Below are 110,584 nucleotides of genomic sequence, written 5' to 3'. Positions count from 1 at the left end.
CTCGAGCTCGTAGGTCTGGCCCAGCGTCTCACCGGGCAGCTTGCCCGCCTTGCGCACGGGCACGAACCCGAGCCCCGCGCGCGCGGCCGCCGGGGCGGCGAGGATGAACCCGCGCGCCTCGAGGCCGGCGACCTTGTCGGCGCCGTGCCGGGCGCAGAGCCCGGACAGGGCGTCGATCAGCGCGTTGAACGCCGCGGGGTCGGCCAGCAGCGGCGTGATGTCCTTGAACATCACGCCCGGCCTCGGGTGGTCGCGCACATCCCGGATGCGGCTGAGCAGCAGGCTGCGCAGCCCCTCCGGCGTGGTGTCCGTCGTGGTCATCGCGTCCGTTCCTCGGGCCTGGTCACCGTGTGCCGTGGGACTCCGCCCGTCCTCAGCGGCGCTTGCCGGAGGGACGGTTGCGGCCGCGGTTGTTGCGGACCGGCTGGCTGCGCTGGCCGCCGACGACGGCCGCGTGGGCCTCCTCCGCCGGCTCGTCGCCCGCGTCCGCGTCCGCGTCGGCGCCCGCCGGAGACGGGTCCTGCGACTCGTCCGCGGCGTCCTCGCCACGGCGGGCGTCGGCTGCGCGCTTGGCGAGCACGCGCTTGCGCAGCGCCTTCATCTCCGGGTCGCGCTCCTTGAGGTCCGCGACCAGCGGGGTCGCGATGAAGATCGAGGAGTACGCACCGGCGGTGAGACCGACGAAGAGCGACAGCGCGATGTCGTTGAGCATGCCCGCGCCGAGCAGACCGCCACCGACGAAGAGCAGGCCTCCCACCGGGAGCAGCGCCACGACCGTGGTGTTGATCGAGCGCACCAGGGTCTGGTTGAGGCTGCGGTTGGCGACGTCGCTGTAGGTGTTGCGGTTCTGCTTGGTGATGTCCTTGGTGGACTCCTTCAGACCGTCGAAGACGACGACGGTGTCGTAGAGGGAGTAGCCGAGGACGGTCAGCAGACCGATCACCGTGCCCGGGGTGACCTCGAAGCCCACGATCGCGTAGACGCCGATGGTGATCGTGAGGTCGTGGATGAGGGCGATCAGGGCGGCGACGGCCATGCGCCACTCGAAGGCGATCGCCAGGTAGATCGTCACCAGGACCATGAAGATCACCAGGCCCTGGAAGGCCTTCTTGGAGATCTCGTCGCCCCAGCTCGGACCGATGATCTGGGGGTCGATGTCGTTGGCCTTGACGTTCAGGTCCGTCGCGATCTCGCCCTGGATGGCCTTGGCCTCGTTGAGCGAGATGTCGCTGATCTGGATGCGGACGGCGCCCGATCCGAGCTTCTGCACGATGGCCTGGTGCCCGCCGGTGTTGTCGGCGATCTTGTCCTGCACCTGGCTGACCGACATCTCGGTCTTGGGGGTGGTGAAGACCGCTCCGCCGGAGAACTCGATGCCGAGCTTGAGGCCGTTCACGGCGAGACCGATGATCGCCGCGACCGTGATCAGGACCGAGACGCCGTACCAGAGCTTGCGCTTGCCGACGAAGTCGTAGGCGATCTCGCCTCGGTGCAGGCGGTGCCCGAGATTACCGAGCCGGGACATCAGGCCTCCTTGACGTCGGTACGGGCCGCGGGGCGGCGGGTGCGGCGCAGCGGGGGGTTGACGCCCAGGGCACGCGGGTCGAGCCCGGACCAGGGGTGTCCGCCGGCGTAGAACTTCTTGCGGGCCAGGATCGTCATCAGCGGCTTGGTGAAGAGGAACACCACCGCGACGTCGAGCAGCGTCGTCAGGCCCAGGGTGAACGCGAAGCCCTGCACCTTGCCGACCGAGACGATGAAGAGCACGGCGGCGGACAGGAACGACACGAAGTCCGAGACGAGGATCGTGCGGCGGGCGCGCGGCCAGCCGCGGGCGACGGCCGGCTGCAGGGAGCGGCCCTCGCGCAGTTCGTCACGGATGCGTTCGAAGAAGACGATGAAGGAGTCGGCGGTGATGCCGATGGCCACGATGGCGCCGCAGACCGCCGGCAGGTTCAGCGCGAAGCCGATGGCCGGGCCGAGCAGCGTCATGATGGCGTAGGTGAGGATCGCCGAGACGACGAGGCTGACGATCGCCACGAAGCTCAGGCCGCGGTAGTAGGCGACCAGGTAGAGCACGACCAGGGCGAGGCCCACGCCGCCGGCGATGAGACCGCCGTGCAGCTGCTCGCCGCCGACCGCCGCCGACACCTTGGTGACGTCCGACTTGTCGAAGGTGAGGGGCAGGGAGCCGTAGGACAGGACGTTGGCCAGCTCCTCGGAGCTCTCCTGGGTGAAGCTGCCGTAGATCTCGGCGCTGCCGCTCAGGGTCTGGTTCACCGAGGGGGCGGAGACGACCTCGTTGTCCAGCACGATCGCGAACTGGTTGTTCGGCGGCTGCTGCTGGGACAGCTGCGAGGTGATCTTCGAGAAGGCCTTGGAGCCGGTGCCGTCGAAGTCCAGGGTGACGACCCAGCCGTTGCCGCCCTGGGTGTCGAACTGCGCGGCGGCCTTGCTGACGTTCTTGCCGTCGACCGCGGCGGGGCCGAGGGCGTACTTGGCGTTGCCGTCCTGGCTGCACGCCACGATCTTGTCGGTCGGCTTGGCCTTGAGGTTGAGGTTGGCGCGCGTCTTCGCGTCGGAGCAGTCCAGCGCGGCGAGCTTCGCCTGCAGGTCCTCCGGGATGGAGGTGTCCAGCGCGCTGCCCGGGGCCTCGGTGCCCGCCGGGGGCGACGGGTCCGTCGAGGGCGCTCCGGTGGAGGCGGAGGCGGACGGCGTCGACGTGGCCTTCAGCGCGTCGGTGACGGCGCGGCCCTGCGTCGAGGCGGTGGCGGACGGGGGCGCGGACGCCTTGTCGCCGGTCGCGGACGGCGTGGCCGAGGGCGAGGCCGATCCCGAGGGGCTGCCGCTCGGCGAGGGCGAGGCGGGCGGGGTGTTGGCCACCTCGGCGAGCACGGGCCGGAAGTAGAGCTGGGCGGTCGTGCCGACCTGCTGCTCGGCCTGCGCGGCGTTGGTGCCCTTGGGGATGTTGACGATGATGTTCCTGTCGCCCTGGATCTGGCTTTCGGCTTCCGAGACACCCAGACCGTTGACCCGCCGGTCGATGATCGACTTGGCGGTCTCCATGTTGGTCTTGTTGATCGCGCCGGCCTGGTCGCTCTTGGCCGTCAGCGTGATGCTCGTACCGCCGGCGAGGTCGATGCCCAGCCGGGGGGTGGTGTGGCCGGAAAGGAACATCCCTCCGGTGAGCGCCACGATGGCCAGCAGGATCACTGCCAGCGCCCGCCCGGGGTACCCCTGGCTCCCCGAGGGCCTACGGCCCCTCTTCGGTGCTGCCACCTTCTCGATTCTCCCTGTCCAACCGCCCTGCGACCTGCGCGCAGCAGGGCGGCACGATGAGTAGTACGGACTTGCCGACCCAGGAAAAGTACCGGGCGGGCCGTTACTTCTTGTCGGTGCCGTCCGTCTCGGGGGCGTCCGCGGTCGCGGCCTCGCCGGCGGACTTGCTCAGGTCGACGGCCTCGCCCGGCTTGGCGTCCTCGCTGTCGTCAGCGCCCTGCGCCTCGAGCTCGGGCGCGGGCTCGATGCCGTGGACGATGCGGTCGTACTCGGCCTGGTCGAGGACCGCGGCGATGGCGTTCTTGGCGAAGTGCGCGTGGACGCCGTCGGCCAGCTCCAGCAGGACCGTGTCCTCGTGGACCTCCTTGACGACGGCGTACATGCCGCCGATCGTCCGGACGCCCGAGCCGGAGGCCATCTGGTCACGCATCTGGGTGGCCTGGCGCTGCCGGTTCTTCGCGGAGCGGGTCATCAGCAGCATGACACCGATGATCAGGACGAAAGGCAGGATTTGAACCGGATTCATGGTGTCTTGACGATCCTTCGCACGGCCGCTCGGGCCTGGTCTACGGGGGTTGGGGCTGTCGGTCCCGGAGGGACGACGTCGGCGGAGTCTAAGCGTTCGTTCGCCGGTGGAACAATGCCAAGCATTACACCGAGGTTCCTGCGGCGGCGAGTCTCCCCGCCGTCAAGGGCCGAAGAGCCCGTCTTGCCCGGGTCCGCCGCCCTGTGGCGGGACGAGTCCGAGGTGTGCCCACGCGGCCGGAGTGGCGACGCGGCCACGGGGTGTGCGCGCCAGGAGCCCCTCCCGGACCAGGAACGGCTCCGCCACCTCCTCCACCGTCTCCCGCTCCTCCCCCACGGCCACCGCCAGTGTCGACAGCCCCACCGGTCCGCCGCCGAAGAGCCCCAGCAGCGCCCGCAGTACGGCGCGGTCCAGCCGGTCCAGGCCGCGGCCGTCGACCTCGTACACCTCGAGGGCCTGTGCGGCGACCTCGCGTGTGATCACGCCGTCGGCCTTCACCTGCGCGAAGTCCCTTACCCGGCGCAGGAGTCGGTTGGCGATACGCGGGGTGCCCCGGGAGCGGCCGGCGATCTCGGCGGCTCCCTCGGACTCGATCTCGACGTCCAGCAGGAGCGCGGAACGGCGGATGACCCGCTCCAGTTCGGCCGGGGCGTAGAACTCCATGTGCCCGGTGAAGCCGAAGCGGTCGCGCAGCGGCGGCGGCAGCAGACCGGCCCGGGTGGTGGCGCCGACCAGGGTGAACGGCGGCAGTTCGAGGGGGATGGCGGTGGCGCCGGGGCCCTTGCCCACGATGACGTCCACCCGGAAGTCCTCCATCGCCATGTAGAGCATCTCCTCGGCGGGCCGGGACATCCGGTGGATCTCGTCGAGGAAGAGCACCTCGCCCTCGGCGAGGGAGGAGAGGATGGCGGCGAGGTCCCCGGCGTGCTGGATGGCGGGGCCGGAGGTGATGCGGATCGGGGCGCCCATCTCGGCCGCGATGATCATCGACAGGGTCGTCTTGCCGAGCCCCGGGGCGCCGGAGAGCAGCACGTGGTCCGCGGTGCCGCCGCGCCGGCGCGCGGCCTGCAGCACCAGATCGAGCTGCTCCCTGACCCGCTCCTGCCCGACGAACTCCTCCAGCGCCTTGGGGCGCAGCGCCGCCTCGACGGCCTGGTCCTCGCCGTCGGCGGCGGCGCCGACGAGACGGTCGTCGGTGGTCGGTACGGACTCGTCGTCCCAGTTCACTTCGGTGCGCCTTACGCTCGGCGGGCCAGGGTCAGCGGGCTCGGTTCAGGGTCTGCAGGGCGGCCCGCAGGAGGGCTCCGACCTGCGGGTCGGCGCTCGCCTCGGCCTGCGGGGCGACGGCGGCGACGGCCTCCTCCGCCTCGCGCGGCTGGTAGCCGAGGCCGATCAGCGCGGCGTGCAGCTGCTCCCGCCACGAGGCGGGTCCGGCGGCCCTCGCGGTCGCCGAGGCGCCCGCCGCGCCGCCCACGGGCGCGCCGAGGCGGTCCTTGAGCTCCAGCAGCAGCCGCTGGGCGCCCTTCTTGCCGATGCCCGGGACGGCGGTGAGGGCCTTCTCGTCACCGCCGGCGACGGCCGTGCGCAGCGCGTCCGGGCTGTGCACGGCGAGCATGGCCTGGGCGAGCCGGGGGCCGACTCCGCTGGCGGTCTGGAGCAGTTCGAAGACCTGGCGCTCGTCGTCGTCGGCGAAGCCGTACAGGGTCAGGGAGTCCTCGCGGACGACGAGGGAGGTGGCGAGCCGGGCCTGCTCTCCCACGCGCAGCCCGGCGAGGGTGCCCGGGGAGCACTGGACGGCCATCCCGATGCCGCCGACCTCGATCACGGCTGTGTCGGGGGCGAGGGCGGCCACCGGCCCGCTGACGAAGGCGATCATGTGCTGGGCTCCTGGATTCGTGCTCGGGCGACGGCCTGCTGGAGGCGGTTGCTCGCGGTGCCGCGCCAGATGTGGCAGATGGCGAGCGCCAGTGCGTCGGCGGCGTCGGCGGGCTTGGGCGGGGCGTCGAGCCGCAGCAAGCGGGTGACCATGGCCCCGACCTGGGCCTTGTCGGCCCTGCCGCTGCCGGTGACGGCGGCCTTGACCTCACTGGGGGTGTGCAGGTGCACCGGCAGCCCGCGGCGGGACGCGCAGAGGATGGCGACCGCGCTGGCCTGGGCGGTGCCCATCACGGTGCGCACGTTGTGCTGGCTGAAGACCCGCTCCACGGCGACCGCCTCGGGCGCGTACTCGTCCAGCCAGCCCTCTATGCCGCGTTCGACCAGCACGAGGCGGTGGCCGATGGCGGCCTCCGCCGGGGTGCGGACGACGCCGACCCCCGCCATACGCAGCGGCTTGCCCGGAGCCCCGTCCACCACGCCGATGCCGCAGCGGGTCAGTCCCGGGTCCACGCCCAGCACTCGCACCGCACCCCTCCCTTGCTCGAACAGCCGTCTCGCCTGTTCCGGGGAGGCTATCGGGTGCCACCGACAACGACGGCGGCCCGGTGGAGGTGTGTCATCTCCACGGACCGCCGTCCCGCCGTGCGTCCTGGCGGCCGGATCAGGCCTCGACCTTCTCCATGACCTCGTCGGAGACGTCGAAGTTGGCGAAGACGTTCTGCACGTCGTCGCTGTCCTCGAGCGCGTCGACGAGCTTGAAGATCTTGCGGGCGCCCTCCTCGTCGAGCTCCACCTGCATGGTGGGGACGAAGTTGGCCTCCGCGGAGTCGTAGTCGATGCCGGCCTCCTGCAGCGCCGAGCGCACCGCGACCAGGTCGGTGGCCTCGCTGAGCACCTCGAAGGACTCGCCGAGGTCGTTGACCTCCTCCGCGCCGGCGTCCAGGACGGCGCCGAGCACGTCGTCCTCCGTGAGCTCGCCCTTGGGGACGATCACGACGCCCTTGCGGTTGAACAGGTAGGACACCGAACCAGGGTCGGCCATGGAGCCGCCGTTGCGGGTCATGGCGACGCGCACGTCGGAGGCGGCGCGGTTGCGGTTGTCGGTGAGGCACTCGATGAGCACCGCGACGCCGTTGGGGCCGTAGCCTTCGTACATGATCGTCTCGTAGTCGGCGCCGCCCGCCTCGAGACCGGCGCCGCGCTTGACCGCGCTGTCGATGTTCTTGTTGGGAACCGAGCTCTTCTTGGCCTTCTGGATGGCGTCGAAGAGGGTGGGGTTGCCGCTGACGTCGGCGCCGCCGGCACGCGCGGCGACCTCGATGTTCTTGATCAGCTTCGCGAAGAGCTTGCCGCGCTTGGCGTCAATCACGGCCTTCTTGTGCTTCGTCGTAGCCCATTTAGAGTGGCCGGACATCAGCCTGTCTCCTTCACGTCACCGATTGCTTCACGAACACTGCGATCCTACCGGGATCACATCACCGGGCTGCGCGCACCATGTCGACGAAGTACCGGTGCACCCGGTGGTCTCCGGTCAGTTCGGGGTGGAACGAGGTGGCCAGCAGGTTGCCCTGGCGCACGGCGACGATCGTTCCGTCATCGAGACGGGCCAGCGTGGCGACCGCGTCGCCGGTTGACTCGACCCAGGGAGCACGGATGAAGACGCCCTCGACCGGGCCGCCTTCCACTCCCTCGATCTCGACCGCGGTCTCGAAGGACTCGTTCTGCCGACCGAAGGCGTTGCGGCGCACGATCATGTCGATCCCGCCGAAGGTCTCCTGGTCGTCCCTGCCGTCCAGGATCTTGTCCGCGAGCATGATCATGCCCGCACAGGTTCCGTAGACCGGCAGCCCCTCCCGGATGCGGTCGCGCAGCGGCTCCATCAGGCCGAACAACGCGGCGAGTTTGGACATCGTGGTCGACTCGCCGCCCGGGACCACCAGACCGTCCACCTCGGCCAGTTCCTCGGGCCGCCGCACGGGGCGGGCCAGGGCGTCGGCCTCGGCGAGCGCGACCAGGTGCTCGCGTACGTCGCCCTGCAGGGCGAGGACTCCGATGGTGGCGGTGCTGCTGGACACGGGTGCGGGGCCTTCCGGACGTCGGGTGGGGCAACGGAGGATGGGCAGGCCGCGGCCGGCCTGCCCATCAGCGGCACTGGGGCGCGGGACGCCTACCAGCCGCGGTTGGCGTAGCGCTCGGCCTCGGGGAGGGTGTCGCAGTTGATGCCGACCATGGCCTCGCCCAGATTGCGGGAGGCGTCCGCGATGATCTTGGGGTCGTCGTAGAAGGTGGTGGCCTTCACGATGGCGGCGGCGCGCTTGGCCGGGTCGCCGGACTTGAAGATGCCGGAGCCGACGAACACGCCCTCGGCGCCGAGCTGACGCATCAGGGCGGCGTCGGCCGGGGTGGCGACACCACCGGCGGAGAACAGCACCACGGGCAGCTTGCCGAGCTCGGCGACCTCCTTGACGAGCTCGTACGGGGCGCGCAGCTCCTTGGCGGCGGCGTACAGCTCGTGGTTGTCGAAGCCGCGCAGGCGGGCGATCTCGTTCTTGATCTGGCGCAGGTGGCGGACGGCCTCGACGACGTTGCCGGTGCCGGCCTCGCCCTTGGAGCGGATCATGGCCGCGCCCTCCGCGATGCGGCGCAGGGCCTCGCCCAGGTTGGTGGCGCCGCAGACGAAGGGGGTGGTGAAGGCCCACTTGTCGGAGTGGTTGACCTCATCGGCCGGGGTGAGGACCTCGGACTCGTCGATGTAGTCGACGCCGAGCGACTGCAGGACCTGGGCCTCGACGAAGTGCCCGATGCGGGACTTGGCCATGACCGGGATCGAGACGGCGTCGATGATGCCCTCGATCATGTCCGGGTCGGACATGCGGGCGACGCCGCCGTCCTTGCGGATGTCGGCCGGGACCCGCTCCAGCGCCATGACGGCGACGGCGCCCGCGTCCTCGGCGATCTTGGCCTGCTCAGGGGTGACGACGTCCATGATCACGCCGCCCTTGAGCTGCTCGGCCATGCCGCGCTTGACGCGCGCGGTGCCGGTCTGGGGGGACTCGGGGGTGCTGGGAAGCGTGGTGGACACGGAAACCTCACTCGGAGACTCAACTGCGGGGTGGCGGCGACCCCGGCGTCCCCCGGCCCTGCCCGCCGGACCGGCCTGCCTCGCCTGCCTGCCCTGCCCGCGCAGCCGACCGGGGGACACCGATGGCTGCTCTGCCTTTCATGGTGGACCGCACGAACCGGACCACAAAAGGGCCAATCGCTCCTCAGTGGCCTGCCAGGCCCTCGGCGGTCAGGACGGCCGGGGGCTCGTCGTCCATCTCGAAGGTCACCGGCTGCGGCGCGTGCCCGGCGAGCCGGAACCAGCGCACCTTGCGGTGCTCACGCAGCGCCCTGGCGGCGCGCACGGCGTCGTTGTGGAAGCGCCGGGCCATCGGCACCCGGCGCACCGCCTGGGTGAGCTCGTGGGCGGCCTCGTCGCCGCCGGGGGCCGCCCGGACGGCGTCGACCGCGTCGGGCTCGGCGAAGACGGCCCGCAGCGCCTGGCTCAGTTCGCTCTCGGCCACCTCTCGCTGCTCGTCCTGCGCCTGCCGGGCGGAGTGGGCCGCCTCGTAGAGCACGATGCTCGCCGCGGGGTCCAGCACCCCGGCGGTGGCCAGCTCCTGCGCCACGGAGGCCCTGCGCAGCAGTTGCGCGTCCAGCGCGGCCCGCGCGGCGTCGATCCGGGCGTGCAGACGGTCCAGCCGCCCCGCGGTCCAGCTCAGGTAGAGGCCGACGGCGATCAGCGCCACGGCGACCCAGATGAAGGTGGTCACGGACCGCAAGGCTACCGGTGCGCCTGGTGCGGCCCGCCGTGCGGACGACGGGGCCCGCGGTGGCGGGCCGGGACACGGGGCCACGGCGGCGCGCTCCGGCCTGTCACGTCCTCACCGGCGCCGGCCCCGCCCGGGGTCCGCTGCGAGGCCGGGATCGCCGCGAGGGCGGCGACGCGGCCACGGGACAGCCGCAGCGTCGCCGAGACGCGTAGCAGGCCCGCCCCGGGGCGGCTCGGCGCGAGTAGAGCCGTCCCCGGTCAGTCGCGGGCGAAACCGAAGCGGCCGCGCCGGCCCACCCGCTCGTCGGCGGCGACCGACGCGGCGCCCGCGGTGACCGTCTCGTAGACGTCGAGGATGTCCGCGGCCACCACCGACCAGTCGAAGCGCCGCACGTGCCGGGAGCCCAGCTCGCGCAGCCGCCCGCGGCGGTCCGCGTCGCCCAGCAGCCGCACGGCCGAGGCCGCCAGCGCCTCCGGGTCCTCGTTGGGGAAGAGGTCGCCGGCCGCGCCGCCGTCGAGCACCTGTCGGAAGGCGTCCAGGTCGCTGGCGAGCACGGGCGCCCCGGCCGACATGGCCTCGACGAGGATGATCCCGAAGCTCTCGCCCCCGGTGTTGGGCGCCACATACAGGTCGACGCTGCGCAGCAGCCGCGCCTTGTCCTCGTCGCTGACCATGCCGAGGAACTCGACCCGGTCGCGCATCTGCTCGGGCAGGCCCGCCACGGCCTCGGCCTCGTCGCCGCGCCCGGCGACCAGCAGCCGGGTGCGCGGCCGCTCGGCGAGGATCCTCGGCAGGGCCTTCATCAGCACGGGCAGGCCCTTGCGCGGCTCGTCGATCCGTCCGATGAACCCGATGGTCCGCTCGTCCTCCGCGCCCCCGCCCTGCCACTCCGCCTTGGGCTCGGCGTCGGCGAAGAAACCCACGTCGACGCCGTTCGGGATGACCACGGCGTCGCCGCCCAGGTGCTCGACCAGGGTGCGCCGGGCGTACTCGCTGACCGCGATGCGGGCGCTGATCTTCTCCAGCGCGGCCTGCAGGATCGGGTAGGCGGCGATCATCGCCCGGGAGCGCGGGTTGGAGGTGTGGAAGGTGGCCACGATCGGCCCCTGGGCGGCCCAGCAGGTCAGCAGGCCGAGGGAGGGCGAGGAGGGCTCGTGGACGTGGATGACGTCAAAGGCGCCCTCGTGCAGCCAGCGGCGCACCCGCGCGGCCGACAGGAACCCGAAGTTGAGCCGTGCGACCGAGCCGTTGTAGGGCACGGGCACGGCGCGGCCGGAGGAGACGACGTACGGCGGCAGCGGGGTGTCCTCGTCGGCCGGTGCCAGAACGGAGACCTCGTGGCCGAGCGCGATGAGGTGCTCGGCGAGGTCGCGGATGTGGAACTGGACGCCGCCGGGGACGTCCCACGAGTACGGGCTGACGATCCCGATCCTCAAGGTGTCTCCGTTCCGGAGCGGTCGAAGGGGTCGCCGGACACCGGGGAGGACGCCGCGCCGCGGCCCCCGGGTTGCCCGGCCGGCGCGTCCGGCCGCGGTTCGAGGTCGGCGAGCCACAGCCGCTGCAGCATGTGCCAGTCCTCGGGGTGCTCGGCGATGCCGGCGGCGAAGACGTCCGCCAGGCGCTGCGTCATGACGGCGGTCCGCTGCGCCCGCGTGCCGCCCTCCGGCACCTCGATCGCCGTGTGCACGCGGCCCTTGAGGCGGGGCGAGTCGTCGTACCAGAGGGTGACCGGCAGCAGCAGCGCACCGGTCTGCTGGGCGAGCAGGGCGGGGCCCGCCGGCATACGGGTGGCCTCGCCGAAGAAGTCCACCTCGACGCCGGAGGCGGACAGGTCGCGGTCGGCCACCAGGCACACCAGGCCGCCGGCGCGCAGTCGCCGGGCCAGCGCCCCGAAGGCGGCGCCGCCGGTGTGCGGCAGCACCTCCATGCCCAGGCCCTCGCGGTAGGCGACGAAGCGGTCGTAGAGGCTCTCCGGCTTCAGGCGCTCGGCGACGGTGGTGAAGGGCACCCCGAGCCCGGTGGTGACCCACGCGCCCGCCAGGTCCCAGTTGGCCATGTGGGGCAGGGCGAGGACGACGCCGCGGCCCGCTGCCAGGCCCTCCTTCAGGTGGTGCAGGCCCTCCGGCTCGAAGGAGGAGCGGATGCGCTCCTCGCCCCAGGCCGGCAGTCGGAAGGACTCCATCCAGTAGCGCAGGTACGAGCGCATGCCGGCCTTCGACAGCTCGCGCAGCCGGGTCTCGTCGGCGTCGGGCACCACCTTGGCCAGGTTGGACTCCAGGCGCTGGACGCCCTGGCCGCGGCGGCTCCAGGCCAGGTCGGCGATGGACCGGCCGAGCCGCGCCGCAGCGGGTTCCGGCAGTCGTTTGACCGCGCCCCAGCCCAGCCCGTACAGCGCGTCGGCCAGCCCGTCCTTCACGCCGTCCCGCTCCCTTCGCGCGCTGCCGCGTCCGCCTCGAAGGCCTCGCGGCGCACGGTGATCACCCGCTGCACCAACGTCACCAGGCTGCCGACGGCCACGATCCACAGGGCGATCGGCAGCAGCCACTGGATGCCGGGCACACCGAACGTGTGGAGCCCGGCGAAACCGCAGGCGACCAGTGAGATCACCAGTCGCTCGGCCCGTTCGACCAGGCCGTTCACCGCGACCGGCAGTCCGATGCTCTCACCGCGCGCCTTGGTGTACGAGACCACCTGGCCGCTGGCGAGGCAGAAGATCGTCACTGCGCACAGCACGAGGTTGTCGCCGCCGCCGGCGTACCACATCGCCAGCCCCCCGAAGATCGCCGCGTCGGCGACCCGGTCCAGGGTGGAGTCCAGGAAGGCTCCCCAGCGGCTTGAGACGCCCGCCTGGCGGGCCATGTTGCCGTCGACCAGGTCGGAGAAGACGAAGAGCGTGATGACAACCGTGCCCCAGAAGAACTCGCCCCTGGGGTAGAAGACCAGCGCTCCCGCGACCACGCCTCCCGTACCGATGAGCGTGACCGTGTCCGGGCTGACGCCCCGGCGCAGCAGGAACGCGGCGAACGGTGTGAGAACACGCGTGAAGAAAGCACGCGCGTACTTGTTCAGCATGGCCTTCCCGGTGGTTCGTGGGTCCCCCGGCGCGGCCCCGTCGGCCGCCCGGCTGGCCCATCGTAGCCAGGCGCGTTCCGGCACATCTCGCTGGCTCCCGTCCCGTCGCGGCCCGTACGACGTATGGACGCGCCGTGAGGCGCGTGGGAAGGTCGAATTACCGCGGGCGCCATTGCAGACCGCCTGGGCGGGTGGTCTCCCGTGGCGCCAGTCCCCATGCCGTGACGGACCGGGAGGCGAGGCACATGGGTGACAGGAGAGAGGCAGGTCCGGGAGCCGCCGGAAGGGCACGGGCGGCCGACCGGCCCGAGGACGTACGCAACGTGGTGCTGGTCGGCCACAGTGGCTCCGGGAAGACGACACTGGTCGAGGCGCTCGCCCTGGCGACAGGGGCGGTGAACCGCGCCGGGCAGGTGGCCGACGGGGCGACCGTCTCCGACCACGACGAGATCGAACACCGTCAGCAGCGCTCGGTACAGCTCTCGCTCGTACCGGTGGAGTGGGACGGAATCAAGATCAATCTGCTGGACTCCCCCGGGTACGCCGACTTCGTGGGGGAGCTCAGGGCCGGTCTGCGCGCCGCGGACGCGGCCCTCTTCGTCGTCTCGGCGGCCGACGGCGTCGACGGGGCGACCCGCATGGTCTGGGAGGAGTGCGCGGCGGTCGGCATGCCGCGCGCGGTCGTCGTCACGCACCTGGAGTCGGCCCGGGCCGACTTCGACGAGATGACCGAGACCTGCCGCGAGGCCTTCGGGGGCGACTCCCCCGACGCGGTGCTGCCGCTGTACCTCCCGCTGCACGGAGAGCAGACCGCGGAGGGCCACGCGCCCGTGACCGGGCTCGTCGGCCTGCTGTCGCAGCGGGTCTACGACTACTCCTCCGGCAGACGCGAGGAGCGCCCCCCGGACGAGGGGCAGCTGCCGCGGATGCGGGAGGCGCGGGCCCGGCTCATCGAGGGGATCATCGCCGAGAGCGAGGACGAGACCCTGATGGACCGCTATCTCGGCGGCGAGGAACTCGACCTCAAGACGCTGGTCCAGGACTTGGAGCGGGCCGTGGCACGCGGCTCCTTCCATCCCGTGCTGGCCGCCGCGCCCGCCGCCGAGGGCTGCCGGCAGGGCATCGGCACCGTGGAGCTGCTGGATCTGATCACCGGCGGCTTCCCGACGCCGCTGGAGCGCGGGATCCCGCACGTCACGACGCCGCAGGGCACCGCGCACCCGCAGCTGGCCTGCGACCCGGAAGGGCCGCTGGCCGCCGAGGTCGTGAAGACCTCCTCCGACCCCTATGTGGGGCGGATCAGCCTCGTGCGGGTCTTCTCCGGAACCCTGCGCCCCGACGAGACGGTCCACGTCTCGGGTCACGGCCTGGAGGACCGCGGCCACGAGGACCACGACGTCGACGAGCGCGTCGGCGCCCTGTCCTCGCCCTTCGGCAAGCACCAGCGCACGGTGCCGCACTGCGTGGCGGGAGACCTCGTCTGCGTCGCCAAGCTGAGCCGCGCGGAGACCGGCGACACGCTCTCCGCCAAGGACGACCCCCTGCTGATGGAGCCCTGGCTGATGCCGGACCCGCTGCTGCCGGTCGCGATCCGGGCGCACAGCAAGGCCGACGAGGACAAGCTGTCCGTCGGCCTGTCCCGGCTCGTCGCCGAGGACCCCACGATGCGGCTGGAGCAGAACCCGGACACCCGGCAGGTCGTGCTGTGGTGCCTCGGGGAGGCGCATATGGACGTGGCGCTGGAGCGGCTGCGCACGCGCTACGGCGTGCAGGTCGACGCCGTGCCGCACAAGGTGGCGCTGCGCGAGACCTTCGGCGAGAGGACGGCGGCGCGCGGACGGCACGTCAAGCAGTCCGGCGGGCACGGCCAGTACGCCATCTGCGACATCGAGGTCGAACCGCTGCCTGTCGGCTCCGGCATCGACTTCGTCGACAAGGTCGTCGGCGGCGCCGTCCCCCGGCAGTTCATCCCCTCGGTGGAGAAGGGCGTACGTGCCCAGGCCGCCAAGGGCGTGGCCCTGGGCTTCCCGGTCGAGGACATCCGCATCACCCTGGTCGACGGCAAGGCGCACTCCGTGGACTCCTCCGACGCCGCCTTCCAGACGGCGGGCGCGCTCGCCCTGCGCGAGGCGGCCTCGCAGTGCCGCATCCACCTGCTCGAACCCGTCAGCGAGATCCGGGTGATGGTGCCCGACGAATACGTCGGGCCGGTCATGAGCGACCTGTGCGGCCGCCGCGGCCGGGTGCTGGGCACCGAACCGGTGGGCCAGGGGCGCACATTGGTGCGGGCCGAGGTACCGGAGATCGAGATCGGGCGCTACGCGGTCGATCTGAGGTCGCTGTCGCACGGCACCGGACGGTACGGCCGCAGCTACGCGCGGCATGAGCCGATGCCGCCTCAGCTGGCGCAGAGGCTGAGGGAGCAGCACGGGAAGGACTCCGGCAAGTAGCCCCCGAGCAGCTGCTGCGAGCGGGAGGTCGACGGCCCGGCGGACGATCTTCTTCCGCCGGGCCGATGACGCATGTCACATGCCCCGTATACGCTGGGTGGGCGGTGTCGCAGGTGTGGCGGCGCCGCGGCAGGGGAAAGGGCCGGGACGGGTTCACTTCCGCGCGGGCGGGGACCAGAAGGGGGCGGCAGTGACCGACGGTTTCGACTTCCTGAGCCCGGGCGCGCAGATACCGCTGAGCGGTTCCGACGGGCAGACGGGAGCCACCCAGGCGCTCGCTTCGGCCGCGTACCGCGACACCCCCCTGAAGGCCCTGTCGGAGGCCGACAACGGTGTGTCGTCGGCCACGGAGCCGAAGATCCAGCTGCTGCGGGCGAATCTGGGCGAGGCCTTCGCCCGCGCCGTGCAGAACCGGATGCTCGGCGCCGGACGCAACGAGTTGGTGCAGTCCTTCGGCGCCGAGCCGCAGACCGTCGTCGAGCACTGCCTCGCCGCCAACCGGATCCGCCAGGAACGCGACACCAAGCTGACGGCCGTCATGGCCGTGTTCGGCCTGCTCTTCCTTCCGGGGACGCTGATCTGGCTGGGCGCCTTCCAACTGCGGGCCGCCATACGGAAGCCCGAGAACTCCCGGGCGGGGCTGCTCGGCTCGGTGGTGTTCGTCGTGGTCGGCTTCCTCACCCTCCTGTTCATCGTCAACCCGCCGCTCGCCGGCTTCTGGTCGCAGTACCTGCGGGTGATGCTGGTGGCCCCGGTGCTCGGCTGGTTCTGGGCGCAGCGCATCTGCGAGCAGACCGCCAAGGATCTGCGCGAACGCTGGGCGGGCCTGGTCTCCGGCAGCGGTGTCGGCGCCAAGATCCCCGAGGCCGTGCCGCGCAACCCCCACCAGACACGCGCCGAGACCCTGCGCCAGAACCTGGCCAAGCTCTCCGCCGAGCAGCAGAGCAACGTGGTCTTCTACGCCGGCCACAAGGGCATACTCGGCATGGGCGCCCGCTGGGGCGCCTGGCGCATGGCCGAGGAACTCACCCCGCGCGAGGGCCTGAGCGAGATCCACCCGTTCCGCAGCTGGGACGTGATCAAGGCGATCCACGGCAGGCTGCGCTCACTGGAGCTCGGCCCCCTGCACACCGGCGGCTTCCCCAAGCCGCACGTGCAGCACTGGATCGTCTCCCATGTCGGTGCGGACGCGAAGAAGATCACCCGGCCCACCGGAACGGATGTCGACGGCTACGTCGTCCGGGACTTCGAGATCCAGCGGATCTGCAACGAGCAGCAGTTCGACAAGGGCAACCGGCACTATCTGGGCGTGCAGTTCGTGGTCTGGGACGGCCAGTTGGTGATCACCATGATGGTCACCGTGACCGTGCTGGCGAGCACCCTGCGGGTCGAGGTGACCGGGCACGCCCTCGGCCCCGTGCTCTCCCTGTTCACCACGGCGCCGGAGGCCAAGGAGAAGGAGGTGGCCCACCCGCTCAAGTTCTGGGAGAAGAAGAAGGTGCAGCTGCCCCTCGTAGGGAGCGACGAGGTGGTCCGGCTCGCTGCCCGCGCCCCTTTGACGCGCTTCCCCCAGATACTCGACCACCTCGGTGGCAAGATCACCCTGCCCGAGCCCTTCGGTCTGCGGCACAGCTGGGCCTCGACGCCGTGGACGCACCGCTTCATGGCCGACGACGCGCTGCGCGCCGCCACCCCGGTGCTCCGCGCGGTGCACTCCGCGGCCATCTCCGTCATGGCGGAGAACGGCGTCGACGTCTCGAAGTTCGACAACCGCTCGGGCATCCTGAGCAACACGGTGCAGGACGCCTCGCCCGACGACGTCGACGTCTACTGACGAGGCCCGGCGGGGTGGGACGTCAGGGCTGAGGGCAGTCAGGGACGGGGCGGAGCCGGGGGGGCGGAACCGGCCCCGCCCCCGGCTTCCGGACCGACCGCGGGCGCCGCCGCGTAGGCGGTGGACGCCGCGGCGCGGCGGTCAGCCGGCCGGCCAGGCGTCGGCGAGCATCTTGCGCGTGTCGGCGAGGAGCTGCGGCAGCACCTTGGTGTGCCCGACCACCGGCATGAAGTTGGTGTCCCCGCCCCAGCGCGGTACCACGTGCTGGTGCAGGTGCGCGGCGATCCCCGCGCCCGCCGATGCGCCCTGGTTCATGCCGATGTTGAAGCCGTGCGCGCCAGAGGCGGAGCGCAGCGCGACCATGGCGCGCTTGGTGAACTCCGCGAGCTCAGCGGTCTCCGGCCCGTCGAGGTCGGTGTAGTCCGCGACATGGCGGTAGGGCACCACCATCAGATGGCCGCCGTTGTAGGGGTAGAGGTTCAGGACCGCGTAGACGGCGTCTCCGCGCGCGATGACGAGCCCGTCCTCGTCGCTCATCTCCGGAATCACACAGAAGGGGCAGCCGTCCCCGGCCCCGGGGCCGGTCGGCTTGTTCTCGCCCTGGATGTACGCCATGCGGTGTGGTGTCCACAGGCGCTGGAACGCGTCCTGCGTCCCCACTCCGTTCTGCAGTTCCGGCTCACTCGTCATGCCTTGCAGCATATGGCGTCGTCCCCGCCCTGCGTGTCGCCGGGGGCACTCCGGGCGGCGGGGCCGATGCTGGCCCCATGCCCATGGATGACGAGCGGCGGCTGCGTGAATGGGAGCGTTGGGGCAGCGTGCCGCTGTCCCTCGCGTCCCTGGTGTTCCTCGTCACGTACGCGGTGCGCGTGCTCGTCCCGGACCTGCCGCCCGGCTGGTCGGACCTACTGCTCCTGATCACCCTCGCGACCTGGGGACTCTTCGTGCTGGACTACGTGGTCCGAGTGGCCGTCGCGCCGGACCGCTGGACGTACGTCCGCCGGCGCTGGCTCGACCTGGTGGTGGTGTTCATGCCGCTGCTGCGCCCGCTGCGCATGCTGCAGTTCTACGGACAGATGCAGAACCGCTACCAGCGGCCGCGGCTCTCCCTGGAGGTTCGGGTCATGGCCTACGCAGGGCTCAGCGCCCTGCTGCTCGGCTTCGCGGCGAGCCTGCAGGTCTACGCGGACGAGCGGTACGCCTCCGGCGCGGAGATCCGCACCTACGGCCAGTCGGTGTGGTGGCTCTGCTCCACGATCACCACGACCGGGTACGGCGACCTGGTCCCCGTGACGGTGCGCGGGCGGGTGATCGCCGTGGGCGTGATGTTCCTGGGCGTGATCCTGATCGGCGCGGTCGTCGGGTCCTTCTCGTCCTGGCTGATCAAAAGCTTCCGCCGACCCGAGGAGCGGCCCGACGCACCGGGGCCCCCGGAGGGCGAATAGCCTCCGGGGCCCCGGTGCGTCCGGTCGCTCAGACCTGGACGCGGTCCTCCACGGCCTTGGCGATCTCGGCGATCGCCTCGTCGCGCGGGATGCCGTTCTTCTGCGAGCCGTCCCGGTAGCGGAAGGAGACCGACCCCGCCGCCATGTCCTCGTCACCGACGATGACCATGAACGGCACCTTGCTGCGCTGCGCGTTGCGGATCTTCTTCTGCATCCGGTCGGCGGAGGCGTCCACCTCGACCCGCAGACCCTTCTTCTTCGCCTCGGCGGCGAAGTCCTGCAGGTAGGACACGTGCGCGTCGCCGATCGGGATGCCGACCGCCTGGACGGGGGCCAGCCAGGCCGGGAACGCGCCCGCGTAGTGCTCCAGCAGCACGGCGAAGAAGCGCTCGATGGATCCGAAGAGCGCGCGGTGGATCATGACCGGGCGCTGCTTGGAACCGTCGGCCGCCGTGTACTCCAGATCGAAGCGCTCGGGCAGGTTGAAGTCGAGCTGCACGGTCGACATCTGCCAGGTGCGGCCGATGGCGTCCTTGGCCTGGACGGAGATCTTGGGACCGTAGAACGCGGCGCCACCCGGGTCGGGGACGAGCGGGAGGCCCTGCTTCTCCGCCACCTTCCGCAGCGTCTCCGTGGCCTCCTCCCAGATCTCGTCGGAGCCGACGAACTTCTCCGGGTCCTTGGTGGACAGCTCCAGGTAGAAGTCGGTCAGACCGTAGTCGCGCAGCAGGTTGAGGACGAAGGTGAGCGTCTTGTCGAGCTCGTCCGCCATCTGCTCCTTGGTGCAGTAGATGTGCGCGTCGTCCTGGGTGAACCCGCGGGCGCGGGTGAGGCCGTGCACGACACCCGACTTCTCGTACCGGTACACGGTGCCGAACTCGAACAGGCGCAGCGGCAGTTCGCGGTAGGAGCGGCCGCGCGCGTCGAAGACCAGGTTGTGCATCGGGCAGTTCATGGGCTTGAGGTAGTAGTCCACGCCCTCGTCGAGCTGCATGGGCGGGTACATGCCGTCGGCGTACCAGTCCAGGTGGCCGGAGGTCTCGAAGAGCTTCCCCTTGGTGGCGTGCGGGGTGTAGACGAACTCGTAGCCCTCCTCCTCGTGGCGGCGGCGCGAGTAGTCTTCCATGACCCGGCGGATGATGCCGCCCTTGGGGTGGAAGACCGCCAGGCCCGAGCCGATCTGCTCCGGGATGGAGAACAGGTCGAGCTCGGCGCCGAGCTTGCGGTGGTCGCGCTTCTCGGCCTCGACGAGGAAGTCCAGATACTCCTTGAGCTCGTCCTTGGACGGCCAGGCGGTGCCGTAGATCCGCTGCAGCTGCTTGTTCTTCTCGCTGCCGCGCCAGTAGGCGGCGGCCGAGCGCATCAGCTTGAACGCCGGGATGAGCCGGGTGGTGGGCAGGTGGGGACCGCGGCAGAGATCCTTCCAGCACAGCTCGCCGGTCTTGGCGTCCAGGTTGTCGTAGATCGTCAGCTCGCCGGCGCCGACCTCCGCCGAGGCGCCCTCGGCGGCCTCGGCGGCGGAGCCCTTGAGTCCGATCAGCTCCAGCTTGTAGGGCTCCTTCGCGAGTTCCTCGCGGGCCGCGTCGTCGCTGACGGCACGGCGGGAGAAGCGCTGCCCGCGCTTGACGATCTCCTGCATCTTCTTCTCGATGCGCTTGAGGTCGTCGGGGTGGAAGGGCTTCTCGACGTCGAAGTCGTAGTAGAAGCCGTCCTTGATCGGCGGGCCGATGCCGAGCTTGGCCTCCGGGAAGAGCTCCTGCACGGCCTGGGCCATCACATGGGCGGTGGAGTGGCGCAGGATGTCGAGGCCGTCCGGGCTGGCGATCCCCACGGGTTCGACCACGTCGCCGTCGGCTACCTCGTACGCGAGGTCCTTGAGCAGGCCGCCCACACGCGCGGCCACGACGGTGCGGTCGCCGTCGAAGAGCTCGGCCGCCGTCGTGCCCGTGGTGACCAGCCGCTCTTCCTGCTCCTCGGAATCGCGTTTGATGATCACACGGACGTCTGACACCGGTTGCTCCTGACGTATGTCCCACAGAATCCGGCAGCGGAATGCTGCACCGCTGAATCCTACCGAGCCGCGCGGGTGTACCGCGAAGCGATTGGCGCCGGTCCCTCCGCGGGGGCGACGCCGCCTGCACGGCGGGCGCCGTCAGCCGCCGTCGGGCACCGTCAGCCGCCGAAGGAGTCCTCGAAGGTGTCGACTCCGCCGTGCAGCGCCTTCAGCAGCCGGTCGCGGTCGGCCTCGTCGACGTGGACGGGAACCGGCGCGGAGGGGTGGGTGAGGTGGCGGAAGCCGGTACGGCGCTCCAACCGCCCGGAGAGCCGGACGGGCAGCCCGACCAGGTGCGCCTGGGCCGCGATGCGGTACCCCTCCTCGGGAAGGACGACACGTATGTGCCGGACGTCGGCGCCCGCCAGGACGCGCAGCCGGATGGTGCCGCCCCCGGTCGGTCGCGGACGGCGCAGCCTGGTGACGGTGCCGGTGACGCGTACGTCGACCGGGGGTTCGGCGCGCACGTACCGCTCACTGGCGGCGACCAGCGCCGGGAGGTCGCCGGGGGAGAACTCGACCGGTTCGGGCACGGTCGTGAACCCCGTGGGCGGGCCGGCCGCGGGGGCCCAGGCGAGGCTGACCAGCACGCCCTCGGTGCCGCGCACCATCCGAACCAGGGAATCGGCCAGTTCGTGGCAGACGCCGAGGCCGACGGCCGCGTCGAAAGCCTCCATGCGGCCGGTGGCCCGCTGGTAGTCCACGGCGTCCCGGGTGGCCTGCAGGGCCCGCAGCATCGTGGCCACGGTGCCGCGCCCCTCGGTGACCGGCACATAGGCGGTGAGCCGGTGGCCCGGGGCGTCACCGACCAGTACCCGCTCCAGCAGGGCCGCGGCGTGCCCGGTGTGGCGCGCGCCGAAGTAGCCGAAGCGGTCCTGCTCGGCGCGGGCGGCGGACATCAGCATGGCCCGCGCGGCGGCGCGCAGCTGCTCCGCCGCCGTCCACGGCACGGCCGCGCCCGCGGCCGGTGGCGGCTCGCGGTGCCAGCGGATCTCGTCGCCCGGGACGGCCAGCGCCGTCAGCACCTCGCGTGCCGAGGGCTCGCCGCAGCGGGCGAGCGCGTGCAGGGCCTCACCCAGCAGCTCGGAGTGGTCGGCGTAGCGGGCGGCGCCCGGGACGCTCCGCTCGGGCACCAGGAGGCTGGTCCGCGCCATGGACTCCCCATCGCCCGGCGGCGTCCAGCGGGTGTAGCGGCCCGGGGCGCCCCCGCGCCGCCGCCAGCCGTGCCGGGCGAGCAGGGCGACGAGAACGCCCGGGTCGACCTGCTCGGGGTCGGGCGGGACGATTGCGTCGTCGGACGTCCGGCTCATCAGGGCCTCCCTCCCGCCCCGACCCGCGTCATGATCTCGCACAGGGCCCGGTCGTCGAAGATCCGCGCGGTGGGGATCCGCACGGTGGTCTTGCGCCTGCCGGTCACCGCGTGGCCGGCCAGGTTCGTCCAGTAGCAGCAGTGGCGCAGCTCCAGGCGGTCGTGGCCGGCGCGCAGCCACTCCTCTTGAGTACGCGGCACGAGCATCACGACGAGGATCTTGTGCACCGAGACCGGGGTCCGGGCCAGTTTCACCAGGTGCTCGTTGTCGAGAGTGAAGGCGAAGCTCGGACCGGCAGGCCGCGGGGCGACCTGGTAGGTGCATTTGAGCTGCACCTTGATCGTGACCTCGTCGTCCACTCCGTGGCCGTGCGAACTGTGGCTTATGTGCCAGTCGATGCCGTTGTCCGGGAAGGGCTGGGCGAGCGAGCAGCCGGCGGCGGCCGCCACCGCGTGCAGATATCCCACTTGGAGGGTTTCCATGCAGCTGGTGGTGGCGAGTCCGCCGCGCAGCGGTGTGTTCCGCTCGGACAGCAGCCCACCCGGGCCTGGCTGCTCGAGCGCCATCGCTCTCCGTGCCTTTCCGGGCCCGGGAATCCTGACGATCCCCGCTGCGGAGTTCATCCCCACCAGTGACAAGTCGCAAACCGTTGCGGTTCGGTGACGTGCGGTCACGGGTACGTACCGTAAGGGCGTCCGTCGGCCGCCCGATCCCCCGACCGCACGGGAGGTGCGCCATGCCGCACTGGTACGACGGCCCGCTGGCCGCCTTCGACACGGAGACCACGGGGGTCGACGTGGAGCACGACCGGGTCGTCTCGGCGGCGTTGGCGGTCGAGGACGCCCCTGGCACACCCGTCCGGACGACCCGCTGGCTGGTGGACCCGGGCGTCCCGGTACCCGAAGGGGCCCGGGCGGTGCACGGGCTGGACGACGACTACCTCCGCGCGAACGGACGCCGTCCGGGCCCGGTGGTGGAGGAAGTGGCCCGGGCGCTCGGCGAACTGGCCGCGGCCGGGGTGCCGCTGGTGGTGATGAACGCACCCTTCGACCTGACGCTGCTCGACCGGGAGTTGAGGCGCCATCGCGGCAGGGCGCTCGACGCCTACCTGGTCCGCGGCCCGTTGCGCGTCCTCGACCCCCGGGTCCTGGACAAGCACCTCGACCGCTACCGCAAGGGCCGCCGCACCTTGACCGACCTGTGCGCCCACTACGGTGTGGCCCTGACCGACGCCCACGACGCCGCGGCGGACGCCCTCGCCGCGCTCGCCCTCGTACGGGTGCTGGGGCACCGCTTCTCCGCGCGGATCGGCGAGGTGCTGCCCGCCGAACTGCACGCCCGGCAGGCGCTCTGGCACGCGGGCCAGGCCCGCGGGCTGCAGGCGTGGTTCGCCCGCAGCGGCACCGAGGAGCGGGTCGACCCGGCCTGGCCGCTGCGACCGTCGCCGGCACGGGCCCCCGAGGAGCCCGCGGCGTAGGACTCCCCCGCGTCACGCCCGGGGAGTTGCCGCCCGGTGCCGTGCGGCACCGCGTCGTGCGACACCGCGTCGTACGGCACCGCGTCGTGCGGCCCGGTCACACGGCGAAGGGCCGGTCCGTGATGGACCGGCCCTTCGTGAGGGTGGGCGATACTGGGATCGAACCAGTGACCCCTTCGGTGTGAACGAAGTGCTCTCCCGCTGAGCTAATCGCCCGGGACGACCTGAACAATACAGGGCGCGGGCGGCTGCGTTCAAACGGCTTCCGCGCCGGGTGCGCCCTGCGCGCGCAGGGCGGCGGCCATGCCGCGCCGCCCCTGCCGCATCATCAGGGCGTGGTTGGCCCGCAGCAGCGGGCGGCACGGCACGGCCAGCCGCCGCAGCAGCGGCTTGTTGACGACCACGTCCTCCTCGAAGAGCAGCCGGGTGCCGCCGCCCGTGTGGTCGGCGGCCGCCGTCCACCGCACCCACCCCTCCAGGTCCCCGTACAGCGCCGCCTCCAGGACCCGCTCCTGCGGGTCCCGGCGCGTCTCGTGCGCGGTGACGGACAGGTCGTACGGCAGCAGCGAGCGGAAGCGCAGGGCGCCGGAGCTCGCACCGGTCCGCCGCGCCTCGCGGACCTGGGGCCACCAGGCCGGGTACTCGTGCGGGCGCTCCAGGAGGGCGTACACGGCCTCGGGTGCGGCGGCGATCCGCCACAGGCTGCGGAAGCGGTAACGGCTCCAGTCCATGGGGTCAGTGTGCGTACTCAAGCCGGAGATGAGTACCGGCGCGCATGCCCGGGTGCGTGGGCCGCGTCACACTCCGAGCCATGGAGACGACGCCCCCGCCGCACGACCGCTGCCCCGCGTGTGGAACCTGGCTGCCCGCGACGGCGCCACCGCCCGCGTGCCCGCGCTGCGCGCTGCCCCTGACCGGCCCGGTCGCCGAGGAACTGCGGGCCACCGACCGGGCACTGCTGCGGCTCGACTCCGAACGCGGCCGCCTGCTCGTGCGGCGCGGGGAGTTGCTGGCGCTGCTGCGGCCGCCGCAGCCGCCCGCACCGCGGGGCGGGCGGCCGGGCGCGGCCTGGGGCCGCGGTCCGGGCGCGCCCGGGGGTGCCGCGCCGCGGCGGGAGGCCTCGCCGCACGCGGTGCAGAACCTGCTGCTCGCCCTGGGCGGAGTGCTGCTGGCCGTCGCCGCGACCGCGTTCACCGTCATCAGCTGGGGCCACCTCGGCATCGGCGGCCGCGCCGCCGTCCTTGCCGCGCTGACACTCGCCGCGACGGGCGCGCCGGCGCTGCTGCTGCGCCGCGGGCTGACCGCGACGGCCGAGGTCGTCGCCTGCCTGGGCCTCGTCCTGCTGCTGCTCGACGCGTACGCGCTGCACCGCGTGGCCCTGTCCGGCACGGACGGGCTGCGCTACGCGGCGGTGTCCCTGGCCGTCGTCACCGCCCTCTGGGCCGGGTACGGGAAGGCGCTCGGGCGGCTCGCGCTGCCCGCGCCCTTCGCCGTGCTCATCGGCCAACTCCCCCTGCCGCTGTGGGCGTCGGCCACGGAGTCGGCCTACGGTGTCACCTCCGCCCTGCTCGTCACGGCCGCGCTGGACGCGGTGGCCGCCCTCCGTTCCGGCGGACGCGGCACGCGGATCACCGCCGCCTGCGCCGGCACGGCCGTCGGGGCGGCAGGGCTGCTCACCGCGGGCGGACTCTCCTTCTCGGCCGCCGACGCTGGTGCGGCCCTGCGCGCCGGCGCGCTGCTGCTGGGCGCCGCGGCGGTGGCGCTCGCCGTCGCGCTGCGGCGCACCGTGCCCGCCGCGGTGGCCGGAACGCTCTCGGGGGGCGTGGCGCTCACGGTCGTCGGCGCGGTGGGCGGGCTCGCCCGGACCGCTGTGCCCGGTGGCTGGGTCGTGCCGGGGTACCTGGTGTGCGCGGCGCTCGTCCTCGGCTTCGCGGCCTTCGCCGTCCCGGTCCGCCTCCGCCCGGTGGCCGCGGGGCTGGGGGCGGGAGCCGCCGCCGTACACGCCCTGGCACTGCTGTGGGCGCTGCCCTCGCTGGCCGTGGGCGTGCTCAGGCCCGACGCGTGGGAGGGCCGGTACGGCGCGGTCGTGGTGGCCGGGGTGTTCGCCGCCGAACTGGCCGCTGCGGCGCGGCTGCACCGCGGCACCGCGTACGGCCCGGTCGCCGCCTGCGGCGCCCTGGTGTCGGCGGCGCTCGCCGTGTGCGTGCCCGGCCCGCTGCCCTTGCGGCTTGTCGTCGTGGCCGCCCTGCTCGCGCTGTCGGCCAGAGCCCTCGCCAGAGCCCTCGCCTGGACCGCCCTGGCGGCTGCGTGCGGGCTCGCCGCGACGGCCGTCGCCTGGGTCCACCCCGAGCGCACGGCGACGCTCACCGTGCTCGCCGTGCTGCTGGCCTGCTTCGGCGCGCTGTACGCCGCGGCGGCACGCACCCGCGCGGTGACCGCCGCCGCCACGGTCGTCTGCGCGGCCGGCCTCGCCTGGATCGGACTGCCCGCCCACGCGGCGGCATTCACCCTCCTGGCCATCGCCGCGGCCGCCCAGAGCGCCGCCCTGCGCGCCCCCGGTCGCCCCTTCGAGGACCCCGGTCACGCGGCCGCCCTCCTCGGGGTCGTCCTCGTCGCCGACGACCCCGCGCTGCTCGCCCTCGCGCTCGCCCTCACGGGCGTCCTCACAGCGGCCGTCGCGGCGCTGCGGGCCGACCGGCGGTGGCTCGGATACGTGGCGACCTGCCTGCTGACAGCGGCGAGTTGGGTGCGCCTGGCGGCGTCCGGGGTCGGCGCCCCGGAGGCGTACACCCTCCCCGTCACGGTCGCCGCCCTGGCCCTCGGCGCCCTGCGGCGGCGCCGCGACCCCGCGTTCTCGTCCTGGGCGGCCTACGCCCCGGGGCTCGCCGCGACCCTCCTGCCGAGCCTCGCCGCCGCCTGGGGCGACCCCGGCTGGGGCCGCCCCCTCTGCCTGGGCGCGGCCTCGCTCACGGTACTGCTCCTCGGTGCCCGCCACCGGTTGGCCGCGCCGCTGCTGCTGGGTTCGGCGGTGCTCGCGCTCGACGCGCTGCACGAACTGGCTCCGTACCTCGCCCAGGCCCTCGGCGCGGTACCCCGCTGGGTGCCGCTCGCCCTGGCGGGCGTCCTCCTGCTGGGGATCGGGGCGACGTACGAGCGGCGTCTGCGCGACGTGCGCCGCGTGCGGGAGGCGCTGGGCCGCCTCAGGTGACGGTACGTGCGGGTGGGAGGTCCGCCCGCCGCCGGGGTTCCCGCCCGCGCCCCGCCCCGGCGCCGCGCAGGCCCGGCGCGGCCTCTCTCAGGAGCGCGGGCTCCTCCGCAGGAGTCGTCGTGCGGCGGCGGTGCGCAGCCAGGCGCCGCTCGCGACGCACACGGCCGCCGTGCCGTACGTCACCGCCTGGAGGGGGAAGCCCGGCAGGAGCGGACCGCCGAGGTAGAGCGCGGTGCCCGCGAAGGTGACGGTCAGCCACTCCCAGCGCCCGTCGAGCGCGACAAGCCCGACGAGCAGCAGGGAGTACCAGGGGTAGTTGGGCGAGACCAGCAGCAGCGCGGTACCGGTCAGCATCAGGGCGCCGCGCCACGGCCTGGCCGGGTCGCCCCGTCGCCACACGTACAGGGCCGCGAGGACGATCAGTACGCCGGCGGCCGCCCCCGCGGCGGCGTCCGGGAGCAGCAGACGCAGCAGGGCGAAGCGGCGCACCGCGTCGGGCTGGTAGCCCTCCTCCGCGAGGTAGCCGGGCAGGTAGCCCAGGACGCCCGCGCCCGAGGCGAAGGCGTACGGCAGATAGGCGAGCGCGATGACGGCCGCCGCCGCCGACACCGTGCGCAGGACGCGGCCCGCCCCGCGCTCCCCCGAGAGAGCGCCGGGAAGCGCCAGAAGGGGCAGCAGTTTCACGGCGGCGGCCGCACCGAGCAACGCGCCCCGCCGGGCCCCGGCGGTGGCGGTGCCGAGGGCCAGCACGGCCAGCAGGACACCGAGGGTGTCGATGTGCGCGTTGTCGACCGCCTCGAAGGGGACGGCGGGGCACCAGGCCCACAGGGCGGCACGCGCAGGGGCCCGGTCCGGGTCGCCGCGCCGGCGCAGCACCGCCAGCAGGGCGGCGGTGGTCCCGAACGCCAGCAGGGCTCCGCCCGCCTGGAGCGGCTTGTGCCGGTCGCCGGGCGAGGAGAGGAGGTCGACGGCGAGGAACCACCCTTCGGCGACCGGTGGATAGATGGTCGGGACGGTGGGGCGGTTGATCCGGGAGCACAGGCCGCTGTCCGTCCGGGTCAGTCCCCAGCCCCGGCAGGAGTCCTCGGCGGGGAACAGCCAGCCGTCGCGCAGCCTGGCCAGTTCGGGAGCGGCGGGCGGACGGGCGTACGGGGAGATCCCGGCTGCCTGGACGCGGCCGTCCCAGACGTAGCGGTACATGTCGGTGCTGGTGCGCGGCGGTCCGGCGAGGCCGGCCAGCGCCACGGCGGCCGCTCCCGCCAGGACCAGCCCCGTCGCGGCGCGCGCCGGGACGGTGCGGACGGCCCACGCGGAGGCGGCGAACAGCGCCCAGGCGACGGCGTATCCGGCCGGCAGCAGGCGGCCCGGGCCGCCCTGCCCGTCGTCCGCTCGCAGGGTGCAGACGACGACGGCGGTCAGTGCGGCCAGGAGGAGGACGACGGCGATGACGCGGACACGGGCCGGTACGCGGTGCGCAGACGTCCCGGGACGCACGGGCGGCGGCTGCGGCATGCGGGGCGGTGCGGGGGCGGTGTCGCTCATGGCCGCTGCCGCCTTCCGGTGGCCGTGGGAGAGTTGTCGCGCCGTCCTGTCCGGGGGCGGCGCAGTTCCACGAAGGAGCGGCCCTCGGCGGTCCAGCGCCCCGCCGCGACCCACCCCGCGCCTTCCGCGGTGCGCAGCAGGACGGTGACGCCGAGTCGGGCCCAGGGAAAGGGGCGGCCGTGCCGGCCGTGGCCGTCCTCGACCCGGACGACGAGGCGCTCGTCCGCGTCGTACGGCGCGGCCTCCGCCAGGAGGCGGCCACCGGGCGCGGTCAGGGCGCGCAGGCGGGTGAGGAGGGCGAACGGGTCGCCGCCGATGCCGACGTTGCCGTCCATCAGCAGGACGCTGTCCCAGCGGCCCTCCCCCGGCAGGCGGTCGAAGACGGAGCGGCGCACGGCGGAACCTCCGCGCTGCCTGGTGCGGGCCACCGCGGCCGGGCTGACGTCCACTCCGAGAGCCCGGACACCCCCGGCGGCGAGGGCCGCGACCAGGCGTCCGGGCCCGCAGCCCACGTCGAGGACGGCACCGGTGCAGCGGTCCAGGACGGCGGTGTCGGCGGTGTCGGCCGCGGCGCACCAGCGCTCGATGTCCAGCGGCAGCAGTTCCCCGTCCGCCCCAAAATCCCCGGAGTTCTCGGAGCCCCCGTCGCCGGGCGGTGGCGAGACCGGCGACAGACGCCGCAGGAAGAGCGGGCCGCGACCGGTGCGTATGGCGTGCGCATAGGGGTCGTCCGTCCATGGCTCGCCCGGCAGGCACGGGTCCGGCCGGGTGTCCGGATGCGGCGGTACGCCGAGGTCCGCCGGCCGCGCCGGCACGGTCCGGCCGGTCCACGGCGCCGCCGTCCGCGCCGTCCTTCCGGCGAGGGCGGGGTCCGGACCGCCGGGCGCGGCGCTCACCGGCGCTCTCCGCTCAGCGAGTGCAGCGCGGTGGCGAAGCGCGAGCCGGGTGCGCAGCAGGCGGCGACCGCGGCGGCGTCGGCGGCGGTGTCCACGTCCCGCAGCACCGGCAGGTCGCGGACCGTGAGACCCGCCTCGACGAGCCGGCGCCTTAGTGCCGCCCCGGTGCGCTCGGTGGACATCGGCACGCCCCGCACCAGGGCCGCGGCGAGTCCGGGATCGGCGAGCCCCAGCGCCCAGAAACCGCCGTCCTCGGCCGGACCGAACCAGGCGTCGTGGCCTGCGCCTGCGGTCTCGGCGAGGAGCCGCGCCGTCAGCTGCGGGGTGTCCATGCCGATGAGGAGGGCCGGTCCGCGGTCGCAGTGGCCGAAGGCGGCCGCGATCCGCTCGTCGAGGCCGCCGTCCTCCTGGGGCACGACATCGAAACCGGGCGGCAGCCAGCGACCGGGGGCGCCGTCCAGGACGAGCACGCGCCGCCGCGCGGGTGCCTCGAGCACGGTGTGCAGGGTGTCGGCGAGCGCGGCTTCCGCGAGGGTGGCCGCTTCCCGGGGCGTGTAGGGCGGGGTGAGCCGTGTCTTGACCCGTCCCGGGACGGGTTCCTTGGCGATCACCAGCAGCGTGGCCCGCGGCGGGGCCGGGTGACGGGCGGTCACCGCCCGGCGCCCCGGGAGGGGGCCGCCGGCTCGGGTGCGTCGGTGCCCGCTCCGGCGCCGACCGCGACCGGTTCGGCGAGGACGGAGCGCATGTCGCGTACCGCCTGCCAGGTGCCGCGCCAGGTACCCGTCACTTTGGAGCGGCCCGTGCGCGGCCGGTAGGGCACGTCCGTCTCCCGCACCCGCCAGCCGGCGTCGGCGGCGCGGACGACCATCTGCAGCGGATATCCCGACCGACGGTCCGTCAGGCCGAGGGCGAGCAGAGGTTCGCGGCGGGCGGCGCGCATCGGTCCGAGGTCGTGCAGGCGCAGGCCGGTGCGCCGGCGGACCATACGGGCGAGTTCCACGTTGGCCAGCCGGGCGTGCAAGGGCCAGGCGCGCCGTGTCACGGGCCTGCGGCGTCCGAGGACGAGGTCGGCCGCGCCGTCGAGGACGGGACCGGCGACGGCGGGGAGCAGAGCGGGGTCGAGGGAGGCGTCGCAGTCGCAGACGCAGACGACGTCGGCCGTCGCGGCGGTGACGCCCGCGTGGCAGGCGGCGCCGAAACCGCGCCGGGGTTCATGGACGACATGCGCCCCGAGGGCGCGGGCGATGTCCGCCGAACCGTCGGTGGAGCCGTTGTCGACGACGATCGCGCGCCATCCCGGCGGGATGCGGTCCAGCACCCACGGCAGGGCCTCGGCCTCGTCGAGGCAGGGCAGCACCACGTCCACGGCGGCGGAAGGAGAGGAGGAGGACTCGATCACCCCACTCACCCTACGGGCACAAAAGCGGCAAAAGGGACTTGGGCGTCTTACGGATCGCTGACGTCCCGCCAGCGCTCCCACCTCCGGCCGAAACGCGGGTGCGAGACTCGGTGGCGTGAAGCACGTACTCGTCGTGGACGACGACGCCACCGTCGCCGAGGTCGTCGTCGGCTACCTGAACCGGGCCGGTTTCGCCGTCGACGTGGCCTGCGACGGCCCGACCGCCGTGGCCCTGGCCGCTGCCCGGGCGCCCGACCTGGTGGTCCTGGACCTGATGCTCCCCGGCATGGACGGCCTCGAGGTCTGCCGCCGCCTGCGCGCCGGCGGCCCGCTCCCCGTGATCATGCTGACCGCACGCGGCGACGAGGCGGACCGCGTCCTCGGCCTGGAGGTCGGGGCGGACGACTACGTCACCAAGCCCTTCAGCCCCCGCGAACTCGTGCTCAGGGTGGAGTCGGTGCTGCGCCGCGCGGGAGAGCCGGCGGGCCGGACCGCCCCGGCCGCGGCGGCGCTGCGGGCCGGCCCGCTCGCTCTGTACCCGGACGCCCGCCGGGTCACCCGCCACGGGACCGACCTCTCCCTGACGGCACGTGAGTTCGACCTGCTGCGCTTCTTGCTGCGGCATCCCGGAAGGGCCATGAGCCGCGAGGAGCTGATGCACCGGGTGTGGGGCTGGGAGTTCGGCGACCTGTCGACCGTCACCGTCCACGTCCGCCGCCTGCGCGAGAAGATCGAGGAGGATCCCGCGCGCCCCCGCCTGATCAGCACCGTGTGGGGTGTGGGCTACCGGTTCGACCCTCCGGCCGCGGAGAAGGAGGCCGGCGATGGTGCGTGACGCCGTCCTCATCGTGGCCTATGCGGCCGTCGGCGCGGCCGGCGCCGGCCTGCTCGGCACGGGTGCCCTGCGGCTGCTGCGCCACCGCTCGGTCGCGCTGTCGCTGGCGGTGGTGGCCGCGGTCGCGGTCGCGGCGATGCTCGCCGGAACCATGCTCGTGGCCTGGGCCATGTTCCTCTCCGACCACGACATGTGGGTCGTCACCACGGTCTGCTCCGTCGCGGCGGTCGTGTCGCTCGCGGTGGCGCTCACGCTGGGCCGCGGCGTGGTCCGCGGCAGCCGGGCCCTGGCCGAGGCCACCCGCGCCCTCGGCGAGGACGGCGGCTTCACCCCGCCCGCCGCCGCGCCCACCGCCGAACTCGCCGAGCTCGGCCGGGAGCTGGCCGCCACCAGCGCGAAGCTCGCCGCCTCCAGGGAGCGGGAGAGGGCCCTGGAGGAATCCCGCCGCGAACTGGTCGCCTGGATCTCCCATGACCTGCGCACCCCGCTCGCCGGGCTGCAGGCCATGGCCGAGGCCCTGGAGGACGGCATCGCCGCGGACCCCGCCGTCTACCACGCCCGCATCCGCAGGGAAGTCGCGCGCATGACCGGCATGGTCGGCGACCTCTTCGAGCTCTCCCGCATCCAGGCCGGTGTCCTCGCCCTCAGCACCACCCGCATGTCGGTCTACGACCTCGTCGGCGACGCGCTGGCGGGAGCCGCCGCCACGGCCGAGGCGCACGGCGTGCGGATCGTCGGGGACGGCGTCGAACCCGTCCCGGTGGAGGTGGACGGCCGTGAGATGACCCGCGCCCTGGCCAACCTCCTCGTCAACGCCATCCACCGGACGCCGGCCGACGGCACCGTCGCGGTCTCGGCCCACCGGGAGTCGGACAGCGTCGTCGTGTCCGTCACGGACGGCTGCGGCGGCATTCCTGCGGAGGATCTGCCCCGCGTCTTCGACACGGGGTGGCGCGGCACCGATGCGCGGACCCCGCCCGCCGGTGCGGGTCTGGGGCTGGCGATCGTGCGGGGCATCGTCGAGGCCCACCAGGGGCGGGCGGCGGTGCGCAACGTCCCCGGCGGCTGCCGCTTCGAGGTCCGTCTGCCCGCCGCCGCCTGACGTCCCCACCGGTGCCGGGCGCGCCCGCACCGTCCGGGCCCGGGCGGGCGGCGGGCGGACGGGCGGGCGGATCAGCCGTCACGCAGCGGAGCCGTCGCGAGCCGCGCCATCCCCTCGGCGAAGCCGACGTGCGGTTTCCAGCCCAGTTCGTCCCGCAGCCTGCGGGAGGAGGCGGTGATGTGGCGGACGTCGCCGAGCCGGTACTCGCCCGTGACCACCGGCGTCCTCGTGCCGTGCGCCTTCGCCAGGGCGGCGGCCATCTCCCCCACCGTGTGCGGCTCGCCGCTGCCCACGTTGTACGCCCGCGCGGTCCCCTCCGGCAGCCCGGGCAGACCGTCCAGCGCGGCCAGGTTGGCCCCGGCCACGTCCCGTACGTGGACGAAGTCGCGCCGCTGGCCGCCGTCCTCGAACACCCGGGGCGCCTCACCGCGCTCCAGCGCGGACCGGAACAGCGAGGCGACCCCGGCGTACGGGGTGTCGCGCGGCATCCCCGGCCCGTACACGTTGTGGTACCGCAACGCGATCACCCGTCCGCCCACCGCGCGAGCCCATGCGGAGGCGAGGTGCTCCTGCGTCAGTTTGGTGGCGGCGTAGACGTTGCGCGGGTCCAGCGGGGCGTCCTCGGCCACCAGTCCGGGCGCCAGCGGTTCGCCGCACCTCGGACACGGCGGTTCGAAGCGTCCCGCCCTCAGGTCGGACTCCGCGCGCGGCCCCGGCTCCACGACGCCGTGCGCCGGGCACTCATAGCGTCCCTCGCCGTAGACCACCATCGAACTGGCCAGCAGCAGGGCGCCCACCGCCGCCTCCGCCATGCCGGCCAGGAGCACCGCGGTGCCCAGGTCGTTGCACCCCACATAGGCGGGTGCGTCGCCGAAGTCCTTGCCGAGTCCGACCATCGCCGCCTGATGGCAGACGGCGTCCACACCGTGCAGGGCCTCGGCGACAGCCGAGGCGTCGCGGACGTCGGCGTGCCTCCAGTCCACCCCGTCGGGGACCGGCGGGGGCGTGCGGTGCGCGGCGGGCAGCAGTGCGTCGAGCACGCGCACCTCGTGCCCGGCGCTGCTGAGGGCGGTGACGACGTGCGAGCCGATGAAGCCCGCACCTCCGGTGACGAGGATCAACATGCGACGACCGTACGGCCGCCCGCCCCGCCCGCGGCCGCACGACGCCGTCACGTCAGCGGTTCGTAAGCCTTCGCACGAAGGAGGTCATCCTCGACCGCTGCCCGCAGGGGGCCGCTTCCCGCCGCCCCGCGCCCGTCGGCGGGCCCGGCCCAGCCTGGCGGCGAGGACCACGGCGGACAGGCCGAACAGCACGGCGGTGACGGCCAGCCAGCGGCCGAGGTAGACGTCGTCGGAGAGCCCCGTGGCCGCCTCGTAGGGGCCGGACAGCCGCAGGATCAGGGGGAACCAGGTCAGGAGCAGGACGCCGGACAGGAAGGCGGGTACGCGCACATGGTTGATCCAGGGCAGCGCGGGCGTGTCCTGGACCCGGTGGCGGAGGACGGAACGGGCCGACAGGTCGGCGAGCGAGTACAGCGGCAGCAGGATGAGGTCGTGCAGGATCGCCGCGCCCACCAGCCAGATCGCCACCTCCACGGGCCGCTGCGCGAACAGGCGGACGCAGGCGTACCCGGTGACGGCGAGGGAGCACAGGAGGACGAGGAGGTGGAGGGGACTGGCACCGTACCAGCGCAGGCTTCGGAGCATGATCACGTCCGGAAGGTGAGGCGGTGGACCCACTTGGTGTTGTTGACCCCGGGGTTGGCCGGGACGATGACACGTGCCGGATAGCCGTGGTCCAAGGACAGGTCCGCTCCGTTGACCCGCAGCGCCAGCAGGGCCCGCGGGTCGTGGATCTGGTTTCCCCGCAGCATCACCGAGCTGTAGGGGCCCGGGGGCTGGACGGACTCCACCAGCACGCTGCCGGCGTCACGCAGCCCGCTGAGCGCCGCGAGGTCGGCGAGCCGCAGGCCCTCCCACTGCTGGTCGGTGGTCGACCAGCCCTCCACGCAGGCGATCGGCAGGGCCGCGGTGTGCAGCGGCATGGCCAGCAGCTGTTCGCGGGTGAGGACCACTGTCCGTCCGCTGCCGCGCACCTCGAGCCGCCATGAGGGGCCGACGAGTCGCGGGGTGACACCGACGGACGTGGCCGTCTTGTTGATCTGGAAGCCGTTCGGGCCGCTGCCCGGCTCGCGGTTGTGCGGCGCGAGCAGCGCCGTGTCGCGCAGCCGGCCGCCGATGCTCTGCCCCGCGGTGACCACCAGCGCGAGCAGCGATCCGGCGCCGACCATCCCCACCGCGCCGCGCCGGCTGATGGTGGGGGACGCCGGCGCGACGGGCACCAGGCCGTCCTGATCGGGCGGTTCGGGGCGGGTGCCGGCGACCCCGGTGCGCAGTTCCCGGATCGGATCGCGGCTGCGCAGGGCGCGCCGCATCCGGCCGAGTCTGAGGCTCACATGGACGACGAAGGCGGCGATGAACACCCAGGCGCCATAGAAGTGCAGCGTGTAGAAGGAGCCGGGGAAGACGTAGAGGAGCTGGATGTTGAAGATCCCGGTCACGAACTCGAAGATGACACCGCCCACCAGCAGGAGCAGCGAGAAGCGTTCGAGCGCGTGAGCCGGCGACCGCAGCGGCGGCCACACGAAGAGCTTCGGGATCACCGACCAGAGCTTCGCCAGCACCACCGGCACGAGGACCACTCCGAGCGTCACATGCACGCCCTGGGTCAGCCGGTACAGCCAGGCGGGATCGGTGGGCCAGTCGAAGAGGTAGAAGCCGAACAGTCCCTTGTCCGGCGTCTGGTCGTTGGTCGGACCCAGGTCCGGGTTGTAGGCGGCGTAGGAGAGCGCGCCGGTCACGAACATCACCGGGATGCCGAACAGCAGCACCAGGCCGAAGACCGACGTCAGCCACGGCCCGCGGATGGGGCTGCGCCAGAACTCGGGACGGAAGGGACCCGCGGGGGCGCCGGCGGTGAAGGCACGGCGCCATCGTGGCGATGCCTGTGCTTTCCCCGGCTGTCCCGGCCCCCTGTTCGGCGATGGTTCTCCGCTGCCGCTCATGGTCCATGACATATCCCGGCCGCGGCCGGGGTCCGTCGCGCCGCCACCGGGAACCGCTGAATGTCGACCGAACAGGCGCGTGCCGCGGTGGACGGGCGACCGGGGCACACCCTCGGCGGCAGAGCGGATACCCTGCCGCAGGGCCGGCCGCGCCCGATCGGTCCGGCGCTGCCGCCGGGGGCGGAGAGCCCGCCCGGAAGCGGAAACGGGGGGCACGTGCCGGGGATCGGGGAAGCCGCGGGCATGCCGGGTGTGCCGAGCCAGAGGCGCAGTGCACCGCTGCTCGGACACATGGTCATCTGCGGAGAGGACGCGCTCGTCCACCGGCTCGCCCACGAACTGGCCGCCAGCTACCGCCAGCACGTCACGGTGGTCCTGCCCTCGCTGCGCCACGACCGCGGACCCCGGATCGCCGAACTGGCGCGGCGGCACGGCGTGCGCGTGCTCGAAGCGGTGGAGCCGAGCGACACCACCCTGCTCGAGGCGGGTGTGCGGGACGCGGTGGCGCTGGCGCTCGCGTACGGCGACGACCAGACCAACATCCACGCCGCCTTACGGGCCCGGCGCCTGAACCCCGACATCCGGCTCGTCATCCGCATGTACAACCGCAAGCTGGGCCGGCATCTGGAGGAGATGCTCGAACGGGCCGCCGCGGCCCGCTCTCCGCAGCTGCGGCCCTACGAGCTCGACGCGTCCACCACCGTCCTGTCCGACGCGGACACCGCCGCCCCGGCCCTGGTGGCGGCGGCCGTGGTCGGGAGCAGCAAGGTCGTCCAGGCCGGCGGACTGATCCTGGGCGCCGCCGAGCGTCCGCTCAACAGCGAGGACGACGGGCCGCGCCATCCGCCGGCGCTGTGCACCCTGGCCGTGCTGTCCGACTCCCCCGCCGATCCGGGTGGCGAGGCCGACGCCGCCGGCCCGGGCGGCGCGCGGCTGCTGCCCGACGACAGCACCGTGCGGGCCGCTGCCGGGGCGCACGGCCGTGTCGTCCTGGAGACGGTCACCCGGGACCAGGGCAGGCCCGCGGGCCGGCGGCGCAGGGGCGCGCCACCCCTGCGGGAGCTCTTCTCCCGGCGGCTGGGGTACGCCTTCGCCGGGCTCATCGTCCTTCAGGTGCTCTTCGCCGCCCTGACCTGGCGTGCCGTCGGGGGCTCGCCCCTGCACGCCGCGTACCTGTCGCTGCTTGACCTGCTCAACATCAACGATCCGGCGGTGGACGACCGCCCCGGACGGCAGATCCTCCAGTTGCTGTCCGGACTCTCCGGCGCGGCGCTGCTGCCGGTGCTCTTCGCGATCGTGCTGGAGACGCTGGGCAGCTTCCGCACCGCCTCCGCGCTGCGGTCGCCGCCCCGGGGTCTGTCCGGGCACATCGTCCTGATCGGCCTGGGCAAAGTGGGCAGCCGGGTCCTGGACAGGCTGTGCGCGCTCGACATCGACGTGGTGTGCGTCGAACGGGACCCCGAGGCGCGCGGCGTGGCCCATGCCCGCGCTCGGCGCGTACCGGTCGTCATCGGCGACGCCACCGAGGAAGGGGTCCTGGACGACGCCCGGATCGGCTCCAGCCGGGCACTGATGGCTCTCACCAGCGACGACACCACCAATCTGGAAGCCGCGCTGAGCGCCCGCGAGGCCGCCCCCGGCCTGCGCGTGGTGATGCGGATCTTCGACGACGACTTCGCCACCACCGTCTACCGGGCGATGCGGGACTCCTATCCCGAGGCCACGACCCGCAGCCGCAGCGTCTCCACCCTGGCGGCGCCCGCGTTCGCCGGCGCGATGATGGGCCGCCAGGTCCTCGGCGCCATTCCGGTGGAACGCCAGGTGCTGGTCTTCGCGGCGATCGAGGTACGCGATCACGCGGAACTGCAGGGACGCACCATCAGCGACGCCTTCCGCCCGGGCGAGTGGCGGGTGCTCGCCCTCGACCTGGCCGCGCCCTCCGACCGGCGGCCGGACCTGGCCGCGGCGATGGACCACGATCTCCGTCCCCGTGAGCCCGAACTGGCCTGGGACCTGCACCCCGGCTACGTCCTGCGGCCCGACGACCGCGTCGTCCTCGCGGCCACCCGCCACGGCCTCGCCCGCCTGCTGCAGCACCGCGGCCCCCAGGCACAGGACCCGGCCCGTGACGCGGCCCCGGAGCTGTGAGCCCGGCGCGCGCCCGCACACGACGCCGAGGGCCCGGAAGCCGCTACGGCTTCCGGGCCCTCGGTCCGGGTGGGCGATACTGGGATCGAACCAGTGACCCCTTCGGTGTGAACGAAGTGCTCTCCCGCTGAGCTAATCGCCCGGGTGCGGGACCAACATTACCGCATGTCAGCGGGTGCCCCCGACCATCACGCAGGCCCGAGGCCCAGACGTCGGCGCGACCAAGACCGCAACCATGAACAGGACCGAACGGGACCGCCGACGAGACATGTGTCAGGGGCGCCTCGGCAGGGCGCCTCGGCAGGGCGCGTCAGCCCAGGTCGGCCTTCCACGGCATCACGAAGCCGAACCTCCACACGTAGTATCCCAGCAGCACGCCGATGATCACCAGCCCGACGGCCGTCAGCGTCACGTTCCGGCGCCGCACCCTCGGGTCGAGCGCCTTGTGCGCCGCCTCGGTCACCTTCCGCTTCGCCCAGCGGAGCACGAGCTGGGCCCAGACGAACTCGGTCGCCCAGACCGCCATGCCGGCGAAGATCACCACCCAGCCGGGCCCCGGCAGCGGAAGCAGGATCACACCTGTGCCCACGACCGCCAGACCCACCAGGAAGACCCCGACCTGCCAGCTCATGTGCAGCGCTCGGGAACGGCGGATGAACTGCGGCGCCCTCGACCCCAGCGGGGGCTCGGAGCCCCCGGCCCGCCCGTCGCCGGCCTCCCCGCCGTCCCCCATGTCGCGTGTCGCGGGATCCATGGCCACGGCCACCTCCCGCTCGTCACTCTCCGCAGTCATGCCGCCAAACCTACCCGACCCGACTCCGTCACCGTAATGGCTCGCCGGGGAGGAAAAGAACTCGGCCGGACGAGGTACCGGAACCCTCACAAACCCGTCAGAGGGGTTTACAACGTCCCCGCAGGTGGCATGTCGATTTCGCCGACGTGCGAATCCCCGAGCGCACACTGAGCGAAAGGCCCTGGCGCTTATGAACACCACGGTCAGCTGCGAGCTGCACCTGCGCCTCGTTGTGTCGAGCGAATCGTCACTGCCCGTACCCGCGGGCTTGCGGTACGACACGGCCGATCCCTACGCCGTGCACGCCACCTTCCACACCGGTGCCGAGGAGACAGTCGAATGGGTGTTCGCCCGCGACCTGCTCGCCGAAGGTCTGCACCGGCCCACCGGCACCGGCGACGTCCGGGTCTGGCCGTCCCGCAGTCACGGCCAGGGCGTCGTGTGCATCGCCCTCAGCTCTCCGGAGGGGGAGGCGCTGCTCGAGGCCCCGGCGCGGGCCCTGGAGTCGTTCCTGAAGCGGACCGACGCCGCGGTGCCCCCCGGCACCGAACACCGCCATTTCGACCTGGACACCGAGCTCTCGCACATCCTCGCCGAGAGCTGAGTCCACCGACCGTCCGTCGCCGTACGCATCTCGGGGGTACGGCGCGGACCCGACCTGCCGGGGCCGTCGTCGCAGAGCAGCGCGCTCCACGACGACGGCTCTCGCGCTACAGTCACCGGAACGCCCGACCCATCAGGCCAGGGAGAGAGCGATCCCGTGCTGATCAACCATGACACCAGGTGCGCACTCGACTGCGTGGTGGATCTCCTCAACACCACTCCGGAGAGTGACGGCCGCGAGGATCTGGCCGACCTCGCGGGACTGAGCGCCTTCGTGGAACGCAACGCGATCAGCGACGTCGACTCGCTGGACGAAAAGGACCTTGCCGCGGTTCGCGCCCTCCGGCAGCGCTTCGCCCAGGTCTTTTCCGCGCCCGCCACCCGCGAGGCCGCCGCGCTGGTCAACTCCCTCGTCGCCGAGGCCGGCACCACGCCCCGGCTGACCGATCACGACGGCTACGACTGGCACGTCCACTACTTCGCCCCGGGCGCCTCCCTCGCCGACCACCTGGCCGCCGACTGCGGCATGGCCCTGGCGTTCCTCCTCGTCGCCGGGGAGCGGGAGCGGCTGCGCCGCTGCGACGCCCCGGACTGCCGGCGCGCCTTCGTCGACCTCTCACGGAACCGTTCGCGTCGCTACTGCGACAGCCGCACCTGCGGCAACCGGCTCCATGTCGCCGCCTACCGGGCGCGCCGCCGGGAGGCCGTCGCCGCCGTGCCGGCTCAGAACGGCCAGAGGTCGTAGAGCCCGCCGAGGGCGAGCAGACCGCCGATGACGGTCAGGAAGAGCATCAGCGGCGGCTGGGAGAGCGCGAACAGGCAACCGCGTGGCTCGTCGTCGTCTGCGTCGGCTTGCATGGCCTTACGGTGCGCTAGGAGGGGGGCGAACCCGTACAACCGTACGCCCCCGGCCGTGCCAAACACCGCTCAGGGGGCGGTAGTTGAAGGCCGCCAGGGCGATGATGACGCAACGCCGCCACCCCCCGCGAGCAACACGCCGCTCAGATGCCCCTGCGCTTGAGGATCTCCTCGATCTCACCGAATTCAGCCAGATCGGGATCGTTTTTCGCCGTCTTCGAGGCCGGTTTCCGCCCCCGCCCCAGCGCCGGCTTCTCCGCCTCCGGAGCGACCGCCCGGCCCCCGCCGCCGCCCTCCGTGACGCGCCCGCGGCGTCCGAAGACCCGCGCCAGGGCGTACAGCACCACGGACAGGGCCAGCACCGCGAACCCCGCCCACACGGACGGCTTGAACACCAGGTCCGCCGCCCAGTCCACGACGGCCCGGACGACGGTGCCGGCCAGCGACAGCAGGCCCGTCATGTACAGGCCGACGGGCAGCAGGGCTGCCGCCGCGATCACCGTCGCCTTGCGGAACCTGCGCCGGAAAGCGGCGAGCAGGGCGATCGCCAGGCCCGCCGCGGACAGCGCGACACATACGGTCGAAGTCAGCATGCGGAGCTCCTCCGAAATCGTCTGCTGGCTCCATCCTGCACCCGGCCCCCGCCCGCGGGCCACGACCCCGACGCGACCTCAGGGTGATCTCCGGGGCGGCTCCTCCCCCAGTGGGAGACTGACCCCATGAACGAAGCGACTCCCCGCACCGTCGTCCTCGAGTACTGGTGCGAGCTCCAGTGCCCCGACTGCGCCACCGCCCTCACCGACCTGCGCGCCCTGCGCGAGCGCTACGGCGACGCCCTGGAGATCCAACTGCGGCACTTCCCCCTGGAGAAGCACAAGCACTCCTACGCCGCCGCCCAGGCCGCGGAGGAGGCCTTCGTCCAGGGCCGCGGCTGGGAGTACACGGAGGCGGTCCTCGCCCGCACGAAGGAACTGGGCGAGCGGGGCGAGGCAGTGCTGGTCGAGATCGCGGCCGAGCTGGGCCTCGACGCGGAAGAGGTCGACACAGCGCTCGTCGACGGGCGGCACCTTCTCGTCGTCGACGCCGATCACGCCGAGGGCAAGGCCATCGGCGTCACCGGCACCCCCACCTACGTCATCTCCGGCGAACGCCTGGACGGCGGCACCTCTCAGGAGGACCTGCGCGCCCGCATCGAAACCTATGCGGACAGCGCTCTGGGCCGCTGAGCTGTGCCGCCGCCGTACGGCGACGCGGCCCCGGACGCACGACGCCTGAAGGCCGAAGGGCGGCGTTCCCATCGCGTCGGAGCGCGTCCGACTCCGGGTACCGCGGCTGTCCCACCCTCGCGCCCTCCGGGCGCGCACAGACGAGGGCTACGGAGGGGAGGGGTGGGGCCTGCCCTCGCCGGGGGTGTGCGGGTGGTGCGTGGCGGGGCTCCGGCACCGTCGCGGGTGACCTTTGCGGCGGCCGGGGTCTCTTTTGCCGTCCGCGGGTGCGGATGGCCGGTTGCCACGCCCCCTGTGCGTGGGTGCCGTGCCCGCCGTGAACCGCGTCTGCGGGTGCCCCCGATGCGCCTGGTGACATCGGGCTCTGTGTCGCCACCCATGTCGGCGAAAGCGGGCCCGCCGTCCCCCTCAATCGCCCGACAGCACCCCGTATCGGCCGCAGACGCCGGTCACGGCGAACGCCCCCACCACCACGAGTGGGCGTGGAAGCGGCCGTCTCTCCTCGCGGGGCAACGAGACTCACGCCATGGGTGCGGGAATCCGCTCCGGAGCCTGAGCCCCCGCTCCGAACCCACCCGCACCGCAGAGAAGGGCAGCCCCACACCCTCCCCCTCCGCAGCCGGCATCCTCGCGCCCCCAGGACGCGAGACGGCGGGACAGCCGGCCACCGGTACGTGGGCAGCCTCCGTACGCTCCGTGTGGACGCCGCCCCACACACAACGTCCCCCTGGCCGACCAGGGACTCAGACCAGCGGCTTCGCCGCGTGCACCTGTGTCACCTCGTACCCGAGGGCCGCGTAGAGCCTTTCCGCCGGCTCGTTCCCGGCGAAGACGTTCAGCCCCAGCCGCTCGAATCCCGCCGCCAGGCACTCCCGCTCCGCCGCGAGCATGAGCGTGCGCCCATGGCCCCGCCCGCGGTGCGCCTCGGCGACGCGGACGTTGTAGACGTACCCGGTGGACTCGTCCCTGCGCCCCAGCCACAGGTTCCCCACGGCCTCCCGTTCCTCCGCCGTCGCCCCGCCGGCCTCCAGCACCCTCAGCACCGCGCCCGGCGTCGCCGGCCCCTCGGGGAGGAGGGCGCTGAAGTCCGCCTCGGCCTTGGCGCGGGCCTGCGCCTCGGGCACGCCGCGCCGGATGTGGGACAGCGCGTACTCGTCCCGCGCCTGGGCCGCCCACACCGGGTACTCCGCCTCCGTCATCGGCCGCACGGCACTGTCCGGCGGCAGGGCCGGCGGCACGTCGGGCAGCGTCTTGGACATGGACCGGTTGCGGACGACGTACCCCAGCGCGTCCATGAGGCGGAGCGCCGCCGAGTCCTCCGCCCGCACCGAGACCTCGACGCGACGGCAGCCCCAGCCCCGCAGCACCTCCTCGGCGGCGAGGGCCGCGACCGTACCGCGGCCGCGGCGCTGCTCGGCCTGGTCGATCCGCAGCGCGACGATGCCGCCCACCTCCGGCCCGAACCGAGGGTCGGTGGACACGGTGGTCTCGCCCACCACTCGTCCGTTGACACAGACGTGGAAGCGGCGGGCGCGCACTCCGTCGGGTCGGCGCTGCTCGGGCTCGGCCGGGCGCAGGGTGGTCGTCATGGTGTCGAGTTCTACCAAGTCGCCGCTCTGCGTGGGTCGCGGGGTACGGAGGCGCGACGCCCCGGCTCAGGGGTTGGGGTGTGCCGCTGAGCGCTCCGCGAAGACCCGCATCGCCTTGGCCGTCACCGGGCCGGGACGGGTCCCCGTGGGCAGCTCGCGGTCGTCGACCCGGTGGACGCCCTGGACGTCGCGGAGCGAGGAGGTCACGAAGACCTCCTCCGCCTCCCCGAGCACCTCGAACGGGAGATCGGCCTCCTCGGCGCCCGCCCACTCGATCACCAGCTCCCGGGTGATCCCGGCGAGGCAGCCGGAGTCAAGCGGCGGGGTGAGCAGCTTGCCCCCGAGGACGACGAAGACGTTGGAGCCGGTGCCCTCGCAGAGACGTCCCCGCGTGTTGGCGAAAAGCGCCTCGGAGGCGCCGTGCTCGTGGGCGCGGGCCAGGGCCACGACGTTCTCCCCGTACGAGGTGGTCTTCAGTCCCGCGAGGGCGCCCTTCTCGTTGCGGGTCCAGGGAACGGTGACGACGGCCGTCGTGTCGGGGCGGACGCTCGCGGAGCCGAGGGCGACCACCAGGGTGGGGCCGGTGGTGCCGCGCTCGGAGCCGAGCGGGGAGGTGCCGCCGGTGTAGGTGACGCGGAGCCTGCCGTGGGGCACCGGGTTGGCGGCGAGGACGGCCTCGCATGCGTGGCGCACCTCGTCCAGGTCGGGCTCGGGCAGTCCGAGGCCGCGCGCGGAGCGGGCCAGGCGGCGCAGGTGGCGGTCCAGCGCGAAGGCGGTGCCGCCGGCGGCCTTGAGCGTCTCGAAGACGCCGTCCCCCACGGTCAGGCCGTGGTCCAGGACGGACACGGATGCCTCGTCGGTCTCGCATAGCGCGCCGTTGACCCAGATCGCGCCCGCGGTGTTCGTGCTCACGGTGTCACTTCGCCCCATGGTTCCGTTCGCCTTCGTTCGAGTCGTACGTACCCGACGCTACCGCCAGCAGCCGGGAGGCCTTCAGTTCCGTCTCGTCCCACTCCCGCTCCGGATCGGAGCCCCAGGTGATCCCGGCGCCGGTGCCGAACCGCAGTACGGGGCCGCCGGGCGCGGTGCGGTCGATCCAGAAGGTGCGGATGCCCACCGCGAGCTCGCCGGTGCCGCGGTCGGCGTCGACCCAACCGATGCCGCCGCAGTACGGGCCGCGCTGGGCCGTCTCCAGTTCGGCGATGATGCGCAGGGCGCTGGACTTGGGCGCTCCGGTGACGGAGCCCGGCGGGAACGCGGCGTCCAGGAGCGCGGCCCAGCCGGCGCCCTCGCGCAGTTCGCCGCGCACGGTGGAGACGAGGTGGACGAGTCCGGGGTGCTTCTCCACGACGCAGAGGTCGGGGACCGTGACCGTGCCGGTGGCGCAGACCTGCCCGAGGTCGTTGCGTACCAGGTCGACGATCATGACGTTCTCGGCGTGGTCCTTGGGCAGCAGGTCCGCCTCGGTGCGGCCGGTGCCCTTGATCGGCCCGGACTCGACCACCGCACCGCGGCGGCTCAGGAACAGTTCGGGGGAGGCGCTGGCCACCTCTGTGCCGTGGGCAGGCAGCCGGACCATTCCCGCGTACGGGGCGGGGTTGCCACGGGCGAGGACGGCGGCGAGGGCGTCGATGTCGGCCTCCGGGTCGGGCAGCACAGCGGTGAGCACCCGGCACAGGTTGGCCTGGTAGACCTCGCCGGCCGCGATGTACTCGCGGACGCGACGCACTCCCGCGGTGTAGCCGACGCGGTCCAGTGAGGACGTCCAGTCGCCGCGGGCCGGTCCCTTCCACGGACGGCGCGGGGCCGGCTCGGCCGGCGCCGGCCGTACGTTCCCGAAGCGCGCGCAGACCGTGCCGCCGTCGAAGCCGGCGACCACCGCCCAGAAGCCGGAGGAGTCCAGGGCAGCGGGGTCGGTGGTGACATCCCGCAGGTCGGAGGCGACGAGGCCGCCGAATCTGGCGAGGGGCTCGAGGTCGGGCACGGGGCTTCCCAGGTCGGTCCGGAGGGGCGAGTGCGAGTCTAGGTCGGTGGCGACGGGCGAGATGTGCTGGTCACCGACCCGGCACGCTGCGGAAACGCGTTTTGGTCGCTGAGCCGTAATCCGCTAGAGTTCAACTCGTCGCCGGGACGCGGAAGCGCCCCGGCGGAGGTCCCGCCCGGACGCGAACTCCGGGGGAGGCACTGCGGACGTGGCTCAGTTGGTAGAGCATCACCTTGCCAAGGTGAGGGTCGCGAGTTCGAATCTCGTCGTCCGCTCGAAGTGGGGGTCACCGCCCCTGCGTGGTGGAGTGGCCGAGAGGCGAGGCAACGGCCTGCAAAGCCGTCTACACGGGTTCAAATCCCGTCTCCACCTCTGAGGACGATTAGCTCAGCGGGAGAGCGCTTCCCTGACACGGAAGAGGTCACTGGTTCAATCCCAGTATCGTCCACTGGGCCCGGGAGGGCCCTTCCCCGGCACGTCGTCATGGGGACCCGAGCGCGATTAGCTCAGCGGGAGAGCGCTTCCCTGACACGGAAGAGGTCACTGGTTCAATCCCAGTATCGCGCACGCTGCACCACCCGTAGCAGTACCGAGGACGATTAGCTCAGCGGGAGAGCGCTTCCCTGACACGGAAGAGGTCACTGGTTCAATCCCAGTATCGTCCACCAGAACCGAGGGCCGGAGCGTTCGCTCCGGCCCTCGGTCGTGTCACGACGAGAAGAGCATGTGCGCCCAGCTCTGCGGCTTGCGGTGGCCGTGGTGCCCGCCATGCGGGGCTCCCCAGGCCGGAGCGGCGTGCTGCTGCGGGTACGCCTGCGGGTAGGCGGGCGGCGGGGCGGGCTGGGCGTACTGCGACTCCATGCGGGTCAGCGCCTCGAGCTCCCCGTAGTCCAGGAAGATCCCCCGGCAGTTGCCGCACTGCTCGATCTGGACACCGCTGCGGGTGAACGTCTGCATGGGGCCATGACACTTGGGACAGAGCATCGTCGGCTCATCTCCTCGCTCGCGCCGGCCGGGGGGCGTCGTCCCCCGGCGTGGAACTGCACTCTACTTCCGCGATTCGGCGGCACGTCTCGAGGACGGACTGTTCCGTCCCGTCGAGCGCACGGCCCTCCTGCGCGGCCTTGGCGACGGCTGTCGCCGCGGTCTGGACCGCCAACGCCCGCGCCGCCGCGTCCAGATGCGGCCACGGGTCGCCGTCCGCGGGGACGGCGGGGCCGCCACCGGCGCGGTACGCGCCGAGGAAGCGACCCCAGTCGACGGGGTCGAGCAGCCCGGCGGCGAACCACATCGCCGGCCGAGCCAGATCCCAGGTGGGCTCACCGAGCCCGAGGTCGTCGACGTCGATGAGGCGCCAGGGGCCGTCGGGCGCCGGGTGGCGCACCAGTTGGCCCATGTGCAGGTCGCCGTGGCACAGCGACTGCCGCGGCTGCGGCGCCTCGCCGCGCGCCCAGGGCGGCAGGCCGTGCCAGGCGGCGAGCACCGCCGGGTCGCCGGGGCCGGCGGCGAGCATCCTGGCGACCGCGCCGGCCGCCCTGGCCGGGCCGCGCATCCGCGGCGGCGGGCCGGGCAGCCGGGACGGCGGCACGGTGTGCAGCCGGGCCAGGAGAGCACCGGCCTCCGCCCAGGGCGCGGAGTCCGGATCGTCGCGGTCGACGGGCCGGCCGACGGGCCACAGGCTCACGGTGCGGCCGAGGAGCACCGTGCTCAGCGCTCCGCCGTGGTCGGGCAGCGGCGCCGGGGGCAGCAGGATGCCGTCGAGCAGCGGATGGACGGCCACACGCAGCCGCAGGGCGAGTTCGGCGGGGTCGGTCCCCGGGGCGTGCGCCTTGGCGACGAGACGGCCCCCGCGGACGACGGTGGCGTCGGGGCGGTCGGCGAGCACGGCGGGCCGTGCCTGGCCGGGCACACGTGAAGCCGCTGCCGCGACCGCCCCCAGGGCGTGCGCCAGCGGTGCTCCGCTGCTGCTCACTCACTCCCCCACTGCCCGTGTACCGGCCCCCTGTGCGGCACCCGCCGCCTGCCCGCGGGCGCCACGTCGGCGCCACGGTGTGATGCCCGGGTACCGCCAAAGGTACCCGGGCACTCATGCCGTCCGTGGACCCCCGTCCCCACGGGGTTGGTTCACCGTTCCTGCGGACCCGGACCGCTCTTCCGGGACCGCGGGGCCTCTGTCAGCGCCCCATCAGACCGGCTACGGACGACGCCTGTGTGACCACCGCGTCCCAGCCTCCGAAGGCCACCGCGAGCAGCACCGCGAGCGGCAGCACCATCGCCACCGCCACCAGCGGATGCCGGGTGCCCGAAGGGCGTATGCCGAAGGCGGCCATCCTGCTGCCGCGTGCCGGCCGCACCGTACGGCTCGCCGTGTTCGCCATGGCCCCCTCCCGGGTCGTGGTCCGTGATCAAGCACAGTGGTCGACGCGGCGGGTGATCGACCTCGGGGGACGAGTGCTCCACCCGCCGCTTGACCACAAGCCTAGGCGCGGCGCGGGCAGCGGTCGTCATGCCTTCGTACCGCTTCCCTGGCCTCCCCGAGGATGACTCCCGAACCCGCCGTGTACTCCCCTGGGTGGAGGAACCCGGCCGCCCCGCCCGGGAGATCCCCGAGGGGATCTCCCGGGCGGGCACGGACTCCGGCCGTCAGGCCCGCTCTTCGTCCTCGCCGTCGCCCGCGGGCACAGGCTGTTCGACCAGGGCCAGGACCCGGGTGGCCATGAAGCGCGCGGTGCGCACCACGGAGCCGGACCGGGTGACTTCGCTCACTTCCACCACCCCTCGGCGGACCGCCGTCTCGACCCTGCGGCCGGCCCTGGTGGCGACCACTTCATACGTCCTCGTCGTGTCGCCGGCGTCGACGACTATCTCGACTCGATCACCCTTCATGGCGTCAATCCCCCTTGCCCGATGGACTGTTGACGGCATGACGAATTTCCGGCCCCGTCAGCGGCCGGAACCTTCCCCACGCTTACCAGGATCCCATCCGGCACTGACAATCGGCTGCTTCGCGCGGGCGCGGCCTCGCGCCGCGACGGGCGGTCAGTCCGTAAGCTGTCGGGGTCAGACTGGCCAGGCAGGCAGCGGGGATGGACGACATGGCGATGATGCGGCTCCGGCGCGAGGACCCGCGTGTCGTCGGCTCGTTCCGCCTGCACCGGCGGCTCGGCGCGGGCGGCATGGGCGTCGTCTACCTGGGTGCCGACAAGCGCGGCCAGCGGGTCGCGCTGAAGGTGATCCGCCCCGAACTCGCCGAGGACCAGGAGTTTCGCTCGCGCTTCGCCCGCGAGGTGTCGGCGGCGAGACGCATCCGCGGCGGCTGCACGGCGCGGCTGGTCGCCGCCGACTTGGAGGCGGACCGGCCGTGGTTCGCCACGCAGTACGTTCCCGGGCCCTCGCTGCACGACAAGGTCGTCCGGGACGGCACGCTCTCCGCAGCCGAGACCGCGTCCATCGGCGCCGCTCTGGCGGAGGGGCTGGTCGCCGTCCACGAGGCCGGGGTCGTCCACCGCGACCTGAAGCCCTCCAACATCCTGCTGTCGCCCAAGGGGCCCCGGATCATCGACTTCGGCATCGCCTGGTCGACCGGCGCGAGCACCCTCACCCACGTGGGAACGGCCGTCGGCTCCCCCGGCTTCCTCGCGCCGGAGCAGGTGCGCGGAGCGGCGGTGACCCCGGCCACCGACGTCTTTGCCTTCGGCGCGACGCTGGCCTACGCGGCGACGGGCGACTCGCCCTTCGGACAGGGCAGTTCGGAGGTCATGCTCTACCGGGTCGTGCACGAGGAGCCGGACCTCACCGGTGTGCCGGACTCGTTGGCCCCGCTGGTCCAGGCGTGCCTGGCCAAGGACCCGGAGCAGCGGCCGAGCACGGTCCAGCTCTCCGAGCGGCTCACCGAGATCGCGGCCCGCGAGGCACGCGGCCTCGGCGCCGCACCGGGGTGGCGGGACATCGTGCCCAAGGCGTCCGCTCCGCGCCCGGAGCGGCCCACGGGCCCGCGGGCGCAGGCGTACGCGGAGCAGCAGACAGAGCGGCGGACGGCGCCGGGCACACCCGTGCCGCCGCGCACCCCGGTCTCCCCCCGTACGCCCGCCACACCGCGCACCCCGGCCCGGACCCCGTCCGGGCGCACGCCGGTGCCGCGCACACCCGCCGGCCGCCGACCGCTGGGCGCCGACCGCAGGCTGCTGCGGCAGCGGCTCATCGTCTTCGTCACCGTGACCCTCCTCGTCGCGCTCGGCATCGCGGCCGCCCAGGGCTGCCAGGGGCCGAGCCGGGGGCTCGGCCTGCTGCCGGGCGTGACGGCACCCCACACGCCGTAAGCGCCCCGGCCGGCACGAACACCCACGCCTCCACCGACGTCGTCCACACCACGGCGCGGTGCGCACCCCTGCCCACGAGCGTGACCTCGGTCGCCGCCTTTGTCGTGGACTGAAGGGTCGACGTGCTCGTCGATGTGGCGCTGGGGGCGGTGGGCGAGGCCGCGGGTGAGGCTTCCGGCGGCCCGCGTCACGCGAGTGCGCCCCAGGTCGTCACCGGCCGAGTCGTCACCGGAGCGCCGGCCGGCCGGGCGGACCGACCGCCGGCTCCCGGCCGACGCGCCGCAAGGACTCCCCGCTCCAGGGAGCGGGGAGTCCTTGCGGTGGCGGCAAGTCAACCCGCGGTGTCGGCGGACACCTCGCCAGGGCTGTCGACGACACCGCTCGCCATGACGGCGTCGATGCCGTACAACGTATCGGTTCCGCCGGTGCCCTTGGCCGCGGTCATGTAGGACCGCGAGCCGAGGTAGGCGAAGGTCTTCCTGTGGAAGATCCATTCGTCGCGCGTGGCGGACCCGGGGTCCTCGCGCGTGATGCCGATGCCGCGGCGTCCTGCCGCATCGGCGGCGTCGGGCACCATGGTGACTCCGGGGATCTTCTCGACGACCTTGTACAGCGCGGAGGCGGTAGCGGGCGGCATGATCGTCGAGCGCAGCAGCTCACCGATGTTCCGGAAGACGGTCTCGTCCTTGGACAGGTCGCCCCAGGGCTCGGTCTGGGCGTAGAGCAGGGTGCGCAGGGCCTCGGGGTCCGTGGGCAGCGAGGCCAGCCACTTGTATGTGGCGTGGTCCAGGCCCGGGCCCACGGGCGAGGTGCTGACGATGGGGACCAGTTCGCCGGGCATGACCGCGTCCTTGCCCGTGTCGCGGATCCAGCCGGTCCTGGTGGTGGGGCCGGAGCCCTGGGCGGTCCACACCTCGTGCCTGCCCGGCGCACCGAGCCGGACCGGGCTGTTCAAGGCGCCCTTGTTCTCGCGGCTCAGGAACGCGACGTACACGAACTGGCCGTCCTCCACCGGCGTCACGTCCCGCGTCATGGCGGCGGCGGCGATCCGGTCGAGGGTGACGGCCGCGCCATTGCCCTTCGCCGGCCCGGCGACGGAGGACCGGCGCGGGGCCGAGGTGTGGTCACCGCCGGACCCGGTGACGACCAGCACGCCGGTCAGTACGGCTGCCACGGGCAGGACCATCGCCGGACGGAGCCGACGGCTGAGCCGTGCCATCGGCGTCCGGGCGTCGGAGATGGCGTCCCGGTCGATCTGTTGCATCAGAACTTCCTTGTGGTGGAGGTGGCGGTTCGGCGAGAGGTCCCAGGCGGCCGAGGCCGCCAGCAGTTCTTCCGCGGCGCTCCGGGGGGAGCCGGGGCCGTGCGGATCATCGGCGTTCATGGGGTTTCCTCCTGCAGAAAGAGCGCCGCGAACGCGGCCTCGCTCTCTATCCCTCCGCGGGCGCCGTCCGGTTCCACCCTCGCGCCCGGCGCTGGTGCGGCACTCAGCCTGGCCAGTCGGTTCCGGGCGCGCGAGAGCCTCGAGCGCACGGTGCCGACCGGGATGTCCAGGGCCTCGGCGGCTTCCCGGTAATCCAACCCGGCCGCCACGCACAGGGCGATCACCTCCCTGTCCTGGCGGCGCAGCCGGCGCAGCGTGTCGTACACGGCCGCCAGGCGGCGGGCGTCGTCGATCCGGCCGGCCGTCTCCTCCGCGAAGTCCTCGACGGGGCGGGGCTCCGGGCTGCGTGCCAGGAAGGCGAGCTTCCGCCGCAGTCCGCGGTTGGCGTTGTGAGCCTTGTACGTGGCGATGCCCAGCAGCCACGGGGTGAGGGAGCCGCCCTCGGGATCCACGGTCTCCCGCGCGCGCCAGGCGGCGAGGAACGTCTCGGACATGACATCCTCGGCCTCCGGCCAGCTACCGGTCAACCGCAGCGCGTGACTGTAGACCGCTCGCGCGTTCCGTTCGTACAGATCGGCGAACGCGGCGCGGTCTCCTGCTCGGATGCGCCCACGCGACGGCTCTGATGGTTCTCTTTGCGTCACATTCATTACCCTCCGCCGCCCCGGCCGAGTTCCTGTGTCCGCTGTCACACAGCCGTCAGGAAGGCGTCAGGGCCATGGAAGCACACGCCGGCTGACGCCTTCGACAACCCACCAGGGGGTGACGGGAGGCCACTCCGCGGGTTAATTTCTAAGCGCTTGCTTAGCGCTACGCACACGCGGAGGGACGCATGCGCATCACGGTCACACCGGAGGAGCTGCGCGAGCGCGTGCGCGCGCTGCTGGCCTCCCACCATCCGGCGGCGACGGACCGCCTGGACTTCCTGCGGGCCCGCTTCGACGCCGGTCTGGCGTGGGTGCACTACCCGGAGGGCCTCGGCGGCCTGGGCGCACCGCGCCCGCTGCAGGGAGTCGTGGACGCCGAACTCGCGGCCGCCGGGGCGCCGCACAACGAACCGCGCCGGATCGGCATCGGCCTCGGGATGGCCGCCCCCACCGTGCTCCGGTACGGCACCGAGGAGCAGAAGGCCCGCTTTCTGCGCCCCCTGTGGACCGGGGAGGAGGTCTGGTGCCAGCTGTTCAGCGAGCCCGGAGCGGGCTCGGACCTCGCCGGCCTGCGTACCAGGGCCGTGCGGGACGGGGACGACTGGCTGGTGACGGGCCAGAAGGTGTGGACGTCCAACGCCCACAGCGCGCGCTGGGCGATCCTCATCGCGCGCACCGACCCGGACGTCCCGAAGCATCAAGGCATCACCTACTTCGTGTGCGACATGACGGCCCCGGGCGTGGAGGTGCGGCCGCTGCGGCAGATCACGGGTGAGGCCGAGTTCAACGAGGTCTTCCTGACGGACGTGCGGATCCCCGACGCCCATCGCCTCGGCGAGGTCGGCGACGGCTGGAGCGTGGCGCGGACGACGCTGGTGAACGAACGGGTGGCCATCGGCGGCAGCGCGCTCCCCCGCGAGGGCGGGATGATCGGCACCGTCGCCGCGACCTGGCGGGAGCGGCCCGAGCTGCGCACCCCCGATCTGCACGACCGGCTGCTTCGGCTGTGGGTGGACGCCGAGGTCACCCGGCTCACCGGAGAACGGCTGCGCCAGCAGCTCGCGGTGGGCGCGCCCGGCCCCGAGGGCTCGGGCATGAAGCTGGCGTTCGCCTCGCTGAACCAGCGCGTCAGCGGCCTGGAGGTGGAACTGCTCGGCGAGGACGGACTGCGCTACGGCGACTGGACGATGACCCGTCCGGAGAGCGTCGACTTCTACGGCCGCGACGCCGGCTACCGCTATCTGCGGGCCAAGGGCAACTCGATCGAGGGCGGCACCTCCGAGATCCTCCGCAACATCATCTCCGAGCGTGTCCTCGGCCTGCCCGCCGAACCCCGTACGGACAAGGACGTCCCCTGGAAGGACCTGCCGCGATGAGCGCCGACCTGCTCTACTCCGACGTCGAGGACGACCTGCGTGCCGCTGTGCGCGCGCTCCTCCTCGACCGGTGCGACCCGGCGGAGGTCCTGGCGCGCTGCGAGGGCGCCGCGCCGTACGACACCGCACTGTGGCGGACGCTGGCCCGGGAGGTGGGGGTCGCCGGGCTGCTGGTGCCGGAGAAGCTCGGCGGCCAGGGCGGCTCCGCGCGGGAGGCCGCGGTCGTGCTGGAGGAGCTGGGGACGTTCGTGGCGCCCGTGCCCTTCCTGGGCAGCACCGTGCTGGCCACGGCCGCCCTGCCGGTGGCCGGCGGCGCTGCGTCCGAGGCCCTCGTGGCACGGCTCGCTGAGGGCGAGCAGACCGCCGCCCTCGCCGTGCCCCTGTCCTCGGCGCCGGGGGCGGACGTCTTCCGGGGGGTGCGGGCCGACGCGGACGGCGTCCTCGTCGGGCGTGTGACCAGCGTCGCCGACGCGACCGCCGCGGACGTGCTGGTCGTGCCGGCGACCGGTCCGGACGGGCCCGGGCTGTACGAGATCCGTACGGACGCGCCCGGGACGGCCCGCTCCGCTCCGGTGCCGCTCGATCTGACCCGGCCGATCGCGGACGTCTCCTTCGACGGGGCGGCGGCCCGCCGGCTCGCCGGACCGGGGACTGCCGCGGCGGCCGTGGAACGGGCCCTGCTGACGGGGGCGGGGCTGCTGGCGTCGGAGCAGGTGGGCCTGGCCCAGTGGTGCCTGGACGAGACGGTGGCCTACCTGAAGGAACGCCGCCAGTTCGGCCGCCCCGTGGGTTCCTTCCAGGCCCTGGGGCACCGGCTCGCGGACCTGTGGCTGGAGGTCGTCCAGGCCCGAGCCGCCGCGCGCAACGCCGCCGACGCTCTCGCGGGCGACAGAGCGGACGCCCCGGTCGCGGTGGCCGTGGCGCAGGCGTACTGCGCGCCGGTCGCCGTGCGGGCCGCCGAGGAGTGCGTCCAACTGCACGGAGGCATCGGCATGACCTGGGAACACCCCGCCCACCTGCGCCTGAAGCGGGCCAAGGCCGACGAGATCGCCCTGGGCACGCCCGGTCGCCATCGGGCGGCCCTCGCCGCGCTGGTGGACCTGCCGGCCGCGGCGGGCTGAGTCAGTCCCGGGGGCGACCGGACGCCACCGCGTAGAACGCGACGGCGGCGGCCGCCCCCACGTTCAGGGAGTCCACCCCGTGCGCCATGGGGATGCGGACCCACTCGTCGGCCGCGGCCAGCGCCCGCTTCGACAGGCCGTCGCCCTCGGCGCCGAGCATCAGCGCCACGCGCTCCAGCCGGTGCGGGGCGGCCGCGTCGATGTCGGTGGCCTGCTCGTGAGGGGTCAGCGCGAGCAGCCGGAAGCCCGCCTCACGCACTGTCTCCAGGTCGCGGGGCCAGGCGGCCAGCCGGGCGTAGGGGACGGAGAAGACGGCGCCCATGGAGACCTTGACCGACCTGCGGTACAGAGGGTCGGCGCAGTCCCGGGAGAGCAGGACGGCGTCCATGCCGAGGGCGGCGGCGCTGCGGAAGATGGCGCCGATGTTGGTGTGGTCGTTGACCGACTCCATGACGACGATCCGCCGCGCCCCGCCCAACAGGTCCCCGGCGTCGGGCAGCGGCTTGCGCTGCATCGAGGCGAGGGCGCCGCGGTGCACGTGGTAGCCGGTGACCCGCTCGGCGAGTTGCGGGCCGACCACGTAGACGGGCGCCTCGGCCTCGTCGATGACGTCCCGCATGACGTCGGCCCACTTGGCCGACAGCAGCATGGAGCGCATCCGGTAACCGGCCTGGCCGGCGCGCCGGATGACCTTCTCGCCCTCCGCGATGAACAGCCCTTCCGCGGGCTCGCGGCGCCGGCGCAGTTCGACGTCGGTGAGGGAGGTGTAGTCCCGAAGGCGCGGGTCGTCGGGATCCTCGATGGTGATGAGCTCAGCCACAGGTGATACTGCCTTGTCCGAAGTGCGGTGCCGCCGGCACCTTTGTCACTGCTCCCCGTCGGCCGCGCGGTCGCCCACGGCGACGACCTCGCCGACGACGATCACCGCGGGCGGCCGGATTCCCTCCGCCACCACCCGCTCCCCCACGGTCGCGAGGGTCGCGTCGACGCGGCGCTGCGCCGCGGTCGTACCCTCCTGGATCACCGCGACGGGGGTGTCGCCGCCCCGGCCGTGCTCCACGAGCGCCGTCGCGATCGGGCCGATCCGCTCCACGGCCATCAGCAGCACCAAGGTGCCGCGCAGCCGGGCGAGCGCCGCCCAGTCCACCAGCGACCGCGGGTCGTCCGGAGCCACATGGCCGCTGACGACGGTGAACTCGTGGGCCACTCCCCGGTGCGTGACCGGGATGCCGGCGGCGGCCGGGACGCTGATGGAACTGGAGATGCCCGGCACGACGGTGCACGCGATACCCGCCTCCGCCAGCGCCTGCGCCTCCTCCATGCCGCGTCCGAAGACGTAGGGGTCCCCGCCCTTGAGCCGCACGACCGCCTTGCCGGCCTTCGCGTGCTCGATCAGCGCCGCGTTGATCGCCTCCTGCGCCATCGCCCGGCCGTAGGGGATCTTCGCCGCGTCGATCACCTCGACGTGCGGGGGCAGTTCGTCGAGCAGGTCGCGCGGGCCGAGGCGGTCGGCGATGACGACGTCCGCCTCCGCGAGGAGCCGGCGCCCGCGCACGGTGATCAGGTCCGGGTCGCCCGGCCCGCCGCCGACCAGGGCCACGCCCGCAGTCCTGCCCCGGTGCTGCGGCGCCGCGAGGGAGCCGTCGCGCAGGCCCTCCACGATCGCGTCCCGCACGGCCGCCGAACGCCGAGGGTCCCGGCCGGTCAGGACGGCGACCGTCACACCCTCGGTACGGCCGGTCGCCGGGGTCCACGCGGTCGCCGCGTCGGCGTCGTCGCTGCGCACGCACCACACCCGGCGATCCTCCGCCTCCGCGGAGGCCGCTGCGTTCGCCTCGGGGTCGGTGGTGGCGATCAGCGCGTACCAGGCGCCGTCGAGGTCGCCGGGCCGGTAGCGACGGCGCTCCCAGCGGATCTCGCCCGCGGCGGCCATCGCGTCGACCGACGGCGTCGCGGACGGGGAGACGAGGACGACGTCGGCCCCGGCCGCCACCAGCGGCGGCAACCGGCGCTGCGCGACCTGGCCGCCGCCGACGACCACTACGCGCCGGCCCGCGAGGCGCAGTCCGACGGGGTAGGCGGGCGGGTCGTTGCGGTCCTCGGCGGCGGTCATGGCGATGCGGCTCCTCGGGTGTGCCTCGCGGCGTGACGGGGTTGCGGGGGCGACCCTGCCCCGCCCCAACCCTACGGTGCGGGGCGACCGCGCCGCAGCGCCCAAGATCACACCTGCGGCGCGCCCGCGGTGGGCCGCCGGGTGCGGGGCGTCACCCCGCCCCACCTCGAGGACCGCCCGCGTCAGGACTTCTCCGTGACCCCCGCGGAGTCGAAGGTCGCCACCTCGCGCATCGCCCGCGCGGCGCTCTGCACCAGCGGCAGCGCCAGCAGCGCGCCGGTGCCCTCGCCCAGCCGCAGGTCGAGTTCGACCAGCGGCCGCAGCCCCAGCTTGGTCAGCGCCGCGCGGTGGCCGGGCTCCGCGCTGCGGTGGCCGGCGATGCAGGCCGCGAGGACCTCGGGGGCGATGGCGCGGGCCACCAGCGCGGCCGCGCCCGCGCTGACGCCGTCGAGGATCACCGGCGTCCGCAGAGAGGCCGCGCCGAGCAGCAGGCCCACCATGGCCGCGTGCTCGAGGCCGCCGATCGCCGCGAGGACCTCGATCGGGTCGGACGGGTCGGGCTGGTGGAGTTCCAGGGCGCGCCGCACGACGTCGATCTTGCGGGCGTGCATCTCGTCGTTGATGCCGGTGCCGCGCCCGGTGACCTCCGCCGGGTCGACGCCGGTGTAGACGGAGATCAGGGCCGCCGAGACAGTGGTGTTGGCGACCCCCATCTCCCCTGTCAGCAGCGCCTTGTTGCCCGCGGCCACGAGGTCGCGTGCGGTCTCGATGCCGACCTCGATCGCGCGCAGGGCCTCCTCGCGCGACATGGCGGGCCCGGCGGTCATGTCGGCGGTGCCCGGACGGACCTTGCGGGGCAGCAGACCCGGAGTGCTGGGCAGCTCGGAGGCCACGCCGACGTCCACCACGCACACCTCGGCGCCCACCTGGTTGGCGAAGGCGTTGCACACCGCCCCGCCGCCGAGGAAGTTGGCGACCATCTGGCCGGTGACCTCCTGGGGCCAGGCGGTGACGCCCTGGGCGTGCACCCCGTGGTCCCCGGCGAAGATCGCGACGGCCGCGGGCTCCGGGATCGGCGGCGGGCACTGCCGGGACAGCCCGCTGAGCTGCGCCGAGATGATCTCCAGCATGCCGAGCGCGCCGGCCGGCTTGGTCATCCGCTTCTGCCGCTCCCAGGCCTCGCCGAGTGCCTTGGCGTCCAGCGGACGGATGCCGCGCAGGGTCTCCTCCAGGAGGTTGTGCGGCTCCTCGCCGGGCAGCGCCCGGTTGCCGTACTCCTCCTCGTGGACGACCCAGGACAGGGGGCGCCGCTTGGACCAGCCGGACTGCACCAGTTCGGGGTCCTCGGGGAACTCGTCGACGTAGCCGACGCAGAGGTACGCGACGACCTCGAGGTGCTCGGGCAGCCCGAGTTCGCGGACCATCTCGCGCTCGTCGAAGAAGCTGACCCAGCCGACGCCGAGGCCTTCGGCGCGTGCGGCGAGCCAGAGGTTCTCCACGGCGAGCGCCGACGAGTACGGGGCCATCTGCGGCTGGGTGTAGCGGCCCAGCGTGTGGCGGCCGCCGCGGGTGGGGTCGGCGGTGACGACGATGTTGACCGGGGTGTCGAGGATCGCCTCGATCTTCAGCTCGCGGAACTGCTTGGCGCGGCCCTTGGGCAGCGACTTGGCGTACGCCTCGCGCTGCCGCATGGCGAGTTCGTGCATGCGCTCGCGGGTCTTGGCGGAGCGGATGACGACGAAGTCCCACGGCTGCGAGTGGCCGACGCTCGGCGCGGTGTGCGCCGCCTCCAGCACGCGGATCAGCACCTCGTGCGGGATCGGGTCCTTGCGGAAGCCGTTGCGGATGTCCCGGCGCTCGCGGATGACGCGGTGCACCGCGTCCCGCACGGCCGGGTCGTACCCCTCGGCGGCGGGCGCCGGCGGCAGTTGCTGCTCCGCCTCGTCCTTAGCCGACGGCGCCTCCGGGTCCACGGATGCCTCCGGGTCCACGGGCACCTCGGAATTCTCGGACGCCGCGGGCGCTTCGGGCTCCGCGGGCGCTTCGGGCTCCGCGGGCGCTTCGGGCTCCGCGGATGCCTCGGGCTCCGCGGATGCCTCGGGCTCCGCGGGCGCCTCGGGCGCCGGGTGCGTCTCGGCTTCCGGCTGCGTCTCGACGGCGGCGACCGGGGTCTCCTCCGGCGCGGCCGCGGCGGGGGCGGACACGGGCTCGGCGACGGGCGCCGCGGACTCGGGCGCGGGCTTCGGCTCCACGACCGGCGCGGGCTCCGCCACGGCCTCGGCGGCCGCCGGTCCCTCCACCGCGGCCGGCTCCGGCACCGCGGCCGGCTCCGGCACCACCACGAACTCCGGCGTCTCCTGGACGACCGGCGCCACGGGCACCCCGGCAGCCGGCTCCATGCCGAACGGCAGCGGCTCGTCCGGGGTCTCCAGCGACGGCACGGGCACGGCCACCGGCTCGTTCCCGGGCTCGGACGCGGCCGCCGGCTCAGGAGCGGCCACGACGGCCTCGGGCGCCGGCGTCGCAGCCCCGGCCGGGGCCTCGTCGCGGAGGACGTCCAGGTACTCCGGTCCCGTGGTGGGCGGCCCTGACTGCCGCATGGGCGCCGGGGCGGGCGCCGGGGTGGCCGGACCGCGGTCGGCCAGGGAGCGCACGATGCCGCCGCCGTTGGAGGGGTCCGGGATCGGGGGGCCCATGTGGAGCGGCCGCCGCGGCGGTACGGGGGCGCTCTGGGCGGCCTCCTGCACCTGGGCCTGGGCCGGCACATGGGGTCGCGGCTCGGGCTCGGGCTCCTGACCCTGCACCGCGTCCTCGGCGGGCGCGGGCTGCTCCGGGACCGGCATCCCCGGGGCGACCGGAGTGTCGGTGCGGACCGCGGAGTAGTCGAGGGAGACCGAGTCACGGCCGCCGCTCTCGTGGGCGCCGCGCTCGATGCCCTCGGGTGCGCCGGGGACGCCGTGCGGGAAGTGCTCGACCGGCAGGGCGGGGGCGGTTGCCTGCGCGGGGAACGGCGCGGGCGGCGTCACGGGAGCGGGCGCCGGAACGGGCTGCGGCGGAACGGCGGGCGCCGGAACGGGCTGCGGGGGCACGGGCTGCGGATCGGCCCAGGACCCCTGCAGACCGGGCATCAGCAGGATCTCCTCGTCCTCCTCGACCGGCGCGGGGCCGGACGGCTGGTCGAGGTAGTGGTACCCGGGAGGAACCGGCGCGGTGAGCGGATCGACGTCCCACAAAGGGACGGACTGCTGCTGCGCGCCGCTGCCGGGCAGGTCGGCGTGCGGCTGCAGAACCGCTTCTTCGCCTGCGTTCTCCGGCAGTCCCTCACCCGGGACCTGGCCGGTGTCAGTCATGCGTGCCCCTCGCCCATCGGTTTCGCTCCTTCCATCGCTGCGCCGAGCACACTGCCCACTCAGAGAACGAGCGCGGGCGGCAACCGGCACGACGACTGCGATCGACCGGGCCTGACCAATCCTGATCAGCCCTCACGCGACGTCAATGCGCGACGACGGCGCAGCGGTCCGTCAGCCTACCGCGCGTGTGCCCGCGCGTGCGCAGGGGGGTTCACCTCAAACCGGTGCCAATACGGGCGCAACCCACCGGCTCACCTGCGGTGTCCGAGGAGCGCGAACACCACGGCCCGCTCCCGCTCGCGCCACTCGTCATTCAGCTCGACTGCCTGCAACAACGCACGCTCCACCGTGTATCCGCCCTCGTCGAGGGCGCGGCTGACGGCTTCTGCCTCGTCCCGGTTCGCGGCGCTCGCGGCGATTCGCTCCGGCCGGCGCGCGGCGCAGGCCGCGACGACCTCCGGTCCGCCGCCTCCGATGCGCACGATGTCCGGTTCCGGAAGGTCTTCCAGCACGTGCGGCGCACGGCCCCGGACGACCCGCACCCGCACCCCGAAGTCCCGTGCGGTTCCCTCGATCCGGTCGCACGCCGCGGCGTCGGCCTCCACCGCGATGACGGCCGCGCCGAACCGCGCCGCCTCCACGGCGACGGCGCCGCCGCCGGCGCCGATGTCCCACAGCAGGTCGCCCGCCCGCGGCCCGAGCCGGGCCAGTTGCAGGGCACGCAGTTGCGCCGGGCCGTCCTCGGGCGTGTACCGCTCGGTGGGCAGGGCCCAGCCCCGTACCCGGTCGGCCGCGGCGGGGTCCCCGCCGGCCAGCCAGCCGGACTGCGCGGGGGCGGGCACGGGGGCGGCGGCCGGGGCGGCGCCGACGACGAGGACGACGTTGGGGTCCCGCCAGGTGTGGTCGGCCACCTTGTCGGAGGTGAGCACGGTGACCTGTTCGTGCTCGGTGCCGAGCGCCTCGCAGATCACGAAGGTGCGGTGCTCGTCGCCGAGCAGCAGGGCGAGTTCTGTCGGTCCGGCCCCGGGCGCGGTCAGCACGGCGACCTTCGGGTGGGCGCGGCAGACGTTGACGGCCCGCCGCAGGGTGCGGGTGTGCGCGACGACCACACGGGCGTCGTCCCAGGGCATGCCCGCCCGGGCGAAGGCCTGGGCGACCGAGGAGACGCCGGGGACGACCTCGACCTCCAGCCCGTACTCGGGGGCACGCAGGGCGCGGACGACACCGAAGAAGCCGGGGTCGCCGTCGGCGAGGACGACCGCGGTGCCGCGGTGCCGCGCGATGCGGCGGGCGGCCAACTCGATGCTGCCCAGCACGATCCGCTCGGCTTCCTGCGGCACGAAGGGCAGTGCCAGATGGTGCCGGGTCCCGGCCACCAGGGTGGCGGCCGACAGCGCGGAACGCGCTGCCTCGCCCGGTGGTGATCCGTCCCACCCGATCACGGTGACACGGTCTGCCATCGTCGTCCTGCCTCCAAGGCGCGTCGCGGTGTGGTTCCCCGGGGGTGCGGTGTTCCCGGGGTGTGCACAGTACCCCGGCCGGGTTGCCGCGCCGCCGGGTGCTCACCGCCAGTCGGCGTAGGCCGCGTAGTCGGAGCCGTCGGCGGACTCCTCGGCGAGGCCGTCGAGGTCCTCCGGGAGCAGGCTCCACACGATCAGGTCCGTGCGGACGTGCTCCCAGCGGCCGCCGGGCTCCCCGTGCGGCCGGGTGCGGACCAGGCCCGCGCTGCGCAGCACGCCCTCGCTGATGCAGCCGATCTTCTGCGCGACCTGCTGGGAGGCCGCGTTGTCCGCCGCGGTGCGCAGTTCCAGGCGCTCGAACTTCTGGTCGTCGAAGAGCCACTGGGCGACGGCGTGGACGGCCTCCGCGGCGTAGCCCTCGCCGCGCGCCCAGGGGGCGATGGTGTACCCGACCTCGCTGCTGCGCAGGCGCCAGTCGGTGCGCTGCAGGTGGACGATGCCGACCAGGCGCTGGGTGAGGAACTCGGTGACGGCGAGCACGATGCCGTGCCCCGCCGCCCGCTCGGAGGGGGCGAGCTCGGTGATGAACGCGCGGGCGTCCGCCGCCGTGTACGGATGCGGCACGGAGGTCCACGCGACCACGGCCTCGTCGTTCATCATCTCCGCCAGGGCGGGGATGTCGGACTCCTCGAACAGGCGCAGCACCAGCCGCTCCGTACTGATGGAGATCTCCGGGAAGCTGGTCATTCGACGCTCCGTAGCCAGGGCATGGGTGAAGTGCACAGCATGCAGCATCCACCGGTTCACCCGCGGGACCGGGTCCGCCGCCAGGGGCTGCGCGGCCGTCGTCCCCAGGGTACGTGCAACCCTTCCGGCGACGGGAGCAGTTGGTGCGCTGTTCTCCGGCTTTTCCGCAGGTCCGCTCCTCCTGTGGCCATAGGGTCCTGCTACCGTCTGCCCGCGTGACGGTGCACCACGCAGCAGGAGTCGGATATCAGCGGGCCGCGGGTGTGTACGAGCGGTCGCGGCCCTCGTACCCCATGGCGGCCCTGGCCGAGTTGGCGGACGCGCTGCCCCTCGAGGCGGGCCGTACGGTGGTCGACCTGGGCGCCGGCACCGGCAAGTTCACCCGGCTGCTGGCCCTGACGGGCGCGGAGGTGATCGCCGTCGAGCCGGTGGCGGAGATGCGGGAGCGGCTCGCGCAGTTGCTTCCGGGGGTGCGGGTGACGGCGGGGACGGCCGAGGCCACGGGCCTGCCGGACGGGTGCGCGGACGCGGTGGTGGCGGCGCAGTCCTGGCACTGGTTCCGGGAGGAGGAGGCCCTGGCGGAGGTCGAGCGCCTGCTGCGGCCGGGCGGTTCGCTGGCGCTGGTGTGGAACACCTACGACACCTCCGTGCCGTGGGTGCGGGACTACCAGGACATCGTCTTCCGCCTGGCGCCGCGCGATCTGCCGAGCCCGCTGGACGGCGGCTGGCGCAAGGCCTTCACCGACCGCGCGGGCTGGTCGCGGGTGCACGAGCGGCACTGGCCCAACCCGCACTCGACGACGGTCTCGGACGTCGTGGAACGGATGACCTCCTCGAGTCACATCGCGGTGATGGACCCCGCCGAGCAGGAGCGGGTGCGGTCCGAGGTGGAGGCGGTGCTGGCCGGGCACGACGCCACGCGCGGCAGGGACGCCGTGGAGATGCCGTACACCACGGACGTGTACTGGGTACGGCGCGGCTGAGGTCACACGCCCGGCCGCGGAGGCTGTTGGATGGGCGGATGGACGCAGATCGGCTCAGGGAGCTGTGCCTCGGTTTCAACGGCGCCGTGGAGGACAGGCCGTTCCCGCGCGACGTGGAGGTCACCGTCTTCAAGGTCGGCGGGAAGATCTCCGCCATCAGCGCGCTGGAGGGCGCGCCGCTGAAGGTGAGCCTGAAGTGCGAGCCGGAGCTAGCGGTGCGGCTGCGGGGCGAGCACGCGGCGATCGTGCCGGGATGGCACCTGAACAAGCGGCACTGGAACACGGTGACGCTGGACGGCTCGCTGCCCGACGCCATGGTGCGCGAACTGGTCGAGGACTCCTACGACCTGGTGGTGGCCCGGCTGCCGCGGGCGGAGCGGCTGCGGCTGGACTGGCCGGGGTCGGCGGGGGACGACGCGCGGTGAGCGCGCGGCCCGTCCCCCGCCGCGGGGTGGGTCAGAAGGAGGGGATGACGGAGCCTGCGTATGTGTCCTCGATGAACTTCTTCACCTCGGGCGAGGTGAGCAGCTTCTTGAGCTTCAGCACCCGCGGGTCCTTGTCGTGGCCCTCCTTGACGGCGAGGAAGTTGCCGTAGGGGTTGTTCTCGGCGGACTCCAGCACCAGGGCGTCCTGGGCGGGCTTGAGGCCCGCGGAGATCGCGTAGTTGCCGTTGATGACGGCGGCGTCGACATCCTGCAGGGCGCGCGGCAGCTGGGCGGCCTCCAGCTCCTTGATCTTCAGGTTCTTGGGGTTGCCGGTGATGTCGGCGGGGGTGGCCTCGTTGCCGACGCCCTCCTTGAGGGTGATCAGGCCGCCCGACGCAAGCAGTTTCAGGCCGCGGGCCTCGTTCACCGCGTCATTGGCGACGGCTATCGTGGCGCCGCTCTTGATCCCTTCGACGGACTTCAGCTTGTCGGAGTACAGGCCCAGCGGCTCCAGGTGCACGGTGACGACGGGCACGATGTGGGTGCCCTTCTTCTTGTTGAAGTCGTCCAGGTAGGGCTGGTTCTGGAAGTAGTTCGCGTCGACGGAGCCGTCCTCGGTCGCGGTGTTCGGCGTCACGTAGTCGCTGAACTCCTTGACCTCGAGCTTGAGCCCGGCCTTCGCCGCCAGGTGCTCCTTGACGTAGTCCAGGATCTCCGCGTGCGGGACAGGGCTCGCGGCGACGACGAGCGGGTCGCTCGCGCTGTCCTTCGTGTCGCCCGAGTCCGCGCCGCAGGCGGCGAGGCCGAGGGTGAGGCCGGCGGCGGCGAGGACAGCGGTCGTGATCTTTGCAGGGGTACGCACGAAAAGTGCCTTTCTTCAGGGGTGTTGCTTGCGGTGTCAGGAGGCTTCGGGGGTCGCGGCCGGGCGCAGCAGGCGCATCCGGGGCGCGGTGGAGGTGCGGCCACGGTGCGAGGCGGCGCGGGCGGCGAGGTCGCCGGTGAGCTGGACGAGCGTCACGATGACGACCAGCACGCCGATCGTGACGAGCATCAGCGAGGTCTCGAACCGCTGGTAGCCGTAGCGGATGGCGAGGTCACCGAGGCCGCCGCCGCCGATGGTGCCGGCCATGGCGGAGTAGCCGATGAGCGCGATCACGGTGGTGGTGAGGCCGGCGATCAGGGAGGGCAGCGCCTCGGGCAGCAGGGCCTTGCGGACGACGGTCCAGGTGCTGCCGCCCATGGCCTGGACGGCCTCCACGAGTCCGCCGTCCACCTCACGGACGGCAGTCTCCGCCAGGCGCGCGAGGAACGGGATGGCGCCCATGGAGAGCGGGACGACCATGGCCTCGGCGCCGATGGTGGTGCCGATCACCCAGCGGGTGAAGGGCAGCACGGAGATCATCAGGATGAGGAAGGGCAGCGAGCGGCCGAGGTTCACGACCACCCCGACGGCTTTGTTGACCGCGGCGTTGCGCAGCAGTCCGCCGCGGTCGGTCAGCACGAGCAGGACGCCGAGCGGCAGTCCCCCGGCCACCGCGATCAGGGTGGACCAGCCGACCATGATCAGGGTCTCCCCACACGCCTGCGACAGCAGCGGCTGCATCTGCGACCAGCTCACTTCGCGCCCTCCTTCACCAGCGCGTCACCGGCGACCGGGGCGATGTCGACCTGCAGGCCCTTCTCGCGGAGGAAGCCGATCGGCACGACGTTGTCCTCGAAGGCGCCGGGCAGCTCGATCCGCATCCGGCCGACCTGGCGGCCGGCGACGGTCTCCAGGGCGGCGCCGAGCACGGAGATGTCGATGTTGTAGGTGCGGGAGAGCTGGGAGATGACGGGCTCGGTGGCGGCCTCGCCGTGGAAGGTGAGGTCGACCACGGTGCGGCCCTCGCCGGACGGTTCCCCGCCGACCGGGAAGAGTTCGTGGGCCAGTTCGGAGCCGGGTGTGGCGAGCAGATCGGTGACCTTGCCAGATTCCACGATGCGGCCTGCCTTCATCAGCGCGGCGGAGTCGCAGATGGCCTTGACCACGTCCATCTCGTGCGTGATGAGCAGGATGGTCAGGCCGAGCTGCCGGTTGAGGTCGCGCAGCAGCTGCAGGATCGAGCGGGTGGTCTCGGGGTCGAGCGCCGAGGTGGCCTCGTCGGAGAGCAGCACCTTGGGGTCGCCGGCCAGGGCGCGGGCGATGCCCACGCGCTGCTTCTGGCCGCCGGACAGCTGCGCCGGGTAGGCGCGGGCCTTGTCGGCCAGGCCCACCAGGTCGAGCAGTTCGAGGGCCTTGTGGCGGCGCTCCCGGCCGGAGACCCCGAGGATCTCCAGGGGCAGTTCGACGTTGTCCCGGACGGTGCGCGAGGACAGCAGGTTGAAGTGCTGGAAGACCATGCCGATGCCGGTGCGGGCGGTCCGCAGGGCGGACCCCGCACGGTCGGAGCGGCCGGCGAGCGCGGTCAGGTCGCGACCGCCCACCTCGACGGTGCCCGAGGTGGGTCGTTCCAGCAGGTTGACGCAGCGGATGAGCGTGCTCTTGCCCGCGCCGCTGCGCCCGACGACGCCGTACACCTCGCCCTCGCGGACGTGCAGGTCGACGCCGTCGAGGGCCACCGTCTCCCGGTCACGGGAACGGTAGACCTTGGTCAGGCCCGTTGTGGTGATCACTGGTTTTCCGTCACTGTCGAGTGCGCGGCGGACAAAGGCCGCACACGGGGTGTATGGACCGCGACATGGCATGGCTGCGCCCCGCGTGGGCGTGGAGGGGGTTCAGCAGGGGGTGCCGGGCCGCCGGGCGCGGTGCGCCGGAAGGCAGGGGCGGAGAGTCTGCTGGGGTTCCCTGTGCGGGGGAGGTGTGCGGTCCGTGTCGCAGGAGGGGCGGGTCTCGCTTCGGGGCGCGAGACTCAGATGGCGTGGGCCCTCAGCGTGCACACATTCGACACATGCGACGAACACCGGGCGTCATAGCCTCGGTCGCGCGGCAGCGGCGGTTCGTCGTGGTCATGGGCACCAGTAAAGCAGACGCCCCTGAGGCGTACCAAAATCCGGACTACTTGTCCGCTATATGGACAGCCCAGGGGGCGGGAACCGGGCCGTTCCCGGCCGTAATAGAGTCGCGCCATGCTCGACGCCCTCACGATCGCGGTCTCGGCCACGGCGCTGCTCCTGGCCGCCTGGTGCGGCCTGGCGGCCTTCCGCGACCAGCCGACCAAGGACTGGCACTTCATCGGCATGGCTCTGGTGGCGGTGCTGGCGCTGGTCCAGCTGGTGATCGGTGTGGTCAAGCTCGCAGGCGGCGAGAAGCCGCTGGACGGCACGACGATCTTTGTGGCGTATCTGCTCGGCGCGGCCTGCACCGTCCCCGCGGCGGGCTTCATGTCGTTGACCGAGCGCACCCGCTGGGGCTCGGCGATCGTGGCCGCGGGCGGGGTGGTCCTGGCCGTGCTGGAAGTGCGGCTCTACGACATCTGGGGAGGCGTCAGTGCCTGAGACCACGAAGGACGCCGCCGCGGGTGCCGCGGGCAAGGACTCCGCCGTTCCGGACGCCGCAGGCCGCGGCATCGGCCGTGGACCGGGCCGGCTGCTCCTGTCGCTGTACGGCGTCTTCACCGTCGCCGCGCTCTCCCGCGCGATCGTGCAGATCAGCATGCAGTACCACGAGGCGCCGCTGGCCTATCTGCTCTCCCTGCTCGCGGGCATCGTCTACGCGGTGATCACGGTGGCCCTGTGGCGGGGCGGTGAGGGCGCGCGCAAGGTGGCGCTGGTCAGCTGCACCCTCGAGCTGGTCGGCGTGCTGACGGTGGGCACGCTGACCCTGCTGGACCCGGACGCGTTCCCGGACCAGACCGTGTGGTCGGACTACGGCATGGGCTATCTGTTCCTGCCCGTCGTCGTGCCGGTGACCGGCCTGCTGTGGCTGCGCCGCCAGGCGCGGCCCCAGCAGGACCCGGTCTCCTGACGCTACCTCAGGCGCTCGCGGCGTAGGTCTCGGGCCGGACGGCCGGCTTCTCCATGTGCACCAGGCTCAGCCGGCCGGTGACCGGTTCGACGTTGCCGATCTGCGCGTAGCCGAGTTTGCGGTACAGCCGCAGGTTGAACTCGCTGCGGTGCCCGGTGAAGAGCCGGTACCGCTTGGCCTCGCTCTCCGCTGCCAGCCGCTCCTCGATGGCCCGCAGCAGCCGGCCGCCGAGTCCGTGCCGCTGCATGCGCGGGTGGACGATCAGCTTGGCGATCCGCGCGGTGCCGTCCTCGTCCACGCAGCCGCGGACCGAACCCACCACCTCCTCGCCCAGCCGGGCCACCAGCACGATCCCGCCCTCGAGTTCGGCGCGCAGCGCCTCGAGGGTCTGGGTCAGCGGTTCTATGCCGTAGTCCCCGTACAAAGCGGCTTCGTCCTGGTAGCAGAGGTACTGCAGTTTGAGGATCTTCTCGGCGTCGTCGCCGGTAGCCGCAGAGATGGTCACGCTCATGCCCATGTGCGCTGGCCTCTCCTTCATGTTCGCCCGGGCCGCGGGGGGTGAGGGTGCGGCGCGGAACGTTGCCCTGAATAGTCCCCGGAAGGCGGCGCGGCCGTGCACAAGCGTCCGTACGCCGACTGTTCTACGGTGCATTACCCCGTCGTACGGGCGATGCAACCCCGGTTGCGAGGATCGTACGCAGGCAGCTGAGGCAGCGGGAGCGCATCGGGCCGAGGCTGCCCTGTGAGATTCCCAACTCCCGTGAGATCTCCCGGTAGGTGGGGTCGGACCGGGAGATCAGGGCGGACACCAGTTGCGGGCAGCGCCCGGGCAGCCGGCGCGCTGCCGCCAGCAGGGCGCGCCGCTGCTCGGCGGCGAGCACCTGCGCCTCGGTGCTCGGCACGACCTCGGTGGGAAGGTGGGGGCCGGGACCGTACGGGGTCTCCCGCCGGGCCCGGCGCACAGCGAGGCGCACCTCGGCCCGCACCGCCCGGCGCAGCCAGCGGGCGGGGTCGGCGGGCGGCTCGCCGAGCTCCAGCAGGCGCAGCCACACGGACTGCTCGAGGTCGGCCGCCTCGACGCAGGCGGGGACGGACTCGGCCGCGGCCTCGGCGGCCAGCAGCGGTCGGATCGCGGTAAGTCGCGCGGGCAGGTGTGCGGTCGGTTCCGCGGTCGGTCGCACGGTCGCTTCCGCGGTCGGCTCTTCATGGGGTTCGCACGGGGTCATGCCCGCCGGGACACCCCTGCCGCGCCGGACGGTTGCCCTCTGGCGGGGGAACCACCCGTGCGCGGGAGGGATCACCTGGCGTTGACGATCACTTCCGGCCGAGGAACTCCGCGCGGGCCAGCAGCGCGGTGTCGCAGTTGTCCGAGAAGATGCCGTCGACGCCCTGCTCGAAGTAGACCCTGAAGGCGCCGAAGGCGTCGCCGTAGGCGTTGGGGTCCGTGCCGACCCGGAAGTCGGCGGGCAGGAAGCTGTTCTCGTTGCGCATCGTGAAGGGGTGCAGTATCAGCCCGGCCTTGTGGGCGTCGCGCACGAGGCTGGTGGGCTCGCCGAGCCTGCCGTCCGCGTCACGCGGAATGATCAGGTTCAGGGTGGGGCCGATGCCCTGCGCGAAACCGGCGATCCACCTCAGGCCGGCCGGGGTGACCAGGTCGGCGACGGTGCGCGGGTCCCCGGCGACGGCGAGGTCGTACGGGCGGGTTCCGGCCGCGTCCAGCAGGAAGACCTTGGGGTTGCGAAGGCCGAGCGCGCCGAGCCGCTGGAGGCTGCCGGGCTCGAAGGACTGGAGGAACAGCGGGGAGTCGCGCTTGTCGCGACCGAAACGGCGCAGCAGTACGGCAAGCCGCTCCTCCAGGCCGAGGCCGATGCCGCGGAAGTAGGTGGGGTGCTTGGTCTCGACGTGCAGCCACACCGCCTTGCCACGCCGGCGGCCCTGCTCGTCCGCCCAGCGCAGCACCTCCTCGAAGGTGGGCACCTCCCAGTGGCCGTTGTAGACGGTGTTGTGCTGGCGTTGTGCTGGCAGGCGCTCCACCGCGCGCAGGGTCTTGAGCTCGGCGAGGGTGAAGTCCTCGGTGAACCAGCCGGTGGTGGCGACCCCGTCGATGGTCTTGGTAGTCCTGCGGGAGGCGAACTCGGGGTGGTCGGCGACGTCCGTGGTACCGCCGATCTCCGGCTCGTGCCGGCAGACGAGGTGCCCGTCCCTGGTGGGGACGACGTCCTGCTCGATGACGTCGGCGCCCAGGTCCAGGGCGAGCTGGTAGGAGCCCAGGGTGTGCTCGGGGCGGTAGCCGCTCGCGCCGCGGTGGCCGACGACGGTCGGGACGGGCAGGGGGTGGACGGGGACGTGTCCGGAGCCGGGGCCGTGCTCGCCGGCCGCGGCGGGGCCCGCGCCGCCGAGCACGGTGACGCCCGCCCCGAGCGCCGCCGCTCCGATCAGTGCCCGGCGCCCGGGTCCCCTGCCCCGCTCGTGGTCGCTGTGCTGCTCGTGCGTCATGCGCGCTCCCTCACGTCGGCCGAACATTCGTCCGGTACCTGTCAAGCGACGGGCGCATCGTAGGCGCGCCCGCGCCACCGTGGGGCGGCGAACGGCGGAACACGACGGAAACGCACGTCAACAATGCGTTCCGGTCGTGTGAACCCGGTGTGCGTGTCGCGACGTGGCGGAAGTATCGTCGTCACCGGGAAGGCGCACACTGGTGGAGCCACCTTCCGCGGGAGTCCGGCCGGACTCCCGCCGACCGCGACCGGAGGACCCGTTGTTCCGCATCATCCTCAAGGCACTGCTCGGAGTACTGATGCGCGTACTGTTCCGCCCCCGGGTCGAGGGCGCGGAGCACATCCCGGGCGACGGCCCCGTGATCCTCGCCGGCAACCACGTCACCTTCATCGACTCGATGTTCCTGTCGCTGGTCGTGAAGCGTCAGGTCTTCTTCATCGGCAAGGACGAGTACGTCACCACCCCCGGGATCAAGGGCCGGCTGATGGCGGCCTTCTTCACCTCCGTCGGCATGATCCCCGTGGACCGCGACGGGGGCCACGGCGGCGTGGCGGCGCTCATGACGGGCCGTCGTGTCCTGGACGAAGGCCAGGTCTTCGGCATCTACCCCGAGGGGACCCGCTCCCCCGACGGCCGCCTCTACCGCGGCCGCACAGGCGTGTCACGGCTGGCCCTGATGACCGGTGCCCCGGTCGTCCCGTTCGCGATGGTCGGCACCGACCGCATCCAGCCCGGCGGCGCCGGAGTCCCCCGGGTGCACCGCTTCACCGTCCGCTTCGGCAAGCCGCTGGAGTTCTCCCGCTACGAGGGGATGGACCGCGACCGCTACGTGCTGCGCGCCGTCACCGACGAGGTGATGAGCCATGTGATGCGGCTGTCCGGCCAGGAGTACGTGGACATCTACGCCACCAAGGCGAAGGCGTCCAAGTCCGCGGAGCACGCGACGGCGGCCTGAGGCGCCGCCCGTTACGCACCCCGCCCCGCCCGCACCCCGCCCGCGCCGCGCACGCCTTCACCGCCTCGGCGTCCGGCCCACCGGTCCGTTCCCCGCGGGTGTCCGCGCCGCGGCCGGCACGACCTCGCCGCGTGGGCCGCGGGAGATCTGGCCGATGCTCGCGGTCAGGTCGGCCTCCATCCCGCCGGGCAGCTTGAGCCGGGTCAGCACCGGCAGCAGGAACCCGACGGCGACGAGCCCGGCCAGTACCGGCGTCAACGTCGTGAGCATCACTGCGGTGACATGGTGCTTCCACAGGAAGTCCACCCACGCCGCGGCGAGGACGGCGGTCGCCACCAGCACCAGGACCGCACTGCTCAGCCGGCTCCCCCGGGCGGCCCGGACGTCCTCCTCCAGCAGCCGCAGCGCCCGCTCCGCCTCCTGGTGCGCCGGGTCGAGGCGGCGGCACCGGGTCAGGAAGCCGCGGGCCCGGCGCCGATGGAGCAGCTTCAGCCGGACGTCGACGGTCTGCGTGCCCAGACGCTGCTCCACGACACCGGCCACGAAGTGCGGTTCCGGCTCCCGCTCGGCCAGCCGGATCGCGGTCCGGGAGGTGTCGCAGGGGTCGAGCTCCCCGGCACGTGTCACGGCGGCGAGCGCCTCGTCGTACCGGCCACCCACGTCGGTGTCGGTGTCGGTGTCCTGACCGTACTGCGCGTCCGTGCTCATCGGCGCTCCTTCCCCCATGGCCGGTGACGGCAGCATACGGACCGCACAGCCCGGCAGTGCGGCCGCAGTTGGCGCCGGGGGCCGCCCCGCGCGAACGCGCCTGCGCCCCGGGCGGCGTTCGGCGTGCAACCCCTCGGCCCCCGTGCAGCGTCTTCACCGTCGACGGATCCGCCGGGGGCGGGGGGACGCGTGCAGTACATAGAGGTCACGGAGCTGGCGGGAGTACGGTCGGCGCTCCTACGCTTCCGCTGCCGCGGGACGGCGCTCACCTTCGAGCTGTACCCGATGATCCATCTGGCGGAACCGTCGTTCTACGCGGAGGTGACGGCCCGTCTGCGGGCCTCGTGCGACCTGGTGATAGTTGAGGGCGTCGAGGGCAGTACGGCGGCTCGCGCCCTCACCCGCTCGTACCACAGCCTCGCCGGCCACGAGCGCCTCGGACTGGTCGTCCAGGACATCGACTTCGCCACGCTGGGCGTACCGGTGGTGTGCCCGGACATGACCGGGGCGGAGTTCGACGAGCGGTGGCGGCGCGTGCCGCTCAGGGAACGGGCGACGCTGGCCGTGCTGGTCCCCGCCTACGTCGCGGGCATGCGGCTGCTCGGCACGCGGCGCTTCCTCGCCCGGCACCTGCAGTTGGAGGATCTGCCTGGTGACGACGAGGAGGACGCGGAGTTCTGGGCGGGCACCGACGACCTCGTGCTGCACCGACGCGACCGGCTGCTGATCGATGCCGTGACCCGTCTGCATCACGCCCGCGCCGGCCGTCACGAGCCGTTCACGGCCGGGGTCCTCTACGGCGCCGCGCACATGCGGGCGGTGACCACGGCGCTGATGGACCTGGGCTACCGGCCGGCCGGCGCGCAGTGGCTGACGGTCTTCACCCTCGACGAGCCCGGCGCCGCATGAGACGCCGGGAACCGGGACGCCGCACGCCGGGACACCGCGAACCCCCGGCGCGATCCGACGGCCCGTCAGCGAGCCGCCGACGAGACCCCGTTCCCGGCGAGCCGCTGGTCGCGCAGCAGATGCCAGGCGGCGGTGGCGGCCAGCAGGAGGACGGCGCCCCCGGCCCCGGACGCGGCGCGCAGACCGTCGGTGAAGGCGGCGGGGGCGGCTGAGGCGGGCCCGCCGGCGATGCCGGTGACGACGGAGCCGAGGAGTGCGATGCCGAGGGCGGCGCCGAGTTCGTACGCGGTCTCCGAGACGCCGGAGGCGGCACCGGCCTGCTGCGGCGGGACGCTGGAGAGGATGACGTCGGCCGTGACGGTGAACGACAGCCCGACCCCGGCGCCGACGACCAGCAGGGCGGCGCCGAGGAAGAGGTATCCCGTGCCGGGGCTCAGGGCCAGCAGCGCGAGCAGGGCGATTCCGGTGGCGCCGAGGCCGCCCGCGACGGCTGCTCGGACCGACCAGCGGCGCGCGGCGGCGCCCGCGGCGAGGCCGGTGGCGGCGCCGCCGAAGGTCGCAGGGAGTTCGCACAGGCCCGCCTGGAGCGGGGAGCGGCCCTGGACGAGCTGGAGGAACTGGGAGAGGAAGAAGACGCTTCCGGCGAGCCCGAGCACGGTGAGCAGGTCCGCCAGCACCGCGCCGGAGAAGCCCCTGTGCCGGAAGAGCCGCAGGTCCAGCAGCGGTTTGGGCAGCACGAGCTGCCTGCGGACGAAGGCGTACAGGCAGGCGGCGCCGAGCAGGCCGACGGCCGCGGCGCCGGGGCCGGGACCGTGGACGGCGAGCTGCTTGACGGCGTAGACGACGCCGATCATTCCGATCAGCGAGAGCAGCACGCTGGGCGGGTCCCACGGACCGGGCGCAGGGTCGCGGGACTCGGGCAGCAGCCGGGCGCCGACGGCGAGCAGCGCGGCCATCACGGGCACGTTGACGAGGAAGACGGAGCCCCACCAGAAGTGCTCGAGGAGGATGCCGCCGGCGATCGGGCCGAGGGCCGCGCCCGCCGTCGAGACGGCGCCCCAGACGCCGATGGCGAAGCTCCGTTCGCGCGGGTCGGGGAAGAGGGTGCGGATGAGGGCGAGCGTGGACGGCATGAGGGTGGCGCCCGCTACGCCCATGAGGGCGCGCGCGGTGATGAGCATGCCCGGGCTCGTGGCATACGCGGCGAGCACGGAGAGCGCGCCGAAGGCGGCGGTGCCCGTCAGCAGCAGCCGCTTGCGGCCGACGCGGTCGCCGAGGCCGCCCATCGAGACGAGCAGTCCGGCGATGACGAAGGAGTAGACGTCGCCGATCCACAGCAGCTGGGTGGAGGTGGGCCGCAGGTCGGCGCTGAGGAAGGGCACGGCGAGCCCGAGCACGGTGGCGTCGACGGCGATGAGCAGCAGGGCGAGCGTGAGGATGCCCAGGGCCGGCCAGCGGGCGGGGTGACCGCGGTCGGCGTGCGGCCGGGCGGCCACGGGCGCGGCGGTGCTCATGCGGCGCTCCGAGGTTCGCGCAGCATGCCGCCGAGCAGCAGCTCGGTGACCATGCGGGCGGGGTCGAGGCGGGCCATGCGACCGTCCTGGACGGACCAGGCGGAGGCGGCGATGAGCGCGTAGAGCGCCTCGACGAGCCAGGCGGGCGTCAGGTCGTAGCGGAAGGCGCCGGCTTCCTGGCCGCGCCGGAAGAGGGCGGCGACCCGGGCGTCGACGCGCGCCCAGCCGTCGTTGATCTCGGCGATGTCGTAGAGCTGGTTCTCGCCGTAGAGGAAGGCGAGGAAGCCGGAGACCGGAACCGCCTCGGCGATGAGCCGGCGGACGGCCTCGACGGGGTCGCCCTCCTCGATGCGCGCGGCGTCCAGGCACTGCTCGGTCTGCTCGATGCCGAGCAGACCGAGGGCCCGGACGAGGGTGTCCCGGCCGGGGTAGTACCGGTGGAGGGTGGCCCGGCTGACGCCGGCGGCCTTGGCGATCTCGTCCATGGAGGCGGTGGCGCGCCGCGACAGCAGGTCGGCGGCGTCCCGCAGGATCTGCTCACGATCGAACCTCATGAGACAACGGTATATCGAATGAGACGCCGACGTCTCAGACGAGACCAGATGACACCCGGTCGAGTGAACGAGCCCGGTCGGGTGAACAGACCCGGCCGGGCCTTGTGCGGGCGCGACAGCCTTGTGCGGATCAGCCCTTGGCCTGGGCCCACGCCAGCTGCACGGCGAGGTCCCGCTTCACCTCGGCCAGCTGGACGATTACCGCAGACGGCGCGGTGCCGCCGCGGCCGTCGCGAGAGGCGAGCGCGCCCGGGACGTCCAGCACCGCGCGCACCTCGGGGGTGAGGTGGGGGGAGATCTTCGCGAACTGCTCGTCGGTGAGCTGGTCCAGTTCGATCCCCTCGGCCTCGCAGACCTTGACGCACTCCCCCGCGACCTCGTGGGCCACGCGGAAGGGCACTCCCTGCTTCACCAGCCACTCGGCGATGTCGGTGGCGAGCGAGAAGCCGGCCGGGGCGAGCTCCTGCATACGCTCCCGGTTCACGGTGAGCGTGGCCATCATGCCCGTGAAGGCGGGCAGGAGGACCTCGAGGGTGTCGCAGGAGTCGAAGACCGGCTCCTTGTCCTCCTGCAGGTCGCGGTTGTACGCCAGCGGCAGCGCCTTCAGCGTGGCGAGCAGCCCCGTCAGGTTGCCGATGAGCCGTCCGGACTTGCCCCGGGCGAGTTCGGCGATGTCCGGGTTCTTCTTCTGCGGCATGATCGACGATCCGGTGGAGAAGGCGTCGTGGAGGGTGACGAAGGAGAACTCCTTCGTGGCCCAGATGATGACCTCCTCCGCGATCCGCGAGAGGTCGATGCCGATCATGGCGGTGATGAAGGCGAACTCGGCGACGAAGTCGCGCGAGGCGGTGCCGTCGATGGAGTTGGCCACCGAGCCGTGCTCAAAACCGAGGTCCTTGGCGACGGCCTCCGGGTCGAGCCCGAGCGAGGACCCGGCCAGCGCGCCGGAGCCGTACGGCGAGACGGCGGTGCGCGCGTCCCACTGCCGCAGCCGCTCGGCGTCCCGCGACAACGCCTGGACGTGGGCGAGTACATGGTGGGCGAAGAGCACCGGCTGGGCGTGCTGCAGGTGGGTGCGGCCCGGCATGGCGACGTCGATGTGCGTCTCGGCGAGCCGGACCAGGGCGTGCTGCAGCTCGGCGATCAGGCCGCCGATGGTCCGGGCGTGGTCGCGCAGGTACATCCGGAAGAGCGTGGCGACCTGGTCGTTGCGCGACCGCCCGGCGCGCAGCTTGCCGCCGAGATCGGGGCCGAGCCGCTCCAGGAGGCCGCGCTCCAGGGCGGTGTGGACGTCCTCGTCGGCGATGGTGCCGGTGAAGGAGCCGTCGGCGACGTCGGACTCCAGCTGGTCGAGGCCCGCGAGCATACGGGTCAGCTCGACGTCGCTCAGCAGGCCCGCCTTGTGCAGCACCCGCGCGTGGGCGCGGGAGCCCGCGATGTCGTACGGCGCGAGCCGCCAGTCGAAGTGGACGGACGCGGAGAGTTTGGCCAGCGCCTCCGCGGGACCGTCGGCAAAACGGCCGCCCCAGAGCCGGACGTCGCCGCTGTTGGTGCTCACTGCTCTGCTCGCTTCCCTCGGGGGTGGATGTGCGGCCGCCTCCCCGCCGGCGGCGGGGAGGCGGGCTGCCGTGGTCGAGGCTACTGACTAGGCCAGGTCGCGCTTGGCCGCGATCTTCGACGACATGCCGAAGATCTCGATGAATCCCTTCGAGAGGGACTGGTCGAACGTGTCGCCGGTGTCGTAGGTCGCCAGGTTGAAGTCGTACAGCGACTCGCTGGACTTGCGGCCGGTGACGACGGCACGGCCGCCGTGCAGGGTCATCCGGATGTCGCCGGTGACGTGCTGGTTGGCCTCCTCGATGAAGCCGTCCAGGGCCCGCTTGAGCGGGGAGAACCACAGGCCGTCGTAGACCAGCTCGCCCCAGCGCTGCTCGACCTGCCGCTTGTAGCGGGCGAGTTCGCGCTCGACGGTGACGTTCTCCAGCTCCTGGTGGGCAGTGATCAGGGCGATCGCGCCCGGGGCCTCGTACACCTCGCGGGACTTGATGCCGACCAGGCGGTCCTCGACCATGTCGATCCGGCCGACGCCCTGGGCGCCGGCGCGCTCGTTGAGCTGCTGGATGGCCTGCAGCACGGTGACCGGCTTGCCGTCGAGGGCGACGGGGACGCCCTGCTTGAAGGTGATGACCACCTCGTCGGCCTCGCGGGGCGCGGCCGGGTTCTGGGTGTACTCGTAGACGTCCTCGATCGGGGCGTTCCAGATGTCCTCGAGGAAGCCGGTCTCGACGGCGCGGCCGAAGACGTTCTGGTCGATCGAGTAGGGGGACTTCTTGGTGGTGGCGATGGGGAGGTTCTTCTCCTCGCAGAACGCGATCGCCTTGTCCCGGGTCATCGCGTAGTCGCGGACCGGCGCGATGCAGGTCAGCTCGGGGGCGAGGGAGGAGATGCCGGCCTCGAAGCGGACCTGGTCGTTGCCCTTGCCGGTGCAGCCGTGGGCGACGGTCGAGGCGCCGTGCTTCTTGGCGGCGGCCACCAGGTGCTTGACGATGGTCGGCCGGGAGAGCGCGGAGACCAGCGGGTAGCGGTCCATGTAGAGGGCGTTGGCCTTGATCGCCGGCAGGCAGTACTCGTCGGCGAACTCCTCCTTGGCGTCGGCGACCTCGGCCTCCACCGCGCCGCAGGCGAGCGCCCGCTTGCGGATGACGTCCAGGTCCTCGCCGCCCTGGCCGACGTCCACGGCCACCGCGATGACCTCGGCGCCGGTCTCCTCGGCGATCCAGCCGATGGCGACGGAGGTGTCCAGTCCGCCCGAGTAGGCGAGTACGACGCGCTCGGTCACGGGTCTCTCCTTTGGTGCGCGAGGTCGGATGCGTATGGCGGCGGTGAGGATGCATACGCTGATGGGTATAAGTATGCACTCCACTGCATGCTTCGTCAATCCAAGCCCGTCATCGCAGGTCAGCGACAAGTCGACGGATTCTCGCGGTGCCGCGTGAGGGCCGCGGCATCCGATCCGGCCGCCCGCGGCAGGGCCGCAGGGCCGTTCTCCGGGCCCCGACGCCGCCCGTGGTGTCAGTCCCCCGCTCCCCCGGGGCGCAGGGCCGCGCGCAGCACCGCGGTGACGTCGATGCCGGGGTCGGCTGCGCGCAGGATCCGGGCGGCCTGGCCGATCACCTCGTCGCAGGCCTCCGGGGGCGCGGCCTCGAGCACGGCGCGCACCCAGGCGGGGACTCTGTCGGCGCCCACGGGCGGCGGGGTCTCCCACGGCAGCGGCTGCCCGCCGCTGGCGTACGGGGCGACGGGGAGCCCGACCCGCTCGGGATGGACGCACACCGGCACACCGACCGCGGTGAACCGGTGGCCGGTGACCGGATCGAAGGGGCAGTCCCTCGAGGGGCGCGCGACGACGTCGAACCCGCCGCCGGGCAGGCGCAGGGAGGGGCAGACGCCGCACACCGGGCGGCCGTCCCGGGCGAATGCCGCGCCCTGCTCCGCCATGTCGTCGTGCTCCGCCATGTCGTCACCCTGCCTTCCCTGCGGTTGCCCGCACGGTACGCGAGGCGGGCGCGCGTCCGTGGACGCCAGGGCGGGGCGCCTCCCGCGAAGTTGAGCGCTTGACGGTCGGCTGTCCCCACCGGCGAGAATGCGTCGCATGGATCTGCAACTGAACGGCAAGGTCGTGCTGGTCACCGGAGGGTCCGACGGCCTCGGCGCCGCCCTGGTCCGGCGGCTGGCCGCCGAGGGCGCCAGGGTGGCGCTGTGCGGACGGAACCCCGAGCGCATCGAGCACGTGGTGAAGGAGGCCGGAGCCTTTGGCGCCGACGTACTGGGCCTGCCCGCCGACGTGACCCGTCCGGAGGACCTCGAGCGCTTCGTCGCCGCCGCCGACGAGCGATGGGGACGGATCGACGCCGTGGTCAACAACGCGGGCCGCAGTGCGGCCGGGCTCCTCGAGAGCCAGGACGACGCGGTGTGGGAGGAGGACCTGCAGCTGAAACTGCACGCCGCGGTACGGCTGACCCGGCTGGCCCTGCCCCGTCTGCGCGCGGCGGGCGGCGGCGCCGTCGTCAACACCCTGGCGGTGTCGGCCAAGGCCCCCGGCGCGGGGAGCATCCCCACGTCGGTCTCCCGGGCGGCCGGCCTCGCGCTGACCAAGGCGCTGTCCAAGGAGCTCGGGCCCGACAACATCCGGGTCAACGCCGTTCTCGTGGGCCTGGTGGAGAGCGGCCAGTGGGTCCGGCTGGCCGCCGAGCGCGGGATCGCCGTCGAGGAGCTCTACGCCACGATGGGCCGCGACTCGGGCATCCCCCTGGGCCGGGTGGGCCGCGCCGAGGAGTTCGCGGACCTGGTGGCCTTCCTGCTGTCCGACCGGGCCGCCTATGTGACCGGCGCGGGCATCAACCTCGACGGCGGCCTGAGCCCCGTCGTCTGACCGGCCCCGCGGCCGGCCTCGTGGCGTTGCTGTCCCCGGTGAGCGCGCCGATCTCGATCTCGGGGGCGAGGACTGGCTGCACAGTGACGAGGTGATCAGCCGGCTCACCGCGAGCGAGCTGGAGAAGCGGCGGCGCGCTCCCTGCGGCAGCCGGGGGCCGACAGGCCTAACTGCCCGCGGCCAGGCGCAGCAGGTGGTCGGCGACCGCCTGCCCGCCGGCCGGGTCGCGGCTGATCAGCATGACCGTGTCGTCGCCCGCGATCGTGCCGAGGATGTCGTACACCTCGGCCTGGTCGATCGCGGAGGCGAAGAACTGCGCGGCGCCGGGCGGCGTGCGGACGACCACGAGGTTGGCCGAGGCCTCCGCGGAGATCAATAGCTCACCGGCGAGGCGGCGCATCCGCTCCTCCTTCACCGACTCGCCGAGCGGCGCCATGGGGGTGCGGAAACCTCCCTCGCTGGGCACGGCGTAGATGAGCTCGCCGTTGTTGGTGCGGATCTTCACCGCGCCCAGTTCGTCGAGGTCGCGGGAGAGCGTCGCCTGGGTGACGCTCAGCCCGTCGTCGGAGAGCAGCTTGGCGAGCTGGCTCTGGGACCGCACCGGCTGTCGGTTCAGGATGTCCACGATCCGCCGGTGGCGTGCCATCCGGGTCTGCGGTACGGCGGCGGTTCCCCCGCCGGCCTGCTGCTGCGCCTCGCTCATCGCTGTGTCATTCTCCGGATCGCGGTTCCCTTGCGGCGTGTGCGGCGTCGAGGACACCTGGCAGCGCCCCCAGGAACGCGTCCACCTCGGCGTCACCGAGGATCAGCGGCGGGGCGAGCCGCACCGTGTCGGGTACGGCGGCGTTCACCAGGAGTCCGGCGTCCTGAGCCGCCTTCTGCACCTGCGCGGACAGCGGCTCGGTGAGCACGATACCCAGCAGGAGCCCCGCACCGCGTACATGATCGACCAGAGGATGGCCCAGCGCCTCGACGCCCTGGCGCAGCCTCTCTCCCTGGCGCTTGACGTTCTCCAGCACGCCGTCTCCGGCGATGGTGTCCAGGACGGCGAGCGCCGCGGCACAGGCCACCGGGTTGCCGCCGAAGGTGGTGCCGTGCTGGCCGGGGGTCATCAGGTCCGCGGCGGGGCCGAAGGCGAGGGTGGCGCCGATGGGCAGTCCGCCGCCGAGCGCCTTGGCGAGGGTCACGACGTCCGGCTCGACGCCCTGCGCCTGGTGCTCGAACCAGTGGCCGGTGCGGCCGATGCCCGTCTGCACCTCGTCCATCACGAGCAGGGTGCCGGTGGCGCGGGTGATCTCCCGCGCGGCGGCGAGGTACCCGGCGGGCGGCACGATGACGCCGTTCTCGCCCTGGATCGGCTCGATCACGACGAGCGCGGTCTCCTCGGTGACGGCGGCGCGCAAGGCGTCGGCGTCACCGTACGGCACATGGGTGACGTCCCCGGGCAGCGGGCGGAAGGACTCCTGCTTCTTGGGCTGCCCGGTGAGCGCGAGCGCGCCCATGGTGCGGCCGTGGAAGCCGCCGTCGGTCGCCACCATATGGGTGCGGCCCGTCAGCCGGCCGATCTTGAAGGCGGCTTCGTTGGCCTCGGCGCCGGAGTTGCAGAACAGCACGCGCCCGGGGCGGCCCGACAGCTCGAGCAGCCGCTCGGCGAGGGCGACCGTGGGCTCGGAGATGAAGAAGTTGGAGACGTGGCCGAGGGTGGCGATCTGCTCCGATACGGCCTGGACGACCGCGGGGTGGGCGGTGCCGAGGGCGTTGACGGCGATGCCGCCGAGGAAGTCCAGGTACTCGTTGCCGTCGGCGTCCCAGTAGCGCGCGCCCTCGCCGCGGACCAGGGGCAGCCGCGGGGTGCCGTAGTTGTCCATCAGGGAGCCCTGCCAGCGCTTGGTGAGCGCCTCGTTCCCCTGGCCGTCGGTGCCGGTCATGCCCGTTCCCCTTCGTTCCGCGATGTGGTCCCGTCGCCCGCCGCGCCATCGCCGTCAGGCACCACCATGGTGCCGATTCCCTCGTCAGTGAAGATCTCCAGCAGGATCGAGTGCTGGACCCTCCCGTCGATGACCCGGGCGGTCCGGACCCCGTTGCGCACGGCGTACAGACACCCCTCCATCTTCGGCACCATGCCGCTGGACAGCTCGGGCAGCAGCTTCTCCAGCTCGCTGGCGGTGAGCCGGCTGATCACCTCGTCACTGTGGGGCCAGTCCTCGTAGAGTCCCTCGACGTCGGTGAGGACCATCAGCGTCTCCGCGCCGAGCGCGGCCGCGAGAGCGGCGGCGGCGGTGTCGGCGTTGACGTTGTAGACGCCTGTCGCGTCGGCGGGGTCGGCGCTGCGGGCGATGGAGGAGACGACCGGGATGCGGCCGTCGTCCAGCAGCGCCTGGATGGCGCCGGTGTCGATCCCGGTGATCTGCCCGACCTGGCCGATGTCGACGGCCTCGCCGTCGATCACCGGGCGGTGCCGGGTGGCGCTGATGGTGTGGGCGTCCTCACCCGTCAGGCCCACGGCGAGCGGGCCGTGCTGGTTGAGCAGATTGACCAGCTCACGCTGCACCTGCCCGGCGAGCACCATGCGGACGACGTCCATGGCCTCCGGGGTGGTGACCCGCAGGCCGGCCTTGAACTCGCTCACCAGGCCCTGCTTGTCGAGCTGCGCGCTGATCTGCGGGCCGCCGCCGTGCACCACGACCGGCTTGAGGCCGGCGTGCCGCAGGAAGACGACGTCCTGCGCGAAGGCCGCCTTCAGTTCCTCGTCCACCATGGCGTTGCCGCCGAACTTGACGACGACGGTCCTGCCGTGGTGCCGGGTCAGCCACGGCAGGGCCTCGATCAAGATCTGCGCCTTCGGCAGGGCGGTGTGCTTGCGGGTGCTCATGAGCTGTAGGCGCTGTTCTCGTGGACGTACTCGGCGGTCAGGTCGTTGGTCCAGATGGTCGCGCACTCGGTGCCGGCGGCGAGGTCGGCGGTGATGCGGACCTCGCGGTAGCGCATGTCGACCAGCTCGCGGTCCTCGCCGACGGAACCGGACTTGCAGACCCACACCCCGTTGATCGCCACATTGAGGCGGTCGGGTTCGAAGGCCGCGGAGGTGGTGCCGATCGCCGACAGCACCCGGCCCCAGTTGGGGTCCTCGCCGTGGATGGCGCACTTGAGGAGGTTGTTGCGGGCGATGGAGCGGCCCACCTCGACGGCGTCGTCCTCGGTCGCGGCGTTGATCACCTCGATCTTGATGTCCTTGGAGGCGCCCTCGGCGTCGCGGATCAGCTGACGGGCCAGGTCGGCGCAGACCTGCTCGACGGCGGCGGCGAAGGCCTCCGCGTCGGGCGTGATGCCCGAGGCCCCGGAGGCGAGCAGCAGCACCGTGTCGTTGGTCGACATGCAGCCGTCGGAGTCGGTCCGGTCGAAGGTGGTGCGGGTGGCGGCGCGCAGTGCCGTGTCGAGGGCGGCGGAGTCCACGTCGGCGTCGGTGGTGAGGACGACCAGCATGGTGGCCAGGCCAGGGGCGAGCATCCCCGCGCCCTTGGCCATGCCGCCGAGGGTCCAGCCCGGGCCCTCGTGCACGGCGGTCTTGTGGACGGTGTCGGTGGTCTTGATGGCGATGGCCGCCTTCTCACCGCCGTGCGGGGAGAGCTCGGCCGCCGCCTTGGCGACGCCCGGCAGCAGCTTGTCCATGGGCAGCCGTACGCCGATCAGCCCGGTGGAGCAGACGGCGACCTCCCCCGCGCTCTGCCCGAGGGCCTCGGCGACGGCCTCGGCGGTGGCGTGGGTGTCCTGGAAGCCGAGCGGGCCCGTACACGCGTTGGCGCCGCCGGAGTTGAGGACGACAGCGGAGACCTGTCCGCCCTTGAGGACCTGCTCGGACCACAGGACGGGGGCGGCCTTGACCCGGTTGGAGGTGAAGACGCCGGCCGCGGCGAGCCGCGGGCCGTTGTTCACCACGAGGGCGAGGTCCGGGTTGCCGTTCTCCTTGATCCCGGCGGCGATGCCCGCCGCCGTGAATCCTTGTGCTGCCGTGACGCTCACTGTGTCGTCTCCTTGTCCGCGTATGGGCCGACGCACCGCAGGGGCGCGGTCGTCGCCATGGTGTCGGTGCGCGGCCCGGGCACCGGGGCCGTGCCGCCCGCGTCCGCGCCCGTGTCACAGGGCGCGGCCCGGGTGAGCAGTACGGCGACGGCGCGGCGGGCGCGGGCGGCGGGGCGGCGGGTCATGGCGCGACCCCCGCGGTGCTCAGACCGAGCCCCTCGGGGAGGCCGAGGGCGATGTTCATGCTCTGCACGGCGCCGCCGGCGGTCCCCTTGGTGAGGTTGTCGATGGCGCCGACGGCCACGACCCGGTCGGCGGCCTCGTCGTACGCCACCTGGACCAACGCGGCGTTCGAGCCGTACACGGCGGCGGTGGCGGGCCACTGGCCCTCCGGGAGCAGGTGCGCGAACGGCTCGTCGGCCAGCGCTTTCTCGTAGGCGCCCCGGACGGCCTCGGCGGTGGTCCCGGGCCTGGCCCTCGCGCTGCAGGTGGCGAGGATGCCGCGCGGCATCGGCGCCAGCGTCGGGGTGAAGGACACGCTCACCCGCTCGCCGGCCACGGCGGAGAGGTTCTGGATCATCTCGGGGGTGTGCCGGTGCGTGCCGCCGACCCCGTAGGGGGTCATGTTGCCCATGACCTCGCTGCCCAGCAGGTGCGGTTTGGCCGCCTTGCCGGCACCGGAGGTGCCGGACGCGGCGACGACCACGGCCTCGGGCTCGACCAGGCCCGCCGCGTAGGCGGGGAAGAGCGCCAGCGTGACCGCGGTGGGGTAGCAACCGGGCACCGCGATGCGCTTGGACCCCTCCAGCGCGGCGCGGGCACCCGGCAGTTCCGGGAGGCCGTACGGCCAGGTTCCGGCGTGCGGGGAGCCGTAGAACCGCTCCCAGTCCGCGGCGTCCGACAGGCGGAAGTCGGCTCCGCAGTCCACGACGAGCGCCATGTCGCCGAGCTGCTCGGCGACGGCGGCCGACTGCCCGTGCGGCAGGGCGAGGAAGACGACGTCGTGCCCGGACAGCGCCTGCGCGCTCGTCGCCTCCAGCACGCGGTCCGCCAGCGGCAGCAGATGCGGCTGAAGGCCGCCAAGGCGCTGCCCGGCGTTGCTGTTCCCGGTGAGCGCGCCGATCTCGATCTCGGGGTGGTTCAGCAGCAGGCGCAGGATCTCCCCGCCCGCGTACCCGCTCGCTCCCGCCACCGCTGCACGGAATGCCATGGACCCTCCTCGTCGATGGCATGACTATACGGTGCACGGAACTTTTATGCAAAATCGCCCGCCGGTTTCCAGCCGCCGCGGTTGCGACGGAGACATGCAGTCGACCCATGGAGCCTGCCGGCTGGCAGACCTTGGCCCCGTCCGGAGATGGCATGTGGCGCCAGAAGATCAAGAAGGACGCGACACCGCCGGACCGGTGAGCATGTCCCGACAGGGGCCCTCGGCGGGCCGGCGCACCTCGTGGGTGAGGTGCGCCACCAACAGCAGCGCCTTTCGCGGGGACTGACAACCCCTCGGTTATTGTTTGACGCAGCAACAAAAATGCCAGGCGGTTCCTGTGTGGTCCGCCGAGAGGAGAGCACGCATGGCGCGGCGACTGTCAGGCAAGAACGCTCTGGTCACCGGGGCCTCGCGGGGGATCGGAGCCGGCATCGTGCGCCGGCTGGCGAGCGAAGGCGCGCGGGTGGCCTTCACCTATCACAAGTCCCAGGACAAGGCCGAGGCCCTCGTCGCGGAGGTGGAGGCTTCCGGTGGCCGCGCCCTGGCCCTCCAGGCCGACAGCGCCGACCGGGCGGCGGTCCGCGCGTCCGTGGAGACCGCCGTCGCCTCATTGGGAGGTCTCGACATCCTGGTGAACAACGCCGGGGGCGCTCATGTGGCGCCCCTGGACGGCTTCGCGCAGGAGCACTACGACTGGATGCTGGCGGTCAACGTCACCGCTGTCTTCACCGCCATCCAGGCGGCCATCCCCCACCTCGGCCGAGGCGGACGGATCATCAACATCGGCAGCGTCACCGGTGACCGCATCCAGATGACCGGGCTCGTCCCCTTCGCCATGGTCAAGTCGGCGGTGAAGGGCCTCACGCGAGCGGCTGCCTTCGAACTCGGGCCGCGGGGCATCACCGTGAACAACATCCAGCCCGGCCCGACGAACACCGACGCCAACTCGGAGTCCGGCCCCTACGCGGAGACCGTGACGGCGATGATCCCGGTCGGGAAATACGCCCAGCCCTCGGACATCGCAAGTGCGGTGGCCTACCTCGCCAGTCCCGAGGCCTGGTTCGTCAACGGCGCGAGCTGGAAGATCGACGGAGGCCACGCCCTCTGACCGCCGCTTTGACGAGCGCGCGGCCCGGTCACCCGGCAGCCGTCGCGGGCCCTCGAACGCCGCGTCCGTCACAGAGGCGTCGTCCCGCGTGATCCCCGGAGCCCTGGCGTCTCGCGGGACGACTCGGTCTACGACCGGCGGCGGGGCTTGCCCCGCTTCGCGGAGCGGGGGGTCTTCGCGGACGTCCGGCCGGCGGACCTGCCTGACGCGGGCTTCCCGGTGGCGGGCTTGCGGCGGGCGGCGCCCTGGTCGGCCTTCTTGTTCGGCTCCGCCTGGCCCTGGGTCCGGCCGCGCGTGCTGTTGACGGTACGCCCGCGCACGATGCCGATGAAGTCCTCGACGCGGTCGGTCGTGGTGTCCTCGCGCCACGACAGCGCCACCCGTGACTGCGGGGCGTCGGTGACCGGCCTGTAGGTGAGGTCCCGCCGGTGGTGCAGCCGCGCCAGCGACATCGGCACGACCAGCAGCCCCACGCCCGCCGCGACGAGCTCGATCGCGTCCGCGGTCGTGGCCGGGCGCTCGATCGCGGGCCGCCCGGGCGGCGCCTCCCAGTCCAGGGTGTCGTCGAGGGGGTGGAACACCACGTCGTCGGCCAGGTCCGCCAGGGACACCTCGTCGGCGGCGGCCACCAGGTGGTCCTTGGGGACGACGACGACCGTCGCCTCCGTGTAGAGGGGGATGGCGCTGAGGTCCGTCCGGTCGATCGGCAGCCGGACGAAGCCGGCGTCCGCGTCGAGGCCGCGCAGCATCCCGGGAGCCTCGGCGGCCGGGACCATGACCAGGTCCAGGGGGACGTCCGGCAGCCGCTCCTGCCATATCCGCACCCATTTGGCGGGGATCACGCCCGGTACGTAGGCGAGGCGGAACGAGGGGGGAGCTTCCGAGCCGGTCATCCGGCCAGGCTACCCCGGCACTGGTCGGGGGCTGTGCCCGCGATCGATATCCTGGGGGCATGACGTCGCACCACTCCACCCAGACCATGAAGCCCGCCACGGCGGCCAAGAAGCTGGGTGTGTACCTCGAGGCCACCCCCGCCGAGTTCCGGGAGGGCGTCGTGTCGCGCGACGAGCTGAACGCGCTCCAGGCCGACCCGCCGCAGTGGCTGCAGGACCTGCGCCGCAACGGCCCGCACCCGCGCCCGGTCGTGGCGGCGAAGCTGGGGGTCTCCATCTCCGGTCTCGCCCGCGGCGGGGTCACCGAGGCGCTCACGACGGAGCAGATCGAGGCGCTGAAGCAGGAAGCCCCCGAGTGGCTGGAGAAGGAGCGCGCCACCCAGGCCGAGGTCCGCAAGGAGGCCGCCCGTCTGAAGGAGCGCGACGCCGAGCGCTCCCGCGCCGCCGGCGCCTGACGCCTCCCGGCGCCGGGAGCCTGTCCGCGCGCCGAGGAGCTGCGGCTGAGGTCTGCACCTCGCGACAGCCGAGGGCCCTCATGACGGGCCGGGTCGTGGCGGGTCGGGCCATGGGGGCCCTGGCCATGCGCGGCGGGTGCCTTGCCACTCCCCTCGCCCCAGGCGACAGGGGCCGGATTCCAGGTGGCGGCCAGGCGCGCCGGCCTCGCCGCATGGTGCACTCTGGCAGCCAGGCCGCGGGGTTCCCTGTCACCAGGCGCCCCTGGACGTCGTCGTCGCGCACGGCCTTCAGGCACTCGTCGCACAGCCCGCCGCGCCGACCCCGGGGCGGCGGGCCGAGCGCCGTTCGACGGCTTGCACGGCTCCGCCATGGCCGCCTCGGCGGCCCGCGAGGTCCTCCGCCATGTGCCGCCCCCATCGGCAGCCGAGCGCGTAGGGTCCCCGCATGGACGATCCGCTCGGCGCGGCCCGCGCCCTCCTCGCCGAACGCTTCCCCGACGCTCTGGCCGGGTTCCTCGGCGGGTCGACCGCCCGCGGCGAGGGGACGGCGACCTCCGACCTGGACGTGGTCGTCGTCCTCGGCCCGCCCGCCGCGTGCCGCGCGGAATCGCTCACCTGGGGCTCCTGGCCGGTCGAGCTCTTCGTGCACACCCCCGAGTCGGCGCACGCCTTCATGGGCTGGGACCGCGACCGCGGCAGCGGCACGCTGGCGTTCATGTGCGCGCGCGGCGCCATCCTGCTCGACCGCGACGGAACCGCCGCCCGGCTGCGCGATTCCGCGGAACGCATCCTCGCCGCCGGGCCGCCCCCGGTCGCGGACGCGGTACGCGACCACCGTCGCTACCACGTCACCGACCTGCGCGACGACCTGCTCGGCGCACGGGACGAGGACGAGCTCCTCGCCGTCGCCGCCACCCTCCTGGACCGTGCCGCCGAGCTCCTGCTCGGCACCCGGGGACATTGGCGCGGTGGCGGCAAGTGGCTGCCCCGCCGGTTGCGCGAGGCCGAACCGGAACTCGCCGGGCTGCTCCTCGGCGGCTACCGCGACCTCGTCCGCGGCGGCTCGCGCGAGCCCTTCGCAGCGGCGGTCGACGCGGTGCTGCACGCCTGCGGCGGCCCCCTGTGGTCGGGCTACCGGCGCACCCCCGACCCGCGCATGCTGGCGGAACTCGGCCTGCGACCGGACTGAGCCCCGGTCCGTGCCCGGGGGTGCGGAGCGGACGCCCGAATCTAGACTGGAGGGGCAAAGCTGCGGACCGCCGAGTTCTCAGGAGGTCTACCGATGCACGCGAACAAGGGTGACCGGGTCAGGCAGCACGGGCGGGTCGTCGGCCAGCACGACAAGGTGGCCGAGATCGTCGAAGTGATGGGGCCGGGCGGCGAACCTCCGTACCGCGTCCGGTACGACGACGGGCACGAGTGCATCCTGTCCCCCGGACCGGACTCGACGGTGGAGAGCGGACGGGGCAAGCCGCCCCCCACCGGCTGAGCCGCCCCCACCGGGCCACGCGGACCGCGGCCGTCGTACGACACGGCCGCGGCTTCCGGTGTGCCGCTACGCCGACGATCCCCTGGCGGGCGTGCGGACCCGCGTCGGATAGTGGTCGGCGACGACCCGGGACATCGCGCCGATGGGGTCGGCGGCGACCTCCTTGGCGGAGAAGAAGACATGGCCGCGCACCTGGGGGTGCCTGCGGGCGAGCTCGAGGTGGCGGGAGAGTTCGGCCGGGTCCTGCCAGGCCGCCGCCTCCCCGGCGGAGCCCGCGCGGTACAGCGCCTCCCCGATGTAGAGGTGGACGCCGGTGCCGTCGACGACGTCGGCCCACCAGGCCACGAGCGTGGCGTAGTCGGCGACGTCGAAGCCGATGTTCCAGTACACCTGCGGCACGATGTAGTCGATCCAGCCCTCGCGCACCCAGCCGCGGGTGTCGGCGTAGAGGTCGTCGTACGTCTGCACCCCGCCGCGGGTGGCGGAGCCGCGCGGGTCCGTGCGCTGGTTGCGCCAGACCGCGAAGGGGCTCACGCCGAAGCGGGTGGTGGGACGCAGCGCCTTGACGCGGGCCGCGGTCTCGCTGACGAGCAGGTCGATGTTGCCGCGCCGCCAGGAGGCGCGGTCGTCGAAGCCCGCGCCGTAGCGGGCGAAGGCATCCTCGTCGGCGAAGGACCGGCCGGCGACCGGATAGGGGTAGAAGTAGTCGTCCCAGTGCACGCCGTCGACGGGGTAGCGGCGAACGGCGTCGAGCATGGCCTCCTGCACGAAGCGGCGCACCCGCGGAATCCCGGGGTTGTAGTACAGCTTGCCGCCGTACGTGACGATCCAGTCCGGATGGACGCGTGCCGGGTGGTCCGGGGCCAGCCGCCGCGGGTCGGTGTGGGTGGCGACCCGGAAGGGGTTGAACCAGGCGTGCAGTTCCAGTCCCCGGGCGTGCGCCTCCGCAACGGCTGTGCCGAGCGGGTCCCAGCCGGGGTCGCGTCCCTGGACCCCGGTCAGGTACTGCGACCAGGGCTCGTACGGGGACGGCCACAGCGCGTCGGCGGTCGGCCGGACCTGCATGACGACCGCGTTGAGGCGCCGCTCGACGGCGAGGTCGAGGTAGCGGAGGAGTTCGTCGCGCTGCCGGCTCGCCGGGAGCCCTCGGGCGGAGGGCCAGTCGCGGTTGGCGACCGTCGCCAGCCACATCCCGCGGAACTGCCCGGCCGCCGCGCCCACTGCTCCGGCCGTCCCGGAGGGTTCCCTCGCTCCCGAGGGGCCGCCGGCCACGACCGTCCCGTCCGTGCCCCTCGCGCCCGCTGCCGGGCCCGCGGCGAGAACGGCGCCGACGGCCCCGGCGGCGCCCGCGGCGAAGGTCCTGCGTGAGAGTGGGCGCATGAGTGTCCCCTGATTCCCCGTCACTTCCGTATGGCGCTGATACTGGGGCGGATCGGTCCGTCCGGCAACCTGCCCGGAGCCGGACGGGTCGGGGCGCTCGGGACCCCTTGGGTCCCGTCCAGCGGTCGGTCACCAAGGTGCTGGAACGCTACGGCTACCGCGTCGTCTCGGCCGCCGACGGCCTGACCGGACTCGAGATGTGGCATCGGGCTGTGCCGCCGGAACCGGGAGACCAGCATGGACCCGACGTCCCGCACATCCCGCACATCCCGCACACCCGCAATGGTTCCGTCGGGTCGCGGCTGTCCCGTCGCGGCGGTCGTGCCGTCCGGGCAGGCCCCGTCCGTTCCCGGACGGCACGTGGCCCCGTCGTCGCGTCCGGTGCGGCGCCCCGGCGACCGCGCGAACACCGGCCGCCGGGGCGGCGTCGCTCCCCGGCCGGGCAGCCCTTGCGGGAACCCGGACCGGTGGGCCGGCCGGGTGTAATGTCGAGCGGGCTGGTCCGGGCCCCACGAACGGTCCGGGTCTCCATCTCGCGATCAGGGAGAGGCGGGGCGTTGAACGACGACATCCGTTGTGTCGGTGTGGTGGGCTGCGGCCAGATGGGCGCGGGTATCGCCGAGGTGTGCGCCCGGGCCGGACTGGACGTCCGGGTGGCGGAGACCACCGGCGAGGCCCTGGAACTGGGCCGGACCCGGCTGACGAACTCGCTCCGCAAGGCGGCGGAGCGCGGCAAGATCACCGTGGAGGAGCGCGACGCCGCGCTGGAGCGCCTCACCTTCACCACCGATCTGGGCGACTTCGCCGACCGCGACCTGGTCATCGAGGCCGTCGTCGAGAACGAGCAGGTCAAGACCGAGATCTTCCATGTGCTCGACCAGGTGGTGACCCGCCGCGACGCGATCCTGGCCTCGAACACCTCCTCCATCCCGCTGGTGAAGCTGGCGGTGGCGACCTCCCGCCCGGAGCAGGTGATCGGCATCCACTTCTTCAACCCGGCGCCGGTGCAGAAGCTGGTCGAGCTCATCCCCGCCCTCACCACGGACGACCAGACGCTGGTGCGCGCCGAGAAGCTCGTCACCGACGTGCTGGGCAAGCACCCGATCCGCGCCCAGGACCGTGCGGGCTTCGTGGTCAACGCGCTGCTCATCCCGTATCTGCTGTCGTCGATCCGGATGTTCGAGGCCGGCATCGCCAGCCGGGAGGACATCGACAACGGCATGGAGATGGGCTGCGCCCACCCGATGGGCCCGCTCAAGCTCTCCGACCTGATCGGGCTGGACACCGTGGCCTCGGTCGCGGAGTCGATGTACGAGGAGTTCAAGGAGCCGCTGTACGCCGCTCCCCCGCTGCTGCAGCGCATGGTCGACGCCGGCCGGCTGGGCCGCAAGAGCGGCCACGGCTTCTAGGACTACCTGTAGTCGCACCTCCGCACCGTCCGGCCGCCGCAGAGCGCGCTCCGCGGCGGCCGGCGTCGTCAGCGCGTTCTTACGCTCACCGGCGGTGAGTTGCGCCCGGCCCGTACGACTCGCACCCTCCGCATCGTCCGCGACCTCCGCACACGGCGCACGACGCGCGGTCTCACCCCGCGCCGTCGGGGTGCGGCATCAGCACCACGCGGTGCGCCCCCGCATCGGCCGCAACCACCCTGTCGCACGCGGCGACGACCGTGATCCCCGCTGCCGCCACGCGCCGCAGTTCGCTCCACGCGCCGCGGCTGATCACGGTCGTCGTGACGGAAGGACCCCGGCTCCAGGGTGCGTTGTTGAGGGCGAGTTGCAGAGCGGACCGCTGCGGCCCGGGCGGACCGACCACGGCGATCAGTTCTCCCGTGGGCGTGGACAGATCGGCTCCGGCGACGGTGGGGGTTGCCATGCCTGCCCCTCTCCTCATTCTGGCCGGTGACACGAGCTCGGGGTGTTCTGCTCGGTTTCGACCCAGGTTTACCAAGGATCAGCCGGAATCAAGGGCACGGCACTCCGGGAACTTCCGTCGTGGTGCGGGCGTGGGCGCCCCGTGAGCACCCGCCTGCGTGGGCACGCGCGGGACGTCCCGGTGGAGCACGAGCAACGCCATGTCGTCGGTGAGTCGCCCGCGGGTGTGCTGGAGGAACGCGGCCCGCACCGTCTCGACCAGGGCCCCCGCGGACAACACGGCTCCGTGGCCGGCCTCCTGAGCGGCCCTCTCCAGGACCGGTGACAGCGCGAAGAACTCTCCCGCGGTGTCCCGGGCGTCCGTCACGCCGTCGGTGTGCAGGAAGAGCGCCTGGCCGGGCAGGAGTTCCCCACAGGGGACGGCCTTCGCGCCGCGAGCGGGGTCGAACAGGCCGAGCGGCGGCAGCGGTTCACCGGCGTCCAGCGGTCGGGCGCTCGGCGGCCCCGCGCGGCCGGGGCAGAGCCGGTACGGCTGCGGGTGGCCGCAGTTGACGACCTGGACACCGCAGTCGTCGTCGAGTTCGAGCAGTATCAGCGTCACGAACTCCTCGGCCGCGTACGGGCGTTCCCGCAGGTGCCGGTGGAGCGCGCGGTCCAGGCGGCGGAGCACGCCACCGAGTTCCGGCTCCTCGTGCGCGGCCTCACGGAAGCTGCCGAGCAATGCCGCGACGGTGCCGACGGCCTCGAGGCCGTGGCCGCGCACGTCCCCGATGACCGCGCGCACCCCGTAGGGCGTGGCGAGGACTTCGTAGAGGTCGCCTCCGACGCGGGCGCCGCGGCTGGCCGAGAGGTGGTAGCCGGCCACCGCGAGGCCGCTCACACGGTGCGGCAGCGGGGGCAGCAGCGCCTGCTGGGCGGCGAGGGCGATCTCCTGGGTGCGGTCGAGTTCGGCGGTGAGGCGCGCTCTGCGGTCGGCGAGCCAGAGGCAGACGAGCAGGACGGCGACGACGGCGACCTCGGTGCCCAGCCGCTGCCCGGTGTCGGGGACCGCGACGGCGGCCACGGCGAGCCCGCCGCCGACCAGCACGCAGCGGCGGCGGCCCGTGCCGGCGCAGGCGAGCGCGGGGGCGGCGACCGCGGCGGGCGCCCACTGGGCTCCCCCCGGCACCGTGTACACCAGACCCAGGACCGCGGCCACCCACACTCCGGGAAGCGACAGGATCACCAGCCCCCGCGCCCTGGTGCCGCTCCGGCGGCTCGCCGGCCTGGGTCGGATCATGCCTCGGGGCTCCCCCTGCAGCCGTTGACGCGGCTGACGACGACACAGCCCCCGCGTCGAGTGGGCCCTGGTTCCGATCGATTGTGGCGACTGGGCACGAGGAACCGGATATCGAACGAAGGCATTTCACCCGATCGGGCTACGTGACCGGCGGGAACGCCCGTGGGGCGCCCCCGGCGGACCGGGGGCGCCCCACGGGAGCGCGACATCGCGGGGTCAGGCGCCGCGCAGCACGGCTCCCGTGCGCTCCGCCGCGGCGGAGACGGCCGCGTCACGGGCCGCGGAGGCCTCCTCCGCGGTGAGCGTGCGGTCCGGGGCCCGGAAACGCAGGCTGTAGGCCAGCGACTTCCTGCCCGTGCCGATCTGCTCACCGGTGAAGATGTCGAACAGGCGCAGGGACTCGAGCAGTTCTCCGGCACCGGAGCGCAGGGCACCCTCCACCTCGGCGGCCGGGACGGAGTCGTCCACGACCAGGGCGACGTCCTGGGTGGCCACCGGGAAGGCGGACACCCGGGGCGCGACGACGGGGCCGCCGGAGGCGCGCTCCAGGCCGCCGAGGTCGAGCTCCAGGGCGGAGGTGCGCTCCGGCAGGTGCATCGCCTTGATCACCCGCGGGTGCAGTTCGCCCGCGGCACCGACGAGCACCTCCTCACCGTCGACGACCGCACACAGCGCGGCGCAGCGGCCGGGGTGGAAAGGGGCCTGCTGGTCCTGGCGGACGATCAGCTCAACCCCGGCCTCGGCGGCGACGACCCGCCCGGCCTCGATGGCGTCGGCCCACTGCGCGGGACGGCCCGTGCCCCACCAGCCCGCCTGCTCACGGGCGCCGGTCAGGACGACCGCGACGTGCCGCGGCTGCGGCGGAAGGGCGGCGTCGAGCGCGGCGATCTCGGCGTCGGTCGGGCGCCGGTCGACGGGCAGCCGCGGCGGCGCGCTCTCCTCGCCGCTGGGACGGAAGACCAGGCCGGTCTCGAAGAGCGCGAGGTCGTGCGCGCCGCGGCCGATGTTGCGGCGCAGAGCGCCGAGCAGGCCGGGGAGCAGCGTGGTACGGAGTGCGGGCTCCTCGTCCGAGAGCGGGTTGGCCAGCGTGGCGGTGACGCGGCGCGGGTCGTCCGCGTCGAGGCCGAGCTGGTCGAAGACGGCCTCGCCGAGGAACGGGTAGTTCTGCACCTCGACGTAGCCGGCGCCCGCCAGCGCCCGGCCGACACGGCGGCGCAGCTTCTGCGACTCCGTCAGACCGCGTCCCGAGGGCGGCTTCGGCAGGGTGGAGGGCAGGTTCTCGTAGCCCTCCAGGCGGATGACCTCCTCGGCGAGGTCGTTGGGGTCGCGCAGGTCGGGCCGCCAGGACGGCACGGTGACGATGAGCTCGTCGGCGCCGTAGACGTCGCAGCCGACCTGCTGCAGGCGCCGCACCACGGTCTCACGGCCGTACGCCATGCCCGCCACCTTGTCCGGGTGGTCCGCGGGAATGGTGATGGTGTGCGGCGCGGAGGGCGCGATGACCTCGGTGACACCGGCCTCGGCGGTGCCGCCCGCGAGCAGCACCAGCAGGTCGACGGTGCGCTGCGCGGCGGCTGCGGCGGCCTGCGGGTCCACACCGCGCTCGAAGCGCTTGGACGCCTCGGAGGAGAGCTTGTGGCGGCGCGCGGTGCGGGCGATGGCGACCGGGTCGAAGTGCGCGGCCTCGATGACGACGTCGGTCGTGGACGCGCCGGTGTCGTCGATCTCGGTGGTGGCGCCGCCCATGACACCGGCCAGGCCGATCGGGCCGTGGTTGTCGGTGATCACCAGGTCCTCCGGGTCGAGGACGCGGACCTGGCCGTCGAGCGTGGTCAGCTTCTCGCCCGGCTGGGCCCGGCGGACGCCGATGGCGCCCTCGATGCGGTGCCGGTCGTAGGCGTGCAGGGGCTGGCCCAGCTCGAGCATCACGTAGTTGGTGACGTCCACGGCGAGCGAGATCGGGCGCATGCCGGCCTTCTGCAGCCTGCGCTGCAGCCAGATCGGGGAGCGCGCCTCCGGGTCCAGGCCGGTGACGGTGCGCGCGGTGAAGCGGTCGCAGCCGACCGGGTCGGCGACCTGCACCTCGTACCCGTAGGAGTTCGGGCCGGGGACGTCGAGCAGCGCCGGGTCGCGCAGTGGCAGACCGTAGGCGATGGCCGTCTCGCGGGCGACACCGCGCATCGACAGGCAGTAGCCGCGGTCGGGGGTGACCGCGATGTCGAGCACCTCGTCGACGAGCTCCAGCAGCTCGATGGCGTCGGTGCCGGCCTCGTGCTCCGGCGGCAGGACGATGATGCCGTCGTGGTCGTCGCCCATGCCGAGCTCGCGGGCGGAGCAGATCATGCCGTGCGAGTTGCGGCCGTAGGTCTTGCGCGCCGAGATCTCGAAGTTCCCGGGCAGGACGCCGCCGGGGAGGATGACGACGACCTTGTCGCCGACGGCGAAGTTGGTCGCGCCGCAGACGATCTCCTGCGGCTCGCCGGTGCCGTTGGCGGTGCCGACGTCGACGGTGCAGAAGCGGATGGGCTTCTTGAACCCGGTCAGCTCCTCGATGGTGAGCACCTTGCCGACCACCAGCGGGCCCTTGAGGCCGGCGCCGAGCTGCTCGACGGTCTCGACCTCGAGCCCGGCGGAAATGAGCTTGGCCTGGACGTCGCGGCCGGACTCGCCGGCAGGCAGGTCGACGTACTCCCGCAGCCAAGAAAGCGGGACCCGCATCAGATCTCCATCCCGAACGGAAGGGTGAACCGCACGTCACCCTCGACGATGTCTCGCATGTCCTCGACGTTGTGACGGAACATCAGCATGCGCTCGATGCCGAAGCCGAAGGCGAAACCGCTGTACTTCTCCGGGTCGACGCCGCAGGCGGTCAGCACCCGGGGGTTGACCATGCCGCAGCCGCCCAGCTCGATCCAGCCCTCGCTGCCGCAGGTGCGGCAGGGACGGTCCGGGTTGCCGACGGACTCGCCGCGGCAGACGTAGCAGACCATGTCCATCTCGGCCGACGGCTCGGTGAAGGGGAAGTAGTTCGGGCGGAGCCGGGTGGTGATGTCCTCGCCGAAGAGCGACTGGACCATGTGGTCCAGGGTGCCCTTGAGGTCCGCCATGGTCAGGCCCTCGTCGACGGCGAGCAGCTCGACCTGGTTGAAGACCGGGGTGTGGGTGGCGTCCAGCTCGTCCGAGCGGTAGACCCGGCCGGGGCAGATCACGTACACCGGCGGCTCGCGGTCGAGCAGGGAGCGGATCTGCACCGGGGAGGTGTGCGTGCGCAGCACGACGCCGCTCTCCTCCGCGCCGGAGCCGGCGGGCCGGTCGCCCTCGACGAAGAAGGTGTCCTGCATGGTGCGGGCCGGGTGGTCCGCCCAGATGTTGAGGGCGTCGAAGTTGAACCACTCGGCCTCGACCTCGGGGCCCTCGGCCACCTCGTAGCCCATGGCCACGAAGATGTCCTCGATGCGCTCGGACAGCGTGGTCAGCGGGTGCCGGGCGCCGCGCGGGGTCCGGTCGTACGGCAGGGTGACGTCCACCGCCTCCTCGACCAGCACCCGCTCGTCCCGCTCGTTCTCCAGCACCTCCTGCCGGGCCTTGAGCGCCTGGTTGACCGCGCCGCGGGCCTGGCCGACCCGCTTGCCGGCCTCCGCCTTCGCGTGCGGCGGCAGCGCGCCGATCTCACGGTTGGCGAGGGCGAGCGGCGAGCGGTCCCCGGTGTGGGCCACCTTGACCTCGCGCAGCGCGTCGAGGTCGGCGGCCTCGGCGATCGCGGCGAGCGCCTCGTCGCGCCGGCGCTCGATCTCTTCCGGTTTCAGTGCCTCGACCTCGACAGGGTCGTACGACTTGTTCGGTGCCGACATTTCTTCCCGTTCCGATGTGGGTGATGGCGTGGCCGACCTGCCTGCCCGACCGCTGAATGCCAAGGGTCGAGTCTATCGGGGCCACGGGGAAAGCCTGGTCACGCCCGTCGGGGCCGGTGGATCACCACGCGATGCTCAGGCCGTGAAGGCCGGCGCCCCGACGGGCAGGATAAATCGGAACTGGGCGCCCTTGCCGGGCGCGCGGCCCACCGTGATGGTGCCGCCGTGGGCCTCGACGATGCCCTTGACGATATAGAGCCCCAGGCCCGTGCCACCGCGCTTGCTGCCCCGCCAGAAGCGGGTGAATACGCGGTTCATGGACTCCTCCGGGATGCCGGGCCCCTCGTCACTCACGGTCACCGCTGTTCCGGACCATCCGCGCTCGCGCGGCGACGACGAGGGCGCCACATCAATGGTGACAGTTCCCTCGCCGTGGCGCACGGCGTTTTCCAGCAGGTTCCCCAGGATCTGGTCGACCTTGTCGGGGTCGGCCCACAGGGACGGCAGCGCCCCCGCGACCCGCACGGCGAAGCGGTCCGCGGGCTGTCCGGCGGCCACGAGCGCTTCCACGTGCCGGCGCACGGCCGCGGCGATGTCGACCGGCTGGCGGCGCACCTCCAGGCGGCCGGAGTCGATGCGGGAGATGTCGAGCAGCTCGGCGATCAGCCGGGTGACGCGGCCCGCGTCGGCGTGCACGGTCTCCAGCATGAGTTTCTTCTGGTCCTCGGTGAAGCGTTCCCACTTCGCCAGCAGGGTGGCGGTGAAGCCTTTGACGGAGATGAGCGGGGAGCGCAGCTCGTGCGCGACGGTGGCGATCAGCTCGGCGTGGCTGCGCTCGGTGCGCCGCCGTGCCTCGGTGCCGCGCAGCGCGACCACCAGCCGGCGCACCGGGCCGGTGGGGTGGTCGCGGACGTACCTCGCGCACACGAGCACCTCGCGGCCGCCGGGGAGCAGCAGATTGCGCTCGGGCTGCCCCGTCCTGGTGGCCAGGCCCTGGTACGGGTCGGTCAGCTGCCACCAGCGGCGTCCGTCCAGGTCCTCCAGGGGCAGGGCCTGCTCGATGGGGCGGCCGAGGACGTCCGCGGGGTCGAGCGCGGTGATCCGGGCGGCGGCGGCGTTGAAGCAGCGCACGAGGCCGTGCTCGTCGGCGACGACGAGGCCGTCGGGGAGCTCGTCAGGGGTGATGCCGCAGTCGGTCAGGACAGGCGGCATTCTCTCCGGCGCGTGCGACGGCCTGCCGCCGGTCATCTGGACGTCCATCCCCGTAACCCCCTCTCAGGGCGGTCCCCGAAGGCGTCACCTTACTAGCTCACCGTCACTGAGCGGCACCCTCCGGGAGCACGCTGCGCGCGGGCGGACGCATAGAGGCACACGGCGGCCGCCGTGGCGAGGTTCAGGCTCTCCGCGCGCCCGTGGATGGGAACGCGCACCACCTCGTCCGCGAGTGCGCGGGTCTCCTCCGGCAGGCCCCAGGCCTCGTTGCCGAAGATCCAGGCGGTGGGGCCGCCCATCGTGCCCTCGTCGAGTTCGGCGTCCAGGTCGCGCTCCCCCGCGCCGTCGGCGGCGAGCAGCCGCACGCCGGCCCCGCGCAGACCGTCGACCACGGTCCGCATGGGGACTCCGACGCTGACCGGGAGGTGGAAGAGGCTGCCCACGGAGGCGCGTACGGCCTTGGGGTTATACAGGTCCACGGAGGCGTCGGTGAGGACGACCGCCTCCGCACCGGCCGCGTCCGCGCAGCGCAGCACAGTGCCGGCGTTGCCGGGGTCGCGCACATGGGCGAGGACGGCGACGAGTTTCGGCCGGGCGCGCAGCACCTCCTCGAACGGGGTGTCCAGGAAGCGACAGAGGCCGATGACGCCCTGCGGGGTGACGGTGTCCGACATCTCGGCGACGACCTCGTCGGTCGCGGTGAGCACGGGTACCCGGGCGGCGCGCGCGGCGGCGAGGATCCCCTCGTGCCGGGCGGCGGCCTCGGGGGTGACGTAGACCTCGACCAGGTGGGCCATGGCCTCGCGCACGGCCTGCGGTCCCTCGGCGAGGAAGCGCCGCTCCTTGCCGCGGAAGCTGCGCTTGGCCAGGCGACGCGCGGCGACGACGCGGGGGGATCGCAGGGAGGTCAGCTCGGGGCCGGGCATGACGGTTGCACTCACTTCGGTCGGGGTCCGCCCGGAGGCGCGGCGCGGCGCTCCGGGAACACAGCACGGACCCGCAGGCACAGGGCCTGCGGGTCCGGGAGAGCCTGGGTCAGGCCGCCTTGGGGGCGTTGACGTCGCTCGGCAGGGCCTTCTGGGCCACCTCGACCAGCGCGGCGAACGCGTTGGCGTCGTTCACGGCCAGCTCGGCGAGGATCTTGCGGTCCACCTCGACGTTGGCGGCCTTCAGACCCTGGATGAAGCGGTTGTAGGTGATGCCGTTGGCGCGGGCAGCGGCGTTGATGCGCTGGATCCACAGCTGACGGAAGTCGCCCTTGCGCTTCTTGCGGTCGTTGTAGTTGTAGACGAGGGAGTGGGTGACCTGCTCCTTCGCCTTGCGGTACAGGCGGGAACGCTGGCCGCGGTAGCCGCTGGCCTGCTCGAGGATCGCCCGGCGCTTCTTCTGGGCGTTGACTGCCCGCTTGACGCGTGCCACTAGATAACTCCTTCTAAGGGACCGTGGTGGTGCTCACACGGCCCGAAAACGAATGGGTCCCGGTCCAGCATCGCGCCCCCTGGTCGAAGGGGGCGTGCCGTCACTTGCCGAGAAGCTTCTTGATCTTCTTGGCGTCGGGCTTGGCCAGGACGACAGTGCCGGTCAGGGCACGGGTCTTCGTCGACGGCTTGTGCTCAAGCAGGTGGCGCTTGCCGGCGCGCTCGCGGATCACCTTGCCGGAGCCGGTGATCTTGAATCGCTTGCTCGCACCGCTGTGGGTCTTGTTCTTCGGCATGCGCCGTAGTCTCCTCGTCGCTGGCCCTCCCGTCCGCCCTGGGGGCGGACGGAGAGCGTCAGTCCTTCATTGCATTGCCCGGAGCGGGCTCCGGGTCCTGGCGACGCCGTCGGACGGCGTCAGCTGGCGTCGGCGGGAGCGTCCTGCTCGGCCTGCTCCTGCTCCTGCCCGTCGTCGTCCTTCGGCAGGCGACCGGCCTTGCGGGCGGCCTGCGCCTCGCGGGCCTCGGCCATCGCCTCGGTCTTCTTCTTGTGCGGACCGAGGACCATGATCATGTTGCGGCCGTCCTGCTTCGGCGAGGACTCCACGAAGCCCAGGTCCTGGACGTCGTCGGCGAGCCGCTGCAGCAGTCGGAAGCCCAGCTCGGGGCGCGACTGCTCACGACCGCGGAACATGATCGTGATCTTGACCTTGTCGCCCTGCTTGAGGAACCGGACGACATGACCCTTCTTGGTGTCATAGTCGTGCGGGTCGATCTTCGGCCGGAGCTTCATCTCCTTGATGACCGTGTGCGCCTGGTTCTTGCGCGCCTCACGGGCCTTCATGGCCGACTCGTACTTGAACTTGCCGTAGTCCATGAGCTTGCAGACCGGCGGACGTGCGGTCGCCGCCACCTCGACCAGGTCGAGGTCGTACTCCTGCGCAAGCTCCAGTGCCTTGGCAAGCGGCACGATGCCGACCTGCTCGCCACTGGGACCGACGAGTCGCACCTCGGGGACGCGAATCCGGTCGTTGATGCGGGGCTCGGCGCTGATGGGGCCTCCTCGGTAGCACCACGCGACTGACTCGACTGCCAGGCGCGTAACGTTGAAAAACGTGGTCCGGCCCGTAAGGAGGCGTGAAAAACGCCCCGTACGGGTCACAGGCGGATGCTCCTCACAACCGGGAGCACCGCCGCGGCATTCCCGCGGGGCGCATCGGGCGCTGGGTCCTCGTCCGGGGACACGGCGCCTGACCGGTGACCCGCCGCCCTCGAGGCCGGCAAGGTGGGAGATCGGAGCCTCCACTTGTGGGCTGGAGCGCTCCGTTTCCATGACGTCCACGGGGTGTCCAGCCGGTCGATCGTCAAGCATACCAGTCTCCGGGCGCAGACCGTAATCGGGCGGCGTGGCCCTATCGTGTGAGACATGAGTGACGCCAGCCCCCAGCACGAGTCCCCTTCCGCGGACCGCCCCGACTTCGACGAGCTGACCCGCGACATCGCGGACGTCCCGGCCGTCGAGGTGATCACCACGGTCGCGGTGCACCTGATGAGTGCGGCGGCGGTGAACCTCGGCCTCGCGGAGGACGGCGACCAGCACAAGGACCTCGACGAGGCGCGCAAGCTGATCACCGCGCTGGCCGGCCTGGTCACCGCCGGCGCGACCGAGATCGGCTCCTACCACGCCGCCCCGCTGCGGGACGGCCTGAAGTCGCTGCAGCTCGCCTTCCGCGAGGAGTCCGTCATCCCCGACGCTCCCGGCGAGGGCCCCGGCGAGAAGTTCACCGGCCCCGTCCACGGCTAGGACCTGCCTCGGGGACAGGGGCCGGGCGTGGCCCGGGTCCGGTTCCCTCGCGACGGCGTCGCCCCGGTGGGGCGGCGCCGTCGGCGCGTCCTCAGCGTGTGAAGAGGGGTTCGCCGGGCAGCGATGTGTCGGCCGGCAGCAGTGCCAGCTCGATGCCGCGCACCAGCGCGCCGCGCAGCACCTCGTCCGCCGCCAGCGCCGCGGAGACGCGCTCCGCGACCTGGCGCACGTCGGCTCCCCGGTCCAGGACCAGCCCGAGCGTGCCGTCGGCGGAGGACGAGGGGATGAGGTGCGCGCGCGCCACGTCCGGCGCCGTCCCCACCGCGGCCCGCAGGGCCTCGTGGACGGCGGGGTCGGCCAGCGGGTCCGTGCCCGCCCGGCCCGAGGCGACGGCGCGCAGAGCCGCGCCGGTCAGCGCGTACGGCACCGGTCCCGCCATGTCGATCAGCAGGGTGTCCGCCTTCTCGTGGGCGAGCGCCTGCAGCGCCTGCCCCAGCGGTACGGCCACCGGCCGCGCGTCGGGCCGCCAGCGCGCGAGGGCCTGCGTGGAGGTGAACGCCGGGAGCGCCCTGCGCCCGTCGGGCGCCTGGATGGTGGGCACCGCCATGTCGCTGGTCTTCTCACGGCGCAGCCCGTCCGGGCCCTCCTCGACCTCGCCGAGCAGCGCCACCACCGGCACGAGGAGACGGGCGCCCGCGAGCGCCGCCAGCACCTCGGGTTCGGCCGACGGATCGGCGTCGTAGGCGGCGAGGGCCGCCGCGAGCCGGGGATCGGCGGTGCCGTCGTCGTCGGAGAAGCCGGGGTCGGGGATGTTCTTCAGAGCCACCACCCGAGGGTAGCGGGGGCGCCGGAAGCCGTCCGCCCACGCCCCCGCCGCGGCGGCACAGGATGCCCCGGTCCGGCGGACAAGCCGGTGGCAGCCGCCCCACGGCGGTACAGCGCAGGCAGGGGCAGCCGGCACGACCGCAGCCGTACCACGGCCGCTCGGGCGCCGGTGCCGCGTCCAGCCCTGCCCGCGGCCGTCGGGGACGGCGGCGTCCGGGCCCGCGCGCATGGGGCGGCCGACGCCGCCGCGGCGGGAACAGCGACGGCACAGGATGCACCGGTCCGACGGACGTGCGACGGCAGCCGCCCCACGACTGCGTACCGGTGCCGCGTTCAGCCGTAGCGGCGGCCGTCGGGGACGGCAGTGCGCCGGGGCCGCATCCGCAGCAGCGTCGCCGCCACGAGCAGTACGGCCCCTGCCGCCGCGCAGACCAGGGCGATCCCATCGCCCGCCGTCTTGCCGTCGTCGGCCGCGGCCGGCCGCGCGGCGTCGGGTCCGGCCCCGAAGTACTCGCGCGGGTGAGGGGCGGCGCTCGGCACGGGGGCCTCGGGCTCCAGTTTCGCCGCCGCCTTCAGCGCGGCCGCCGGGTCCACCATCCCGTGGCCGACGGCATCGTCACGGCCGCCCGCCGGGGTGTTCCGGGCGGTGTCCGCCAGCAGTCGCCTCACCTGTGCGGGGCTCAGCCGCGGGTAGGCGGAGCGGACCAGCGCGGCCACGCCCGATACGTACGCGGAGGCGGTGCTGGTGCCCCATCCCTCGTAATAGCGCCTGTTGGGGTCGGCGACGACGACGTCGACGCCGGGCGCGGCGACGGTGGCGTACCAGCGGCGGGTGGAGAAGGCGGCGCGGAAGCCGTAGCGGTCCACGGCGGTCACCGCGATGACACCCGGGTACGCCGCGGGGTAGGAGACCCGGTTGCCCTCCTCGCCGCCGTTGCCGGCGGAGGCGACGACGACCACGCCCTTGCGCAGGGCGTACTGGACCGCTTCGTCCTCCTGCGCCTCGGGGTGGGCGGTGCGGCTGTCGTCGCCCAGGGAGAGGTTGATGACGTCGGCGCCGTGGTCGGCGGCCCAGCGGATGCCCTCGGCGAGCGCGCTGCCTCGCTGGGTGCGGGCCTTCTTGCGCTGCGGGTCCTTCTCCTCCAGGATCACCCGCACCGGCAGGATCCTGGCCTCGGGTGCGATGCCCAGCACCCCTTCGGAGCGGCCGGGGCCGTGGCCGCGCCCGGCGATGATCCCTGCCATGCCGGTGCCGTGCTTGGCCCAGGTGGGGTCGCCGCGGCGCGCCCCGAAGCCGACCATGTCCTTGCCCTCGAGGACCTGCCCGGCCAGGTCCGGGTGAGTGCCGTCCACGCCCGTGTCGAGGACGGCGACGGTGACGCCCGCGCCCCTGGTCCGCTTCCAGGCGTCCCGCGCGTGCAGAGCGTCCAGCGCCCAGTCCGCGTCGCGTACGGCGTCGGCGTGGGCCGGGACGGCGGGCAGCAGGGCGAGGGCCGCTGCGGCCGCCGCGGCGGCCAGTCGCCTCATCGGGAACCCCCCGGGGGAGTGGCCGTCAGCGAGCGCGCGGCACGGCGGGCCCGGCGGTCGACGGCGTCGGCCAGCGCGTCGGCCTCGTGGCCCAGTCCGGCCTGGGCGGGCGCTGCGGTGGCGCCCTCGGCGACGGCCGCGGCGGCGGGCTGCGGAAGGGCGATCTCGCGGCCGTCGGCGAAACCGCTCACCGCGTACACGACGACAGGCAGATCGGCGGCGACCGCGACCGTCCAGCTGGCGCGCTGGCGGTCGCCGAAGCCCTCCGAGACGGTGCCGGGGAAGGCGACCGGACGCGGCATCAGGTCCCTTCGCGCGCCGAGCCGTTCGGAGCTCCAGCGGTCGTGCAGCCCACGCATCGTGGGCGCGTCGGCCTTGGTGACGAGCAGTCCGACCGTGGTCACGGCGCTCGAGGTGGCGTCGGTATAGGTGGCGCGCAGCAGCTTCACGCAGCCCGCGGGGCGCAGCACCTTCGCCAGCAGCGGGTCGAAGGCCTCCTGGCAGTCACCGGCCGGCGCCACGCCGATCCGCGTCCAGGTGCGGTCGGCGCCGCCCGGGCCGAGGCCCTTGCCGTGCAGGGTGGGCGGGAAGAGCGTGTCGACGGGCGTGCTGTGCCACAGGCCGCGGGCGAGGGCGAAGTCACGTCGGCTCGCCTCCGCCGCCGTGGGTTCGGGCGCGACCGGCTCGCGATCGATCCACATCCCGGCGCCCGCGCCCCCGAGCAGGCCCAGGCCCAGCACCAGGCACAGGGCGGCGGCTGCCGTCCGGGTCCGCGACCGCTCGGCGTGCCCGGGGCCCTGCGGCGGGCCGGGGGGGTACGGCGGCGGCGCGGCGGGCGGTAGGGGCGAGGACCAGGCCGCGGCCGGAGGGGGCGCGGGCGCGGGGGGCACGCCGCGCCCGCCCGTGGCCGGCGGGGGCGCTACGGACCCGGCCGGCTGGGCGGAGCCGGAGGGGCCCCGCTCGCCCGACGGGCGCTGGTACGGGGGCGGGGGCGCCGTGCCGTACACCTCCCGGGGCAGCCCGCGCTCCGGCTCGCCGGTGGCGGCGGTGGCGGCCCAGTGCGCCGGGGCGGAGACGTGGGCCGAGGTGGAGGTGTGCGGTGCGGAGTCCTGAGGCGGCGGTATAGGGGACGGAGGGGACCAGCTCGGCCGGGGGGTGGCTCCCCCGCTCTCGAAACCGGCGCTCACCCGGTGCCCCCTCACGGCCGCACGGCGGACGGCCTGTTCACACGATGACTGCGGCGTCACTCTACTGGGCCCGGCCACCTCACGACGCGTCAGTGCGGGAGACATGCCCCTACCGCGCGGTAGGGGCGTTCTGGCAAGCTGCGCGCATGTCTGATCGTGGAGCAGCTCGCGCCCGGTACGACCGGGCCACCGCCCACCTCGACGCGCCGCTGGCGATCGTGGACCTGGAGGCGTTCGACGCCAACGCGGACGACCTGGTCCGCAGGGCGGGCGGCAAGCCGATCCGGGTGGCGTCCAAGTCGGTGCGCTGCCGCGCGCTGTTGGAGCGGGTGCTGGAGCGGGACGGCTTCGCGGGGGTCATGTCGTTCACCCTCGCCGAATCGCTGTGGCTGGCGCGCTCGGGCTTCCGCGACGTCCTGCTGGCGTACCCGTCGGCGGACCGCTCCGGCTACGCGGAGCTGGCCGCGGACCCGAAGCTGGCGGGCGCGGTGACCGTCATGGTCGACGACGCGGCGCAGCTCGACCTCATCGACTCCTCGCGGTCGGGCGGCTCGGAGATCGTCCGGGTCTGCCTGGAGATGGACACCTCGCTGCGGATGCTGCGCGGCCGCGTGCGCGTCGGGGCGCTGCGCTCCCCGCTCCACCAGCCGGAGCAGATGGCGGAGCTGGCCCGCGGGGTGTCCCGGCGGCCGGGCTTCAGGCTGGTGGGGATCATGGCGTACGAGGGCCATGTGGCCGGTGTCGGCGACGCGGTCACCGGCCGGCCGCTGCGCTCGCGGGCCGTGCGGCTGATGCAGGCGGCGGCGCGCCGGGAGTTGGCGGCGCGGCGCGCGGAGGTCGTGCGGGCGGTGCGGGAGGTGGCGCCCGGGCTGGAGTTCGTCAACGGCGGCGGCACGGGCAGTGTGCAGAGCACGGCCGCCGAGGACGCGGTGACGGAGGTCGCCGCCGGGTCGGGGCTGTACGTGCCGCGGCTGTTCGACGACTACACCTCCTTCCGGGGCCGCCCGGCGGCGCTGTTCGCGCAGCCCGTGGTGCGGCGTCCGGGCGTGGGCGTGGTCACCGTCCTCGGCGGCGGCTACCCGGCCTCGGGGGCGGCGGGCCGTGACCGGCTGCCCGTCCCCTATCTTCCGGAAGGGCTGCGCTACGACCCGCAGGAGGGGCCGGGCGAGGTGCAGACGCCGCTGCTCGGGACGGCCGCCGACGACCTGCTGATCGGCGACAAGGTGTGGTTCCGGCACGCCAAGGCGGGCGAGTTGTGCGAGCGCTTCGACGCGCTGCGGCTCGTCGAGGGCGACCGGGTGGTGCGGACGGTGCCGACGTACCGCGGCGAGGGCCGGACGTTCCTCTGACATGCGCACGCCCCGGCCGGGAGGACCGGACCGGGGCGCCCGCGCGCGGGGGCGGGGTCAGGCGTCGGTGCCGCCGCCGGAACCCGCGGCCTTGATGCCCTTGGTGATCTCGTCCATCACGGCGAGGCCCGGCGCCTTGGGGTTGCTGTCGAAGCCGTAGCGGACCAGCACGAGCCGGTCGGGCTCCCAGGGCGAGGGGAAGACCAGCGACTGCACATGGCCGTCGTCGCCGTTCTTCGTCACGACCTTCCAGCGGACGTAGTAGCCCTTCTGCCCGGCGACGGTGACCGCGCCGGAGCCGGTGACCTCGTGCGAGGTGATGCCGCCGTAGATGTCGTCCCCGTAGGACTCCGCGGCGTTCCGCGCGATGTCCTCGGTCGCGGCCGCCTTGGGGGTGGTCGCCTCGATGCCCGCGCCGACGGCCGGCTCCGTGGTGACGCCGCCGCGCACGCAGGTGCGGGAGGTGTCGCCGGGGCACGGGTAGGGGCCCACGGTCAGGGCGGCGCGGCCGTAGCGGTCCGTCTGCCCCTTCCAGCCGTCCGGCACGGGGACGCTGATGCCGTCGAGGAGGTCCACGGCATAGCCCGGCTCGCTGTCCGGCGCGAGGGAGGGACCGCCCGGCATGTCCGGCATACCGGGCATGCCGCCGGGACCGTCCTCCGGACCGCCGCCCGAGTCGGGGCGGGGCGCGGACGCCGAGGGCCCGGGGGCGGCCGCCGGCGCGTCGCCGCCGCGGTTGAGGGCGACCACGCCGCCGATCACCGCGCCCCCCACCACGAGCGCGGCGACGACGGCTGCGGCGATCACCGCCCCGCGCCGACGGCCGCCCCCGCCGGACAAGACGTCGGCGGGGTACGGGGAAGCGCCCGGGGTGCCGGGCGCTTCCGCGGCGGGGGGCTGGGAGGAGCGGGTGTACTCGGTCCATTCGGTCCCGTCCCACCAGCGCTCGAGAGCGGGCCCGCTGCCTGTCTGCCCGGGTTCTGGGTACCAGCCGGGCGGGGTCGTCATGGTCACGGCGTCACCCTAAGGCCCGAACCTTAAGAATCCCGTCAGTCGGCCGGTCCGAGCGGGGTCACGTACGCCCCCGCGATACCCCCGTCCACCAGGAACTCCGCTCCCGTGATGAAGGACGCGTCGTCACTGGCGAGGAAGGCCACGGCCGCGGCGATCTCCTCGGCCTCCGCGAAGCGGCCCACCGGGATGTGCACCAGGCGGCGCGCGGCGCGCTCCGGGTCCTTGGCGAACAGCTCCCGCAGCAGCGGGGTGTTGACCGGCCCGGGGCACAGCGCGTTGACCCGGATGCCCTCCCTGGCGAACTGCACGCCCAGCTCGCGCGACATCGCCAGCACGCCGCCCTTGGACGCGGTGTACGAGATCTGCGAGGTCGCCGCGCCCATGACGGCCACGAAGCTCGCGGTGTTGATGATCGAGCCCTTGCCCTGGCGGCGCATGTAGGGCAAGGCCGCCTTGCAGCACAGGTAGACCGACGTGAGGTTGACCTCCTGGACACGGCGCCAGGCGTCGATGCCGGTGGTGAGGATCGAGTCGTCGTCCGGGGGAGAGATGCCCGCGTTGTTGAAGGCGACGTCCACCGAGCCGTAGGTGTCGTACGCCGCCTGGAACAGCGCCTCCACCTGATCGGCGTCGGTCACGTCGGCCTCGACGAACAGCCCGCCGGTCTCCTCGGCCGCCGCCTTGCCCGCGGCCTGGTCGATGTCGGCGCACACGACGTGCGCGCCCTCGGAGGCGAGCCGGCGCGCCGAGGCGAGCCCGATGCCGCTGCCCGCGCCGGTGACCACCGCCGTGCGGCCCACCAGGCGGCGGCACACCACTGATTCTGCTTGCGTCATTGCCGGGATCACTCCTCCGTGCTGATGAAGACGTTCTTGGTCTCGGTGAAGGCGGCCAGCGCGTCCGGGCCGAGTTCGCGGCCGATCCCGGACTGCTTGAACCCGCCGAAGGGTGTCCAGTAGCGCACCGAACTGTGGGAGTTGAGCGACAGGTTGCCGGCGGCGGTGCCCCGGGCCAGCCGCAGGGCGCGGCCGACGTCCCGGGTCCAGATCGAGCCGGACAGGCCGTACGCGGTGGCGTTGGCCAGGCGCAGCGCGTCGGCCTCGTCCTCGAAGGGGAGCACGACGGCGACCGGGCCGAACACCTCTTCGACCGCGACGCGTTCGGCCGGGTCCGCCGGGGTCAGCACGGTCGGCGGATACCAGAAGCCCTTGCCCTCCGGGGCCGTGCCGCGGATCGCGACCGGCGCGTCGGGGCCCACGTAGGAGCGGACGCGGTCGCGCTGCGCCGCGGAGATCAGCGGGCCCATGTCGGTCGCGGGGTCGGCGGGGTCGCCGACCCCGACGGCCAGGACGGCGGGCTCCAGCAGTTCCATGAAGCGGTCGTACGCCTGGCGCTGCACCAGGACGCGGGTACGGGCGCAGCAGTCCTGCCCCGCGTTGTCGAGGAAGGCCATCGGGGCGGTGGCCGCGGCGCGTTCGAGATCGGCGTCGGCGAAAACGATGTTGGGCGACTTGCCGCCGAGTTCGAGGGTGACCCGCTTGAGGGTGCGGGCGCAGGCGGCCATGATCTGCTTGCCGACCCGGGTCGAGCCGGTGAAGACGATCTTGGCGACGCCCGGGTGCTCGACCAGGGCCGCCCCCGCGACGGGGCCCTCGCCCGGCAGCACCTGGAAGAGGTGCTCGGGCAGACCCGCCTCCAGCGCCAGGTCCGCCAGGCGCAGCGCGGTCAGCGGAGTGGCCTCGGCGGGCTTGAGGACCACCGCGTTGCCCGCCGCGAGCGCCGGGGCGGCTCCCCACGCGGCGATGGGCATGGGGAAGTTCCAGGGCGCGACGACGCCGACGACGCCGAGCGGTTCGAGGAAGGTGACGTCGATGCCGCCGGGCACCGGGATCTGCCGGCCGCTGAGCCGTTCGACGCCGCCCGCCGCGTAGTCGAGCAGGTCGCGGACGTTGCCGGCCTCCCAGCGGGCGTTGGCCGCGGTGTGCCCGGCCTCGCGCACCTCCAGGGCGGCCAGTTCCTCGGCGTGGGCGTCCACGGTGGACGCGAAGCGGCGCAGCAGCCGCGCCCGGTCGGCCGGGGCCAGGGCCGCCCAGGCGCTCTGGGCGCGGGCCGCGCGGGCGACGGCGGCGTCGACGTCCTCCCGGCGCGCCGCGGGGACGGTGGCGATGACCTCCTCGGTGGCCGGGTCGAGCACGTCCAGTGCTTCGCGTGGTTCGTGTGGTGTGTCGGGCACGCGCTGCCTCACATGCGTTCGAAGGAGCGGAAGCGCTCCCAGTCGGTCACGGCGGTGTCGTAGGCGTCCTGTTCGACGCGGGCCATGTTCAGGTAGTGCTCGACGACCTCGTCGCCGAAGGCGTCGCGGGCGAGGGGGCTCGCCTCCCACAGTTCCGCGGCCTCGCGCAGCGTGGCCGGAACGCGCGGCACGCCGGCGCTGACGTAGGCGTTGCCGGTGACGGGCTCGGGGAGGGTGAGCTTCTGCTCGACGCCGTGCAGCCCGGCGGCGATCATCCCGGCTACGGCGAGGTAGGGGTTGACGTCGCCTCCCGGCACCCGGTTCTCCAGGCGCAGCGCCGACGGCGAGTGCCCGACCACCCGCAGCGCGCAGGTGCGGTTGTCCGGACCCCAGGCGACGGCGGTGGGGGCGAAGGAGCCGGGCCGGAACCGCTTGTACGAGTTGATGTTGGGTGCGTACAGCAGGGCGAAGTCGCGCAGCGCGGCGAGCTGCCCGGCCAGGAAGTGCCGCATCGTCTCCGACATGCCGCCGGGCTCGTCGCCCGCCTCTTCGCCCGCGAAGACCGGTCGCCCGTCCTCGTCGCGCAGCGAGAGGTGGATGTGGCAGGAGTTGCCCTCGCGCTCGTCGTACTTCGCCATGAACGTCAGCGCGTAGCCCTCCTGCGCGGCGATCGACTTGGCGCCGGTCTTGTAGACGCTGTGCTGGTCGCAGGTGACCAGGGCCTCGTCGAAGCGGAAGGCGATCTCGTGCTGCCCGAGGTTGCACTCGCCCTTGGCGGACTCCACACGCATCCCGGCGGCGCCCATCTCGTTGCGGATGCGGCGCAGCAACGGCTCGACGCGGCCGGTGCCCAGCAGGGAGTAGTCGACGTTGTACTGATTGGCGGGGGTCAGGCCGCGGTAGCCGTTCGACCAGGCCTGCTCGTAGGTGTCCCGGAAGACGATGAACTCCAGCTCGGTGCCCGCGTAGGCGGTCCAGCCGCGCTCGGCGAGCCGCTCGGTCTGGCGGCGCAGGATCTGCCGGGGCGAGGGGGCGACCGGTGCGCGGTCGTGGCCGGGCAGCCGCAGGTCCGCGATGACCAGCGCGGTGGCGGGGTCCCAGGGGGTGATCCGCAGGGTGCCGAGGTCGGGGTGCATCGCGAAGTCGCCGTAGCCCCGGTCCCAGGAGGACAGGGCGTAGCCGTCCACGGTGTTCATGTCCGCGTCGACGGCGAGCAGGTAGTTGCAGCCCTCGGTGCCGTGCTCGAGTACGTCGTCCAGGAAGTGCCGGGCGGCGAAGCGCTTGCCCTGGAGGCGCCCCTGCATGTCGGTGAAGGCGACGACGACCGTGTCGATCTCTCCGGAGTCGACATGTCGTCGAAGGTCGTCGGTGCTGAGCGGGGCTGTTCGGTGGACCACGAAGGATCACCTCTCCTACCGGCCGACAGGTGATCCAAAAGTACGGGCCGGGGGCCCGGTTGGGTACGGTGCGAGGAGAAATCCGCGCGTCGCAGGGAGGCTCGTGTGACCCGTCCGCTGATCGGTGTCAGCACCTACTGGGTCGAGTCGGCCCGCTGGGGCGGCTGGGAGCTGCCCGCCGCCCTGCTGCCGGCCGGATACCCCCTGCTCGTCCGGCGGTCCGGCGGCCTCGCCACGCTGCTCCCGCCCGACGACCCGGCCTACGCCGCGGAGGCCGTGGCCCGGCTGGACGGGCTGGTGGTCTCCGGCGGCCCGGACGTCGAGCCCGCGCGCTACGGCGCCGAGCCCGACCCGCGCACCGACCCGCCCGCTCGGGAGCGCGACGCCTGGGAGCTCGCCCTCGTCGAGGCCGCCCTCGCCGCCGGGGTGCCCCTGCTGGGCATCTGCAGGGGGATGCAGCTGCTCAACGTCGCCCTCGGCGGCACCCTCGCCCAGCACATCGAGGGCCACCGCGGCCCGGCCGCGGGCGTGTTCGGCAGCCACACCGTCAAGCCGGTCCCCGGTACGCGCTACGCCGAGGCGGTGCCGGAGGCCGTGACGGTGCCCACGTACCACCACCAGGCGGTGGACGTCCTCGGCCGCGGTCTGCTGGCGAGCGCCCACGCGGAGGACGGCACGCCCGAGGCCGTGGAACTTCCGGGCGACCGCTTCGCGCTGGGGGTGCAGTGGCACCCGGAGATGGACGAGGACGAGCGGGTGATGCGGGCTTTGATCAGAGCTGCATCTTGAAGCCCACGTGCGAGGCGGTGAAGCCGAGGCGCTCGTAGAAGCGGTGCGCGTCGGCCCGGGCCCGGTCCGAGGTGAGCTGCACCAGCGTGCACCCCAGACGGCGGGACTCCTCGACCGCCCACTCGATCATCCGCGTCCCCAGGCCGCCGCCGCGGGCGTCCCTGTGCACCCGTACCGCCTCGATGACCGACCGTGTGGCGCCGCGCCGCGACAGCCCCGGTATCACGGACAACTGCAGCACCCCGACGAGCGCGCCGTCCCGCTCCGCGACGACCACGTGCTGCCCGGGGTCGGCGGCGACGCGCTCGTACGCCGCATAGTAGGGCTCCAGGTCGTCCGGGGTCTCCCGGCCCCGCCCGAGGCCGTCGTCGGCGAACATCGCCACGACGGCGGGAATGTCGTCACGGGTCACGGGGCGGAATCGAAGGTCGCTCATGCCCGCAGC

Annotated in this window: 109 protein-coding genes and 7 tRNA genes (1 of these 116 cut by a window edge); 34 read left to right on the top strand and 82 right to left on the bottom strand. The window is 73.3% G+C overall.

Translation table 11 applies throughout. The features are described from left to right. The 14 genes from ACRWND_RS04150 to pgsA form a co-directional block, all read right to left on the bottom strand. Positions 1-321 carry the 5' portion of an adenine phosphoribosyltransferase gene (locus tag ACRWND_RS04150; protein WP_431945976.1) on the bottom strand. 240 nt of this gene lie to the left of the window's left edge, so only the first 321 of its 561 coding nucleotides appear in the window; its start codon is at positions 319-321; its stop codon lies beyond the left edge, outside the window. Between the two features lie 52 nt (positions 322-373). Continuing rightward, positions 374-1,525 carry a protein translocase subunit SecF gene (secF, locus tag ACRWND_RS04145; RefSeq protein ID WP_431945974.1) on the bottom strand — a complete coding sequence of 384 codons (1,152 nt, stop codon included), beginning with the start codon at positions 1,523-1,525 and terminating at the stop codon, positions 374-376. Then, positions 1,525-3,279, bottom strand: coding sequence for a protein translocase subunit SecD (secD, locus tag ACRWND_RS04140; RefSeq protein ID WP_431945972.1), 1,755 nt, complete (start codon positions 3,277-3,279; stop codon positions 1,525-1,527). Before secD ends, secF begins: the two co-directional genes overlap by 1 nt. A 103-nt stretch (positions 3,280-3,382) precedes the next feature. Continuing rightward, positions 3,383-3,805, bottom strand: coding sequence for a preprotein translocase subunit YajC (yajC, locus tag ACRWND_RS04135; protein ID WP_431945970.1), 423 nt, complete (start codon positions 3,803-3,805; stop codon positions 3,383-3,385). Positions 3,806-3,967: 162 nt separating this feature from the next. Continuing rightward, positions 3,968-5,032, bottom strand: a complete 1,065-nt coding sequence (gene ruvB / locus ACRWND_RS04130; RefSeq protein WP_431945968.1) for a Holliday junction branch migration DNA helicase RuvB — start codon at positions 5,030-5,032, stop codon at positions 3,968-3,970. A gap of 31 nt (positions 5,033-5,063) precedes the next feature. Continuing rightward, on the bottom strand, positions 5,064-5,681 hold the full coding sequence (gene ruvA / locus ACRWND_RS04125) for a Holliday junction branch migration protein RuvA (protein ID WP_431945966.1): 618 nt from the start codon (positions 5,679-5,681) through the stop codon (positions 5,064-5,066). Continuing rightward, entirely contained in the window at positions 5,678-6,208 is a 531-nt protein-coding gene (gene ruvC / locus ACRWND_RS04120; protein ID WP_431945964.1) for a crossover junction endodeoxyribonuclease RuvC, read from the bottom strand. Before ruvC ends, ruvA begins: the two co-directional genes overlap by 4 nt. A 136-nt stretch (positions 6,209-6,344) precedes the next feature. Next, entirely contained in the window at positions 6,345-7,097 is a 753-nt protein-coding gene (locus ACRWND_RS04115; protein WP_431945962.1) for a YebC/PmpR family DNA-binding transcriptional regulator, read from the bottom strand. Positions 7,098-7,158: 61 nt separating this feature from the next. Continuing rightward, positions 7,159-7,758: a pyridoxal 5'-phosphate synthase glutaminase subunit PdxT gene (gene pdxT, locus ACRWND_RS04110; RefSeq protein WP_431945960.1), complete on the bottom strand. Its 600-nt coding sequence runs from the start codon at positions 7,756-7,758 to the stop codon at positions 7,159-7,161. 92 nt (positions 7,759-7,850) lie between these two features. Further along, positions 7,851-8,765 carry a pyridoxal 5'-phosphate synthase lyase subunit PdxS gene (gene pdxS, locus ACRWND_RS04105; protein ID WP_431945958.1) on the bottom strand — a complete coding sequence of 305 codons (915 nt, stop codon included), beginning with the start codon at positions 8,763-8,765 and terminating at the stop codon, positions 7,851-7,853. A 184-nt stretch (positions 8,766-8,949) separates the two neighbouring features. Continuing rightward, positions 8,950-9,498 carry a hypothetical protein gene (locus ACRWND_RS04100; protein WP_431945956.1) on the bottom strand — a complete coding sequence of 183 codons (549 nt, stop codon included), beginning with the start codon at positions 9,496-9,498 and terminating at the stop codon, positions 8,950-8,952. A gap of 257 nt (positions 9,499-9,755) precedes the next feature. Beyond that, complete coding sequence (locus tag ACRWND_RS04095) at positions 9,756-10,934, bottom strand: glycosyltransferase family 4 protein (protein ID WP_431945954.1); 1,179 nt, start codon at positions 10,932-10,934, stop codon at positions 9,756-9,758. Then, positions 10,931-11,914 carry a phosphatidylinositol mannoside acyltransferase gene (locus ACRWND_RS04090; protein ID WP_431945952.1) on the bottom strand — a complete coding sequence of 328 codons (984 nt, stop codon included), beginning with the start codon at positions 11,912-11,914 and terminating at the stop codon, positions 10,931-10,933. Before ACRWND_RS04090 ends, ACRWND_RS04095 begins: the two co-directional genes overlap by 4 nt. Beyond that, on the bottom strand, positions 11,911-12,570 hold the full coding sequence (gene pgsA, locus ACRWND_RS04085) for a phosphatidylinositol phosphate synthase (protein WP_431945950.1): 660 nt from the start codon (positions 12,568-12,570) through the stop codon (positions 11,911-11,913). Before pgsA ends, ACRWND_RS04090 begins: the two co-directional genes overlap by 4 nt. Positions 12,571-12,815: 245 nt before the next feature. Between pgsA and ACRWND_RS04080 the strand changes: the two genes are divergently transcribed. Both ACRWND_RS04080 and ACRWND_RS04075 read left to right on the top strand, forming a co-directional pair. Beyond that, entirely contained in the window at positions 12,816-15,020 is a 2,205-nt protein-coding gene (locus ACRWND_RS04080) for an elongation factor G-like protein EF-G2 (protein WP_431945948.1), read from the top strand. A 190-nt stretch (positions 15,021-15,210) separates the two neighbouring features. Then, positions 15,211-16,854: a hypothetical protein gene (locus tag ACRWND_RS04075; RefSeq protein WP_431945946.1), complete on the top strand. Its 1,644-nt coding sequence runs from the start codon at positions 15,211-15,213 to the stop codon at positions 16,852-16,854. Between the two features lie 141 nt (positions 16,855-16,995). Here the strand turns inward: ACRWND_RS04075 and ACRWND_RS04070 are convergent, their stop codons facing one another. Further along, positions 16,996-17,556: an HIT family protein gene (locus ACRWND_RS04070; protein WP_431945945.1), complete on the bottom strand. Its 561-nt coding sequence runs from the start codon at positions 17,554-17,556 to the stop codon at positions 16,996-16,998. A gap of 65 nt (positions 17,557-17,621) precedes the next feature. On the opposite strand from ACRWND_RS04070, the gene ACRWND_RS04065 reads away from it, so the two are divergent. Continuing rightward, entirely contained in the window at positions 17,622-18,299 is a 678-nt protein-coding gene (locus ACRWND_RS04065; protein WP_431945943.1) for a potassium channel family protein, read from the top strand. Positions 18,300-18,327: 28 nt separating this feature from the next. On the opposite strand, the gene thrS is transcribed toward ACRWND_RS04065, so the two are convergent. From thrS to ACRWND_RS04050, 3 genes are all read right to left on the bottom strand, one after another. Beyond that, complete coding sequence (thrS, locus tag ACRWND_RS04060) at positions 18,328-20,310, bottom strand: threonine--tRNA ligase (RefSeq protein WP_431945941.1); 1,983 nt, start codon at positions 20,308-20,310, stop codon at positions 18,328-18,330. 161 nt (positions 20,311-20,471) lie between these two features. After that, complete coding sequence (locus ACRWND_RS04055; RefSeq protein ID WP_431945939.1) at positions 20,472-21,662, bottom strand: hypothetical protein; 1,191 nt, start codon at positions 21,660-21,662, stop codon at positions 20,472-20,474. Continuing rightward, on the bottom strand, positions 21,662-22,228 hold the full coding sequence (locus tag ACRWND_RS04050; RefSeq protein WP_431945937.1) for a DUF4365 domain-containing protein: 567 nt from the start codon (positions 22,226-22,228) through the stop codon (positions 21,662-21,664). The genes ACRWND_RS04055 and ACRWND_RS04050 overlap by 1 nt, the downstream gene beginning before the upstream one ends. A 170-nt stretch (positions 22,229-22,398) precedes the next feature. Here ACRWND_RS04050 and ACRWND_RS04045 point away from each other — a divergent pair, with 170 nt between their 5' ends. Beyond that, on the top strand, positions 22,399-23,139 hold the full coding sequence (locus tag ACRWND_RS04045) for an exonuclease domain-containing protein (RefSeq protein ID WP_431945936.1): 741 nt from the start codon (positions 22,399-22,401) through the stop codon (positions 23,137-23,139). A gap of 144 nt (positions 23,140-23,283) precedes the next feature. Here the strand turns inward: ACRWND_RS04045 and ACRWND_RS04040 are convergent. Together ACRWND_RS04040 and ACRWND_RS04035 are read right to left on the bottom strand one after the other, a co-directional pair. After that, positions 23,284-23,355: transfer RNA gene (locus ACRWND_RS04040), tRNA-Val, on the bottom strand. Positions 23,356-23,393: 38 nt separating this feature from the next. After that, positions 23,394-23,870, bottom strand: a complete 477-nt coding sequence (locus ACRWND_RS04035) for an SRPBCC family protein (protein WP_431945934.1) — start codon at positions 23,868-23,870, stop codon at positions 23,394-23,396. An 80-nt stretch (positions 23,871-23,950) separates the two neighbouring features. Here ACRWND_RS04035 and ACRWND_RS04030 point away from each other — a divergent pair, with 80 nt between their 5' ends. Beyond that, on the top strand, positions 23,951-26,347 hold the full coding sequence (locus tag ACRWND_RS04030; RefSeq protein ID WP_431945932.1) for an SCO7613 C-terminal domain-containing membrane protein: 2,397 nt from the start codon (positions 23,951-23,953) through the stop codon (positions 26,345-26,347). Between the two features lie 87 nt (positions 26,348-26,434). On the opposite strand, the gene ACRWND_RS04025 is transcribed toward ACRWND_RS04030, so the two are convergent. The 4 genes from ACRWND_RS04025 to ACRWND_RS04010 are packed head-to-tail and all read right to left on the bottom strand — an operon-like array spanning position 26,435 to position 30,184. After that, positions 26,435-27,889 carry a glycosyltransferase 87 family protein gene (locus tag ACRWND_RS04025; RefSeq protein WP_431945930.1) on the bottom strand — a complete coding sequence of 485 codons (1,455 nt, stop codon included), beginning with the start codon at positions 27,887-27,889 and terminating at the stop codon, positions 26,435-26,437. Further along, positions 27,886-28,785, bottom strand: a complete 900-nt coding sequence (locus tag ACRWND_RS04020; RefSeq protein WP_431945928.1) for a class I SAM-dependent methyltransferase — start codon at positions 28,783-28,785, stop codon at positions 27,886-27,888. The genes ACRWND_RS04025 and ACRWND_RS04020 overlap by 4 nt, the downstream gene beginning before the upstream one ends. Then, positions 28,782-29,438 carry a TIGR04282 family arsenosugar biosynthesis glycosyltransferase gene (locus ACRWND_RS04015; protein ID WP_431945926.1) on the bottom strand — a complete coding sequence of 219 codons (657 nt, stop codon included), beginning with the start codon at positions 29,436-29,438 and terminating at the stop codon, positions 28,782-28,784. Before ACRWND_RS04015 ends, ACRWND_RS04020 begins: the two co-directional genes overlap by 4 nt. Next, a complete protein-coding gene (locus tag ACRWND_RS04010) occupies positions 29,435-30,184 on the bottom strand; it encodes a glycosyltransferase family 2 protein (protein WP_431945925.1) in 750 nt (249 codons plus the stop codon). Before ACRWND_RS04010 ends, ACRWND_RS04015 begins: the two co-directional genes overlap by 4 nt. A gap of 115 nt (positions 30,185-30,299) precedes the next feature. Here ACRWND_RS04010 and ACRWND_RS04005 point away from each other — a divergent pair, with 115 nt between their 5' ends. Further along, the gene (locus tag ACRWND_RS04005; protein WP_431945923.1) at positions 30,300-31,019 is read left to right on the top strand and encodes a response regulator transcription factor; all 720 of its coding nucleotides are present in this window, start codon (positions 30,300-30,302) and stop codon (positions 31,017-31,019) included. Then, entirely contained in the window at positions 31,009-32,121 is a 1,113-nt protein-coding gene (locus tag ACRWND_RS04000) for a sensor histidine kinase (protein ID WP_431945921.1), read from the top strand. Before ACRWND_RS04005 ends, ACRWND_RS04000 begins: the two co-directional genes overlap by 11 nt. 71 nt (positions 32,122-32,192) lie before the next feature. Here the strand turns inward: ACRWND_RS04000 and ACRWND_RS03995 are convergent, their stop codons facing one another. From ACRWND_RS03995 to ACRWND_RS03985, 3 genes are all read right to left on the bottom strand, one after another. After that, the gene (locus tag ACRWND_RS03995) at positions 32,193-33,245 is read right to left on the bottom strand and encodes an NAD-dependent epimerase/dehydratase family protein (RefSeq protein WP_431945919.1); all 1,053 of its coding nucleotides are present in this window, start codon (positions 33,243-33,245) and stop codon (positions 32,193-32,195) included. Between the two features lie 84 nt (positions 33,246-33,329). After that, the gene (locus tag ACRWND_RS03990; protein WP_431946038.1) at positions 33,330-33,830 is read right to left on the bottom strand and encodes a hypothetical protein; all 501 of its coding nucleotides are present in this window, start codon (positions 33,828-33,830) and stop codon (positions 33,330-33,332) included. Between the two features lie 2 nt (positions 33,831-33,832). Next, on the bottom strand, positions 33,833-35,188 hold the full coding sequence (locus tag ACRWND_RS03985) for a molybdopterin-dependent oxidoreductase (RefSeq protein ID WP_431945917.1): 1,356 nt from the start codon (positions 35,186-35,188) through the stop codon (positions 33,833-33,835). Positions 35,189-35,479: 291 nt separating this feature from the next. Between ACRWND_RS03985 and ACRWND_RS03980 the strand changes: the two genes are divergently transcribed. Next, positions 35,480-37,336, top strand: a complete 1,857-nt coding sequence (locus tag ACRWND_RS03980; RefSeq protein ID WP_431945915.1) for an NAD-binding protein — start codon at positions 35,480-35,482, stop codon at positions 37,334-37,336. A 70-nt stretch (positions 37,337-37,406) separates the two neighbouring features. On the opposite strand, the gene ACRWND_RS03975 is transcribed toward ACRWND_RS03980, so the two are convergent. Beyond that, positions 37,407-37,478, bottom strand: a tRNA-Val gene (locus tag ACRWND_RS03975). Between the two features lie 168 nt (positions 37,479-37,646). After that, positions 37,647-38,129 carry a TIGR02611 family protein gene (locus tag ACRWND_RS03970; RefSeq protein WP_431945913.1) on the bottom strand — a complete coding sequence of 161 codons (483 nt, stop codon included), beginning with the start codon at positions 38,127-38,129 and terminating at the stop codon, positions 37,647-37,649. A gap of 190 nt (positions 38,130-38,319) precedes the next feature. On the opposite strand from ACRWND_RS03970, the gene ACRWND_RS03965 reads away from it, so the two are divergent. Together ACRWND_RS03965 and ACRWND_RS03960 are read left to right on the top strand one after the other, a co-directional pair. Continuing rightward, positions 38,320-38,733 (top strand): SsgA family sporulation/cell division regulator, encoded by a 414-nt coding sequence (locus ACRWND_RS03965; RefSeq protein WP_003959770.1) that lies wholly within the window; start codon positions 38,320-38,322, stop codon positions 38,731-38,733. A gap of 156 nt (positions 38,734-38,889) precedes the next feature. Beyond that, the gene (locus ACRWND_RS03960) at positions 38,890-39,477 is read left to right on the top strand and encodes a CGNR zinc finger domain-containing protein (RefSeq protein ID WP_431945880.1); all 588 of its coding nucleotides are present in this window, start codon (positions 38,890-38,892) and stop codon (positions 39,475-39,477) included. Here ACRWND_RS03960 and ACRWND_RS03955 read toward each other — a convergent pair. Then, a complete protein-coding gene (locus tag ACRWND_RS03955) occupies positions 39,456-39,590 on the bottom strand; it encodes a hypothetical protein (protein WP_431945878.1) in 135 nt (44 codons plus the stop codon). The genes ACRWND_RS03960 and ACRWND_RS03955 overlap by 22 nt on opposite strands. Positions 39,591-39,733: 143 nt before the next feature. After that, entirely contained in the window at positions 39,734-40,183 is a 450-nt protein-coding gene (locus tag ACRWND_RS03950) for a hypothetical protein (RefSeq protein WP_431945876.1), read from the bottom strand. A gap of 126 nt (positions 40,184-40,309) precedes the next feature. On the opposite strand from ACRWND_RS03950, the gene ACRWND_RS03945 reads away from it, so the two are divergent. Then, a complete protein-coding gene (locus ACRWND_RS03945) occupies positions 40,310-40,816 on the top strand; it encodes a DsbA family protein (protein ID WP_431945874.1) in 507 nt (168 codons plus the stop codon). 743 nt (positions 40,817-41,559) lie between these two features. Here the strand turns inward: ACRWND_RS03945 and ACRWND_RS03940 are convergent. The 3 genes from ACRWND_RS03940 to ACRWND_RS03930 form a co-directional block, all read right to left on the bottom strand. Continuing rightward, complete coding sequence (locus ACRWND_RS03940) at positions 41,560-42,405, bottom strand: GNAT family N-acetyltransferase (protein WP_431945872.1); 846 nt, start codon at positions 42,403-42,405, stop codon at positions 41,560-41,562. A gap of 66 nt (positions 42,406-42,471) precedes the next feature. Further along, entirely contained in the window at positions 42,472-43,335 is an 864-nt protein-coding gene (locus ACRWND_RS03935) for an aminotransferase class IV (RefSeq protein WP_431945870.1), read from the bottom strand. After that, positions 43,322-44,389, bottom strand: a complete 1,068-nt coding sequence (locus ACRWND_RS03930; RefSeq protein ID WP_431945868.1) for a chorismate-binding protein — start codon at positions 44,387-44,389, stop codon at positions 43,322-43,324. Before ACRWND_RS03930 ends, ACRWND_RS03935 begins: the two co-directional genes overlap by 14 nt. A 202-nt stretch (positions 44,390-44,591) precedes the next feature. Between ACRWND_RS03930 and ACRWND_RS03925 the strand changes: the two genes are divergently transcribed. The 5 genes from ACRWND_RS03925 (at position 44,592) to ACRWND_RS03905 (ending at position 45,057) form a co-directional block, all read left to right on the top strand. Then, positions 44,592-44,664: transfer RNA gene (locus ACRWND_RS03925), tRNA-Gly, on the top strand. 26 nt (positions 44,665-44,690) lie between these two features. Continuing rightward, a tRNA-Cys gene (locus ACRWND_RS03920) sits at positions 44,691-44,761 on the top strand. A gap of 4 nt (positions 44,762-44,765) precedes the next feature. Further along, a tRNA-Val gene (locus tag ACRWND_RS03915) sits at positions 44,766-44,837 on the top strand. A 47-nt stretch (positions 44,838-44,884) separates the two neighbouring features. Next, positions 44,885-44,956: transfer RNA gene (locus tag ACRWND_RS03910), tRNA-Val, on the top strand. A gap of 26 nt (positions 44,957-44,982) precedes the next feature. Beyond that, positions 44,983-45,057, top strand: a tRNA-Val gene (locus ACRWND_RS03905). Positions 45,058-45,097: 40 nt separating this feature from the next. Here the strand turns inward: ACRWND_RS03905 and ACRWND_RS03900 are convergent. The 4 genes from ACRWND_RS03900 to ACRWND_RS03885 all read right to left on the bottom strand — a co-directional run bounded on the left by ACRWND_RS03900 (position 45,098) and on the right by ACRWND_RS03885 (position 47,275). Continuing rightward, positions 45,098-45,373, bottom strand: a complete 276-nt coding sequence (locus tag ACRWND_RS03900; protein ID WP_431945866.1) for a zf-TFIIB domain-containing protein — start codon at positions 45,371-45,373, stop codon at positions 45,098-45,100. A 7-nt stretch (positions 45,374-45,380) separates the two neighbouring features. Beyond that, positions 45,381-46,361, bottom strand: coding sequence for an aminoglycoside phosphotransferase family protein (locus tag ACRWND_RS03895; RefSeq protein ID WP_431945864.1), 981 nt, complete (start codon positions 46,359-46,361; stop codon positions 45,381-45,383). Between the two features lie 202 nt (positions 46,362-46,563). Continuing rightward, entirely contained in the window at positions 46,564-46,767 is a 204-nt protein-coding gene (locus ACRWND_RS03890) for a hypothetical protein (protein WP_431945862.1), read from the bottom strand. A gap of 265 nt (positions 46,768-47,032) precedes the next feature. Then, positions 47,033-47,275: a hypothetical protein gene (locus ACRWND_RS03885; protein ID WP_431945860.1), complete on the bottom strand. Its 243-nt coding sequence runs from the start codon at positions 47,273-47,275 to the stop codon at positions 47,033-47,035. A 209-nt stretch (positions 47,276-47,484) separates the two neighbouring features. Between ACRWND_RS03885 and ACRWND_RS03880 the strand changes: the two genes are divergently transcribed. Then, positions 47,485-48,708 (top strand): protein kinase domain-containing protein, encoded by a 1,224-nt coding sequence (locus ACRWND_RS03880; RefSeq protein ID WP_431946036.1) that lies wholly within the window; start codon positions 47,485-47,487, stop codon positions 48,706-48,708. A gap of 331 nt (positions 48,709-49,039) precedes the next feature. Here the strand turns inward: ACRWND_RS03880 and ACRWND_RS03875 are convergent, their stop codons facing one another. After that, complete coding sequence (locus ACRWND_RS03875) at positions 49,040-50,092, bottom strand: CU044_5270 family protein (RefSeq protein WP_431945858.1); 1,053 nt, start codon at positions 50,090-50,092, stop codon at positions 49,040-49,042. After that, a complete protein-coding gene (locus tag ACRWND_RS03870) occupies positions 50,089-50,742 on the bottom strand; it encodes an RNA polymerase sigma factor (RefSeq protein ID WP_431945856.1) in 654 nt (217 codons plus the stop codon). Before ACRWND_RS03870 ends, ACRWND_RS03875 begins: the two co-directional genes overlap by 4 nt. A 182-nt stretch (positions 50,743-50,924) precedes the next feature. Between ACRWND_RS03870 and ACRWND_RS03865 the strand changes: the two genes are divergently transcribed. After that, on the top strand, positions 50,925-52,115 hold the full coding sequence (locus ACRWND_RS03865) for an acyl-CoA dehydrogenase family protein (protein ID WP_431945854.1): 1,191 nt from the start codon (positions 50,925-50,927) through the stop codon (positions 52,113-52,115). After that, the gene (locus tag ACRWND_RS03860) at positions 52,112-53,236 is read left to right on the top strand and encodes an acyl-CoA dehydrogenase family protein (protein WP_431945852.1); all 1,125 of its coding nucleotides are present in this window, start codon (positions 52,112-52,114) and stop codon (positions 53,234-53,236) included. The genes ACRWND_RS03865 and ACRWND_RS03860 overlap by 4 nt, the downstream gene beginning before the upstream one ends. A gap of 1 nt (position 53,237) precedes the next feature. Here the strand turns inward: ACRWND_RS03860 and ACRWND_RS03855 are convergent, their stop codons facing one another. The 5 genes from ACRWND_RS03855 to ACRWND_RS03835 all read right to left on the bottom strand — a co-directional run bounded on the left by ACRWND_RS03855 (position 53,238) and on the right by ACRWND_RS03835 (position 60,906). Then, positions 53,238-54,056, bottom strand: a complete 819-nt coding sequence (locus ACRWND_RS03855; RefSeq protein WP_431945850.1) for a TrmH family RNA methyltransferase — start codon at positions 54,054-54,056, stop codon at positions 53,238-53,240. A 45-nt stretch (positions 54,057-54,101) separates the two neighbouring features. Beyond that, the gene (cobA, locus tag ACRWND_RS03850; protein WP_431945848.1) at positions 54,102-55,349 is read right to left on the bottom strand and encodes a uroporphyrinogen-III C-methyltransferase; all 1,248 of its coding nucleotides are present in this window, start codon (positions 55,347-55,349) and stop codon (positions 54,102-54,104) included. A 182-nt stretch (positions 55,350-55,531) separates the two neighbouring features. Then, entirely contained in the window at positions 55,532-58,699 is a 3,168-nt protein-coding gene (gene cobT / locus ACRWND_RS03845) for a nicotinate-nucleotide--dimethylbenzimidazole phosphoribosyltransferase (protein ID WP_431945846.1), read from the bottom strand. Between the two features lie 251 nt (positions 58,700-58,950). Beyond that, positions 58,951-60,159 carry a precorrin-6y C5,15-methyltransferase (decarboxylating) subunit CbiE gene (cbiE, locus tag ACRWND_RS03840; RefSeq protein WP_431945844.1) on the bottom strand — a complete coding sequence of 403 codons (1,209 nt, stop codon included), beginning with the start codon at positions 60,157-60,159 and terminating at the stop codon, positions 58,951-58,953. A gap of 102 nt (positions 60,160-60,261) precedes the next feature. After that, a complete protein-coding gene (locus tag ACRWND_RS03835) occupies positions 60,262-60,906 on the bottom strand; it encodes a GNAT family N-acetyltransferase (protein WP_431945842.1) in 645 nt (214 codons plus the stop codon). Between the two features lie 215 nt (positions 60,907-61,121). On the opposite strand from ACRWND_RS03835, the gene ACRWND_RS03830 reads away from it, so the two are divergent. After that, entirely contained in the window at positions 61,122-61,889 is a 768-nt protein-coding gene (locus tag ACRWND_RS03830; RefSeq protein WP_431945840.1) for a class I SAM-dependent methyltransferase, read from the top strand. A 38-nt stretch (positions 61,890-61,927) separates the two neighbouring features. Next, positions 61,928-62,314, top strand: coding sequence for an MmcQ/YjbR family DNA-binding protein (locus tag ACRWND_RS03825; RefSeq protein ID WP_431945838.1), 387 nt, complete (start codon positions 61,928-61,930; stop codon positions 62,312-62,314). Positions 62,315-62,345: 31 nt separating this feature from the next. Here the strand turns inward: ACRWND_RS03825 and ACRWND_RS03820 are convergent, their stop codons facing one another. From ACRWND_RS03820 to ACRWND_RS03810, 3 genes are read right to left on the bottom strand one after another with little or no spacing between them, the layout of a single operon-like run. Continuing rightward, positions 62,346-63,176 carry a MetQ/NlpA family ABC transporter substrate-binding protein gene (locus ACRWND_RS03820; RefSeq protein ID WP_431945836.1) on the bottom strand — a complete coding sequence of 277 codons (831 nt, stop codon included), beginning with the start codon at positions 63,174-63,176 and terminating at the stop codon, positions 62,346-62,348. Positions 63,177-63,212: 36 nt separating this feature from the next. Further along, entirely contained in the window at positions 63,213-63,932 is a 720-nt protein-coding gene (locus ACRWND_RS03815) for a methionine ABC transporter permease (RefSeq protein ID WP_431945834.1), read from the bottom strand. Beyond that, positions 63,929-64,966, bottom strand: coding sequence for a methionine ABC transporter ATP-binding protein (locus ACRWND_RS03810; RefSeq protein ID WP_431945832.1), 1,038 nt, complete (start codon positions 64,964-64,966; stop codon positions 63,929-63,931). Before ACRWND_RS03810 ends, ACRWND_RS03815 begins: the two co-directional genes overlap by 4 nt. Before the next feature lie 453 nt (positions 64,967-65,419). On the opposite strand from ACRWND_RS03810, the gene ACRWND_RS03805 reads away from it, so the two are divergent. Beyond that, positions 65,420-65,788: a hypothetical protein gene (locus ACRWND_RS03805; RefSeq protein WP_431945830.1), complete on the top strand. Its 369-nt coding sequence runs from the start codon at positions 65,420-65,422 to the stop codon at positions 65,786-65,788. Continuing rightward, positions 65,781-66,257 carry a hypothetical protein gene (locus tag ACRWND_RS03800; protein WP_431945828.1) on the top strand — a complete coding sequence of 159 codons (477 nt, stop codon included), beginning with the start codon at positions 65,781-65,783 and terminating at the stop codon, positions 66,255-66,257. The genes ACRWND_RS03805 and ACRWND_RS03800 overlap by 8 nt, the downstream gene beginning before the upstream one ends. Positions 66,258-66,264: 7 nt before the next feature. Here the strand turns inward: ACRWND_RS03800 and ACRWND_RS03795 are convergent, their stop codons facing one another. The 3 genes from ACRWND_RS03795 to ACRWND_RS03785 form a co-directional block, all read right to left on the bottom strand. After that, positions 66,265-66,774: a GNAT family N-acetyltransferase gene (locus ACRWND_RS03795; RefSeq protein WP_431945826.1), complete on the bottom strand. Its 510-nt coding sequence runs from the start codon at positions 66,772-66,774 to the stop codon at positions 66,265-66,267. Positions 66,775-66,898: 124 nt separating this feature from the next. Further along, the gene (locus tag ACRWND_RS03790) at positions 66,899-67,438 is read right to left on the bottom strand and encodes a sigma-70 family RNA polymerase sigma factor (RefSeq protein ID WP_431945824.1); all 540 of its coding nucleotides are present in this window, start codon (positions 67,436-67,438) and stop codon (positions 66,899-66,901) included. A 133-nt stretch (positions 67,439-67,571) separates the two neighbouring features. Beyond that, positions 67,572-68,753, bottom strand: coding sequence for a glycerophosphodiester phosphodiesterase (locus ACRWND_RS03785; RefSeq protein ID WP_431945822.1), 1,182 nt, complete (start codon positions 68,751-68,753; stop codon positions 67,572-67,574). Between the two features lie 301 nt (positions 68,754-69,054). On the opposite strand from ACRWND_RS03785, the gene ACRWND_RS03780 reads away from it, so the two are divergent. Further along, a complete protein-coding gene (locus tag ACRWND_RS03780) occupies positions 69,055-69,711 on the top strand; it encodes a lysophospholipid acyltransferase family protein (RefSeq protein ID WP_431946034.1) in 657 nt (218 codons plus the stop codon). A 57-nt stretch (positions 69,712-69,768) separates the two neighbouring features. Here ACRWND_RS03780 and ACRWND_RS03775 read toward each other — a convergent pair whose 3' ends face one another. Then, complete coding sequence (locus ACRWND_RS03775) at positions 69,769-70,419, bottom strand: hypothetical protein (protein WP_431945820.1); 651 nt, start codon at positions 70,417-70,419, stop codon at positions 69,769-69,771. A 189-nt stretch (positions 70,420-70,608) separates the two neighbouring features. Between ACRWND_RS03775 and ACRWND_RS03770 the strand changes: the two genes are divergently transcribed. After that, positions 70,609-71,328, top strand: coding sequence for a hypothetical protein (locus tag ACRWND_RS03770; protein ID WP_431945818.1), 720 nt, complete (start codon positions 70,609-70,611; stop codon positions 71,326-71,328). A gap of 65 nt (positions 71,329-71,393) precedes the next feature. On the opposite strand, the gene ACRWND_RS03765 is transcribed toward ACRWND_RS03770, so the two are convergent. From ACRWND_RS03765 to ACRWND_RS03745, 5 genes are all read right to left on the bottom strand, one after another. Further along, the gene (locus ACRWND_RS03765; protein WP_431945816.1) at positions 71,394-72,842 is read right to left on the bottom strand and encodes an MFS transporter; all 1,449 of its coding nucleotides are present in this window, start codon (positions 72,840-72,842) and stop codon (positions 71,394-71,396) included. Then, entirely contained in the window at positions 72,839-73,396 is a 558-nt protein-coding gene (locus tag ACRWND_RS03760) for a TetR/AcrR family transcriptional regulator (RefSeq protein WP_431945814.1), read from the bottom strand. The genes ACRWND_RS03765 and ACRWND_RS03760 overlap by 4 nt, the downstream gene beginning before the upstream one ends. 130 nt (positions 73,397-73,526) lie before the next feature. Further along, positions 73,527-74,954, bottom strand: coding sequence for an argininosuccinate lyase (gene argH / locus ACRWND_RS03755; RefSeq protein ID WP_431945812.1), 1,428 nt, complete (start codon positions 74,952-74,954; stop codon positions 73,527-73,529). 87 nt (positions 74,955-75,041) lie between these two features. Further along, positions 75,042-76,235, bottom strand: coding sequence for an argininosuccinate synthase (locus ACRWND_RS03750; protein WP_431945810.1), 1,194 nt, complete (start codon positions 76,233-76,235; stop codon positions 75,042-75,044). A 233-nt stretch (positions 76,236-76,468) separates the two neighbouring features. Continuing rightward, positions 76,469-76,912, bottom strand: a complete 444-nt coding sequence (locus ACRWND_RS03745) for a hypothetical protein (RefSeq protein ID WP_431945808.1) — start codon at positions 76,910-76,912, stop codon at positions 76,469-76,471. A 136-nt stretch (positions 76,913-77,048) separates the two neighbouring features. Between ACRWND_RS03745 and ACRWND_RS03740 the strand changes: the two genes are divergently transcribed. Then, positions 77,049-77,828 carry an SDR family oxidoreductase gene (locus tag ACRWND_RS03740; RefSeq protein ID WP_431945806.1) on the top strand — a complete coding sequence of 260 codons (780 nt, stop codon included), beginning with the start codon at positions 77,049-77,051 and terminating at the stop codon, positions 77,826-77,828. A 166-nt stretch (positions 77,829-77,994) separates the two neighbouring features. Here ACRWND_RS03740 and ACRWND_RS03735 read toward each other — a convergent pair whose 3' ends face one another. Genes ACRWND_RS03735 through argC form a run of 6 tightly spaced genes read right to left on the bottom strand, consistent with a single transcriptional unit; the run spans position 77,995 to position 83,058 of the window. Further along, positions 77,995-78,531 (bottom strand): arginine repressor, encoded by a 537-nt coding sequence (locus ACRWND_RS03735; RefSeq protein ID WP_431945804.1) that lies wholly within the window; start codon positions 78,529-78,531, stop codon positions 77,995-77,997. Positions 78,532-78,538: 7 nt separating this feature from the next. After that, positions 78,539-79,756, bottom strand: a complete 1,218-nt coding sequence (locus ACRWND_RS03730) for an acetylornithine transaminase (protein WP_431945802.1) — start codon at positions 79,754-79,756, stop codon at positions 78,539-78,541. Next, a complete protein-coding gene (argB, locus tag ACRWND_RS03725) occupies positions 79,753-80,700 on the bottom strand; it encodes an acetylglutamate kinase (protein ID WP_431945800.1) in 948 nt (315 codons plus the stop codon). The genes ACRWND_RS03730 and argB overlap by 4 nt, the downstream gene beginning before the upstream one ends. Then, complete coding sequence (gene argJ / locus ACRWND_RS03720; protein WP_431945798.1) at positions 80,697-81,848, bottom strand: bifunctional glutamate N-acetyltransferase/amino-acid acetyltransferase ArgJ; 1,152 nt, start codon at positions 81,846-81,848, stop codon at positions 80,697-80,699. Before argJ ends, argB begins: the two co-directional genes overlap by 4 nt. Next, a complete protein-coding gene (locus tag ACRWND_RS03715; RefSeq protein WP_431945796.1) occupies positions 81,845-82,033 on the bottom strand; it encodes a hypothetical protein in 189 nt (62 codons plus the stop codon). Before ACRWND_RS03715 ends, argJ begins: the two co-directional genes overlap by 4 nt. After that, positions 82,030-83,058, bottom strand: coding sequence for an N-acetyl-gamma-glutamyl-phosphate reductase (gene argC / locus ACRWND_RS03710; protein ID WP_431945795.1), 1,029 nt, complete (start codon positions 83,056-83,058; stop codon positions 82,030-82,032). Before argC ends, ACRWND_RS03715 begins: the two co-directional genes overlap by 4 nt. 364 nt (positions 83,059-83,422) lie before the next feature. Between argC and ACRWND_RS03705 the strand changes: the two genes are divergently transcribed. Then, positions 83,423-84,166 (top strand): 3-oxoacyl-ACP reductase family protein, encoded by a 744-nt coding sequence (locus ACRWND_RS03705; protein ID WP_431945793.1) that lies wholly within the window; start codon positions 83,423-83,425, stop codon positions 84,164-84,166. Positions 84,167-84,294: 128 nt separating this feature from the next. On the opposite strand, the gene ACRWND_RS03700 is transcribed toward ACRWND_RS03705, so the two are convergent. Next, positions 84,295-85,059, bottom strand: coding sequence for a LysR family substrate-binding domain-containing protein (locus tag ACRWND_RS03700; protein WP_431945791.1), 765 nt, complete (start codon positions 85,057-85,059; stop codon positions 84,295-84,297). Between the two features lie 59 nt (positions 85,060-85,118). Here ACRWND_RS03700 and ACRWND_RS03695 point away from each other — a divergent pair, with 59 nt between their 5' ends. From ACRWND_RS03695 to ACRWND_RS03685, 3 genes are all read left to right on the top strand, one after another. Next, positions 85,119-85,514, top strand: coding sequence for a DUF5997 family protein (locus ACRWND_RS03695; RefSeq protein ID WP_431945789.1), 396 nt, complete (start codon positions 85,119-85,121; stop codon positions 85,512-85,514). Positions 85,515-85,959: 445 nt separating this feature from the next. Next, positions 85,960-86,703: a nucleotidyltransferase domain-containing protein gene (locus ACRWND_RS03690; protein WP_431945787.1), complete on the top strand. Its 744-nt coding sequence runs from the start codon at positions 85,960-85,962 to the stop codon at positions 86,701-86,703. A 93-nt stretch (positions 86,704-86,796) separates the two neighbouring features. Next, positions 86,797-87,003, top strand: coding sequence for a DUF1918 domain-containing protein (locus tag ACRWND_RS03685; RefSeq protein ID WP_431945785.1), 207 nt, complete (start codon positions 86,797-86,799; stop codon positions 87,001-87,003). A 66-nt stretch (positions 87,004-87,069) separates the two neighbouring features. Here the strand turns inward: ACRWND_RS03685 and ACRWND_RS03680 are convergent, their stop codons facing one another. Further along, entirely contained in the window at positions 87,070-88,383 is a 1,314-nt protein-coding gene (locus ACRWND_RS03680; RefSeq protein WP_431945783.1) for a glycoside hydrolase family 10 protein, read from the bottom strand. A 557-nt stretch (positions 88,384-88,940) separates the two neighbouring features. On the opposite strand from ACRWND_RS03680, the gene ACRWND_RS03675 reads away from it, so the two are divergent. Further along, positions 88,941-89,792 carry a 3-hydroxybutyryl-CoA dehydrogenase gene (locus tag ACRWND_RS03675; RefSeq protein ID WP_431945781.1) on the top strand — a complete coding sequence of 284 codons (852 nt, stop codon included), beginning with the start codon at positions 88,941-88,943 and terminating at the stop codon, positions 89,790-89,792. A 172-nt stretch (positions 89,793-89,964) separates the two neighbouring features. Here the strand turns inward: ACRWND_RS03675 and ACRWND_RS03670 are convergent, their stop codons facing one another. The 9 genes from ACRWND_RS03670 to infC form a co-directional block, all read right to left on the bottom strand. Then, on the bottom strand, positions 89,965-90,258 hold the full coding sequence (locus tag ACRWND_RS03670) for a hypothetical protein (RefSeq protein ID WP_431945779.1): 294 nt from the start codon (positions 90,256-90,258) through the stop codon (positions 89,965-89,967). A 78-nt stretch (positions 90,259-90,336) separates the two neighbouring features. Continuing rightward, positions 90,337-91,536: a PP2C family protein-serine/threonine phosphatase gene (locus ACRWND_RS03665; RefSeq protein ID WP_431945777.1), complete on the bottom strand. Its 1,200-nt coding sequence runs from the start codon at positions 91,534-91,536 to the stop codon at positions 90,337-90,339. A 216-nt stretch (positions 91,537-91,752) separates the two neighbouring features. Further along, positions 91,753-94,254, bottom strand: a complete 2,502-nt coding sequence (gene pheT, locus ACRWND_RS03660) for a phenylalanine--tRNA ligase subunit beta (protein ID WP_431945775.1) — start codon at positions 94,252-94,254, stop codon at positions 91,753-91,755. Next, positions 94,254-95,387, bottom strand: a complete 1,134-nt coding sequence (gene pheS, locus ACRWND_RS03655) for a phenylalanine--tRNA ligase subunit alpha (protein ID WP_431945773.1) — start codon at positions 95,385-95,387, stop codon at positions 94,254-94,256. The genes pheT and pheS overlap by 1 nt, the downstream gene beginning before the upstream one ends. A 135-nt stretch (positions 95,388-95,522) precedes the next feature. Further along, on the bottom strand, positions 95,523-96,599 hold the full coding sequence (locus tag ACRWND_RS03650; RefSeq protein ID WP_431945771.1) for an ATP-binding protein: 1,077 nt from the start codon (positions 96,597-96,599) through the stop codon (positions 95,523-95,525). Between the two features lie 92 nt (positions 96,600-96,691). Then, positions 96,692-97,525 (bottom strand): TrmH family RNA methyltransferase, encoded by an 834-nt coding sequence (locus tag ACRWND_RS03645; RefSeq protein WP_431946032.1) that lies wholly within the window; start codon positions 97,523-97,525, stop codon positions 96,692-96,694. A 109-nt stretch (positions 97,526-97,634) separates the two neighbouring features. Beyond that, positions 97,635-98,018: a 50S ribosomal protein L20 gene (rplT, locus tag ACRWND_RS03640; protein WP_018564305.1), complete on the bottom strand. Its 384-nt coding sequence runs from the start codon at positions 98,016-98,018 to the stop codon at positions 97,635-97,637. Between the two features lie 100 nt (positions 98,019-98,118). Continuing rightward, entirely contained in the window at positions 98,119-98,313 is a 195-nt protein-coding gene (gene rpmI, locus ACRWND_RS03635; protein WP_018564306.1) for a 50S ribosomal protein L35, read from the bottom strand. A gap of 119 nt (positions 98,314-98,432) precedes the next feature. Continuing rightward, positions 98,433-99,110, bottom strand: a complete 678-nt coding sequence (infC, locus tag ACRWND_RS03630) for a translation initiation factor IF-3 (RefSeq protein ID WP_431946030.1) — start codon at positions 99,108-99,110, stop codon at positions 98,433-98,435. Between the two features lie 330 nt (positions 99,111-99,440). On the opposite strand from infC, the gene ACRWND_RS03625 reads away from it, so the two are divergent. Further along, a complete protein-coding gene (locus tag ACRWND_RS03625) occupies positions 99,441-99,818 on the top strand; it encodes a DUF1844 domain-containing protein (RefSeq protein ID WP_431945769.1) in 378 nt (125 codons plus the stop codon). Positions 99,819-99,909: 91 nt separating this feature from the next. On the opposite strand, the gene ACRWND_RS03620 is transcribed toward ACRWND_RS03625, so the two are convergent. The 3 genes from ACRWND_RS03620 to ACRWND_RS03610 all read right to left on the bottom strand — a co-directional run bounded on the left by ACRWND_RS03620 (position 99,910) and on the right by ACRWND_RS03610 (position 103,357). Beyond that, positions 99,910-100,644: an SseB family protein gene (locus ACRWND_RS03620; protein WP_431945767.1), complete on the bottom strand. Its 735-nt coding sequence runs from the start codon at positions 100,642-100,644 to the stop codon at positions 99,910-99,912. 332 nt (positions 100,645-100,976) lie between these two features. Further along, positions 100,977-102,170, bottom strand: coding sequence for a type VII secretion-associated serine protease mycosin (mycP, locus tag ACRWND_RS03615; protein WP_431945765.1), 1,194 nt, complete (start codon positions 102,168-102,170; stop codon positions 100,977-100,979). Beyond that, positions 102,167-103,357 (bottom strand): hypothetical protein, encoded by a 1,191-nt coding sequence (locus ACRWND_RS03610; RefSeq protein WP_431945763.1) that lies wholly within the window; start codon positions 103,355-103,357, stop codon positions 102,167-102,169. Before ACRWND_RS03610 ends, mycP begins: the two co-directional genes overlap by 4 nt. A 146-nt stretch (positions 103,358-103,503) precedes the next feature. On the opposite strand from ACRWND_RS03610, the gene ACRWND_RS03605 reads away from it, so the two are divergent. Further along, positions 103,504-104,706 carry an amino acid deaminase/aldolase gene (locus ACRWND_RS03605; protein ID WP_431945761.1) on the top strand — a complete coding sequence of 401 codons (1,203 nt, stop codon included), beginning with the start codon at positions 103,504-103,506 and terminating at the stop codon, positions 104,704-104,706. Between the two features lie 57 nt (positions 104,707-104,763). Here ACRWND_RS03605 and ACRWND_RS03600 read toward each other — a convergent pair whose 3' ends face one another. The 4 genes from ACRWND_RS03600 to ACRWND_RS03585 are packed head-to-tail and all read right to left on the bottom strand — an operon-like array spanning position 104,764 to position 109,350. Continuing rightward, positions 104,764-105,714 (bottom strand): DUF2510 domain-containing protein, encoded by a 951-nt coding sequence (locus ACRWND_RS03600; RefSeq protein ID WP_431946028.1) that lies wholly within the window; start codon positions 105,712-105,714, stop codon positions 104,764-104,766. A gap of 41 nt (positions 105,715-105,755) precedes the next feature. Further along, a complete protein-coding gene (locus tag ACRWND_RS03595; RefSeq protein ID WP_431945759.1) occupies positions 105,756-106,556 on the bottom strand; it encodes a 3-oxoacyl-ACP reductase in 801 nt (266 codons plus the stop codon). Positions 106,557-106,564: 8 nt separating this feature from the next. Continuing rightward, positions 106,565-107,953, bottom strand: coding sequence for an aldehyde dehydrogenase family protein (locus tag ACRWND_RS03590; RefSeq protein WP_431945757.1), 1,389 nt, complete (start codon positions 107,951-107,953; stop codon positions 106,565-106,567). A gap of 8 nt (positions 107,954-107,961) precedes the next feature. After that, on the bottom strand, positions 107,962-109,350 hold the full coding sequence (locus ACRWND_RS03585; RefSeq protein ID WP_431945755.1) for a glutamine synthetase family protein: 1,389 nt from the start codon (positions 109,348-109,350) through the stop codon (positions 107,962-107,964). 105 nt (positions 109,351-109,455) lie between these two features. Here ACRWND_RS03585 and ACRWND_RS03580 point away from each other — a divergent pair, with 105 nt between their 5' ends. Then, positions 109,456-110,139, top strand: a complete 684-nt coding sequence (locus ACRWND_RS03580; protein WP_431945753.1) for a gamma-glutamyl-gamma-aminobutyrate hydrolase family protein — start codon at positions 109,456-109,458, stop codon at positions 110,137-110,139. Here the strand turns inward: ACRWND_RS03580 and ACRWND_RS03575 are convergent. Beyond that, entirely contained in the window at positions 110,123-110,575 is a 453-nt protein-coding gene (locus ACRWND_RS03575) for an N-acetyltransferase family protein (protein WP_431946026.1), read from the bottom strand. The genes ACRWND_RS03580 and ACRWND_RS03575 overlap by 17 nt on opposite strands. Between the last annotated feature and the right edge of the window lie 9 nt (positions 110,576-110,584).

The organism is Actinacidiphila sp. bgisy167 (assembly GCF_965342175.1).
Classification (GTDB): Bacteria; Actinomycetota; Actinomycetes; order Streptomycetales; family Streptomycetaceae; genus Actinacidiphila.
This window is presented reverse-complemented; position numbering and strand designations above follow the sequence as displayed.

Bases quoted from the DNA above. Each gene is read 5' to 3' on its own strand.
- secF (WP_431945974.1), bottom strand. From the start codon at position 1,525: ATGTCCCGGCTCGGTAATCTCGGGCACCGCCTGCACCGAGGCGAGATC.
- yajC (WP_431945970.1), bottom strand. From the start codon at position 3,805: ATGAATCCGGTTCAAATCCTGCCTTTCGTCCTGATCATCGGTGTCATG.
- ruvA (WP_431945966.1), bottom strand. From the start codon at position 5,681: ATGATCGCCTTCGTCAGCGGGCCGGTGGCCGCCCTCGCCCCCGACACA.
- ACRWND_RS04115 (WP_431945962.1), bottom strand. From the start codon at position 7,097: ATGTCCGGCCACTCTAAATGGGCTACGACGAAGCACAAGAAGGCCGTG.
- pgsA (WP_431945950.1), bottom strand. From the start codon at position 12,570: ATGCTGAACAAGTACGCGCGTGCTTTCTTCACGCGTGTTCTCACACCG.
- ACRWND_RS04080 (WP_431945948.1), top strand. From the start codon at position 12,816: ATGGGTGACAGGAGAGAGGCAGGTCCGGGAGCCGCCGGAAGGGCACGG.
- ACRWND_RS04070 (WP_431945945.1), bottom strand. From the start codon at position 17,556: ATGCTGCAAGGCATGACGAGTGAGCCGGAACTGCAGAACGGAGTGGGG.
- ACRWND_RS04065 (WP_431945943.1), top strand. From the start codon at position 17,622: ATGCCCATGGATGACGAGCGGCGGCTGCGTGAATGGGAGCGTTGGGGC.
- ACRWND_RS04055 (WP_431945939.1), bottom strand. From the start codon at position 21,662: ATGAGCCGGACGTCCGACGACGCAATCGTCCCGCCCGACCCCGAGCAG.
- ACRWND_RS04050 (WP_431945937.1), bottom strand. From the start codon at position 22,228: ATGGCGCTCGAGCAGCCAGGCCCGGGTGGGCTGCTGTCCGAGCGGAAC.
- ACRWND_RS04045 (WP_431945936.1), top strand. From the start codon at position 22,399: ATGCCGCACTGGTACGACGGCCCGCTGGCCGCCTTCGACACGGAGACC.
- ACRWND_RS04035 (WP_431945934.1), bottom strand. From the start codon at position 23,870: ATGGACTGGAGCCGTTACCGCTTCCGCAGCCTGTGGCGGATCGCCGCC.
- ACRWND_RS04030 (WP_431945932.1), top strand. From the start codon at position 23,951: ATGGAGACGACGCCCCCGCCGCACGACCGCTGCCCCGCGTGTGGAACC.
- ACRWND_RS04025 (WP_431945930.1), bottom strand. From the start codon at position 27,889: ATGAGCGACACCGCCCCCGCACCGCCCCGCATGCCGCAGCCGCCGCCC.
- ACRWND_RS04000 (WP_431945921.1), top strand. From the start codon at position 31,009: ATGGTGCGTGACGCCGTCCTCATCGTGGCCTATGCGGCCGTCGGCGCG.
- ACRWND_RS03995 (WP_431945919.1), bottom strand. From the start codon at position 33,245: ATGTTGATCCTCGTCACCGGAGGTGCGGGCTTCATCGGCTCGCACGTC.
- ACRWND_RS03990 (WP_431946038.1), bottom strand. From the start codon at position 33,830: ATGCTCCGAAGCCTGCGCTGGTACGGTGCCAGTCCCCTCCACCTCCTC.
- ACRWND_RS03985 (WP_431945917.1), bottom strand. From the start codon at position 35,188: ATGAGCGGCAGCGGAGAACCATCGCCGAACAGGGGGCCGGGACAGCCG.
- ACRWND_RS03980 (WP_431945915.1), top strand. From the start codon at position 35,480: ATGGTCATCTGCGGAGAGGACGCGCTCGTCCACCGGCTCGCCCACGAA.
- ACRWND_RS03970 (WP_431945913.1), bottom strand. From the start codon at position 38,129: ATGACTGCGGAGAGTGACGAGCGGGAGGTGGCCGTGGCCATGGATCCC.
- ACRWND_RS03965 (WP_003959770.1), top strand. From the start codon at position 38,320: ATGAACACCACGGTCAGCTGCGAGCTGCACCTGCGCCTCGTTGTGTCG.
- ACRWND_RS03955 (WP_431945878.1), bottom strand. From the start codon at position 39,590: ATGCAAGCCGACGCAGACGACGACGAGCCACGCGGTTGCCTGTTCGCG.
- ACRWND_RS03950 (WP_431945876.1), bottom strand. From the start codon at position 40,183: ATGCTGACTTCGACCGTATGTGTCGCGCTGTCCGCGGCGGGCCTGGCG.
- ACRWND_RS03945 (WP_431945874.1), top strand. From the start codon at position 40,310: ATGAACGAAGCGACTCCCCGCACCGTCGTCCTCGAGTACTGGTGCGAG.
- ACRWND_RS03940 (WP_431945872.1), bottom strand. From the start codon at position 42,405: ATGACGACCACCCTGCGCCCGGCCGAGCCCGAGCAGCGCCGACCCGAC.
- ACRWND_RS03935 (WP_431945870.1), bottom strand. From the start codon at position 43,335: ATGGGGCGAAGTGACACCGTGAGCACGAACACCGCGGGCGCGATCTGG.
- ACRWND_RS03900 (WP_431945866.1), bottom strand. From the start codon at position 45,373: ATGCTCTGTCCCAAGTGTCATGGCCCCATGCAGACGTTCACCCGCAGC.
- ACRWND_RS03890 (WP_431945862.1), bottom strand. From the start codon at position 46,767: ATGGCGAACACGGCGAGCCGTACGGTGCGGCCGGCACGCGGCAGCAGG.
- ACRWND_RS03885 (WP_431945860.1), bottom strand. From the start codon at position 47,275: ATGAAGGGTGATCGAGTCGAGATAGTCGTCGACGCCGGCGACACGACG.
- ACRWND_RS03880 (WP_431946036.1), top strand. From the start codon at position 47,485: ATGGCGATGATGCGGCTCCGGCGCGAGGACCCGCGTGTCGTCGGCTCG.
- ACRWND_RS03875 (WP_431945858.1), bottom strand. From the start codon at position 50,092: ATGAACGCCGATGATCCGCACGGCCCCGGCTCCCCCCGGAGCGCCGCG.
- ACRWND_RS03870 (WP_431945856.1), bottom strand. From the start codon at position 50,742: ATGAATGTGACGCAAAGAGAACCATCAGAGCCGTCGCGTGGGCGCATC.
- ACRWND_RS03865 (WP_431945854.1), top strand. From the start codon at position 50,925: ATGCGCATCACGGTCACACCGGAGGAGCTGCGCGAGCGCGTGCGCGCG.
- ACRWND_RS03860 (WP_431945852.1), top strand. From the start codon at position 52,112: ATGAGCGCCGACCTGCTCTACTCCGACGTCGAGGACGACCTGCGTGCC.
- cobA (WP_431945848.1), bottom strand. From the start codon at position 55,349: ATGACCGCCGCCGAGGACCGCAACGACCCGCCCGCCTACCCCGTCGGA.
- cobT (WP_431945846.1), bottom strand. From the start codon at position 58,699: ATGACTGACACCGGCCAGGTCCCGGGTGAGGGACTGCCGGAGAACGCA.
- cbiE (WP_431945844.1), bottom strand. From the start codon at position 60,159: ATGGCAGACCGTGTCACCGTGATCGGGTGGGACGGATCACCACCGGGC.
- ACRWND_RS03835 (WP_431945842.1), bottom strand. From the start codon at position 60,906: ATGACCAGCTTCCCGGAGATCTCCATCAGTACGGAGCGGCTGGTGCTG.
- ACRWND_RS03825 (WP_431945838.1), top strand. From the start codon at position 61,928: ATGGACGCAGATCGGCTCAGGGAGCTGTGCCTCGGTTTCAACGGCGCC.
- ACRWND_RS03805 (WP_431945830.1), top strand. From the start codon at position 65,420: ATGCTCGACGCCCTCACGATCGCGGTCTCGGCCACGGCGCTGCTCCTG.
- ACRWND_RS03795 (WP_431945826.1), bottom strand. From the start codon at position 66,774: ATGGGCATGAGCGTGACCATCTCTGCGGCTACCGGCGACGACGCCGAG.
- ACRWND_RS03785 (WP_431945822.1), bottom strand. From the start codon at position 68,753: ATGACGCACGAGCAGCACAGCGACCACGAGCGGGGCAGGGGACCCGGG.
- ACRWND_RS03780 (WP_431946034.1), top strand. From the start codon at position 69,055: ATGCGCGTACTGTTCCGCCCCCGGGTCGAGGGCGCGGAGCACATCCCG.
- ACRWND_RS03775 (WP_431945820.1), bottom strand. From the start codon at position 70,419: ATGAGCACGGACGCGCAGTACGGTCAGGACACCGACACCGACACCGAC.
- ACRWND_RS03765 (WP_431945816.1), bottom strand. From the start codon at position 72,842: ATGAGCACCGCCGCGCCCGTGGCCGCCCGGCCGCACGCCGACCGCGGT.
- ACRWND_RS03760 (WP_431945814.1), bottom strand. From the start codon at position 73,396: ATGAGGTTCGATCGTGAGCAGATCCTGCGGGACGCCGCCGACCTGCTG.
- ACRWND_RS03745 (WP_431945808.1), bottom strand. From the start codon at position 76,912: ATGGCGGAGCACGACGACATGGCGGAGCAGGGCGCGGCATTCGCCCGG.
- ACRWND_RS03740 (WP_431945806.1), top strand. From the start codon at position 77,049: ATGGATCTGCAACTGAACGGCAAGGTCGTGCTGGTCACCGGAGGGTCC.
- ACRWND_RS03735 (WP_431945804.1), bottom strand. From the start codon at position 78,531: ATGAGCGAGGCGCAGCAGCAGGCCGGCGGGGGAACCGCCGCCGTACCG.
- ACRWND_RS03730 (WP_431945802.1), bottom strand. From the start codon at position 79,756: ATGACCGGCACCGACGGCCAGGGGAACGAGGCGCTCACCAAGCGCTGG.
- argB (WP_431945800.1), bottom strand. From the start codon at position 80,700: ATGAGCACCCGCAAGCACACCGCCCTGCCGAAGGCGCAGATCTTGATC.
- ACRWND_RS03715 (WP_431945796.1), bottom strand. From the start codon at position 82,033: ATGACCCGCCGCCCCGCCGCCCGCGCCCGCCGCGCCGTCGCCGTACTG.
- argC (WP_431945795.1), bottom strand. From the start codon at position 83,058: ATGGCATTCCGTGCAGCGGTGGCGGGAGCGAGCGGGTACGCGGGCGGG.
- ACRWND_RS03705 (WP_431945793.1), top strand. From the start codon at position 83,423: ATGGCGCGGCGACTGTCAGGCAAGAACGCTCTGGTCACCGGGGCCTCG.
- ACRWND_RS03700 (WP_431945791.1), bottom strand. From the start codon at position 85,059: ATGACCGGCTCGGAAGCTCCCCCCTCGTTCCGCCTCGCCTACGTACCG.
- ACRWND_RS03695 (WP_431945789.1), top strand. From the start codon at position 85,119: ATGACGTCGCACCACTCCACCCAGACCATGAAGCCCGCCACGGCGGCC.
- ACRWND_RS03690 (WP_431945787.1), top strand. From the start codon at position 85,960: ATGGACGATCCGCTCGGCGCGGCCCGCGCCCTCCTCGCCGAACGCTTC.
- ACRWND_RS03685 (WP_431945785.1), top strand. From the start codon at position 86,797: ATGCACGCGAACAAGGGTGACCGGGTCAGGCAGCACGGGCGGGTCGTC.
- ACRWND_RS03680 (WP_431945783.1), bottom strand. From the start codon at position 88,383: ATGCGCCCACTCTCACGCAGGACCTTCGCCGCGGGCGCCGCCGGGGCC.
- ACRWND_RS03670 (WP_431945779.1), bottom strand. From the start codon at position 90,258: ATGGCAACCCCCACCGTCGCCGGAGCCGATCTGTCCACGCCCACGGGA.
- ACRWND_RS03665 (WP_431945777.1), bottom strand. From the start codon at position 91,536: ATGATCCGACCCAGGCCGGCGAGCCGCCGGAGCGGCACCAGGGCGCGG.
- pheT (WP_431945775.1), bottom strand. From the start codon at position 94,254: ATGCGGGTCCCGCTTTCTTGGCTGCGGGAGTACGTCGACCTGCCTGCC.
- pheS (WP_431945773.1), bottom strand. From the start codon at position 95,387: ATGTCGGCACCGAACAAGTCGTACGACCCTGTCGAGGTCGAGGCACTG.
- ACRWND_RS03650 (WP_431945771.1), bottom strand. From the start codon at position 96,599: ATGCCGCCTGTCCTGACCGACTGCGGCATCACCCCTGACGAGCTCCCC.
- ACRWND_RS03645 (WP_431946032.1), bottom strand. From the start codon at position 97,525: ATGCCCGGCCCCGAGCTGACCTCCCTGCGATCCCCCCGCGTCGTCGCC.
- rpmI (WP_018564306.1), bottom strand. From the start codon at position 98,313: ATGCCGAAGAACAAGACCCACAGCGGTGCGAGCAAGCGATTCAAGATC.
- ACRWND_RS03625 (WP_431945769.1), top strand. From the start codon at position 99,441: ATGAGTGACGCCAGCCCCCAGCACGAGTCCCCTTCCGCGGACCGCCCC.
- mycP (WP_431945765.1), bottom strand. From the start codon at position 102,170: ATGAGGCGACTGGCCGCCGCGGCGGCCGCAGCGGCCCTCGCCCTGCTG.
- ACRWND_RS03605 (WP_431945761.1), top strand. From the start codon at position 103,504: ATGTCTGATCGTGGAGCAGCTCGCGCCCGGTACGACCGGGCCACCGCC.
- ACRWND_RS03600 (WP_431946028.1), bottom strand. From the start codon at position 105,714: ATGACGACCCCGCCCGGCTGGTACCCAGAACCCGGGCAGACAGGCAGC.
- ACRWND_RS03595 (WP_431945759.1), bottom strand. From the start codon at position 106,556: ATGACGCAAGCAGAATCAGTGGTGTGCCGCCGCCTGGTGGGCCGCACG.
- ACRWND_RS03575 (WP_431946026.1), bottom strand. From the start codon at position 110,575: ATGAGCGACCTTCGATTCCGCCCCGTGACCCGTGACGACATTCCCGCC.